The sequence below is a fragment of the Bradyrhizobium sp. LMG 9283 genome (assembly GCF_045571415.1).
Lineage (GTDB): Bacteria > Pseudomonadota > Alphaproteobacteria > Rhizobiales > Xanthobacteraceae > Bradyrhizobium.
Genome location: NZ_CP120691.1, coordinates 626,595 through 741,937, shown reverse-complemented (window position 1 = coordinate 741,937; position 115,343 = coordinate 626,595). Strand labels below are relative to the sequence as shown.

97 protein-coding genes, 1 tRNA gene and 6 pseudogenes (2 of these 104 cut by a window edge) are annotated in these 115,343 nt (G+C 62.6%); 42 read left to right on the top strand and 62 right to left on the bottom strand.

Annotated elements, in window-relative coordinates; genetic code table 11:
- Positions 1–751 carry the 5' portion of a methyltransferase domain-containing protein gene (locus P6U29_RS03410; protein ID WP_407119592.1) on the bottom strand. It extends 98 nt beyond the left edge of the window, so 751 of the gene's 849 nt are visible here — the first part of the coding sequence; its start codon is at positions 749–751; its stop codon lies off the left edge, out of view.
- A gap of 220 nt (positions 752–971) precedes the next feature.
- Here P6U29_RS03410 and P6U29_RS03405 point away from each other — a divergent pair, with 220 nt between their 5' ends.
- Genes P6U29_RS03405 through P6U29_RS03390 form a run of 4 tightly spaced genes read left to right on the top strand, consistent with a single transcriptional unit; the run spans position 972 to position 3,446 of the window.
- A complete protein-coding gene (locus P6U29_RS03405) occupies positions 972–1,781 on the top strand; it encodes a ComF family protein (RefSeq protein WP_407119591.1) in 810 nt (269 codons plus the stop codon).
- A 35-nt stretch (positions 1,782–1,816) separates the two neighbouring features.
- Positions 1,817–2,092: a glutaredoxin 3 gene (gene grxC, locus P6U29_RS03400; RefSeq protein ID WP_407119590.1), complete on the top strand. Its 276-nt coding sequence runs from the start codon at positions 1,817–1,819 to the stop codon at positions 2,090–2,092.
- The gene (locus P6U29_RS03395) at positions 2,089–2,967 is read left to right on the top strand and encodes a carbon-nitrogen hydrolase family protein (RefSeq protein WP_407116313.1); all 879 of its coding nucleotides are present in this window, start codon (positions 2,089–2,091) and stop codon (positions 2,965–2,967) included. The genes grxC and P6U29_RS03395 overlap by 4 nt, the downstream gene beginning before the upstream one ends.
- A complete protein-coding gene (locus P6U29_RS03390) occupies positions 2,964–3,446 on the top strand; it encodes a DUF1178 family protein (protein ID WP_407116312.1) in 483 nt (160 codons plus the stop codon). Before P6U29_RS03395 ends, P6U29_RS03390 begins: the two co-directional genes overlap by 4 nt.
- Here P6U29_RS03390 and P6U29_RS03385 read toward each other — a convergent pair.
- The 3 genes from P6U29_RS03385 to P6U29_RS03375 all read right to left on the bottom strand — a co-directional run bounded on the left by P6U29_RS03385 (position 3,443) and on the right by P6U29_RS03375 (position 5,695).
- Entirely contained in the window at positions 3,443–4,342 is a 900-nt protein-coding gene (locus P6U29_RS03385) for an EamA family transporter (protein ID WP_407119589.1), read from the bottom strand. The genes P6U29_RS03390 and P6U29_RS03385 overlap by 4 nt on opposite strands.
- A 103-nt stretch (positions 4,343–4,445) precedes the next feature.
- Positions 4,446–5,213: a bifunctional 2-polyprenyl-6-hydroxyphenol methylase/3-demethylubiquinol 3-O-methyltransferase UbiG gene (gene ubiG / locus P6U29_RS03380; protein WP_407116311.1), complete on the bottom strand. Its 768-nt coding sequence runs from the start codon at positions 5,211–5,213 to the stop codon at positions 4,446–4,448.
- 14 nt (positions 5,214–5,227) lie between these two features.
- Positions 5,228–5,695, bottom strand: coding sequence for a PH domain-containing protein (locus tag P6U29_RS03375; RefSeq protein WP_407119588.1), 468 nt, complete (start codon positions 5,693–5,695; stop codon positions 5,228–5,230).
- 151 nt (positions 5,696–5,846) lie between these two features.
- Between P6U29_RS03375 and P6U29_RS03370 the strand changes: the two genes are divergently transcribed.
- From P6U29_RS03370 to P6U29_RS03350, 5 genes are all read left to right on the top strand, one after another.
- Positions 5,847–7,103: an aspartate kinase gene (locus tag P6U29_RS03370; protein ID WP_407116310.1), complete on the top strand. Its 1,257-nt coding sequence runs from the start codon at positions 5,847–5,849 to the stop codon at positions 7,101–7,103.
- Between the two features lie 290 nt (positions 7,104–7,393).
- Positions 7,394–9,661, top strand: coding sequence for a phosphoenolpyruvate--protein phosphotransferase (gene ptsP / locus P6U29_RS03365; protein ID WP_407116309.1), 2,268 nt, complete (start codon positions 7,394–7,396; stop codon positions 9,659–9,661).
- Positions 9,662–9,720: 59 nt separating this feature from the next.
- Positions 9,721–10,806 carry a peptide chain release factor 1 gene (gene prfA, locus P6U29_RS03360; RefSeq protein ID WP_407116308.1) on the top strand — a complete coding sequence of 362 codons (1,086 nt, stop codon included), beginning with the start codon at positions 9,721–9,723 and terminating at the stop codon, positions 10,804–10,806.
- 48 nt (positions 10,807–10,854) lie between these two features.
- Complete coding sequence (gene prmC, locus P6U29_RS03355) at positions 10,855–11,691, top strand: peptide chain release factor N(5)-glutamine methyltransferase (protein WP_407116307.1); 837 nt, start codon at positions 10,855–10,857, stop codon at positions 11,689–11,691.
- Positions 11,692–12,169: 478 nt separating this feature from the next.
- On the top strand, positions 12,170–12,934 hold the full coding sequence (locus tag P6U29_RS03350; protein ID WP_407116306.1) for a DUF4167 domain-containing protein: 765 nt from the start codon (positions 12,170–12,172) through the stop codon (positions 12,932–12,934).
- 129 nt (positions 12,935–13,063) lie between these two features.
- Here the strand turns inward: P6U29_RS03350 and P6U29_RS03345 are convergent, their stop codons facing one another.
- Positions 13,064–13,810: a class I SAM-dependent methyltransferase gene (locus tag P6U29_RS03345; RefSeq protein ID WP_209296068.1), complete on the bottom strand. Its 747-nt coding sequence runs from the start codon at positions 13,808–13,810 to the stop codon at positions 13,064–13,066.
- Positions 13,811–13,918: 108 nt separating this feature from the next.
- Between P6U29_RS03345 and gloB the strand changes: the two genes are divergently transcribed.
- Positions 13,919–14,686, top strand: a complete 768-nt coding sequence (gene gloB, locus P6U29_RS03340; protein ID WP_407116305.1) for a hydroxyacylglutathione hydrolase — start codon at positions 13,919–13,921, stop codon at positions 14,684–14,686.
- Positions 14,687–14,709: 23 nt separating this feature from the next.
- Positions 14,710–15,132, top strand: coding sequence for a cupin domain-containing protein (locus P6U29_RS03335; protein WP_407116304.1), 423 nt, complete (start codon positions 14,710–14,712; stop codon positions 15,130–15,132).
- 6 nt (positions 15,133–15,138) lie between these two features.
- Here the strand turns inward: P6U29_RS03335 and P6U29_RS03330 are convergent, their stop codons facing one another.
- The 3 genes from P6U29_RS03330 to P6U29_RS03320 all read right to left on the bottom strand — a co-directional run bounded on the left by P6U29_RS03330 (position 15,139) and on the right by P6U29_RS03320 (position 18,316).
- Positions 15,139–16,008 (bottom strand): DMT family transporter, encoded by an 870-nt coding sequence (locus P6U29_RS03330; RefSeq protein WP_407116303.1) that lies wholly within the window; start codon positions 16,006–16,008, stop codon positions 15,139–15,141.
- A gap of 166 nt (positions 16,009–16,174) precedes the next feature.
- Positions 16,175–16,900 carry an acetoacetyl-CoA reductase gene (gene phbB, locus P6U29_RS03325; RefSeq protein ID WP_407116302.1) on the bottom strand — a complete coding sequence of 242 codons (726 nt, stop codon included), beginning with the start codon at positions 16,898–16,900 and terminating at the stop codon, positions 16,175–16,177.
- Between the two features lie 237 nt (positions 16,901–17,137).
- Positions 17,138–18,316: an acetyl-CoA C-acetyltransferase gene (locus P6U29_RS03320; protein WP_407116301.1), complete on the bottom strand. Its 1,179-nt coding sequence runs from the start codon at positions 18,314–18,316 to the stop codon at positions 17,138–17,140.
- A 315-nt stretch (positions 18,317–18,631) separates the two neighbouring features.
- Between P6U29_RS03320 and phaR the strand changes: the two genes are divergently transcribed.
- Positions 18,632–19,222 carry a polyhydroxyalkanoate synthesis repressor PhaR gene (phaR, locus tag P6U29_RS03315; protein WP_407116300.1) on the top strand — a complete coding sequence of 197 codons (591 nt, stop codon included), beginning with the start codon at positions 18,632–18,634 and terminating at the stop codon, positions 19,220–19,222.
- A gap of 42 nt (positions 19,223–19,264) precedes the next feature.
- Positions 19,265–19,885, top strand: a complete 621-nt coding sequence (locus P6U29_RS03310) for a class I SAM-dependent methyltransferase (RefSeq protein ID WP_407116299.1) — start codon at positions 19,265–19,267, stop codon at positions 19,883–19,885.
- Between the two features lie 151 nt (positions 19,886–20,036).
- Here P6U29_RS03310 and P6U29_RS03305 read toward each other — a convergent pair whose 3' ends face one another.
- Complete coding sequence (locus P6U29_RS03305) at positions 20,037–20,924, bottom strand: branched-chain amino acid aminotransferase (protein WP_407116298.1); 888 nt, start codon at positions 20,922–20,924, stop codon at positions 20,037–20,039.
- A 135-nt stretch (positions 20,925–21,059) separates the two neighbouring features.
- Between P6U29_RS03305 and P6U29_RS03300 the strand changes: the two genes are divergently transcribed.
- Entirely contained in the window at positions 21,060–22,025 is a 966-nt protein-coding gene (locus P6U29_RS03300; RefSeq protein WP_407116297.1) for an alpha/beta hydrolase, read from the top strand.
- On the opposite strand, the gene P6U29_RS03295 is transcribed toward P6U29_RS03300, so the two are convergent.
- The 3 genes from P6U29_RS03295 to P6U29_RS03285 form a co-directional block, all read right to left on the bottom strand.
- Complete coding sequence (locus P6U29_RS03295) at positions 22,006–22,254, bottom strand: hypothetical protein (RefSeq protein ID WP_407116296.1); 249 nt, start codon at positions 22,252–22,254, stop codon at positions 22,006–22,008. The genes P6U29_RS03300 and P6U29_RS03295 overlap by 20 nt on opposite strands.
- Before the next feature lie 130 nt (positions 22,255–22,384).
- Entirely contained in the window at positions 22,385–22,945 is a 561-nt protein-coding gene (locus P6U29_RS03290; RefSeq protein ID WP_407116295.1) for a carboxymuconolactone decarboxylase family protein, read from the bottom strand.
- 82 nt (positions 22,946–23,027) lie between these two features.
- Positions 23,028–23,492: an Lrp/AsnC family transcriptional regulator gene (locus tag P6U29_RS03285; RefSeq protein WP_407116294.1), complete on the bottom strand. Its 465-nt coding sequence runs from the start codon at positions 23,490–23,492 to the stop codon at positions 23,028–23,030.
- Between the two features lie 158 nt (positions 23,493–23,650).
- Between P6U29_RS03285 and P6U29_RS03280 the strand changes: the two genes are divergently transcribed.
- Complete coding sequence (locus P6U29_RS03280) at positions 23,651–24,667, top strand: 1-aminocyclopropane-1-carboxylate deaminase (protein ID WP_407116293.1); 1,017 nt, start codon at positions 23,651–23,653, stop codon at positions 24,665–24,667.
- Between the two features lie 202 nt (positions 24,668–24,869).
- Here the strand turns inward: P6U29_RS03280 and recQ are convergent, their stop codons facing one another.
- The 6 genes from recQ to P6U29_RS03250 all read right to left on the bottom strand — a co-directional run bounded on the left by recQ (position 24,870) and on the right by P6U29_RS03250 (position 33,267).
- Positions 24,870–26,735 carry a DNA helicase RecQ gene (gene recQ, locus P6U29_RS03275; protein WP_407116292.1) on the bottom strand — a complete coding sequence of 622 codons (1,866 nt, stop codon included), beginning with the start codon at positions 26,733–26,735 and terminating at the stop codon, positions 24,870–24,872.
- Between the two features lie 246 nt (positions 26,736–26,981).
- Positions 26,982–27,725: a polysaccharide deacetylase family protein gene (locus P6U29_RS03270; RefSeq protein WP_407116291.1), complete on the bottom strand. Its 744-nt coding sequence runs from the start codon at positions 27,723–27,725 to the stop codon at positions 26,982–26,984.
- A 104-nt stretch (positions 27,726–27,829) separates the two neighbouring features.
- Positions 27,830–28,828, bottom strand: coding sequence for a homoserine O-succinyltransferase (locus P6U29_RS03265; RefSeq protein ID WP_407116290.1), 999 nt, complete (start codon positions 28,826–28,828; stop codon positions 27,830–27,832).
- A 12-nt stretch (positions 28,829–28,840) separates the two neighbouring features.
- Complete coding sequence (locus tag P6U29_RS03260) at positions 28,841–30,142, bottom strand: O-acetylhomoserine aminocarboxypropyltransferase/cysteine synthase family protein (protein WP_407116289.1); 1,302 nt, start codon at positions 30,140–30,142, stop codon at positions 28,841–28,843.
- A 250-nt stretch (positions 30,143–30,392) separates the two neighbouring features.
- Positions 30,393–31,955 (bottom strand): amidase family protein, encoded by a 1,563-nt coding sequence (locus P6U29_RS03255; protein WP_407116288.1) that lies wholly within the window; start codon positions 31,953–31,955, stop codon positions 30,393–30,395.
- A 130-nt stretch (positions 31,956–32,085) separates the two neighbouring features.
- Positions 32,086–33,267, bottom strand: coding sequence for an MFS transporter (locus P6U29_RS03250; RefSeq protein WP_407116287.1), 1,182 nt, complete (start codon positions 33,265–33,267; stop codon positions 32,086–32,088).
- Between the two features lie 99 nt (positions 33,268–33,366).
- Here P6U29_RS03250 and P6U29_RS03245 point away from each other — a divergent pair, with 99 nt between their 5' ends.
- Both P6U29_RS03245 and P6U29_RS03240 read left to right on the top strand, forming a co-directional pair.
- Entirely contained in the window at positions 33,367–34,320 is a 954-nt protein-coding gene (locus P6U29_RS03245; RefSeq protein ID WP_407116286.1) for a LysR family transcriptional regulator, read from the top strand.
- Between the two features lie 1,419 nt (positions 34,321–35,739).
- Positions 35,740–36,747, top strand: a pseudogene (locus P6U29_RS03240) (IS1182 family transposase); the annotation flags it as partial.
- Positions 36,748–36,992: 245 nt separating this feature from the next.
- On the opposite strand, the gene P6U29_RS03235 reads toward P6U29_RS03240, so the two are convergent.
- The 3 genes from P6U29_RS03235 to P6U29_RS03225 form a co-directional block, all read right to left on the bottom strand.
- Entirely contained in the window at positions 36,993–37,271 is a 279-nt protein-coding gene (locus tag P6U29_RS03235; RefSeq protein ID WP_407116285.1) for a DUF1488 domain-containing protein, read from the bottom strand.
- A gap of 90 nt (positions 37,272–37,361) precedes the next feature.
- Entirely contained in the window at positions 37,362–37,658 is a 297-nt protein-coding gene (locus P6U29_RS03230) for a hypothetical protein (RefSeq protein WP_407116284.1), read from the bottom strand.
- Positions 37,651–37,917 carry a hypothetical protein gene (locus P6U29_RS03225; protein WP_407116283.1) on the bottom strand — a complete coding sequence of 89 codons (267 nt, stop codon included), beginning with the start codon at positions 37,915–37,917 and terminating at the stop codon, positions 37,651–37,653. Before P6U29_RS03225 ends, P6U29_RS03230 begins: the two co-directional genes overlap by 8 nt.
- A gap of 364 nt (positions 37,918–38,281) precedes the next feature.
- On the opposite strand from P6U29_RS03225, the gene P6U29_RS03220 reads away from it, so the two are divergent.
- From P6U29_RS03220 to P6U29_RS03210, 3 genes are all read left to right on the top strand, one after another.
- Entirely contained in the window at positions 38,282–38,536 is a 255-nt protein-coding gene (locus P6U29_RS03220; RefSeq protein WP_407116282.1) for a hypothetical protein, read from the top strand.
- Positions 38,537–39,841: 1,305 nt separating this feature from the next.
- Positions 39,842–40,027 carry a hypothetical protein gene (locus tag P6U29_RS03215; protein ID WP_407116281.1) on the top strand — a complete coding sequence of 62 codons (186 nt, stop codon included), beginning with the start codon at positions 39,842–39,844 and terminating at the stop codon, positions 40,025–40,027.
- Positions 40,028–40,029: 2 nt separating this feature from the next.
- Positions 40,030–40,266: a DUF6894 family protein gene (locus tag P6U29_RS03210; RefSeq protein WP_407116280.1), complete on the top strand. Its 237-nt coding sequence runs from the start codon at positions 40,030–40,032 to the stop codon at positions 40,264–40,266.
- Here P6U29_RS03210 and P6U29_RS03205 read toward each other — a convergent pair.
- From P6U29_RS03205 to P6U29_RS03195, 3 genes are all read right to left on the bottom strand, one after another.
- Positions 40,263–40,484, bottom strand: coding sequence for a hypothetical protein (locus P6U29_RS03205; protein ID WP_407119587.1), 222 nt, complete (start codon positions 40,482–40,484; stop codon positions 40,263–40,265). The genes P6U29_RS03210 and P6U29_RS03205 overlap by 4 nt on opposite strands.
- Positions 40,485–40,535: 51 nt before the next feature.
- Positions 40,536–40,769, bottom strand: a complete 234-nt coding sequence (locus P6U29_RS03200; protein ID WP_407116279.1) for a transcriptional regulator — start codon at positions 40,767–40,769, stop codon at positions 40,536–40,538.
- Positions 40,770–40,867: 98 nt separating this feature from the next.
- The gene (locus P6U29_RS03195; protein WP_025035182.1) at positions 40,868–41,077 is read right to left on the bottom strand and encodes a cold-shock protein; all 210 of its coding nucleotides are present in this window, start codon (positions 41,075–41,077) and stop codon (positions 40,868–40,870) included.
- Between the two features lie 430 nt (positions 41,078–41,507).
- Between P6U29_RS03195 and rpsU the strand changes: the two genes are divergently transcribed.
- A complete protein-coding gene (gene rpsU / locus P6U29_RS03190) occupies positions 41,508–41,783 on the top strand; it encodes a 30S ribosomal protein S21 (RefSeq protein WP_092257117.1) in 276 nt (91 codons plus the stop codon).
- 957 nt (positions 41,784–42,740) lie between these two features.
- On the opposite strand, the gene P6U29_RS03185 is transcribed toward rpsU, so the two are convergent.
- From P6U29_RS03185 to P6U29_RS03080, 22 genes and pseudogenes are all read right to left on the bottom strand, one after another.
- A complete protein-coding gene (locus P6U29_RS03185) occupies positions 42,741–42,911 on the bottom strand; it encodes a hypothetical protein (protein WP_407116278.1) in 171 nt (56 codons plus the stop codon).
- 1,444 nt (positions 42,912–44,355) lie between these two features.
- Positions 44,356–44,526 (bottom strand): hypothetical protein, encoded by a 171-nt coding sequence (locus tag P6U29_RS03180; RefSeq protein WP_407116277.1) that lies wholly within the window; start codon positions 44,524–44,526, stop codon positions 44,356–44,358.
- A 1,451-nt stretch (positions 44,527–45,977) separates the two neighbouring features.
- Positions 45,978–46,721, bottom strand: coding sequence for an IS21-like element helper ATPase IstB (gene istB / locus P6U29_RS03175; RefSeq protein WP_407112755.1), 744 nt, complete (start codon positions 46,719–46,721; stop codon positions 45,978–45,980).
- Between the two features lie 11 nt (positions 46,722–46,732).
- The gene (gene istA, locus P6U29_RS03170) at positions 46,733–48,271 is read right to left on the bottom strand and encodes an IS21 family transposase (RefSeq protein ID WP_407119246.1); all 1,539 of its coding nucleotides are present in this window, start codon (positions 48,269–48,271) and stop codon (positions 46,733–46,735) included.
- A gap of 581 nt (positions 48,272–48,852) precedes the next feature.
- Positions 48,853–49,659, bottom strand: a pseudogene (locus P6U29_RS03165) (transglutaminase family protein).
- Positions 49,660–50,161: 502 nt separating this feature from the next.
- Positions 50,162–50,421 (bottom strand): annotated as a pseudogene (locus P6U29_RS03160) (transposase); the annotation flags it as partial.
- 138 nt (positions 50,422–50,559) lie between these two features.
- The gene (locus P6U29_RS03155; protein WP_407116276.1) at positions 50,560–51,072 is read right to left on the bottom strand and encodes a phasin family protein; all 513 of its coding nucleotides are present in this window, start codon (positions 51,070–51,072) and stop codon (positions 50,560–50,562) included.
- Positions 51,073–51,458: 386 nt separating this feature from the next.
- The gene (locus P6U29_RS03150) at positions 51,459–52,646 is read right to left on the bottom strand and encodes an alpha/beta hydrolase family esterase (protein WP_407116275.1); all 1,188 of its coding nucleotides are present in this window, start codon (positions 52,644–52,646) and stop codon (positions 51,459–51,461) included.
- A gap of 3 nt (positions 52,647–52,649) precedes the next feature.
- The gene (locus tag P6U29_RS03145) at positions 52,650–53,069 is read right to left on the bottom strand and encodes a CopG family transcriptional regulator (protein WP_407116274.1); all 420 of its coding nucleotides are present in this window, start codon (positions 53,067–53,069) and stop codon (positions 52,650–52,652) included.
- Between the two features lie 1,315 nt (positions 53,070–54,384).
- The gene (locus P6U29_RS03140) at positions 54,385–54,756 is read right to left on the bottom strand and encodes a hypothetical protein (RefSeq protein WP_407116273.1); all 372 of its coding nucleotides are present in this window, start codon (positions 54,754–54,756) and stop codon (positions 54,385–54,387) included.
- Positions 54,757–55,562: 806 nt separating this feature from the next.
- Complete coding sequence (locus P6U29_RS03135; protein WP_407116272.1) at positions 55,563–55,865, bottom strand: hypothetical protein; 303 nt, start codon at positions 55,863–55,865, stop codon at positions 55,563–55,565.
- A 438-nt stretch (positions 55,866–56,303) separates the two neighbouring features.
- Positions 56,304–57,314, bottom strand: a pseudogene (locus P6U29_RS03130) (ISNCY family transposase); the annotation flags it as partial.
- A 61-nt stretch (positions 57,315–57,375) separates the two neighbouring features.
- Positions 57,376–59,036, bottom strand: a protein-coding gene (gene tnpC, locus P6U29_RS03125) for an IS66 family transposase (protein WP_122401599.1) whose coding sequence is annotated in 2 segments (ribosomal slippage) — positions 57,376–58,019 and positions 58,019–59,036 — 1,662 coding nt in all. Because the reading frame shifts where the segments join, the coding sequence is not laid out codon by codon here.
- A 45-nt stretch (positions 59,037–59,081) separates the two neighbouring features.
- A complete protein-coding gene (gene tnpB / locus P6U29_RS03120) occupies positions 59,082–59,378 on the bottom strand; it encodes an IS66 family insertion sequence element accessory protein TnpB (protein ID WP_407116271.1) in 297 nt (98 codons plus the stop codon).
- A gap of 23 nt (positions 59,379–59,401) precedes the next feature.
- Positions 59,402–59,803: an IS66-like element accessory protein TnpA gene (tnpA, locus tag P6U29_RS03115; RefSeq protein ID WP_074448291.1), complete on the bottom strand. Its 402-nt coding sequence runs from the start codon at positions 59,801–59,803 to the stop codon at positions 59,402–59,404.
- A 58-nt stretch (positions 59,804–59,861) separates the two neighbouring features.
- Positions 59,862–60,203, bottom strand: a pseudogene (locus P6U29_RS03110) (helix-turn-helix domain-containing protein); the annotation flags it as partial.
- A 247-nt stretch (positions 60,204–60,450) separates the two neighbouring features.
- Positions 60,451–61,140: a response regulator transcription factor gene (locus P6U29_RS03105; protein ID WP_407116270.1), complete on the bottom strand. Its 690-nt coding sequence runs from the start codon at positions 61,138–61,140 to the stop codon at positions 60,451–60,453.
- Positions 61,137–63,860 (bottom strand): DUF4118 domain-containing protein, encoded by a 2,724-nt coding sequence (locus P6U29_RS03100; RefSeq protein WP_407116269.1) that lies wholly within the window; start codon positions 63,858–63,860, stop codon positions 61,137–61,139. The genes P6U29_RS03105 and P6U29_RS03100 overlap by 4 nt, the downstream gene beginning before the upstream one ends.
- A gap of 38 nt (positions 63,861–63,898) precedes the next feature.
- On the bottom strand, positions 63,899–64,504 hold the full coding sequence (locus P6U29_RS03095) for a K(+)-transporting ATPase subunit C (RefSeq protein WP_407116268.1): 606 nt from the start codon (positions 64,502–64,504) through the stop codon (positions 63,899–63,901).
- A 59-nt stretch (positions 64,505–64,563) separates the two neighbouring features.
- On the bottom strand, positions 64,564–66,678 hold the full coding sequence (gene kdpB, locus P6U29_RS03090) for a potassium-transporting ATPase subunit KdpB (protein ID WP_407116267.1): 2,115 nt from the start codon (positions 66,676–66,678) through the stop codon (positions 64,564–64,566).
- Positions 66,679–66,712: 34 nt separating this feature from the next.
- Positions 66,713–68,416: a potassium-transporting ATPase subunit KdpA gene (gene kdpA, locus P6U29_RS03085; protein WP_407116266.1), complete on the bottom strand. Its 1,704-nt coding sequence runs from the start codon at positions 68,414–68,416 to the stop codon at positions 66,713–66,715.
- 100 nt (positions 68,417–68,516) lie between these two features.
- A complete protein-coding gene (locus P6U29_RS03080) occupies positions 68,517–68,606 on the bottom strand; it encodes a K(+)-transporting ATPase subunit F (RefSeq protein ID WP_035698142.1) in 90 nt (29 codons plus the stop codon).
- Positions 68,607–69,147: 541 nt separating this feature from the next.
- Here P6U29_RS03080 and P6U29_RS03075 point away from each other — a divergent pair.
- The 8 genes from P6U29_RS03075 to P6U29_RS03040 all read left to right on the top strand — a co-directional run bounded on the left by P6U29_RS03075 (position 69,148) and on the right by P6U29_RS03040 (position 80,251).
- Positions 69,148–70,038: a tyrosine-type recombinase/integrase gene (locus tag P6U29_RS03075; RefSeq protein WP_407112448.1), complete on the top strand. Its 891-nt coding sequence runs from the start codon at positions 69,148–69,150 to the stop codon at positions 70,036–70,038.
- 11 nt (positions 70,039–70,049) lie between these two features.
- On the top strand, positions 70,050–71,246 hold the full coding sequence (locus P6U29_RS03070; protein ID WP_407112447.1) for an IS91 family transposase: 1,197 nt from the start codon (positions 70,050–70,052) through the stop codon (positions 71,244–71,246).
- 678 nt (positions 71,247–71,924) lie between these two features.
- A complete protein-coding gene (locus P6U29_RS03065; RefSeq protein WP_407112183.1) occupies positions 71,925–73,037 on the top strand; it encodes a site-specific recombinase in 1,113 nt (370 codons plus the stop codon).
- On the top strand, positions 73,034–74,560 hold the full coding sequence (locus tag P6U29_RS03060) for a tyrosine-type recombinase/integrase (RefSeq protein WP_407112182.1): 1,527 nt from the start codon (positions 73,034–73,036) through the stop codon (positions 74,558–74,560). Before P6U29_RS03065 ends, P6U29_RS03060 begins: the two co-directional genes overlap by 4 nt.
- Positions 74,557–76,917 (top strand): hypothetical protein, encoded by a 2,361-nt coding sequence (locus P6U29_RS03055; RefSeq protein ID WP_407112181.1) that lies wholly within the window; start codon positions 74,557–74,559, stop codon positions 76,915–76,917. The genes P6U29_RS03060 and P6U29_RS03055 overlap by 4 nt, the downstream gene beginning before the upstream one ends.
- Positions 76,914–77,369: a hypothetical protein gene (locus P6U29_RS03050; RefSeq protein ID WP_407112180.1), complete on the top strand. Its 456-nt coding sequence runs from the start codon at positions 76,914–76,916 to the stop codon at positions 77,367–77,369. The genes P6U29_RS03055 and P6U29_RS03050 overlap by 4 nt, the downstream gene beginning before the upstream one ends.
- Positions 77,369–77,776, top strand: a complete 408-nt coding sequence (locus tag P6U29_RS03045) for a hypothetical protein (RefSeq protein ID WP_407116265.1) — start codon at positions 77,369–77,371, stop codon at positions 77,774–77,776. Before P6U29_RS03050 ends, P6U29_RS03045 begins: the two co-directional genes overlap by 1 nt.
- A 237-nt stretch (positions 77,777–78,013) precedes the next feature.
- Positions 78,014–80,251, top strand: coding sequence for an AAA family ATPase (locus P6U29_RS03040; RefSeq protein WP_407112178.1), 2,238 nt, complete (start codon positions 78,014–78,016; stop codon positions 80,249–80,251).
- 214 nt (positions 80,252–80,465) lie between these two features.
- On the opposite strand, the gene P6U29_RS03035 is transcribed toward P6U29_RS03040, so the two are convergent.
- The gene (locus tag P6U29_RS03035) at positions 80,466–81,140 is read right to left on the bottom strand and encodes a helicase-related protein (RefSeq protein ID WP_407116264.1); all 675 of its coding nucleotides are present in this window, start codon (positions 81,138–81,140) and stop codon (positions 80,466–80,468) included.
- A gap of 141 nt (positions 81,141–81,281) precedes the next feature.
- Between P6U29_RS03035 and tnpA (P6U29_RS03030) the strand changes: the two genes are divergently transcribed.
- From tnpA (P6U29_RS03030) to tnpC (P6U29_RS03020), 3 genes are read left to right on the top strand one after another with little or no spacing between them, the layout of a single operon-like run.
- Positions 81,282–81,731 (top strand): IS66-like element accessory protein TnpA, encoded by a 450-nt coding sequence (gene tnpA / locus P6U29_RS03030; protein ID WP_407114555.1) that lies wholly within the window; start codon positions 81,282–81,284, stop codon positions 81,729–81,731.
- Positions 81,728–82,087, top strand: a complete 360-nt coding sequence (gene tnpB / locus P6U29_RS03025; RefSeq protein ID WP_407116263.1) for an IS66 family insertion sequence element accessory protein TnpB — start codon at positions 81,728–81,730, stop codon at positions 82,085–82,087. Before tnpA (P6U29_RS03030) ends, tnpB (P6U29_RS03025) begins: the two co-directional genes overlap by 4 nt.
- Positions 82,088–82,131: 44 nt before the next feature.
- Positions 82,132–83,760 (top strand): IS66 family transposase, encoded by a 1,629-nt coding sequence (gene tnpC / locus P6U29_RS03020; protein WP_407112425.1) that lies wholly within the window; start codon positions 82,132–82,134, stop codon positions 83,758–83,760.
- Here tnpC (P6U29_RS03020) and P6U29_RS03015 read toward each other — a convergent pair whose 3' ends face one another.
- From P6U29_RS03015 to P6U29_RS02990, 6 genes are all read right to left on the bottom strand, one after another.
- Entirely contained in the window at positions 83,761–84,198 is a 438-nt protein-coding gene (locus P6U29_RS03015; protein ID WP_407112424.1) for a hypothetical protein, read from the bottom strand.
- Between the two features lie 132 nt (positions 84,199–84,330).
- The gene (locus P6U29_RS03010) at positions 84,331–84,657 is read right to left on the bottom strand and encodes a DEAD/DEAH box helicase (protein WP_407116262.1); all 327 of its coding nucleotides are present in this window, start codon (positions 84,655–84,657) and stop codon (positions 84,331–84,333) included.
- Positions 84,582–85,283, bottom strand: coding sequence for a DEAD/DEAH box helicase (locus tag P6U29_RS03005; protein ID WP_407116261.1), 702 nt, complete (start codon positions 85,281–85,283; stop codon positions 84,582–84,584). Before P6U29_RS03005 ends, P6U29_RS03010 begins: the two co-directional genes overlap by 76 nt.
- 934 nt (positions 85,284–86,217) lie before the next feature.
- The gene (locus P6U29_RS03000) at positions 86,218–86,883 is read right to left on the bottom strand and encodes a hypothetical protein (RefSeq protein WP_407116260.1); all 666 of its coding nucleotides are present in this window, start codon (positions 86,881–86,883) and stop codon (positions 86,218–86,220) included.
- A 415-nt stretch (positions 86,884–87,298) separates the two neighbouring features.
- Positions 87,299–87,496 (bottom strand): helix-turn-helix transcriptional regulator, encoded by a 198-nt coding sequence (locus P6U29_RS02995; protein ID WP_407116259.1) that lies wholly within the window; start codon positions 87,494–87,496, stop codon positions 87,299–87,301.
- Positions 87,497–87,634: 138 nt separating this feature from the next.
- Positions 87,635–88,408, bottom strand: coding sequence for a hypothetical protein (locus P6U29_RS02990; protein WP_407116258.1), 774 nt, complete (start codon positions 88,406–88,408; stop codon positions 87,635–87,637).
- A 370-nt stretch (positions 88,409–88,778) separates the two neighbouring features.
- Between P6U29_RS02990 and P6U29_RS02985 the strand changes: the two genes are divergently transcribed.
- The 3 genes from P6U29_RS02985 (at position 88,779) to P6U29_RS02975 (ending at position 91,038) form a co-directional block, all read left to right on the top strand.
- Positions 88,779–89,222: a DUF2924 domain-containing protein gene (locus P6U29_RS02985; RefSeq protein WP_407116257.1), complete on the top strand. Its 444-nt coding sequence runs from the start codon at positions 88,779–88,781 to the stop codon at positions 89,220–89,222.
- A gap of 134 nt (positions 89,223–89,356) precedes the next feature.
- Positions 89,357–90,595, top strand: coding sequence for a recombinase family protein (locus P6U29_RS02980; RefSeq protein WP_407116256.1), 1,239 nt, complete (start codon positions 89,357–89,359; stop codon positions 90,593–90,595).
- Positions 90,592–91,038, top strand: a complete 447-nt coding sequence (locus P6U29_RS02975; protein WP_407116255.1) for a hypothetical protein — start codon at positions 90,592–90,594, stop codon at positions 91,036–91,038. The genes P6U29_RS02980 and P6U29_RS02975 overlap by 4 nt, the downstream gene beginning before the upstream one ends.
- 219 nt (positions 91,039–91,257) lie before the next feature.
- Here P6U29_RS02975 and P6U29_RS02970 read toward each other — a convergent pair whose 3' ends face one another.
- Positions 91,258–95,835, bottom strand: coding sequence for a hypothetical protein (locus P6U29_RS02970; RefSeq protein ID WP_407116254.1), 4,578 nt, complete (start codon positions 95,833–95,835; stop codon positions 91,258–91,260).
- Positions 95,772–96,581 (bottom strand): hypothetical protein, encoded by an 810-nt coding sequence (locus P6U29_RS02965; protein WP_407116253.1) that lies wholly within the window; start codon positions 96,579–96,581, stop codon positions 95,772–95,774. The genes P6U29_RS02970 and P6U29_RS02965 overlap by 64 nt, the downstream gene beginning before the upstream one ends.
- Positions 96,582–97,570: 989 nt before the next feature.
- Here P6U29_RS02965 and P6U29_RS02960 point away from each other — a divergent pair.
- Complete coding sequence (locus tag P6U29_RS02960; protein WP_407115981.1) at positions 97,571–98,776, top strand: IS481 family transposase; 1,206 nt, start codon at positions 97,571–97,573, stop codon at positions 98,774–98,776.
- A 263-nt stretch (positions 98,777–99,039) separates the two neighbouring features.
- On the opposite strand, the gene P6U29_RS02955 is transcribed toward P6U29_RS02960, so the two are convergent.
- A tRNA-Ser gene (locus P6U29_RS02955) sits at positions 99,040–99,129 on the bottom strand.
- Positions 99,130–99,323: 194 nt separating this feature from the next.
- Here P6U29_RS02955 and P6U29_RS02950 point away from each other — a divergent pair.
- Positions 99,324–99,665 (top strand): hypothetical protein, encoded by a 342-nt coding sequence (locus P6U29_RS02950; protein WP_407116252.1) that lies wholly within the window; start codon positions 99,324–99,326, stop codon positions 99,663–99,665.
- A 123-nt stretch (positions 99,666–99,788) separates the two neighbouring features.
- Here the strand turns inward: P6U29_RS02950 and P6U29_RS02945 are convergent, their stop codons facing one another.
- From P6U29_RS02945 to P6U29_RS02935, 3 genes are all read right to left on the bottom strand, one after another.
- A complete protein-coding gene (locus P6U29_RS02945) occupies positions 99,789–101,252 on the bottom strand; it encodes a trehalose-6-phosphate synthase (RefSeq protein WP_407116251.1) in 1,464 nt (487 codons plus the stop codon).
- A 242-nt stretch (positions 101,253–101,494) separates the two neighbouring features.
- A complete protein-coding gene (otsB, locus tag P6U29_RS02940) occupies positions 101,495–102,313 on the bottom strand; it encodes a trehalose-phosphatase (protein WP_407116250.1) in 819 nt (272 codons plus the stop codon).
- 4 nt (positions 102,314–102,317) lie between these two features.
- Positions 102,318–103,805, bottom strand: a complete 1,488-nt coding sequence (locus P6U29_RS02935; protein WP_407119586.1) for an MFS transporter — start codon at positions 103,803–103,805, stop codon at positions 102,318–102,320.
- A 182-nt stretch (positions 103,806–103,987) separates the two neighbouring features.
- Between P6U29_RS02935 and P6U29_RS02930 the strand changes: the two genes are divergently transcribed.
- Positions 103,988–104,377, top strand: coding sequence for a DUF3175 domain-containing protein (locus P6U29_RS02930; protein WP_407116249.1), 390 nt, complete (start codon positions 103,988–103,990; stop codon positions 104,375–104,377).
- Positions 104,378–104,410: 33 nt separating this feature from the next.
- Here the strand turns inward: P6U29_RS02930 and P6U29_RS02925 are convergent.
- Both P6U29_RS02925 and P6U29_RS02920 read right to left on the bottom strand, forming a co-directional pair.
- Positions 104,411–106,443, bottom strand: a pseudogene (locus tag P6U29_RS02925) (methyl-accepting chemotaxis protein).
- A gap of 218 nt (positions 106,444–106,661) precedes the next feature.
- The gene (locus P6U29_RS02920) at positions 106,662–108,701 is read right to left on the bottom strand and encodes a methyl-accepting chemotaxis protein (protein WP_407116248.1); all 2,040 of its coding nucleotides are present in this window, start codon (positions 108,699–108,701) and stop codon (positions 106,662–106,664) included.
- A gap of 333 nt (positions 108,702–109,034) precedes the next feature.
- Between P6U29_RS02920 and P6U29_RS02915 the strand changes: the two genes are divergently transcribed.
- From P6U29_RS02915 to P6U29_RS02900, 4 genes are all read left to right on the top strand, one after another.
- Positions 109,035–109,520 carry a (2Fe-2S)-binding protein gene (locus P6U29_RS02915; RefSeq protein ID WP_407116247.1) on the top strand — a complete coding sequence of 162 codons (486 nt, stop codon included), beginning with the start codon at positions 109,035–109,037 and terminating at the stop codon, positions 109,518–109,520.
- Between the two features lie 81 nt (positions 109,521–109,601).
- Positions 109,602–111,944 (top strand): xanthine dehydrogenase family protein molybdopterin-binding subunit, encoded by a 2,343-nt coding sequence (locus tag P6U29_RS02910; protein WP_407116246.1) that lies wholly within the window; start codon positions 109,602–109,604, stop codon positions 111,942–111,944.
- A 15-nt stretch (positions 111,945–111,959) separates the two neighbouring features.
- Positions 111,960–112,760, top strand: coding sequence for an FAD binding domain-containing protein (locus P6U29_RS02905; RefSeq protein ID WP_407116245.1), 801 nt, complete (start codon positions 111,960–111,962; stop codon positions 112,758–112,760).
- Between the two features lie 209 nt (positions 112,761–112,969).
- Positions 112,970–114,082, top strand: a complete 1,113-nt coding sequence (locus P6U29_RS02900) for a CaiB/BaiF CoA transferase family protein (RefSeq protein WP_407116244.1) — start codon at positions 112,970–112,972, stop codon at positions 114,080–114,082.
- Positions 114,083–114,235: 153 nt separating this feature from the next.
- Here the strand turns inward: P6U29_RS02900 and hppD are convergent, their stop codons facing one another.
- Positions 114,236–115,343 carry the 3' portion of a 4-hydroxyphenylpyruvate dioxygenase gene (hppD, locus tag P6U29_RS02895; RefSeq protein WP_407116243.1) on the bottom strand. Its footprint extends 11 nt past the window's final position, so the window shows 1,108 of its 1,119 coding nt (coding positions 12–1,119); its start codon lies beyond the right edge, outside the window; the stop codon is at positions 114,236–114,238.

Here is a 115,343-nt window from a genome sequence, read left to right as displayed (position 1 = left end):
ACAGCCAGATGATGTCGAACGTCGCACGGATGCGCCCGTCGGCATCGGCGAAGCGCTCGGCGTAGATTTCGGCCATCCGCAGCAGCGTCGCGCGCCGGCTCGGCGTGCGCCGCCGCTCGGTCAGCACGTTGGCCGCGCCCATGCGGCGGAGGTCCTGCATCAGCGCGAACGCATTGCCATAGCGCACCACGACGCGGTCGACGTCGGTCACCGGCAGCGCAAAACCCGCCCGCTGCAGCAGTGCGCCGATGTCGCGGAGGTCCGCGAACGGCGCGACGCGTGGCGACACACCGCCCTCGCATTCGGCTTCCGCCGCGGCAAACGCCTGCCGCAGCTCGGTCAGGCTGTCGCCGCCGATCATCGCGGCCAGCAACAGGCCGTCCGGCTTCAGCGCATGCCGGATTTGCGCGAACACGCCCGGCAAGTCGTTGACGAATTGCAGCGCCAGCGCCGAGACGACGAGATCGAGGCTCTCCGGCGCGAAGGGCAGTTTTTCCGCGCCGGCCGCATCGATCGCAATCCGCGCCATCGCTGGAAGCCGCGCACGCAGGGCCGCGAGACCTTCGCCGGGCGTCCAAAGATCGACTGGGGCGTGAAACTCGCGCATCACTGCGGCCAACCGGTCTGACATGTCCTCGGCGACCCGATCGAGCAGGAAGCTCACGGCACCTTGCGCCTGCGCACGCCGCTGCCGTGCGTGCAGCAAGGCACGATCGAACAAGGCAGGCGGGATTTGCGGGGTCTGAGCCATGCCGCTGGTTACGCCGATCTCCACGGTTCTGGCAACGCTCTCGTGTCCCGGACGCGCTGCAGTGCTCTTGCGCTGCCGCGCAGAGCCGGGACCTACGCATCTGCGCATGCGGCTGTCTGGGCCCCGGCTCAGCAGCGCAGCGCTGAAGAAGCGCTGCGCTGCGTCCGGGGCACGAGAGCGTTGCTTGAGCGGATTGTCGCGGACCGCTAGCCTCCCCCTCATGGAAGCTGACGCCGCCCCAGCCCGTTCTATCGCCGCACCGCTGCGCGCCGCGTGGACGGCCGGCCGCATCGCCCTGTCTCGCGCAGCACGGCTCGTGCTCGACATCGCGCTGCCGACGCTGTGCGTGTCCTGCCGGGAGCCGGTGGACGGCGAGGGCGTTTGCGCTTCGTGCTGGGCGCGGCTGTCGTTCATCGAGCGGCCCTATTGTCCGCGGCTCGGCATCCCCTTCGTCTATGACCCCGGCCCAGACATGCTGTCGATGGAGGCGATCGCGAGCCCTCCAGCCTACCAGCGCGCCCGCGCGGCGGTGCGCTATGACGACGTCGCGCGCACGCTGGTGCATGCGCTGAAATATCAGGACCGCACCGATCTGGCGCCGGCCATGGGCCGCTGGATGGCGCGCGCCGGCGGCGAGCTGCTGACGGGCGCCGATATGCTGGTGCCGGTGCCCCTGCATTGGCGGCGCGCCTGGCGCCGCCGCTATAACCAGTCCGGAGCGCTGGCGCGCATCATCGAACGGCAGAGCGGGGTCAAGGTGCGGGGCGATGTGCTGCGGCGGGTGCGTGCGACCGAGCAGCAGATCGGCCTGTCGCGGGCTCAGCGCGCCACCAATGTGCAAGGCGCATTCCAGGTATCTGCCGACCGTCAAGCCGAGATCCAGGGCCGCCGCATTGTCCTGGTCGACGATGTCCTGACGTCGGGGGCGACACTGGATGCCTGCGCGCGCGCCCTGCTCCGCGCCAAGGCAGCCCAGGTCGACGTGCTGGTGTTTGCCCGGGTTGTGGAGGTTAGGCGAAGTCCCATATAATTCAATGAATTCATGACATGAAAGCGCCTGACGAGATGACTGCTGCTGTCGAGATCTATACGAGGCCGGGCTGCGGCTATTGTTCCGCCGCCAAGTCGCTGCTGACCCGCAAGAAGGCGAGCTTCACCGAGTTCGACGTCGCCAGGAACCCGTCCTGGCGCCAGGAAATGTACGGCCGCGCCGGCCAAGGTTCGACTTTCCCGCAGATCTGGATCGGCGGCACTCATGTCGGCGGCTGTGACGACCTCTATGCGCTCGATCGCGAAGGCAAGCTCGACGGCCTGCTCGAGAGCGTCAAGGCCACCACATGAGCGAGAATCGCACCTTCACCGCCGCCATGGTGCAAATGCGCACCGGCCTGATGCCCGGGCCGAGCCTCGAACAGGCAACGAGGCTGATCCGGCAGGCTGCGGCCAATGGCGCCGATTACGTGCAGACGCCCGAAGTCAGCAACATGATGCAGCTGAACCGCAAGGCATTGTTCGAGCACCTGCAGAGCGAAGAGGACGACACTTCGCTGAAGGCCTACCGGGCGCTCGCGGCGGAGTTGAAGATCCACCTCCATGTCGGCTCGCTGGCGCTGCGCTTCACGCCGGAGAAGGCGGTCAACCGCTCGTTCCTGATCGGGCCCGAGGGCAACGTGCTCGCGAGCTACGACAAGATCCACATGTTCGATATCGAGCTGCCAGACGGCGAGAGCTATCGCGAATCCGCCAATTACCAGCCGGGCGAGACCGCCGTGATCTCGGATCTGCCCTGGGGCCGTATCGGGCTGACGATCTGTTACGATCTGCGCTTCCCGGCACTCTACCGTGCGCTCGCCGAGAGCGGCGCGTATTTCATCACGGTGCCGTCGGCCTTCACCCGCAAGACCGGCGAGGCGCATTGGCACGTGCTGCTGCGCGCGCGTGCGATCGAGACCGGCTGCTTCATCTTCGCCGCGGCGCAGGCCGGGCTGCACGAGAGCAAGCGCGAGACCTATGGCCACTCGCTGGTCATCGATCCCTGGGGCGAGATCCTCGCCGAGGGCGACGTCGAGCCCGGCATCATCATGGCCAAGATCGACCCGGCCAAGGTCGAGACGGCGCGCCGCGCCATTCCATCACTCCAGCACGGCCGCCGCTTCGGCGTCTCCGATCCCAAGGCGGGGCCTGACCATTTGCACCTCGTGCGGGGCTCGGCATGATCCGTTACGCGCTTCGCTGCGACCGCGGCCACGACTTCGAGAGCTGGTTCCAGAGCTCGTCGGCCTATGATTCGCAGGTGAAGCGGAAGCTCGTGACCTGCCCGATCTGCGGCTCAGCCAAGGTCGACAAGGCGATCATGGCGCCGCGCATCGTCGGCAAGACGGGCCGCGGGCGCGCGACGCCGCCGTCGGAAGCCGCGGCCGCGACCACGCCCGAGGCTACGCCGTCGGGACCGACCTCGCTGCTGATGGCGCAGGAGCGCGAGCTGCGCGCCAAGCTCAAGGAACTGCGCGATCACATCGTCAAGAACGCCGACAATGTCGGCGACCGATTTGCAAACGAAGCTCGCGCCATGCACTACGGCGACAAGGAGCACCGGCCGATCTACGGCGAGGCCTCGCCGGAAGAGGCGAAGTCGCTGATCGATGAAGGCATCGAGGTCTCGCCGCTGCCGACGCTGCCGGAAGACCGGAATTAAGCTCCCACCAGCACTGCCACGCCGACCACGATCAGCGCGATGCCTGCAAGCTCGCGCGGCGCGATCGGCTGCTTGAACGAATAGTAGGCCACGCCTTGCGCGAACAGCACCTCGATCAGGGCGAGCGTGCGGACGTTGGCGGCCGCCGTCAGTGCGAACGCCAGGAACCAGAATTGCGAGGCGAAGGCGCCCATGAAACCGGCGAGCATCGACGGCCGCCACAGTCCGAGGATTCCCCGCAACACGTCTGGCGCGCGCCAGAGCAGATAGATCGTCAGCACGAGCGTCTGCACGAACAGGCCGAGCACCAGCGTGAACGACGAGGCCGTCACGAACGACACGTTCGGCACGGTGATGATGGCGCCGCGAAAACCGACCGCGGAGAGCGCGAAGGCTGCGGCCGCGACGAGGCCGGTGATGGTCGGCTTCAACTCCGCAAAGCTCTTCTCGCCTCCGGGCCGCAGCGCGGTGATGACGACACCAACGGTCGCGATCACGATCGCCAGCACCTTCAACCAGGTCAGATGATCGCCGAGGAAGACGAAGCCGAAGATCGCGGTCTGGATTGCCTCGGTCTTGAGGTAGGCCGTCGTCACCACAAAAGAGCGGTCGTTCATCGCGAGCAGCATCAGCCCGGTGGCGACGATCTGGCTGAGTGCCCCAAGCAAGAGCCATGGCCAGAACACCGGCGGCGGCATGCCGAGATGATCGCCGGTTGCGACCAGCACCACCGCGAGAAACAGCAGCGAGAACGGGAAACCGAACAGGAAGCGGATATTGGTCGCGCCCCAGGTCCCCAGCGGCTTCGTCAACGACCGCTGCATCGCATTGCGCGCGACCTGCCCGAGCGCAGCGATGATGGTGAAGGGAATCCAGAGGCTGGCGATGGTGAGCATGGCTTGGCGGAAGCGAGGAAGATGGCGGTCAACCTGCCGCCTGCGCTCAAGCAGGTCAATCACGCCCACGTCATAGGAGCGATGCTCGTGCCAGCCTACAGCCTCACACCATCCCTTCCGCCACCACCATGTAGTTCACGTCCATGTCCGACGAGAGAGACCATTTATCGGCGAACGGTGAGTAGACGACGCCGGTCTGCTCGGTGATGACGAGGCGGTTGTCGAGCAGATATTTGGTCAGCTCGTCCGGGGTGACGAACTTGTTCCATTCGTGGGTGCCGCGCGGCAGCCAGCGCAGCACGTATTCTGCGCCGACGATGGCGAGGGCGAAGCTCTTCCAGTTGCGGTTCAGCGTCGAGACCACCATGAGGCCGTTCGGCTTCAGCATCGAGGCGCAGCGCTTCAGGAAGATGCCGACGTCGGTGACGTGCTCGATCACCTCCATCGCCAGCACGATGTCGAAGCGCTCGCGCGGATCGATCTCCTCCACCGTGGTGCAGCGATAGTCGATCGCCAGATGGCTCTTGTCGGCGTGCAGCTTCGCCGCCGCAATGTTGCTCGCCGAGGGGTCAATGCCGATGACCTGAGCCCCCAGGCGCGACAGCGGTTCGCAGAGCAGGCCGGCGCCGCAGCCGATGTCGAGCACGCGCAAGGACCCGAGGCAATTGAGGCTGCGGACGTTGCGCTCGAACTTGCGGCAGGCGGCGTCGCGAATATAGCCGAGCCGCAGCGGGTTGATCCGGTGCAGCGGCGCCATCTTGCCCTTGGGGTCCCACCACTCCGCCGAGAGTTTTGAGAATTTCGCGATCTCGGCGGCGTCGACGGTCGAGCCCGGCTGGGCAGAGAGGGAAGTATTTTGCTGCATGCTCATGGTTGCGCGCGGTCCTACCGCGTGGTGATCGAACTACGGAAGGCGAGCGGCGAGGCGATGGTCTTGATCGTCTCGATTCCCTCGCCGACGCCGCGAATCGTCACGTCGCCGTAGTTGAGAATACGTCCAAGAATGGTCTGGTCGACGTCGACGCTTTCGACCTTGTCGAGCGCCATCTCGAAGGTTCGGCGCTTGATGAAACCGGTCTTGTGCACGACCCTGAGGTTGGTGACGTCGGTCTCGGTAGTGAAGCGATGGAACCAGCCCTTGATGGTCCAGTACAGGGCCGCCAGAGCCACGAGACCTGAGGCAACGAGGCAAAGCAAAACCAGCCCGTCGGCGGTGGCCTGCCGCGACAGGATGAGCAAAACCAGCGCCACGATCCAGGCCACGATGGCCGGAAAGTAGAAGATCCAGTGCGCATTGGTCGAATACAGCACCCGCTCGCCCGGTTGCAGGATCTCGTCGATATAGCGCGCCATGACCTCGGTTAACCCACTACCCCGCACCCTGCCCCCGCAGGAACCCGCTTGCCCCCGGCCCCGCCGCTCTGTATACGCGCGGTCGGTGTCCGCGAGGCACGTCCAGTGCGGGTCACCATACTGATCCTTATGAAGGAATGCACGCGTCGTCATGAGCCGCCTCGTGATGAAATTCGGCGGCACGTCCGTCGCCAACGTCGAACGTATCCGCAACGTCGCACGCCATGTGAAGCGTGAGGTCGATGCCGGCCATGAAGTGGCCGTGGTCGTCTCGGCGATGGCCGGCAAGACCAACGAGCTGGTGGCCTGGTGCACCGAGGCCTCGCCGATGCACGATGCGCGCGAATACGACGCCGTGGTCGCCTCGGGCGAACAGGTGACGTCCGGCCTCCTTGCCATCGTGCTCCAGGGCATGGGCATCCAGGCCCGCTCCTGGCAGGGCTGGCAAATCCCGATCAAGACCAGCGACGCCCATGCCTCGGCCCGGATCGAGGATATCGACGGCAGCGAGATCATCAAGCGCTTCAGGGAGCGCAAGGAGGTCGCGGTCATTGCCGGCTTCCAGGGCATCAACCCCGAGACGGGTCGCATCAGCACGCTCGGCCGTGGCGGCTCCGATACCTCGGCCGTTGCGATCGCGGCCGCCGTCAAGGCGGATCGTTGCGACATCTACACCGACGTCGACGGTGTCTACACCACCGACCCGCGAATCGTGCCGAAGGCCAAGAGGCTCGACAAGATCGCGTTCGAAGACATGCTGGAACTGGCCTCGCAGGGCGCCAAAGTGCTCCAGGTCCGCTCCGTGGAACTCGGCATGGTCCACAACATGCCGATCTTCGTCCGCTCGAGCTTCGACAAGCCCGAGGATATCGACCCGCATGCCAACCAGCCGCCCGGCACGCTGATCTGCAGCGAGGAGGAGATCATGGAAAGCCACGTCGTCACCGGCATCGCCTTTTCGAAGGACGAGGCCCAGATCTCGGTGCGCCACATCGAGGACAAGCCTGGCGTTGCGGCCTCGATCTTCGGCCCGCTGGCGGATGCCAACATCAACGTCGACATGATCGTGCAGAATGTGTCCGAGGACGGCAAGACCACCGACCTCACCTTCACGGTGCCGGCGGCCGATTACACCCGCGCCAAGGAGACGATTACCGCGGCCAAGGCCAAGATCGGCTATGCACGGCTCGATACCGCCACCGATGTCGCCAAGATCTCGGTGATCGGCAGCGGCATGCGCAGCCATGCCGGCGTCGCCGCCCAGGCATTCTCGGCCCTCGCGGGGCGGAACATCAACATCCGGGCCATTACAACCTCCGAGATCAAATTCTCGGTCTTGATCGATACCGCCTATACCGAGCTTGCGGTGCGCACCCTACACACGCTCTACGGCCTCGATCAGGCTTAGGCTAATTTTCTCTTAGCGGTCGCAGCAAACGCGAAGGTGTATACACCTTCGCGTTTGGCAGGCGTTTTGCTTGGCAAAACAAGCCTCAATTCGCTATACGGCGGACAGGGTGGGCTGCCGCAGACTGTGTCCCAGTTCAGGCGGCGCTGATTCGGTACAAGCGCCAAATCTCGAGTAGATTTTTGGGCTTGTGCCTGCGCCGGACAAACAATTTGGTTGTTTTTCTGGAAACTTGGGCCAGCCGCCGGCCGATACCGCCGGGCCCGGCAGACGGAGGAGATTGACGGTTCATGCGGAGCGCGTCGGGAGGTCCCCGCGTCTTGTTGAGACGGCTCCGCGAAACCATGGCGGAGCAGGTCTCGGCCCAGGAGCGGCTGGACAAGATCGTGGTGCTGATCGCCGCCAACATGGTGGCCGAGGTGTGCTCGGTCTACGTGCTGCGCGTCGACAACACACTCGAGCTCTACGCCACTGAAGGTCTCAACCGCGAGGCGGTGCACCACACCGTGCTCAGCGCTCACGAGGGCCTCGTCGGCCTCGTCGCCAGCGAGGCGACGCCGCTCAACCTCAGCGATGCGCAGAGCCACCCGGCCTTCTCGTTCCGCCCCGAGACCGGCGAAGAAATCTATCACTCCTTCCTCGGCGTGCCGATCCTGCGCGCCGGCAACACGCTCGGCGTGCTGGTGGTGCAGAACCGCGCCAAGCGCAACTATGTCGAGGAGGAGCTCGAGGCGCTGCAAACCACCGCCATGGTGCTGGCGGAGCTGATCGCCTCCGGCGAATTGTCTGCGCTCGCCCAGCCCGGCCTGGAACCGGCCGCGCGCCATTCCGCGCAGAAGGTCGGCGCCATCCTCTCGGAAGGCATCGCGCTCGGCCATGTCGTGCTGCACGAGCCGCGCGTCGTCATCAAGGACTACATCGCCGAGGACCTGCAGAAGGAGATCAAGCGGCTCGACAGCGCGCTCGCCAAGCTGCGCGCCGATCTCGACCGCATGCTGGAGCGCGGCGACGTCGCCGACGGCGGCGAGCATCGCGACGTGCTGGAAGCCTACCGCATGTTCGCCAACGACCAGGGCTGGTCGCACAAGCTGCACGAGGCGGTCGCCACCGGCCTCACGGCGGAAGCCGCCGTCGAGCGCGTGCAGTCCGACACCCGCGCGCGCATGCTGCGCTCGACCGATCCCTATTTGCGCGACCGCCTGCACGATCTCGAGGATCTCGGCTACCGCCTGATGCGGCAGCTGGTCGGCCAGGATCACGCGCCCTCACGCGAGCAATTGCCCGATAACGCCATCGTCATCGCCCGTGCGATGGGCCCGGCGGCGCTGCTCGATTACGACCGCAAGCGCCTGCGCGGCATCGTGCTGGAGGAAGGCACCGCCAATTCCCACGTCTCGATCGTGGCGCGCGCGCTCGGAATCCCTGCGGTCGGCGAAGTCCCGAACGCACCCGGCATCGCCGATCCCGGCGATGCCATCATCGTCGACGGCACGTCGGGCTCGATCTATGTCCGTCCGTCGCAGGAGATCGAGGCCGCCTATGCCGAGCGCGTGCGCTTCCGCGCCCGCCGGCAGGCGCAATATCTTGCGCTGCGCGACCGGCCCTGCGTCACCAGGGACGGCGAGAAGGTCGAGTTGATGATCAATGCAGGGTTGGCCATCGACCTGCCGCATATCGACGACACCGGCAGCGCCGGCATCGGCCTGTTCCGCACCGAGCTGCAATTCATGGTCGGCCAGAGCCTGCCGCGCACCAGCGACCAGCTCGCGCTCTATCGCACCGTGCTGGATGCCGCCGGCAGCAAGCCGGTCACCTTCCGCACCCTCGATATCGGCGGCGACAAGGCGCTGCCCTATATGGAAGCGGTGATCGAGGAGAATCCCGCGCTCGGCTGGCGCGCGATCCGGCTCGGGCTGGACCGTCCCGGCCTGTTGCGCGGCCAGATCCGGGCGCTGCTGCGCGCCGGCGGCGGCCGCGCGCTGCGCATCATGTTCCCGATGATCTCGGAGGTCGCCGAATTCGACTCGGCGAAGGCGCTGGTCGAGCGCGAGCTGACATATCTGCGCCAGCACGGTCACACGCTGCCTGAAAGGATCGACATCGGCACCATGGTCGAGGTGCCGGCCCTGCTCTACCAGCTCGACGAGCTTCTGAAGAAGGTCGATTTCATCTCGGTCGGCTCCAACGATCTGTTCCAGTTCCTGTTCGCGGTCGACCGCGGCAATGCCAAGGTCTCCGAGCGCTTCGACACCATGTCGGCGCCGATCCTGCGCGCGCTGCGCGACATCGCACGCAAGGCACACGCAGCGCAGAAGTCGCTGTCGCTCTGCGGCGAGATGGCGTCGAAGCCGATCGGCGCGCTGGCGCTGATCGCGCTTGGCTACCGCTCGCTGTCGCTTTCGGCGACCGCACTCGGCCCGGTCAAGGCGATGGTGCTCGACCTCGACGCCAAGAAGGCCGAAGCCATGCTCAACCCTCTGCTGGATGCGCCGGCGGGCAGCGTCTCGATCCGGCAGAAGCTGACGGAATTTGCGGAGACCGAGGGCCTGGCGTTGTAGCGGACCTGTCGCTGCTCCCTGCCGCCTCGCCTCCCCTTCCGCCTTTTGAGATTGAACCGATGTCGTCACTTCCCGAAGCCAAACTGGACGTCCTGCTCGCGCATCACGCTTCGCTCGAAGCCGAATCGCTCGGACAGCTCGCCTCCGAGCGCTATGTGCAGATCACGCGCGAGCTCGCCGAGATCACGCCGCTGATCGAGGCGGTGAAAGCCTATCGTTCCGCCGTCAAGGAGCTCGCCGATACCGAGGCGCTGATCGCCGATCCCGCCACCGATGCCGAGATGCGGAGCATGGCCGAAGCCGAGCGCGACGAGCTGACGCCCAGAATCGAGGAACTGGTCCAGAAGATCCGCGTCGCGCTGCTCCCCAAGGACGCCATGGACGACCGCAACGTGGTGCTGGAAATCCGCGCCGGCACCGGCGGCGACGAGGCCTCGCTGTTCGCAGGCGACCTGTTCCGGATGTACGAGCGCTTCGCTGCCTTGCAGGGCTGGAAGGTCGAGGTGATCTCGGCCAGCGAAGGCACCGTCGGCGGCTACAAGGAAATCATCGCGGAGGTGCAGGGCCGCGGCGCATTCTCGAAGCTGAAATTCGAGTCCGGCGCGCACCGGGTGCAGCGCGTGCCCGATACCGAGACGCAGGGGCGCATCCACACCTCGGCAGCGACGGTGGCCGTGCTGCCGGAGGTCGAGGACGTCGACGTCGACATCAAGAACGAGGATCTGCGCATCGAGACCATGCGCGCGCAAGGCGCCGGCGGCCAGCACGTCAACAAGACCGAATCGGCGATCCGCATCACCCACATCCCGACCGGCATCGTGGTGATGATGCAGGACAGCCGCTCGCAACACAAGAACCGCGCCTCGGCCATGAACATCCTGCGCTCGCGCATCTACGACGCCGAGCGCCAGCGCGTCGACGCCGCACGCTCGGCCGAGCGCAAGGAGAAGGTCGGCTCCGGCGACCGCTCCGAGCGCATCCGCACCTATAATTTCCCGCAAGGGCGCGTGACCGATCACCGCATCAACCTGACGCTCTACAAGCTGCCGCAGGTGATCGCGGGTGAAGCGCTGGGCGAATTGATCGACGCACTGACGACAGAGCACCAGGCCGCACAGCTCGCTGCGCAAGGTGCGGCGGCCTGAGGCGTGAGCAACCCTTTCGCCGGACAATCCATCGAGCGCGCACGGCGTATGCTCGCTGCGCAACTGAAATCGGCACGGCTCGACGAAGCCGAGCTCGACGCCCGCATCCTGATCAGTGCGGCGCTCGGCCTCGACCTCACAGGCCTGGTCACGCAGGCGGCCCGTCATCTGACCGCGACCGAAGCGTCGCGGCTGGCCCAGCATGCACAGCGCCGCATCGCCGGCGAGCCCGTGGCGCGCATTCTCGGGACACGCGAATTCTGGGGCCTGCCTTTCCGCCTGTCCGAAGCAACCCTGGTTCCGCGGCACGATACCGAGACCGTGGTCGAGCGTGCGCTTGAGCTTTTTCGCGAGCGGCAGGCGTCTCACCCGCCGCGTATCGCCGACATTGGCACCGGATCCGGCGCGATCCTGCTCGCGCTGTTGCACGAAATTCCGAATGCTTTCGGCGTCGGCACCGATCTCAGCCTGAACGCGCTCAGAACGGCCAGGAACAATGCCGCGGCGCTCGGCCTTGCCGACCGCGCCGCCTTCGTCGCCTGCTCCTATGCGGCGGCACTCCGCGGCCCGTTCGACCTCATCGTCTCGAACCCGCCCTATATTCCTTCGGGCGAGATTCCGAAATTGAGCATCGAGGTGCGCGAGCACGATCCGCATCTGGCGCTCGACGGCGGCAATGACGGATATGACGCCTATCGCGCCCTGATCCCGCAGGCGGCCGAGCGCCTCGCCCCCGGCGGCGCGCTAATCGTCGAGGCCGGACAGGGCCAGGCCCCAAATATTGAAACCTTGATGAGGGGCGCCGCGTTATCGTTCGACAGGCCACCCAAGGCCGACCTGGCAGGCATTCCAAGGGCGGTTTCGGCCCGAAAAATGCCCCCATAAAAGCCGGATTGGGCTGCAAAAACCTCTTGGAATATCGCCTGGGAACGACTACGTTCCGTTCAACACATCGGTGCCGGCCCCGTAGACCTACGGGCGAAAGCCGGGCTCTCGGGCGAGAGCTTTACTGATTTAAAGGTTCCAAGCCGCAGGTCCTGTTGAGCGCGATGGCCAGTGAGCTGCGCTGCTCTCCGACCGCAACGTGAACGAAAGCCAGATATTGCGCTTGAAGACTTACGCAAGAAAGCTGGGCTTGTTTCGGCAGGCGAAATGAATGGGTTCGCTGGCAATGAATGCTGGCGGGTGGGGAACGCGTCTTTGTTGAACGCGACGGTCGACGAACATCGGCAGGGTTCGATCCGCTCTTGCGCGCGGTGCGCGCGAGAGGTGTGAGCCGCTGTCACCAGGTCACTCCTGGCAATCAGTAATGCTGGCAATCAGCAATGCGTGCAACCTTTAGGGCTGGAATTAAAGGCAGGACATGAGAAACGGTCAAAACAAGCAGCGGATGCGCAACCGCAACAACAATAACAACAACCGGCGCGGCCAGAACCCGATGACCCGGGTGTACGAGTCCAACGGACCCGACGTCAAGATTCGCGGCACCGCTTCGCACATCGCCGAAAAGTATCTCCAGCTTGCGCGTGATGCGCGCTCCTCCGGCGACCCCGTTGCAGCCGAGAACTACTACCAGCACGCCGAGCATTATTTCCGCCTGATCGCGGCGGCCCAGGAGCAGTTCCGCCAGAACCAGCAACCGCGCGGCGATGAGCCCATCAGCAGCAGCGACGACGGCGAGGACGACGGCGAGAATTTCTCGGCCTTCGGCCAGGAGCCGGGTTTCGTCCCGCAGCCCCAGCAGCAGCCCTTCATGCGCGACCGCGATGGCCAGCGCGATCACCACCAGCGTGATCACCAGCCGCGAGACAACCAGCAGCCCTACCAGCGTGACAACCAGCAGCCGCGTGAGCACCGCGAACGCGAGCATCGTTCGCAGCCGCAATATCAACCGCAGCCGCAACCCGCGAACCAGCCGCAGCCGGTCATCGCCGATGCCGGCGGTGTCGACCGCCTGCCGTCTTTCATCACCGGCGCGCAGCCGCAAGTGAACGGCGGTCAGGGCGGCTTCGAGGGCGGCGGTGGCGGCGAGCGCTATCCGCGCCGGCGGCGCCGGCCGCATGGCCCCCGCCCCGAGCGCGAAGCTGCTCCGGCGGCGTCCGGCGACGACCTCGCGCCGAGCGAGTAAGGCTTCTTCCGACTTCCTGATCTCGATCGTCCCGGCCTCGCCGGGACGATTTGTTTGTGACGATGGGCGTTGGTTGAATCTATGGGAACGCACGGGCACGGATCACCCGCCCCGCAGCGAGAGGTGAAGCTAACTACGCGTCACTGTCGTCGAGGACGGCACCAGCACCGGCTTCGCGAGCGAAGGAATAAGCCGTACGCGTTCGCGCTTGGCGGGAATCGCGCGGTAGACCTGCTTGGTCGCCTCCACGATATGGACGCCGGCAAAGGGCAGCGACAATGCCGCACCGGCACGCTCCCACATCTGCGCCGATTTCAACACCCAGCCGCCGGCATAGGGCGGCATGAACAGCGCCTCGCCCCAGGCGGTCGGCGTGAACCAGGTCTGGCGCAACAGCTCGGTGATCTGCGAGCGCGAATAGGGCCGGCCGTGGCCGAACGGCGTGCTGTCGGTGCGGGTCCAAACCCCGCGCCGGTTCGGGATCACGGCGATGACGCGCCCCGAGGGCGCCAGCACCCGCCACACCTCGCGCAGCAGCGCAGCCGGATCGTCCGACATCTCCAGCGCGTGGACCAGCAGGATTCGATCGACCGCTGCGTCAGGAAGTGGCAGCGAGAACTCATCCACCAGCGAGGCCAGCGCCGGCCGCCCGGTCGGCCACTTCAGGACGCCCTGGGCCGCCGGCATGAAGGCGATGCAGCGCTCGGCGTCCTCGCGGAACAACCCCAGATAGGGCGTGGGATAGCCGATGCCGAGCACGCGCTGACCCTCGGCGTTGGGCCAGCGCTCCCTGATGCCGCGATTGATCATTTGCCGCGCCACGATCCCGAGGCGGCGGGAATAGAACTCGCGGAGGTCGACGACGTCGATGGTCATGACGGCAATGTAACATGCGCGAGGGCGCCGCCGCGCGCGGAATATTGCATTGCCTGCGCAACGTTAACGCCATATTTGTCTCCCGGGGCTGAGCGCGATGGAGATGACATGGCCGCCGAAATTCGTACTTTCACCTGTTTAAACGACAATTTCGGTTATCTGATCCACGATGTGGAAACCAAAGCGACGGCGTCGATCGACGCGCCGGAGGCCGGCCCCATCCTCAAGGCCCTGGAGCGCGAGGGCTGGCAGCTGACCGATATCCTGATCACCCATCATCATGGCGATCATGTCGGCGGGGTTGCCGAACTCAAGCAGAAATACAATTGCCGCGTCGTCGCGCCGCACGACAAGACGACGAAGATTGCGAATGTCGATTTGCGCGTCGCCAATGCCGACGTGGTCAAGATCGGCAATTTGCTGGCGCGTGTCGTGGAGACGCCCGGCCACACGCTCGACCACATCTCCTATGTGTTCGACAATGAGAAGACGGTGTTCGCCGCCGATACGCTGTTCTCGATCGGTTGCGGCCGCGTCTTCGAAGGCACCTACCCGATGATGTGGGATTCGCTTTTGAAGCTGCGCGCCCTGCCCGACGACTTCAAGCTCTATTGCGGCCACGAATACACGGCGTCCAACGTCAAGTTCGCGCTCACCATCGAGCCGGACAATGCGGCACTGCAGGCGCGCGCCGCGGAGGTGACGAAGCTCCGGGCCGAGAACAAGCCGACCATTCCCGCGCTGCTGGGTGACGAGAAGCGCGCAAACGTGTTCCTGCGCGCCGATGAGCCGGCGGTCGCGGCCAAGCTGCACATGAAGGGCGCAGATCCCGCCGCGGTGTTCGGCGAGCTGCGCGAGCGCAAGAACAAGTCCTGAAGAAGAAATCCTGACGGGGATCGATGCCGACCGCAGCCGAGATCATCGCGCGCCTCGAACTCCGACCACATCCCGAAGGCGGGCATTACCGCGAAACGTTTCGCGACCAAGCCACGGACGCCAACGGGCGTTCGCGCTCGACCTTGATCTATTTCCTGCTCGCGCGCGGCGAGCGTTCGCACTGGCATCGTGTCGATGCGGTCGAGACTTGGCACTATTACGCCGGCAGCCCCTTGATGCTGCGCATCGCCCATGACGGCTGCTCGCAGCATCAGGTGCGGCTCGGCACCGACCTGATCGGCGGCGAGCGGCCGCAGGCGATCGTGCCGGCGCATGCCTGGCAGATGGCGGAAACCACGGGCGAGTGGACGCTGGTCGGCTGCACCGTGGCGCCCGCGTTCGAGTTCGCTGGCTTCGAGCTCGCGCCGGCGGGCTGGGAGCCGTAGCGCACTTCACCTCTTCCGCAGCACCATGTCCTTCGCCGCGATCAGGCCACCGCCCGCGATCAGGATTGCGGCGATGGCGATGTTGGCGCTGGCGTTCGCAAAACCGGCAGCGATGAGGAAGCCGGTCGAGAGCAGCGGCGTCGCGTAGGAAGCGGCGCCGAGCACGCGGATGTCGCCACGCTTCATGCCGATGTCCCAGGCGTAGAAGGCAGCACCGACGGGGCCGATGCCGAGCGCAATGACGGAGAGCCATTGCACCGTGGTCTCCGGCCAGACCGTGGTTTCAAGCAGGCCATGCATCAGCGCGGCCAGTACGGCCGTGGCAAGGCAGAAGCCCGCGACGGCATCGGTCGGCACCGCCTTCAATCGACGGGACAGCACCGAATAGCTTGCCCAGACGAAAGCGGCGATGAAGGCCGCGATCAATCCCGGCACTGCGCCCGGCGCGAAGCCGGAGGTGTTGCCGGCGAACAGCAGCACGGTGCCGACGAGGCCGAGCACGGCTCCGATGATGTGGTGCGCGGCCAGCCGCTCGCCGGGCAGGAATGACGAGAACAGCACGATCAATAGCGGCCACAGATAATTCAAAAGACCGGCTTCGGCGGGCGGGGCGAAGCGTAGCGCGAGAAAATACAGCGCGTGATAGCCGAACAGGCCACCGACGCCGACGACCCAGACGACGAGCGGCTGCCGCAGGCTTTTCGCCGCCTCGCTTCGCCCGATCCAGGTGAGCAGGCCGACGACACCGCCAATCGCGAAGGTCATCGCAGCGAGCTGAAACGCCGGGATCTTTCCGGTCGCCACCGTCATCACTGAAAGCAGCGACCACATCAGGATCGCGGTCAATCCGATCAGCGTGGCGGTGCGGGGAGTCATTGAAGTGGAGGCCTCGTCATTCCGGGTTGGCGCATGGCGCCAGACCCGGAATCTCGAGATTCCGGGTTCGCCGCGGTCGCGGCGCCCGGAATGACAGGTCATGATGCCCGGGACAAGTCCGGCATCACGAGATGTTGGCCTTAAGATCGAACGTGATGCGATGGCATCACACCATGTACTGGCCGCCGTTGACCGTCAGCGTGGAGCCGGTGATGGCGCCGGCCTCATCCGCGGCGAGGAACACAACCGCGCGCGCGATCTCCTCGGGTTCACCGAGGCGGCCGATCGGGATCAGCGGCAGGATGGCCTTTTCCAGCACGTCCTTCGGCACTGCCTGCACCATTTCGGTGTTGATGTAACCCGGGCAGATCGCGTTCACGGTGACGCCGCCCTTGGCGTTCTCCAGCGCCAGGGCCTTGGTGAAGCCGATCTCGCCGGCCTTGGCCGCGGAATAGTTCACTTGGCCGAACTGGCCCTTCTGGCCGTTGATCGAAGAGATGTTGATGATGCGGCCGAACTTGCGCCCGCGCATGCCTTCGATCACTTGGCGCGACATGTTGAACAGCGAGCCGAGATTGGTGCCGATCACGGCGTTCCATTGCTCGAGACTCATCTTGTGGAAGGCGCCGTCCTTGGTGATGCCGGCATTGTTGACGAGCACGTCGACCGGGCCGACCTCGGCCTCGACCTTCTTCACGCCTTCGGCGCAGGCGTCGAAACTGCTGACGTCCCATTTGTAGACGGCGATGCCGGTCTCGGCCTTGAACTTCTCCGCCGCCGCATCGTTGCCGGCATAGCTTGCCGCGACCTTGTAGCCGGCCGCCTTCAGCGCCTTGCTGATCGCCGCTCCGATGCCCCGCGTACCACCCGTCACCAGTGCAACACGTGCCATGTCGTATTCCTTCCCTTCTTCGGACGTTTCTGAAGTGATCGTTTTTTAACTGCGGATTATGCGGTTGGTTTGACGGACATCAAGAACAAAACGCCCGGCGTGAGCCGGGCGTTTCTCTTTAGTCGAGGCTTGCGTGGTTGCGAAGAATATTTGATTTGCAACCGCTGCCTTTTTAGTCGCGTGCAACGCACGCGCTGACGTGTGCGGCGCACACGTCAGCTGCGTGTCAGGTCGTCGTCAGTCGCGCGCCACACACATGGCGATGCCCATGCCGCCGCCGATGCACAGCGTGGCCAGGCCCTTCTTCGAATCGCGCTTCTGCATTTCGTGCAGCAGCGTCACCAGCACGCGCGCGCCGGACGCGCCGACCGGATGGCCGATCGCGATCGCGCCGCCGTTGACGTTGACTTTGGAGGTGTCCCAGCCGAGGTCCTTGTTGACGGCGCAGGCCTGCGCCGCGAAGGCCTCGTTGGCCTCGATCAGGTCGAGATCGCCGACATTCCAGCCGGCCTTCTTCAGCGCGGCACGCGAGGCCGGGATCGGGCCCGAGCCCATGATCTTCGGATCGACGCCGGCCTGAGCCCACGACACGATGCGCGCGAGCGGCTTCTTGCCTTCCTTGGCCGCCTGCTTGGCCGTCATCAGCACCACCGCGGCAGCGCCGTCATTGATGCCGGAGGCCGAGCCCGCGGTGACCGTGCCGTCCTTCTCGAAAGCCGGCTTGAGCTTGGCCATCGCGTCGAGCGTGGCGCCGTGGCGCGGATATTCGTCGGCGCTGACGACGACGTCGCCCTTGCGGGTCTTGATGGTGACGGGGACGATCTCGTCATTGAACTTGCCGGCCTTCTGCGCGGCCTCGGCCTTCTGCTGCGAGGCGACCGCGAACTCGTCCTGCTGGGCGCGGGTGATCTGCCACTGCCGCGCGACGTTCTCGGCGGTGTTGCCCATGTGGTAGCCGTTGAAGGCATCCCACAGGCCGTCCTTGATCATGGTGTCGACCAATTCGAGACCGCCCATCTTGACGCCGCCGCGCAGGTGCTGGGCGTGCGGGGCCATGCTCATGGACTCCTGTCCGCCGGCGACCACGATCTCGGAATCGCCGTTGAGCAGCGCCTGGTAGCCGAGCGCGACCGTGCGCAGGCCCGAACCGCAGAGCTGGTTGACGCCCCAGGCCGGGCTCTCCACCGGAATGCCGGCGCCGATCGAAGCCTGGCGGGCCGGGTTCTGGCCCTGGGCGGCGGTCAGGATCTGACCCATGATGACTTCGGAGACCCGGCCGGGCTCGATGCCAGCGCGCTCCAGCGCGGCCTTGATGGCGACGGCACCGAGATCATGGGCGGGAAGGGTCGCGAAGGCTCCGTTGAAGCTTCCGACCGGGGTGCGGGCGGCGCTGACGATGACGACATCGTCTGACATGGGCATCTCCTGAGGCTTGAGGTTCTTGTGAAGGGGGCAGGCGGGGCTGGAAAAGCAATCGCCAGTCTCGTCAGCCATCCTGTTAACGTCGTCGAGGCATGTCAATCGGCCGGGCACCGAATTCATGCCGCAGCGCATTCAAAATAGCGTTCTTGGCGCTTTCGCAAGCAAGATATTGCTCTGCAATTAACCGTGGCGCACAAAACGGTAGCGTGACCCCTTTGAAAATGCTTATTTTGTTGCGTTGCGTACTCTTCCCGCCCTGCGGCATGGCCCGCCGGGTTCCCGTTCTCAGCGTTTTGCAAGTGAGAGCCCATGGCGAAATCAGACCAACCCACCACCATCAAGAAATACGCGAACCGCCGGCTCTATAACACCGGAACGAGTACCTATGTGACGCTGGAAGATCTCGCCGCCATGGTCAAGGACGGCGAGGATTTCCTGGTCTACGACGCCAAGACCGGCGACGACATCACCCGCTCCGTACTCGCCCAGATCATTTTTGAGCAGGAGAACAAGGCCGGCCAGAACCTGCTGCCGACCACCTTCCTCCGCCAGCTGATCCGCTTCTATGGCGACAGCATGCAGATGGTGGTGCCGAAATATCTGGAGCAGTCGATCGCGACCCTGACCCAGGAGCAAGAGAAGTTCCGCAAGCAGATCGCCAATACGCTGTCCGGCACTCCGTTTGCTCCATTGGAGGAGCAAGTCCGCCGCAACATGGAGCTGTTCCAGCAGACCTTCTCGATGTTCAAGCCGTTCGCAGCGCCTCGTCCGGCCGCCACTCCCGAGCCGGAGCCCGATGCGAATGCCGAGCCTCCGAAGGACAGCAATATCGACGAGCTGCGCCAGCAGATGAAGGAAATGCAGGAACGCCTCGAGCGAATGTCGAAGAAGGACGAGTAGTCCTTTATGTGCGCCGGCTCACCAGCGAGCCGAGGACGAACTGTGTCTGACCGAAGCACCCATTGGGACCATGTCTACGCCACCAAGGGCGAAGCCGAGGTCAGCTGGTTCCAGAAAAACCCGGTGATCTCGCTCGAGATGATCCGTGCTGTCAGCCCCAATCATGACGCAGCCATCATCGATATCGGCGGCGGAGCATCGCGGCTGGTCGATGCGCTGTTGCAGAACGGATATCGCGACGTCACCGTGCTGGATCTTTCTGCCAATGCGCTTGACGTGGCGAAGAAGCGATTAGGCGGAGCCGCTTCGATGGTCGACTGGATCGTCGCCGATGCCACGACGTGGCAGCCGGCGAAGACCTACGACGTCTGGCACGATCGCGCCGCGTTTCACTTCCTGACCGATCCCCGCGACAGGGCCGCTTACGTCGAGCGCCTGCGGTCGGCAGTTGCGCCTGGCGGCCACGTCATCATTGCGACGTTTGCACCTGATGGTCCTGAGAAATGCAGTGGCCTGCCGGTGCAGCGCCACGACAGTGCCAGCCTTGCAGCGGAGCTTGGTCGAGAGTTCGAGCTGGTCGAGACGCGGCGCGAGATGCATCACACGCCATGGGATTCAACGCAGGCGTTTCAGTTCAGCCGGTTTCGGAGGCGGAGCTCATAAGCATGCGACGGGCGCTCGAATTTGTGGATTCTCGATGCTCCCACAAGCTCATCATTGCGAGCGCAGCGAAGCAATCCAGACTGTCACTGTGGAAAGATTCTCGATTGCTTCGCTGCGCTCGCAATGACGGAACTCGGGGAGGCAGCGCGCGTCAAGCCGCCAGCTTCACCGCATGCGCAAAGTCCCAATAGAGCTTTCGCGCCTTGGTGTAGAACAGGCCCGGCTTCAGCTCGCGCTCGTCGATGCGGATCACCGGCGCGACCTTGGCGAAATTCCCGGTTGAAAAGATCTCGTCGGCGGCCAGGAAATCGGCATAGCGCAGCGTCTTCTCGACCACGGTAACGCCGTCGCCGCGAAGCAGGCTGATGACGCGCTGGCGCGTGATGCCATTGAGGAAGGTGCCGTTCGGCACCGGCGTGAACACCACGCCGTCCTTGGCCATGAAGACGTTGGAATTGCCGAACTCGGCGACGTTGCCGAGCATGTCGAGCATCAGCGCGTTCTGGAAGCCGCGCGAAGCAGCTTCCGCGAGCGCCCGCGAATTGTTCGGATAGAGGCAAGCCGCCTTGGCCTCGACCGGCGCACATTCGGCGGTGGGCCTGCGGAACGGCGACAATGTGATGGCGTTGCCGACGGGCCTTGGCATCGGCGCCTCGTAGATGCACAGGCACCAATTGGTGGTCTCGGGGTCGAACAGCACGCCGCCGCCGCTCCCGTTCTGCGCCCAGTACATCGGACGGATGTAGAGCTCGGCATTCGCGGCAAAGCGCGCGATGCCTTCGTTTGCGAGCGCGAGCCAGGTATCGGCATCGACCACGGGCTTCAGGCCGAAATTGATCGCGGATTGATTGGCGCGGGCGACGTGACGGTCGAGATCGGGTGCGGCGCCCTCGAACGCGCGCGCGCCGTCGAACACGATCGAGCCAAGCCAGGCCGCATGCGTGCGCGGGCCCATGATCGGCACATTGCCGTCGTGCCATTTGCCCTCGAAGAAGGTCCAGCTCGGCGAATAGTCGATGGGCTTCTTGATCTCGGCCATGACCGGATTCCCTTGAAAATATCCGGGCACTATTGCCCCAATTTCTAAACGATTTGCTGCGGGATTTGGACACCCTGCCCTGGAGGGCAGGACCGCGCAAACCGGCTATAATGTCCGGCAGCCACGGAGTGCCCCATGCCGCTCGATCCGCTCGCAAAGCGTTTGTTGACCATGATGGCTGCGGCTGCGCCGCAGGCGCGGAGCCGGCCGAGCGTGGAGGCGCGGCGACAATCGCTGGCAAAGCTGATGCAGTTCGCCCGTGCCGAGGCGCCGGATGTGACGACCTCGGACGGCATGCTGCCCGGTCCCGGCGGCGAAATTCCCTATCGCCTCTACTCACCCGCTTCTGCCGGCGAATCCGCGCCGGGCTTCGTGTTCTTCCATGGCGGCGGCCTCGTCGCCGGCAGTATTGCCACGCATGACCGCATCGCCGCGGCGCTGGCGCATGCCACCGGCTGCCGCCTGGTCTCGGTCAACTACCGGCTCGCGCCCGAGCACAAATTTCCCGCGGCCGTGGACGATGCGATCGCCGCCACCGAATGGATCGCGCGCGAGGCGCCCTCCCTCGGCATTGACGCCGAACGGCTGGTTGTCGGCGGTGATTCCGCCGGCGCCACATTGGCGGCGATCGTGTGCCAGGAGGCTTTGCAAAACGCCGGTCTCTCCATCGTGGCGCAATGCCTGATCTGCCCGGTGCTGGATTTCGAGGAGACCTCGCCCTCGCGCGAGGCCTTTGCCGAGGGCCACCTGATCGATCGCGCCACGATCGAAGCCGATCTTTCCGACTATCTGCCAGGCGGCATCGACACCGCCGATCCGCGCGTCTCTCCGTTGCGCGCGACGCGGCTCACGGGCCTGCCGCCCGCGATCATCCACACCGCCGAGTACGACCCGATGCGCGACGAAGGCGATGCCTATGCCCACAGGCTGCTCGCCGCGGGTGTCGCCGTCGAGCATGTCTGCCACGACGGCATGGTCCACAATTTCCACGCCATGGGCGCAATCCTGCCGCAGGCGCAGCTCGTGCTGTCGCAGATCGGCGAGCAGGTGCGGAGGGCGGTGAAGAGGGAAAAAAGCAGCCTCACGCCCTCGAGCCAATGACCGCGCGCGCTGCCACGACATACTCCGGCCAGTGCGCGTCCGCATAGCGTTCGGCCTGCCGCGCGCAGGTGATATCGGGCGCATGCGCGGCTGCAATCGTGCGCGCGAAGCGTTCTTCGGCTACCGTCACTTCGCCGGGTTCGGCCGATGGTGCAGCGGCGGCAGCAGCGGTGGGAGCAACAGCGAGCCCCGCCATTCCGGCGAGCAGGATGCGGCGTGACGTGTTCATAGCTGTCCTCCATTGTTCGGCCTGCACTGTGGCGGGCGAGTGTATCAGTGCGATCACGGTAGGGTAACCGCACATGTCCATGGCGTCCATCGCTTGCGGAGAGCGCCCACACCGCGAAGCGAAGCCGCGGCTAGTCCGGCACCGGCACGTCATAGGTGTTGAGCGTGACCGAGACCATGCAGTAGACGCCGACGAGATAGGACAGCTCGGCGGCGCCGTGTTCGCCGAATTCCTTCACGGCCGCGCGCCAGGTCAGTTCCGGCAGTACGCCACCGCCGACCAGTGCCGAAGCCATGTCATAGGCGACCGCCTCCTGCTTGGTGAGGTCCACCGGCCGCTGCCCGGCGACGATGGTCGCGAGCTTCTCGTCCGAGAGACCGCGCTGTTCGGCCACCAGCACATGGGCATAGAGCTCGTAGCCGGAACGGAAATGCGAGCCGGTGACGAGAATCGCGACCTCGCGCACCGGCGCAGGCAGCAGCGGGTTCGACGCGATCGCCTTGACGAGCTCCCACACCGGCTTGCCGAAGCGCGGCTCGCGGATCCAGGGATTCCAGGGTCCGAGCAGCGCGCCGTCGTCGCGCATGTTCACAAAACCCTTGAAATGATCCTTGATGCCGGCTCGCATGTCGTCATAGAGCGGCTTTTGCTCGTCGGTCAGATCCTTGGGATCGAGAATGGGAAGGCGCACGGCGTGGATCTCCTCGTTGAGAGGACGCCAACGTCGCCTGCATGCGTGCGCAAAACAAGTGAAGTTGCCGTGACAGGCCTGCTCAAAACTCCAGCGGCGCGTTGTCGACGACTTCCTTCATCACGAAGAAGGTGCGGGTCTGGCGCACGCCGGGCAGCGCGATGAGCTGCTCGCCGTGAATACGGTTGAAATCCTCCATGTCGCCGACGCGGATCTTCAGGAAGTAGTCGAAATCGCCGGCGACGAGGTGGCAGTCGAGCACGAATCTCAACTTCGCAATCGCCTGTTCGAAGGTGGCAAAGCTCTCCGGCGTCGAGCGGTCGAGCACGACGCCGACCATCACCAGCGTGCCCTTTGCCACCTTCTTCGGCGCGACCATGGCGCGGACAGTGGCAATGAAGCCGTCCTCGAACAGTCGCTGGGTGCGGCGATGGCAGGTGGCGGGGCTGATTGCGACGGTTTCGGCCAGCTCGGCATTGCTGAGCCGGCCGTTATTTTGCAGCAATCTCAGGATCTTAAGGTCGGTGCGATCGAGCCGAGCGGCCATGAAAGAAGCTTCCATAAAGTGACGTTTTCCTGAAAGAATTATTAGCAATATTCGCCATTTTCGCAATAACTGGCGCAATATCACCGTAATATTCGAGAGCACATTTTCCTCGGGCGATGCTAGGCAGCCGCGAACACCAACGCCAATCGGGATGCCCCATGAAGCTCGACAAATTTCCGCGCTATCCACTCACCTTCGGCCCGACGCCGATCGAGAAGCTGGAGCGGTTGTCAAAACATCTCGGCGGCAATGTCGAGATCTATGCCAAGCGCGAGGACTGCAATTCCGGTCTTGCTTATGGCGGCAACAAGCTGCGCAAGCTCGAATACATCATTCCCGATGCGATCGCCTCCAATGCCGATACGCTGGTCTCGATCGGCGGCGTGCAATCCAACCACACCCGCATGATCGCGGCAGTCGCGGCCAAGCTCGGCATGAAATGCCGCCTGGTGCAGGAAGCCTGGGTGCCGCACGAGGACGCCGTCTATGACCGCGTCGGCAACATCATGCTCTCGCGCATCATGGGCGCCGACGTGCGCCTGGTCGACGACGGCTTCGACATCGGCATCCGCAAGAGCTGGGAGCAGGCGATCGAGGAAGTGAAGGCTGCAGGCGGCAAGCCCTACGCCATTCCCGCCGGCGCCTCCGTGCATAAGTTTGGCGGCCTCGGCTATGTCGGCTTCGCCGAGGAAGTGCGCAAGCAGGAAGCCGAGCTCGGCTTCAAGTTCGACTACATCATCGTCTGCACCGTCACCGGCTCCACCCATGCCGGCATGCTGGTGGGTTTTGCAGCGGACGGACGCGCTCGGAAAGTGATCGGCATCGACGCGTCCTTCACGCCCGCCCAGACCAAGGCGCAGGTGCTCGAGATCGCGCAGAACACGGCAAAACTCGTCGAGCTCGGCAAGGACCTCGTCGCCGACGACGTCGTGCTGATCGAAGACTACGCCTACCCCGCCTATGGCGTGCCGTCGGAAGAGACCAAGGAGGCGATCCGCCTCACCGCACGTCTGGAAGGTATGATCACTGATCCCGTCTACGAGGGCAAGTCGATGCAGGGTCTGATCGACCTTGCAAAGAAGGGCTATTTCGAGAAGGGCGCGAAGATCCTCTACGCCCATCTCGGCGGCGCGCCGGCGCTGAACGGATATGCGTATGCGTTCCGGAACGGGTGAGTGAAGGCTGGCTCTCGCCTCACTGTCGTCCCGGGCAAGCGCAAGCGCAGACCCGGGACCCATACATCGCAGCAATAGTTTTGCGAAGACTCGTGGTTGCCAGCTTGCCCCATCCACACCGGCCTGTGGTTATGGATCCCGGATCGGCGCGCGCTTTGGGCGCGCTTGTCCGGGATGACGAGGTGGAGGGATAGGCGCGCTGCTACCTCGTCCTAACGATCTGCAGCAGCTCGTCGCCGTAATGCTCGAGCTTCTTGTCGCCGATGCCCGGCACGTTGCGCAGCTCGTCCAGCGTGGTCGGCCAGGCCCGGACGATGCCGTCGATGGTGGCGTCGTGCAGCACCACGTAGGCCGGCACGCCGCGTTCGCGCGCGACCTCAGAACGCCAGGCGCGCAGGCGTGCGCGCAGCTCGGGATCGACATCGCCTTGCGGCGCGCTCGCCGCGGGCGCGAGATCGCCGCGCCGGGATTTGGCCCGGCTCGACCGGATGAGGGTGCCCGGAACCTCCTCGCGCAGCCACACGTCCGTTTCGCCGCGCAGCACGCCGCGCGAGGACTCCGTCAGCTTGAGCGCGCCAAACGCCTCGCTGTCGCTTCGCAAATGTCCCATCGCCACCAATTGCCGCAGCACCGTGCGCCACTGCTTTTCGTTGAGCTCGCGGCCGATGCCGAACACCGATAGCTTGTCGTGACCGAACTGCGTCACCTTCTCGGTCAGGCGTCCCACCAGCACGTCGATCAAATGCATCGCACCAAAGCGCTGTCCGGTGCGGTAGACGCAGGACAGCAGCTTCTGCGCCAGCACCTTGCCGTCGCGCATCTTGGGCGGTGTCAGGCAATTGTCGCAATTGCCGCAGCCCTCACCCATCACGATCTCGCCGAAATAGGCGAGCAGCCGCCGGCGCCGGCAGTGCGGCGTTTCGGCAAGGCCGACCAGCGCATCGAGCTTGCCGATCGAGACCCGCTTGAATTCGTCGGAGGCGTTGGACTCGTCGATCATGCGACGCTGCTGCACGATGTCCGAGAGGCCGTAGGCCATCCAGGCCGCCGACGGCTTGCCGTCACGACCGGCGCGCCCTGTCTCCTGGTAGTAGGCCTCGATGCTCTTGGGCAGATCCAAATGGGCGACGAAGCGCACGTCGGGCTTGTCGATGCCCATGCCGAACGCGACGGTCGCGACGATGACGATGCCGTCCTCGTTGAGAAAGCGGTCCTGGTTGCGAGAGCGAACGCTGCCATCGAGCCCGGCGTGATAGGGCAGCGCCGAAATGCCAGCGTCCTGTAGCGCGGCAGCGACCTCTTCGACGCGGTTGCGCGAGAGGCAATAGACCACGCCGGCATCGCCGATGTGGCGCTCGCGGATGAATTCCTTCAGCTGCGATACCGCATTGCGCTTGTCGACGATCTCGTAGCGGATATTGGGCCGGTCGAAGCTCGAGACGAATTGCGGCGCGTTCGAGAGCTGAAGCCGCGCGACAATCTCCTTGCGCGTCAGCTCGTCGGCGGTCGCGGTCAGCGCGATGCGCGGCACGTCGGGAAAGCGCTCGGCGATGATGGAGAGGCCGACATATTCGGGCCGGAAGTCATGGCCCCATTGCGAGACGCAATGCGCCTCGTCGATCGCAAACAGTGCCACCTTCGCCTGCGCCAACAGCGACAGGCAGCGCGGCGTCACCAGGCGTTCCGGCGCGACATAGAGAAGGTCGAGATCGCCCGCGAGCAGGCGCCGCTCGATGTCGGAAGCCTCCTGCGGCGTCAGCGACGAATTCAGCGCGGCGGCATTGACGCCGGCCTCGATTAGGCCGGCGACCTGGTCGCGCATCAGGGCGATCAAGGGCGACACCACGATGCCGCAGCCTTCGCGCAGCAAGGACGGAAGCTGGTAGCACAGCGACTTGCCACCGCCGGTCGGCATCAGCACCAGGCAATTGCCGCCATCGGTGACATGCCGGATGATCTCGCCCTGCGCGCCGCGGAAACCCGGCAGGCCGAACACCGAATGCAGCACCGACAGCGCATCGCGGCCGTTGGCCAGCGCAGGCAGCGGAGCGGTGGAGGCAGCGGACATGGGCGGAGCAGATCAGGCCATGAGATTCGTCACAAGGCCAGTCGCATGCTGGCGCGGCCGTGGCAAGACTGTTTGCGCGGCAAGCAATGCTGCGTCTTCTCCCTCTCCCCGTTCTTACGGGGAGAGGGTGGGGTGAGGGGCCTCTCTCCGCGTATGAGAATGCCGATGGGCCTGTACCCCCTCACCCGGATCGCATCTGATGATGCGATCCGGCCTCTCCCCGCAAGCGGGGAGAGGTGAAACCTCTTACGCCCCGATCCGTCGCAGCGCCTCTGCGACCGTGACGATCGGCACGTTGCGCTTGGCCGCGGCCTGCAGCGCATGGCGCATCAAATGCGGCGTGCAGCCATAGGGGCTCGGCCTGTCGGTGACATCGTGGCCGTAGAAGATCAGCCAACCGCCGCTTGCGACCGCCTCGTCGAAATAGCGATCGATGCCCGCCGCATCGATCTCGCAATCGATCAGCGGCGAGGCGCGCAGGAACTGGAGGTCGACGACGTCGCTATTGACGCCGGGCAGGATGCCACGCGCGGAGCGGAAGGCTTTTGCGAGTTGCGGCTTGCGCCAGACCGAGGCGATCCCATAGGGATAGGCGAAATTCTCCAGCGTGATCGAGGCATCGATGCCGCGGAGATGACTGCGATTCCGCTCGATCTCGCGAGCCATCGCGGCTTCGTCGAGAGTGGCCGAGCTCTGATGCGAGAAGGTGTGGCAGGCAATCTCGTGCCCGGCGCGGTGAAGTCGCACGATCGCGTCATTCGACAGACCATGCCAATGATCCGAGGGACGATCGATCAGGCTACCGGCGAGGTAATAGGTGCCGCGGCCGCCATGCTGCTCCAAAAGCTCGGCACCCTCGCCTGCGGCGCTGTCGGGGGCATCGTCGAAGGTGAAGCTCACCATCGGCGCATGCGCGGGCAGCCGGTGCGGCGCGGCACGGAAATGCCGGGCCAGCCGATTGCTCACGCGTCCCTGGAGTGCCGACCACACGCTGCGTTTCCCGTGATATCCTATTTCTCTACTGAAACATTCGTGCGCAGGTTGAGGCAAGCCTAACGCCCGGGTAATCCTAACGCGGAATCAGGCCGCATCGGCTAGCGCGCCGCCACCGCCGCGTCGGCGTCCGCGCCGAGATAGCGCAACCAGTTGCGGAAGAGCACCGCCGCGGCTTTGCCAGCGTCGATATCGGCACGCAAGCTCAGCCCAGGCAGCTCATTGGTGAGTGCCGGATGGCGCTGGTGTGTCGCCTTCTTCTCGAAGCGAGTCAGCTTCTCTTCCGTCGCTGCGTCAAAATAACCCACCGGCAGGCGCGGATAGTTGTCGCGCTCCCTCGCGAGATAGCGGCCGATGTCGCGCAGATATTCGCGCTGGAGCGACAGCGCGTCATATTCCGGGTGGCCCTGGAAGAACACGAAGCGGCTGGCATATTGGCGGATGAAGACATCGACGCCGGCCTGATTCGAGCGTGTCAGCACCTGATAGCCGGCCTGAACGAGATCGCTCTCGGCGATCTCGTTCAGGCGCGAATGCGAGACCTTGAGCGGCGCAGGCGCTCCGCGCGTCAGGGGATCATGCGTCACGGCTTCGCAATCGAAGATGCCATGGCATTTGGCCGGCAGCCGCCGCCGTTCGATACGGTCGAGATGCAGCACCGCCGCATGCGCGGCGAGGCACGACCAGATCGTCGAACGGGTGTTGGTCTTGGCCCAGTCGATCAGCTCGGTCAGGTCGCGCCAGTAGGGCTCCTGGTCGAGCTCGGGAGCGACCGGCTCGGCGCCGGTGACGATCAGCCCATCGAATTTGTGGCGTCGGAGCTCGGACAGTTCCGAATATTCGCTCTCGACATGCCATCTGGCTTCCGGCGAGCGCTTCACAGACGGCAGCGAGAAGCAGTGGAAGCGGATACGGCGCGCGCCCGCGGCGGCCTGAAGCAGCTTCATGAACTGCCGCTCGGTCGCCTTTAGTGCCGGATCCGGCATGTTGTTGACGAGACCGATGGTGAGTTCGGTGCCGGCTTCGCGCGCGAGATCGTGCGCGGCCGGCACCAGCGCCGGGCCCGCGATGACTTGATCCCTGTCGATCAAGATCGTCATGGGCGGCGCCGCTTACTCCGCGGCCTCGAGGCGCGCCGACGGGCAGGCCTTTTCCAGCGCCTGGTCGATGTCCGCGATGATATCAGAGACATGCTCGATGCCGATCGACAGACGGATGGTCTCCGGCAGCACCCCGGCGACGCGCTGCTGCTCCGCCGACATCTGACGGTGCGTGGTCGAGGCCGGATGGCAAGCCAGCGATTTGGCATCGCCGATATTGACGAGCCGCGTGATCAGCTTCAGCGCATCGTAGAAGGTCTTGCCGGCCTCCATGCCGCCCTTGATGCCGAAGGTGAACAGCGAGGAGGCGTTGCCGTTCAGATATTTCTGCACGAGCGGATAATAGGAGCTGTCCGGGAAGCCGGTATAATTGACCCAGGCCACGCGCGGGTCACCGCGCAAAAATTCGGCGACCTTGCGGGCGTTCTCGACATGGCGCTCCATGCGCAGCGCCACGGTCTCGATGCCCTGGAGCAGCAGGAAGGCATTGAACGGCGACAGCACCGAGCCCATGGTGCGCTGATAGACGCTGCGCGCGCGCTCGATATAGGCGGTGCGGCCGAACCGCTCGGCATAGACGAGGCCGTGGTAGGAGGCGTCGGGCTTGTTGTAGGCCGGGAAACGATCGGCGTATTCCGCCCAAGGGAAGTTTCCGGAATCGACGATGGCGCCGCCGAGCGTGGTGCCGTGACCGCCCAGGAATTTGGTCAGCGAATGCACGGCGATGTCGGCGCCGTAGTCGAACGGCTTGAGCAGGATGGGGGTTGCGACGGTGTTGTCGACGATCAGCGGCACGCCATGCGCATGCGCGACCTTCGCCAGGGCCTCGATGTCGCAGACATTGCCGGCGGGATTGCCGATGGTCTCGGCGAACACGGCCCGGGTGTTCTCGTCGATCAGCTTTGCGATCGCATCAGGCGCGTCACTCTCGGCGAAGCGGCCGGTAATGCCCTGGCGCGGCAGGATGTGCGAGAGCAGCGTGTGCGTGGTACCGTAGAGCTGCGGCACCGACACGATGTTGCCGCCGTGATCGGCGACGTTGACGAAGGCGAAATGCAGCGCGGCCTGCCCGGTCGCGACCGCGAGCGCGCCGACGCCGCCTTCGAGCTGGGCGATGCGTTTCTCCAGCACCGCGCTGGTCGGATTGGCGATGCGGCTGTAGCGAAAGCCCTCGGTCTCGAGATTGAACAGAGCCGCGCCGTGATCGGCGCTGTCGAAGGCGTAGGCCGCGGTCTGGTAGATCGGCACGGCGACGGCGTGCGTCGTGGCTTCGGGCTCGTAGCCGGCGTGAATAGCGATCGTCTCGTTGCGCATCGTGCCACCTCCGCGTGGGGCGGGCCGCACTTATTGGCCTACAATGAGGCGTGTGCGTTGTCCGCCGTCCCCCTGTTAGAGGCGGGTGGTAAAGCGGACAATAATTCGCCTAGAGATCGAGGAAGTAACCCTAACACTTGCCCGCGAATTGGCCGAAATCCGGGTTAAAGCGAGTTAAGAAATGCACAGATGCACCCCTCGCCCGCGAAGAGCGAGGGTGCGTCCGTCAACGCTGCGAAAGCTGACAGACTCAGCTCATCCGTTCCCACAGCTGGTGGGCGAGCACGCCGACGCGCTTCTCGATCGCGGCCGCGGCATCGAGTGCGAGATCCTCGCGATAGCGCCCGGCAATCAGCTGCACACCGATCGGCTTGCCGTCATGCAGCGCCACCGGCACCACCGCGCCGGGCAGGCCCAGCACGTTGATGGCGGAGATGAAGCGGATCTCGCCCCAGAAGATCTCGCGTACGCGCTCGGCACTGACGGTATCCTCGCGCGGGCCCGGCGTCGGCTTCACCGTGGTCGGCGCCAGCACGACTGGATAGTCCTCGAAGAACAATTGCCAGGCGCGGATGTGGCCGTTGCGCGCGGCAGCGGCGCGCATCCAGGCCGGCAGATCGAGCACGTTGGCCTTGGCTTTCATGCCGCCCCAGGCCTTGTGAAAATCTTCGGACGTGACCTTCAGCATGGAGGCTTCCTGCATCACCACGGTCTCGTTGATGATGATGTCGCACCAGGTCTGCCAGACACCGTTGATGTCGGGCACCTCGACCTCGCTGACGCGGTAGCCGGAACGCTCGAGATGATCGGCGGCCTGGCGCAGCGCTGCGGCGACCGACGGATCGACGTCCATGTCCTCGGGGATCTTTGCCAGCGCGATCTTGATCGGCCTCTTCGGCCGCTCGCCGACCAGTGGTGCCGGCACCCACCAGGGATCGCGCGGATCGCGCTGGCTCATCACCTCGAGCGCAAGGCGAACGTCGGCGACATGGCGCGCGAGCGGTCCCTGCGCCGACATCAGATGCGCCAGCATCGGCCGCTCCGCCGTTGCGCTGGCGTTGAAAGCGGGGATGCGGCCCTGCGTCGGCTTGATGGTGGCGACGCCGTTGCAATGCGCCGGCCAGCGCAGCGAGCCGCCGATGTCGTTACCGTGGGCGATGGTGCCGATGCCCGCCGCGACTGCCGAACCCGCGCCGCCCGAGGAGCCGCCGCAGGTGATATCAGGATCCCAGGGATTGAGCGTCAGCCCGTGCAGGGGATTGTCGGTGAAGCCGCGGAAGGAGAATTCGGGCGTATTGGTGAGCCCGATGACGATCGCGCCGGCCTTCTTCAGGTTGCGGACAACAGGCGCATCGGAGGGCGCAACCAGGTCCTTGTTGGCGGGCACGCCGTTGAAGTTCGGCCGGCCCTCGTAGTCGACATTTTCCTTGATGGTGATGGGCACGCCGTGCAGGAGGCCGAGCTCGCCGCCCCTGGCGCGCTGCTTGTCGGCCGCATGGGCCGCGGCAAGCGCTTCCTCCGAGAGATCGACGACGACGGCGTTCAGCCGCGGATTGACGGCGCGCATCCGGTCGAGATGGGATTCGACTGCCTCGACTGCGGAGATGGCGCCGGAGCGGATCGCGGCTGCGGTCTCGACCGCCGACCATTGCCAAGCCGGCCCCTTGGGACGCCGTGGTGCGGCGGACTTCGCTCGTGGCGCCTTCCTGGCCGGCTTCGCGACCACGCTCTTGCGGCCGGCGCTCGCCTTGCTCGGAGTCTTCGCCGCTTTCTTCAAGACACTTTTCTTCTTGGTCGCCGTCTTCTTCGCCACGCCAGCATCTCCTTCGATTGCGCGGCGGAGGTTACGGACGACGTGCGACCCTGTATAGGTGCGTTTCTGCATGGCGCGTTGGCGTGAGGACCGCTGCGACCAATCGTCAGCGGGGCCCCACGCCTTCGCTCTACTCCGCCGGCGATGCTGCGACGGCGGCCGGCGCACGGTCGAGCCGGAGGCTCCACAGCGCCAGCACGAGACCAATCGCCGTGATCCCGGCTGCGACCAAAGGCAGCGCGGAGAAACCAAGCCCGCGATCAATGGTGACGCCACCGGCCCAGGCGCCGAGCGCGTTGCCGAGATTGAACGCGGCGATGTTGAGGCTGGAGGCCAGCGTGCGGCCGCTGGGGCCGGCGGTCTCCAGCACGCGAAGCTGGAGCGGGGCGACAGTCGCGAAAGCAGCGATACCGAGCAGCAAGATCAGCGCGATGGAAAGAATCTTGATCGATAGCACGGCGGCCAGGCCAAGCAGCACGATCGCAAGCGCGGCAAGCGTGCCGGTCAGCGCGCGTGCGAGGCCTCGGTCCGCAAGCCGGCCACCGGCGACGTTGCCGATCGCAAGGCCAACGCCGAACACCAGCAGGATCGGCGAGACCGCAGCCTCCGAGAAGCCGGTGAAGCGCGTCAGGATCGGCTGGATATAGGTGAAGACGACGAACAGGCCGGCGAAGCCGAACACGGTCATCGCAAGGCCGAGCAGCACCTGCGGACGGCTGAGCACCGCCACTTCTTCGGCAAGCGAGATCGGCTTGTCGCCATTGCCGACATGGCCGGGGACAAGCGCGGCTACCACCGCAAACGCAATCACGCCGATCACCGTCACCGCCCAGAATGCCGCGCGCCAGCCGAGCATCAGGCCGAACCAAGCGCCGAAGGGCACACCCAGAAGGGTCGCGACCGTGAGGCCGATGAACATGGTGGCGATCGCAGACGCGCACTTGTCCTCGGCGACGAGGCTGGTGGCCACGACCGAGCCGACGCCGAAGAAGGTGCCGTGGGCGAGCGAGGTCAGGACGCGTGCGGCCATCAGCAACTCATAGTTCGGCGCCAATGCGCAAGCCGCGTTGCCCAGCGTGAAGATCGCCATCAGCGCCAGCAGCACCGTCTTCCGCGGCATTTTGCGCGTCGCCAGGGTGAGGACTGGCGCCCCCACGAATACGCCGAGCGCATAGCCGGAAATAAGAAGGCCCGCGACAGGCACGGAGACATGCATGTCGGCGGCGACCTGGAGCAAGAGGCCCATGATGATGAATTCGGTGGTGCCGATGCCGAAGGCACCGGCAGTGAGAGCGAGAACGGCGGGAGGCATGCATGGCTCCAATGGGTGAGACGAGCCCACGCAAATAGCGGCGTTGCCGCAGAACCATTAGAATGTCCGTAATCCAATCATTTGTGACGTGAATTCAACATGGCCCGTTTCGATACCAACCGCGCCGCCGAGATAGAGGTGTTCGTCCGCGTCGTCGACCTCGGCGGCTTCACCCAGGCCGCGCGAAAGCTGCGCCTGACGCCGTCGGGCGTCAGCAAGCTGATCTCGCGTCTGGAGGCGCGCCTCGGCGCGCGGCTGGTCAACCGAACCACGCGCAAGCTGACGCTGACGGAGGAAGGCCAGGCCTTCTACGATCGCTCGTTGCGCATCCTCGCCGAGATGGAGGAGGCCGAGCGCGAAGCGGCCTCAGGCGCGGCGCCGCGCGGCCGCCTCACGGTCAATTGCAACATTCCCTTCGGCATGCTGCATGTGATGCCGTTGATCCCGCGCTTCCTGAAGCAGCATCCCGACGTCACGCTCGATCTCGTGCTAACCGATACGCTGATCGACCTGATGCAGGAGCGCGCCGATGTCGCCATTCGCGCTGGCCCTCTGCGCGCCTCACGTCTGGTCGCGCGAAAGCTCGGCACCAGCCGCATGGTCGTGGTCGGCGCGCCGGATTATCTCGCCCGCTGTGGCACGCCGAAGACACCAGCCGATCTCGCCGATCACCGTGGCATCGGCTGGACCTTTCCGCGCAGCATCCGCGGCTGGCCGTTTAGGCGCGGCGACCACACCGAGGAGGCCGTGCCCCCGCCCGTCGCGCGCGCCAGCGACGGCGAAGCCGCCCGCCGGCTCTGCCTCGGCGGCGTCGGCCTTGCCCGCCTCGCCCTCTTCCACATCGGCCCCGACATCGAATCCGGCCGCCTCGTTCCGGTGCTGCAAAGCTACAATCCCGGCGACCGCGAAGACATCCACGCCGTCTATGTCGGCCACACCGCCCCGCTACCCGCGCGCGTCCGCGCCTTCATCGATTTCCTCGCGGAGCACGTGCGGGTGAGCGATCCCGCGCTGAAGCGGGCGGGGGATGGGATGTGGAAATTGATGGGGTGAGCTGGCGGGCCGAGGGCTCAGAAGAAAGTTTGCCCCCGGCTTGCCGAGCCGAAGCAAACGGCAACGAGTCCGCCTTCGCCCTGCGGGCTTCGGCGCGACAGCCTTGCGCAAACTTCGTTTGCGAAGACTGGCGGAGGGAGAGAATTTAGAAAAAAACTTGCTCGACCGCTGCGCGTCAGGTGCTCTCGCTAGGATGAGACGCCCCGAGCTAAACGGCTCTCCGTTAACGAGAATTCGACGCGCAAAGCCCAAAGAAAATCACAAATCTGCGCCCAAGAGCCCTTGCAGTCTGACAAGGGCGTCGGTTCCGCGAGCCATCACAGCGACAGCGAGCAAGACCGCGCAGGCCAGTCGCCCTCTCGGCGAGCACCGCTTTGTAGGGCCATCTCCCCCCTCTCGGCCGATCCTCATATCGACCGGAGTTCAGCTAGCGTGATCCACCCGACTCCTACAAGCCGTTGCCGCGATTGGCCCATCTGCAAAGTTGCGCGGCTCATGGCGGCAGAGCGAACAAGATTTGCTCAACCTGAGTTCTTCGCATTTTGACCCGCAGCGCACCTGCGCTCATTCTCATTTTGTACCGGCGCCCTTGGTTTGTTCCTGTACGGCTGCTCGTACGGTCCGTCTTGGCCCAAAGGTCCTCGTTTGTGCGAGTGTCCTAGTTTAATTCTTCTCCTGAGGCGCCCCGCTAGCATCTCGTCGGATTCGAGGTGCCTATGTCGCAAACCAACTCCCAGCCAATCTGCCCGAAATGCAGAGAACCGGTTCGGCTTCTCTTCAATCTGTTCGACGCGAAGAGCGGGAGCCATGTCCCCCTCTACAAGTGTCGGTGCGGCGAACTGGTATGGGGCGATCATCAGGAACCTTCCCGCTTAACATGAGTTTAACATGAGTTAAGCTCCCGGGTTCGCCCCCATAGGCGTTAAGTTTATTCTTGAGTGTTGGAATCACACGTGATTCCAAGGCGGGTGGCAGACGAATCGCTTCTGAACGAGGACTGGACGAGAGTGGTTGCGCAGCTCGGCGGGGCTGCGCAGCTTGAAATAAGTGCGCGCCAGACGAAGGCTTTCGTGCGGCGGCGCCAAATTCCAGATGCGGTGTCGTTACTTCGGCTGATGCTGGCCTATTGTCTGGGTGAAAGAGGGTTGAGATCGACAGCCGCGTGGGCCGCTGCTGTTGGCCTTGCCGACCTCAGCAGCGTGGCGTTGTTCTATCGCCTGCGTCAATGTGGCGATTGGTTTGCAGTGCTGGTGGAGGCCTTGCTGGCTGCGGCAGCCCCGAAGGCGAGCCGAGGCCGCCTGATCCGCATTATCGATGCGACGACAGTGCCTCAGGCAGGACCGGCTGCGCGCAGGAACAGTGAGCTTTGGCGCGTTCATAGTGCATTCGATCTGCCATATGAGCGCTTTGGTCGCGACGTCGAGCGTCGCCATCGATGGCAGCAAGTTCAAAGCGGTGAACAACCGGGACAAAAACTTCACACGGGCGAAGGTGGAGCGGCGGCGCGCCCAGCTGGAGGAGAGCGTCGCGCGCTATCTGAGCCAACTTGACACGGCCGACCGACAGGAGCCGAGCGAGATGCTGGCCGCCAAGGTGACGAGGCTGACCGAGAAGCTGACGAAGCTGAAGGAGGAAATGGGTAAGCTTGCCGTCTACGAGAAGCAGATGCTTGCGTCGCCCGACCAGCAAATCTCGCTGACCGATCCCGACAGCCGCTCGATGGCGACAAGCGGCCGCGGCTCCGGCACCGTCGGTTACAACGTGCAGGTCGCCGTCGATACCGAGCACCATGATTGTGACGCATGAGGTGACGAACAGCGGTTCGGATCGCGCGCAACTTGCTAACATGGCCAAGCAGGCGAAGGCTGTTCTAAAGACCGAGACGCTCGAGGCCGTGGCCGATCGCGGCTACTTTAACAGCCCAGAGATCCTCGCCTGCCACGAAGCCGGCATCACCGTAACTCTGCCCAAGCCGCAGACGTCGGGCGCCAAGTCGGAGGGGCGCTTCGGTAACCAGGACTTTGCCTATTTGCCAGAGGATGACGCCTATCGCTGTCCAGCTGGAGAGCGATTGCCGTATCGCTACACAAACGAAGAAGACGGCAAGATGCTGCGGCGCTACTGGACCACCGCCTGTCAAAATTGTGCGCTCAAATCGCAGTGCACGACAGGGCCAGAGCGGCGGATTACGCGGTGGGAGCATGAGCATCTGCTCGAGCTGTGCAGCAGCGCCTTGACGCGAACCCAGAAGCCATGCGTCAGCGTCGAGAGACGGTCGAGCATCCGTTCGGCACCATGAAGGCCCGCATGGGGGCGACACACTTCCTTACCAAAACGCTCCCAAAAGTCCCGGCCGAGATGGCGCTCTCGGTCTTGGCCTTTAATCTGACACGGGCCATGAACATAGTCGGGACCAAGCCGCTGATGGGCTGCGATGGCGGCCTGAGACAGGCGCGGTTCCTAGCTTCCGAACCGACGCCCTTTGAAGCCTTTTTGCACGGCCAAGACCCATTGCAGACATCGATTGCTGTTTCTGGGTAACCCGAACGATCTGAACAGCGCTCTGCCATAGTCGTGATTATAACCATTACTGGTATTCTCGACGGGTGGTAGATCCGTCACCACGGTGCGGCTCGGCATCGAAACGTACCCGTCGACCGAGGCTCGTGTGCCTACCCCCGAAAATCAATGCTCCGCAGCACGATCCCTGGCGGCGTCCCTTCGAATTCGCAGGCGCGGTATTTGCTGGCAGCGCAGGCTTCGATGCGGTCGCGCAGGCGGGCGAACTGGGCTTCGCGGTGCTCGGGCGCGACCTTGGGCCCGCATTCGAGATCGTCCATCGCGGAGGTCGAGATCGCGCAACCGATCTCGCGCGGGCCGTCCTGCATGGAGAACAGCACGATCATACGGTTGTATTCGAGGCCGATGTAGCGGCCGCTGGTGAGGGTCATGACGGGCTCCTATGCGGTCGGTTCGCTGCCTTCTTTGTCCCCCGCCCGCGTCTTCCCGCGCGTGACGGGAAGCGAGCGGCCGAAATGGCCTCAGCTCTCCTCCGACAGCCGGGCGAAATCGTCGAACAGCGCGGAGACCAGCGCGCGGTGGCGCGTGTCCTCGACCGGCAGGCTGGCGGCATAGAGGTTGAGCAGATAACGCGCCTTCACCGCGGCTTCGGACCAGGACGCGGCGGGCACTGTCATCAGGCGATTTTCGAGATCGGCCTCACGCTCGCGCAGCTGCCGGACATTGTTCTCGACGTCGGCGAGCGCGCGGCGCAAATCGGTCGCCTTCTGCGCGGCCATGCCGCGATGCTTGTCGAGATCGACGGGATGATCAGTCATTGGCGAGGCCCGCGTCGCCGGCGACCGCCGCCGCAAGGTCGGCCGCGCGGATCGAGAGCATCTCGAGCGAGCCGAGCACGCCTTCCACGGGCACGATGATCGAGGTGCCGACGCGGCGCCAGGCCGAGACGGTATCGCTGTCAATCTTCTCCTCGTCAGCAATCACCGGATAGACGCCGGCGGGCAGCATGCGCTCGATGGCGTGAATGCGGAACGGATGCCTAAACGTGACGGTTTCCCGCCGCGGACGGATGGTCATGCACGCCTGCCTTGCTGCGACAGCGGCCCCAAACCGACGCCGGTGATTGCAAGCATGCGCCTCCTCAGCAGCAATAGCCAGCATTATCGTCGCGCGGCGTTTTAGTCCTCGCTATCGGTGCGCGGTAGGCGTAGGCTCTGATCCATCACCGCATCTTCCGCTACGGCATCGACCGGTGACTGAGGGTCATGTGCGCTCCCGCCGTCAAATCAGTCGCTAGGGCGTCGCCTCGTCGTGGCCGCGCAGGAGCATGCGATGTCCCGTTTTCGCGTCTCGGAGTGGATCGTCCCGCCGGTGATCGTTCCGCTGTTCCTTTTGTTGCTGGTCTGCGCGGCGGCCCTGCTCAATGGCTAGACGCACGCACGTGCCCTGGCTCGTCAGCGGGACGAACGAATATGGCAGCGCCAATCTCGGACGCAGCAGCGCCACCGCCGCATTGCGGCTGGCTCGCAAGCTGCTGCGCGACGGCACCATGGACGTGCGCGTCTGCACGCCGCGCGGGCGCGTGCTGCAGGCGAATGAACTCGGTGACCTCGACCCCCAGCAAAGCGACATGGCCAAGGGACAGCAACGCGGCAACCGCGAAGCCGAGAAGCTGAAAAGAAAGCCAAGGCTATAGTGCCGAGCCCCAAAGATGCTGCCTCGCAGCCGAATCTCAGACCGGCGAAGTAAAAGGAGATGGCGTTTTCGTGCTCCAGCAGTCTACGGGGTCGCCCGCAGCTGGCGTCCGACAACGGTACTTCGGGACTCCAGGCGCCGCGAAGATGAATGTCGCCAGCTTGCACAAGCTATCTGCGCTGACGATTGCAATCACTAAGCTGCAAACCAAACCTGAAAAGGATGAGTTGATCTGCAAATGCCGGGAACGACAAAATTGCTCACCATAGTCCTACTCACGGCCCTCCCTTTTTTGGCACAAGCCGGGCAAACCGCCGAAAAGCTGCCGCTGTCAGACCGTGAGCAGGTTAAATCTGACCGTGCGAAAGCGGCTGAAGAGGAGAAAAACTCGACAGCGGCCCGGCCTTGGGATCGCGACGCTGACGGCAAGCGGCCATGGGAGCGGAAGACCCCCTTGCCTTCCGCAAAGCCAAAGCCATGACCGCCGCGGCGGGGCCTCACCATTATTCTTGGCTAAGCAAAGGCCGGTCGCGCGTGGCCAATGTGCTGCTAAGCACTCTAGGCGACATAGTCTGATGGTTGAGCGCAGCTTGAGGAACATGATCAAAGCCGCCGGCAGCATTTGGACTTGACCCGGTGCCGGGCTGATCATTTGGCTCACATACCAAGTGGTCGTTGTCGGAACGCCGGCAGCAAAGCATTTCCTCGATGTGTGCCACCTCAGAGAACAGCTATTCCACAACCCCCGACCCCCACCCTGCCTCAAAACCCCTGACGTGCGCGGCATAGGCCGAAACGCTGGGTGAGACCGATGCGCCTCGACTAGGGCTAATTTTCCTTAGGAACGCATCGGGAGCCTAAGGCTTGTTCTTAGCCGCGCTGACCCGGCGCGTTGCGGCAACTAATGGATTGTATGAGGAAGAACGCGAACAACCGCCATGACGCTCGGACCGTTTGCTTTCGGCCTTCTCAATCGTTGCTAGGAGCCGTCACGGCATGGATGGCGCGTCAGAACGATCTTCCGCGCTTGTCCGAAGCAATTAGCCGCCTGGTTGAGTTGGACTTGCATCCGATAGCCACCAGGATGGGCAGAAGCGGCGCGCCCGGAAAATGGCTGGCGATACGATAGATGGTATCGGCGACATGGCGACGACGGCAGACAACCGCGCAAGCCGCAAGCGCGATCTGATCGATGGCCCCGGAGTTCGACCGGGTGCGGCTCGATCGCCGGAGAAACAACAGCGGTATGTGAGCGGGGGTAGCCGCCAAGATCGGGCCACCCCGCTACACAAGATTGAGGATAAAGATGAGGCAGCAATATCGAACGGCCGCGATCGACGCGGCGAATAAGTTTTTCAAGGAACCGTCACAGAATAACGCGACCGATTACGAGAAGGCTCAACTGGCTCTTCACGCGAATAGGAAGCGGCTGAAGGCTGAACGTCTGGCAAGAGAGGCCGAGCGGCAGGCCCAGCGCGACTGGGCACAATAGTCGTGGCGCGATTTTACTTCGACATACGGCATGGGGAGGCGCTCGCCGTTGACGAAGAAGGCTTGGATCTGCACAGTCAGCGGGCTGCCGAGATCGAGGCAGCTCTTTCTCTCGCTGATATTGCCAGAGAGCTCGATCCGCGCGCGAGCAGCGAAGACCTGGTCATCGAAGTTCGGGATACCAACAGCGTCGTTGTCCGCGCGACATTTATTCTCGAGAAAGCGCGCCTAATCAATTAAATCATCGAGAGCACGACAATTCCATCTTCGAGCTCGCCCGAAGCAAGACGTGCCCTCGCCTGACGCTCAAACTCCGTTCGGTGCTTCTGGAGATAGCTGAATGCCTGCTTCTGGGTACTGAATGTCGTGGCAAGCCGGCACAAATGCCGATCTGCGCCGGAGGCGAGAAAGAAGGTGACGGTTCCGTGATCCGGCTTGATCCTAGGCACGATCTGCAGTCTCCGGCATGTGACCGGCTCGTCGAGTTTCGCCGGCAGCGTCGAGCACGACTATCGCGCCTGTTTCTTCGAACGCTTCTTGAGAGTCGGCGCGGGCGTCAGACGAGCTTCCTCCGCTTCCTTTGCCTCACGGGCCTCTCGGAGGCGTGCCATGTTCTTGCGAACTTCGATGCCTTGCCTCTGCACGTCGGCCAACGCCCGCGCCCCTTCTTCTGCGGCCAGGCGCTTGCGTTCGAAACGTGCGACGCTTTCGGGTGACAGTTCCGCCGTTTTCTTCGTCATCATCGTTCACCCGGCTCCGTAAACGACCAAAACCCGCTCAATCCTGGGATCGAGCGGGCAGAGTCACCGTTTCAGTACATCCGTGAAACGGCAGCATAATATCAAGCCAGCGAGAGGTTCTCGGCGCTGACTTTGCCTCGCATCTTATCAGTCTTGGTCTCGAAGTTGACCTTTTGGCCCTCTGCGAGGCCGGCGAGGCCAGCTCGTTCAACGGCGCTGATGTGAACGAACACATCGTTGCCGCCGTCGTTGGGTTGAATGAATCCAAAGCCCTTCTGGCCGTTGAACCACTTGACCGTACCTGTCGTCATTCTCTTCTCCAAAGCGCGCAAGCGCATCCCGCCTGACAATCAGGCGATTATCTTCAACTTCGTCGATGTCTTTGGAAAAGGAGCCCGCGGGCGCATTCAACAAGGCACAGCGGCTAATCGAACAAATTCAATATATACCACCTTTACGGGTTTGCAAGGAGCGAAGCCAGTTTGTTTTGTTGCAACCGTCTTCTTCTGTTCCAATGAACTTGCGCCGCGCCTGTCCACTCATGCTGGCACAACGTTACCGATTGACAGCGCTGCACAGCGGTGCTCACGTTCGGTCTTCAAGACTGCTCGCCCTCACGGACGAATGACTCGGCCGAGCTGCGACGAACATCGCCGTACGATCTCTTCCAGATCAGAACGAAGCTCCTGCGCAATTGGCTGCCTGCAGGACGTGTCGCATTAGCAGCCCGGGAGCATCAATTTGCAGGTACTCGTTAGAGACAACAATGTTGAGCAGGCACTTCGTGTTCTCAAGAAGAAGATGCAACGCGAAGGCGTCTTCCGGGAGATGAAGCAGCGCCGTTCGTACGAAAAGCCTTCTGAGAGAAAGACTCGCGAAAAATCAGAAGCTGTTCGTCGCGCTCGCAAGCTCGCGCGAAAGCAGGCGATCAGGGAGGGATTACTCCCGGCTCCCCCGAAAAAGAAACCATTCGAACGGAAGCCGCCGTTGCCCGAGATCAAAGCCCGGGCGGAGTAGACGCAAGCTTGGTTGCGTAGGTCCCGCACTTGATGAACGTGTCCTCGGAGCTCTGGAGGCTTCAAAGGCCTTGCCACGACCTATTGCATGACGGTACTCGCTAGTTAATTGTCGGCTCCTGGCCCTTTTGCGGACCTTCACGTGGGCGCGCGGTCTTGTCCGTCCCACGGCTATGAACTGACTTGGGACAAGCTAGCCTCTAAGAGTAGGTTTGACGCGTTCCGACTGCCTCTGCAGCTTCTTACGAATGGCTTGGGAGCCATCGACGTCGTCAATCCGCGCGCACGCAACCGCCGGATTTTTTAAGGAAATTGTGACCAGCGTTGCGGAACTCGGACTGAAGCGGCTGATCACCGTCAAACGGAAGGGACAACGGCCGCTCTCGGCAGCTTGCATGACCTGGTTCGGCTCACCTCCCCGTCGCAGTGCTCTGAGCTAAGGCCAGTCGCGGCCAATCGTTCTGCTCCTTCAGGGTAGCTAGTTCGACGGCGCTTTGGACTCGATATCATCGGGGAACGAACGCGATTGCCGCGCCCGTCCCAGTACTTCGCCGCTAGCCGACTTAACCGTCACCTCATATTGGTAGACACCTGGGTTGCAAGGCCCGAACGTCCGAAGAGCGCCAGCCGGAAGGATGCCGTTCTTTGGCAGGAGAACTTCCTGGCCGCCGTATTCGTAATCAGCTTGGGTAAGCTGCACGAGGATTGAAGCCGCTCCCTGCGGAACGTCCTTAAGTCGGATTTCTGGATTCTCGAACAGGCTAACGCAGGGCCTTGAGTTGAGAAAGGAGAAGCTCATTGTCATCCCTGCACTGGCCTGCCGTGAGACCAAGCCGTGCTGAGGCTGCTGCCGCGCGGCCGTTTGGGCCGCTGCCGAGGTGGCCCACATCAGGACCAAACATGTGACTGAAATTGCTCTCATTGGCTTCGATAGCACAGGCCGAGAGACGAGTCTGATCTATTCTCGATCGGCCGCTATGGCGATCCGTCTTCTGATCTCGTCCTCAATTTTTTTAAGCAAGTTCAGGATCTCGGGGCTATCCAAGTCCTCGACCGCGGCGCGCTTATAGCGCTCCACAATCGTCAGCTCAGTCTTTGAAAAAGGTCCGGCGCCGTTTTGCATCACCATGCGGGTGGAGGAAACATCCGGGCATGCGCTGCATACGTTCGCGGGTCCGAGCCAGCCGAGAACCGGCCCGTCGCCAAACGCGCGTCTGATGACGGGTCGTCCGGGTGGGTGCCGCGTCTAGATCACGGCACAGACCAAGTTCTCAATCCGTCTCCTCGCCGAGTCGTTCCTACCTTGGCTGAAAACGTAGTGCGGGTTTCACAGCTTGGGGGTCTGCTTCGGGTCCAAAAGCGGTCTGCCGGCTGAAAGTCGGAGACTGTCGGCTGAGAGACCAGAAGCTGACGTTCACTCCCGCTCACTTCTCTCAGAATTGCAGAACTGTCAAAGGTCCCGCGAAGTCCGTCTTCCTATCTCGGCCTCAAGCTCTTTAAGTAACTTGAGGATTTCGGGACCGTCCATGTCCTCCCGTGCCGCGCGCTTATAGCGCTCCACAATCGTCAGCTCATTCTCTGAAATAGGCCGAGTTTCTTTTACCATCGCCGTCTCCCAATTCAGTATAAGGCGGGAGCATTCGGCTCTCAGTCACCGATAGATGCCGCGGACTGTGCGGTGATATCAAACGTTAGCACGCCGTAAGCGACCTCGTCCAAAGCAAAGCAAGCGATTTAAATGACTCGCATTCCGGCTGCTTTCGGATAGGGATTGGGATGTCACGGTGCGGATCATGGCTTTTGCCTGTGATGAGAACGCCCGGTGCGCTCCCGCCTTCCTCTAGGAAAAGGAGCTTGCCATGCTGTCCCAGGGTCATGTTCAACAGGGGGCGACACTTGAGGAGCGTCTCATAAGAGAGGCGCAAACTCTACGAGAGGAGGCAAAGCTCGAGATTTGCGGATGTCGAGAATGGGTCCTTCTCGACGGTTGGGCCTGGTCTCGGTTGCGTCCCCGTCTACCCCTCACAGCCGACGTCCAGGCGGCGGGCGGCATTGGCCGCCAGGGGCCATGAGCAGACATCGACTAAGATTGCGAACTGAGGGCGCACTTAGTTGCGCGCGCTCCTGCGGCACTTAAAGACCGCCTTATCGTCTTCTAGCAATTCGATGGCGCATCGGATCATCGCTAGGCTAAGCGCGTCCATTCCCGGTGCTATCAACCTGCGGAACTGTTCGACCTCGTTGTCTATCTTGTCGCACTTGTTGCACATGTGCATCCCGCGGCTTGGAGGCGGGAGCAACCAGCTCTCAGTCACCGATATTAGCCCAAGGATCCGAAACGGTGATGAAGCTTAAAGCCGTTCTCCCAGCAGCGTTCCCAATGGAAATCACGATCAGCCGCTAGACGTCGGGCCCAATGGCATACCATCTCAAGCAAAAACGCCGCCCGCTTAAATGAAGCGCAGGCGGCGGCTTACCAGCCCCCGGAGGGTGAGAGTAAAATCCCGATGAAGGTTGGCCTTCTCGTGCCATGCTGAAGTTCATCAGGTCGGATAAAAAAGCGAGAACTAAATTCAAGATGGCGGCTGTAGGCCCGGCGAGGTCAGCCAGTTGTTGATCTCACCGGCAACATCGATCTGCCGGGCTTTTCGCAGAAGCTCCGTGCGGCGGACGCCGGCGGGCATCCCCTTCGCCTGTAGGCGGAGGTTGATCGCCTCTTGCGCGAGGCGGTATTCGAATGTCAAGGATTGTCCTGGGGATCGTTGAGCCGGCATGTTTGACGCTCCGCTGCGGGGTTGAGCGGGAGCGCAACTTGCGTTCACACCACCGATAGATGCTAAGGGCCGCTTGATGGTAGTGAGACAGTGCGCCCTTATCTGCCGAATAGCGAGCGCTTTGTTCGGTTCCTGGCAGGAACTATTGCGAATTGCTGGAAGCTGACGCCGGCGTCGAAGGCAACGTGCCGAGGACAGAGACCAAATTCAAATTGAAGCAGGAGCTGCAAACGAGCGCTTCTATTGGCGTTGCTGATCTCTGAGCGATCGGCTGATCGCTCGTTCAACTGCGCTGACAGCCTCCGCTCGATTGAAGGCATTCCGGTTCGGGGTGACCGACCGTCTCGCTCAAACGACCATTTCCAGCCGCGCGGGTTGATCATTTGGACCACCGTGTATTTAATACCCTGATGTTCCATGCGTCATCATGACTCTGGGCCGAAGCGACCATACGCGGTGACAAACCTCGATCACTCAGCATCGTTTGAAGTCTTCTTCGACCGATCGACGCGGACCGCTTTGAATTCCGCAGGCCCGTCAAGCAGGCGCTGCTTTCTGGTCGATTGGTCCTTAGAGCTCGCAGAGTGGTCTGCCCTCCCATCCAAAACCGTGCCCGCCAGATGAAGAGCGCGCTTTCGTTGGCGGCCCACTCGGCGATCTTTAGCATCGTTCGTCATCTTACAGGGTCTCTTAATTGGCGCGTATGTTCGGAAGCGAAACTCAGCAACCGCGGCAAATATTCTTGAGCTTCGGGGCGGTTCGGGTTCTTCCGCAAGAAATGGATCCTTGTAGCCTGACGATGAGTCGATGCCGGCTTCCGTGGGCTTCCTGGCTTTTGGGGGAAATGCCGCATCGTAACAGGAGAGGCGCGCGCTGGTGCTTTCGATCGCACGGCAGTTCGGCTCCGCGGCAAAAGTTGCTGGCGTGTATATGCCCAGTACCGATGCCAGCAAAAGCGCCGCGGTCCATGTGCCTGTTCGAACCATCCTCATGCTGAACACTCCGTAGCTATTTTACTCGCCCAGGTGGGGCTCTCGCCGGTCCAGGCCGGAAGAGCATCCCATTCGGACCAACGCATCCGGCGCTCCTCACCTCCGACCCTCACGAAAACAAAGGGCGCATCGTCCCGGCCAGTCTTCGAACCAACGAAGATTGCCGGAACTGCTGATTCCGATGATCTCGCCCGGGTGTACCGATTTGATCTCGCCCAGGATTCCGAGATGATCTCGCCCACCATTCCGATTTGATGTCGCCCGGGGCGCGAGGCGTTCTGGCTGTCTGGTTTCTGGCATCGGCGAAGCCGCGTGGTCAATCTTGAATCGCGGCTCGACGGGTTGGTTTTTCTGTTGCTCCTGCTGTGGGCATGTGGGCGACGCTCTTGCGTTGTCCAAGCGTAGCGGCATGTCCACAGCGCCACAGGCTCAAGCCTTTCGGTCGGGTTTGCGGGTTCGCCGCATGCTTTCGCCGTTGAGATCGATCCGGTGGGCGTTATGGACCAGGCGGTCGAGGACGGCGTCGGCGTAGGTGGGATCGCCGATCAGCGCGTGCCATTGATCGACCGGGAGCTGGCTGGTGACGATGGTGGAGCGGCGGCCGTAGCGGTCCTCGAGGATCTCCAGGAGGTCGTGGCGGGCGGCGGCGTCGAGCGGCTCGAGGCCCCAGTCGTCGAAGATGAGGAGATCGACGCGGCCAAGCGCGCGCAGCAGGCGGGAGTGGCGGCCGTCGCCGCGCGCCAAAGCGAGATCGGTGAACAGCCGCGGGACGCGCTGGTAGAGCACGGAGCGATTGTCACGGCAGGCCTTGTTGCCGAGCGCTGAGGCGAGCCAGCTCTTACCGACGCCGGAGGGCCCGCAGATCAGCAGGTTAGCGTGGTCATCGATCCAGCGGCCTTCGACCAGCTTCGTCAGCAGGCTGCGGTCGAGGCCGCGTGGAGTGCGGTAGTCGATGTCTTCGACGCAGGCCTCCTGGCGCAGCTTGGCGTATTGCAGCCGCTTCGACAGCCGCTTGTCGCGTCGTAATGACGCTTCGCGTTCGAGCAGCAGCGCAAGCCATTCGGCGTGGCCGAGGCTTGCGGCCTCGCCGCCGGCTTCGATGTCGGCGAAGGCCTTGGCCATGCCATGCAGGCCGAGCGCGTAGAGTTGATCGAGGGTCGGATGCGTGAGCAAGATGTGATCTCCTAATTGTAGTAGCGCGGCCCGCGGATGTTGGGATGAAGGATCGGCGCGTCGTCCGCGGAGCGCTTGGGTGAAGGACGCCGATCGAGATTGTTGGCAAGGATCGATTTGACCGAGCCGTACGTGCGCGCGCCAATATCGATCGCCCGCATGGCGGCGGCATCGAGCCGCTCGTGCCCGTAGGATCGGGCGAGCCGGATGATGCCGAGACAGGCGCGGAAGCCCTGTTCCGGATGCGCCCGCTCGTCGAGGATCAGGTCGCACAGCGCCGCGGTGGCCGGCCCGATCGAGGCGGCGTCCTTACGGATGCGCTCGATGGTCCAGCCAGCGTAGCGCCGATGACTGGAGGCCATATGCTCCGGCACGGTCGTGTGCTTGTGGTTGCCGCTCATGCGCTGATGCGCGGCGATCCGCTCACCCTTGTGGAAGATCTCGACGGTGCGAGCCGTGAAGCGCACCTCCACCTCGGCGCGGACGAAGCGATGCGGAACGCTGTAATAATGCGCCTCGACCTCGACGTGATAATCGATGCTGACCCGGCAGATCCGCCACTCGGCGAACTCGTAAGGGTTCTCCGGCAGGGCCTTCAGCGCTGGCCGGTCGATCTCCTCCAGCAGCTTGCGGCGGGTGACACCGAGCCGCCTAATCGGTCGCTCCTCGTTGAGCCGGATCATCAACTCGGCGATCGCCGCGTTGACGTCGGCGAGGCTGTGGAAGGTGCGGTGGCGCAGCCGCCCGAGCAGCCAGCGTTCGACCATCAGGACCGCCTGCTCGACCTTGGCCTTGTCCCGCGGCCGTCGCGGCCTGGCCGGCAGAATGGCGGTGCCGTAATGCGCCGCCATGTCGGCATAGCTGCGATTGATCCTGGGATCGTAGAGACAGGCTTTGATCACAGCGACTTTGGTGTTGTCCGGCACCAGCAGCGCCGGTACGCCGCCGATCGCCTCGAAGGCGCCGACGTGGCCGCTGATCCAATCGGCGAGCCCCTGCGTCCAGGTCGCCTGCGCGTAGGTGAAGCTCGATGCGCCGAGCACCGCGACGAAAATCTGCGCACTGCGCCGCTCGCCGGTGCGCCGGTCGATCACCACCGGGACGCCGTCGCCGGCATAGTCAACGAACAGCTTGTCGCCGGCCGCATGCGACTGGCGCATCGTCACCGACAGCCGGCCTTCCCAGGCGCGGTAGAGCTCGCAGAAACGCGAATAGCGATACCCGCCGGGCTCGCCCGCGATGTACTCCTCCCACAGGATCGACAGCGTCACGTGCTTGCGCCGGAGCTCGCGGTGCACCGCCGCCCAGTCCGGCTCGGCCTGCCGGCGATGGCCCCGCCGGGTGCCGGGACCGGCTCCCGCGCTGGCGAACAGCCGGGCTTCCAGCACAGCGTCGGTGATGGCGTCGGGCAATGGCCAGGTCAGCCCCGCCGCCTCGAACCGGTGGATCGTCAACCGCACCGTCGAAGGGGCTGTCCCCACCCGCCGCGCAATCTCGCGGGTCGGCATCCCGGCCGACTTCAATCTGATCACATCGCGCACATGGCGCATCGCAAACCTCTCCGTCGGCATCCAGGTCCCCCTTCGCAAAGCCGAAAGGCGGACCGTATCGGAGCCAGAAGAGGCCTCGTCACCCCGGGCGACATCATCCCGGAATGGTGGGCGAGATCATCTCGGAATGGCGGGCGAGATCAAATCGGAACGGTGGGCGAGATCATTCCGGAATGGTGGGCGACATCGAGCGGAATCAGCACCGGAACCCCGTAGGCATCCCTGATGATTGCCGTGTTTGCCATTTTTGGGCTCCCGTTTGGCTTGAACTGGCTCAACGCCCCGGTTTGCAGTTCTGACGCATGGTGATTGAACGGACTTGCCGCTATAAAAGGACCGTCACCGCAATCAGCAGTAGGAGGAAGACCGGTACCAACAAAGGTGGTACGAGCCACTCACGAATGTCGAATTTGTCGGAATTTGACATCTGACCGCCTTCTCTTGGGTTGAGGCGGCGCATAGCTCTCAGTCACCGATAACAGCCACGTAGCGCGCGGTGATGCGAACTGTGTAGCAGTCTTCTAAGCAATTAGCGAGATCAATCTCAGCCGCCTGGTACCCAAGCGCCCAAGGCGAGCGCTTTACACAAGTTCATCAGTCCACACCTTGAAGCTGACGAGCGTGTTGGGTCCGAAAGTTTGGGCGATCGGAACATCCGCCGCATCGCGGCCTTGCGCGATCAGGACGCGGCCGATTCGCGTAGTATTGTTGCGTGCATCGAATGTGTACCAGCGGCCGCCAAGATAGGCTTCGAACCAGCCTGCAAAGTCCCCGGGGGCGTGGGGCGGCGGGACACCGATGTCGCCGAGATAGCCGGTGCAATAGCGCGCTGGAATGTTCATGCAACGGCAGAATGCAACGGCAAGATGCGCATAGTCGCGGCAGACGCCCTTGCCCTCGTTGAATGCTTCCCAAGCCGTCATGGTGGCCCGCGCGTGCTAGTAGCCGAACGCGATGTGATTGTGCACGAAATCGCAGATCGCCTGGACCCGTGGCCAACCCGGCGCCACTTTCTCGAACAGCTTCCATGCGATGTCGGAAAGGCGATCGGTTTCGCAGTAGCGGCTGCCAAGCAGATAAACGATGTTATCAGGTGGAAGGTCCTCGACCGCGTATTGGGTGGCGGAAGGCGCGATCACATCAGGCAAACCGCTATCGCGCAATGTACCGTTGGCGGAAAGGCGCATGCGGCCGGCGGGCGCAACGAACCGACTGCACCAGTTTCCGAAGCCGTCGCGGTAGGGCGTGATCGGCACGGGAGGCTCGGTGATGAGGTAGTCCGGCACAATGATGTCGGATGCCCGGGTGAAGTGCGTGCCGACCACGGCAATCAATGGCGTGACTTGCTGGAAGTCATAAATCATTTCGAAGCCAACCCGTATTTTCATGCTTAGGACCTGTCTCGACTGCATTAACTCGAATTGGCTGCGGGTATGATCGTGTTGGCAACGGCGGGCCGTTACTTCAAACTAGAGGCTTCCTTGGTGATCGCCGAGATTGAACTGCCAGACTTGCGAACGACACTGGTAAACTGCTCATCCGATAGCTTGAGCCGCCTGCGCAGGATCCTGACCTGCACTTATCTCTTAAATCTAACGAATTGCGGAAATAGGTCGGCTTTTGTCTGTTCATATGTTTCTTTCGCGATGATGGGATGGACTAGATCGCGCGACCGGGCGGGCGTTACACCGCTCCTGCTGCGACGACGACTGTTCGCTGCTCGCGAAGATTCTGTCTCCGGCAAGCCAACATTCGCTAGGGAGCGACGTTCCGCCGTTTTTAGGATATCTGGTCGTGAGCGGAGAGGCAGACAGGCCCCGAGCCCGCTTAGGGCCTTGGCCGTGTAAAAACGGCCTTAGGGGGTCCTGGCAGCCAGGAGCCCGCAGAGTCTCAGGCCGCGATCGCGGCGATCAGCGGCTTGATCCCGACGATGTTCATGACCCGTGTCAGATTATAGGCCAAAACCGAGAGAGCCATCTCGGCGGCTACTTTTGGAAGCGTTTTGGTCAGGAAGTGCGTCGCCCCCATGCGGGCCTTCATCGTGCCGAACGGATGCTCGACTGTCTCTCGACGCTGGCGCATGGCTTCTGAGTTTGCTGCACGGCCTCGAGCAGATGCTCATGCTCCCATCGTGGAATCCAGCGCTCTGTAAGGGCCGATGACCGATACTGATCCCTCCCCCGCGGGGTGGGCCGCACCCGCCAGCGGAAAGCAAGCAACCGTGATCGGTGGGTGCGCGCATGATCCGCGTTTGCGTCCATCGTTTGCACAGCGGCTACGGCTTGCAGTTATTGTCCCGGCAGAGCCGTCAGCTCTCGGGGCGGCTTGATGCGCCAGAATGGATATGCCGCCAATTCTTTCGAATGCTGCCCGAACATATCGACCTGTCTGCTTGTAAACTCCGTAAGGACGCCGAAAAATTCAGTTGGCGACCTGATCGTCGCAAGTCTCAGGCCGAGATCAAAAGCAAATTGCACGTTGGCCTGGGCTATCTCAAGAAGCTTTGCTTGGTACGCCTGCATGTTTGCCGCGGCTAAAGCAAAGCCTTTCATTGGATCGCTATCAATCATTCTCTGACTGAGGTCATCTGGCAAGGTATCCACCCGAGGCTCAATGGTAGGAACCTCGTGTTTAGGATCATCATCAAGCTTAAGAGGCGGTTCAATCGAAACTGCCGCAACCGACCGAAGAAAATTCTCGTTCGGGCTTCTAACAACCGCTTGTTTGTTCCGTTGGGTCCGCGCGGCCATTTTCGGATTGCCGGCGCGCTTTGACGCTGGTGCCGGTTTACGTTTGCTCATCTGACGCTCCAAGAAAATGGGGTGCGACCACGGCGGTCATTTCTGAACGGACAACAGGCTTTGTGAGGTGGCGTTCCAACCCGCGCATTGTTGGAGTCCCGCACGAACTGAGATCAATCGCACGCTCTGCGATGTCGACGATGATTTCAGGTAGCAACTGCAACCAACAAGCGTATAGCTGGCGATCTTCCAGACCTATACTCAACGCGTGTCGGTCTGAGAACAATCAGCTCTCCGCTCGTTGTGCTCTCCAAAGACCGCTTTAAGTTGCGGCGACTACGCTAGCATTCGTGCCTTGATCGTGAGACTGGCGGATAGAGGCCGGCGAGCTGATCCGGAAGCTCGGCGACGTGCTCGAGGACAACTGAGCGCCCTGTGAAGCCAGATTACCCACCGAGCGAATGCTCGAGGAAGAAGCGCAGCATTTCCCTTGTCGCATCCGGCCCTTGCGGATCAGTGTAAGACCCGGCGGGGCTGCCGCCTGACCACGCGTGTCCGGCGCCATCGATGTTCCAGTGTTCCGAGATCGCCCGACCGGCCCCGTCGATCAGGACGGTGCGAGTATAGGCATGGCCGTGGGGGACGCGTCCGCGAAGTACCTTCGTCCTCAGCCTCGTCGCCCTGGCGGACTGCTCGATAATCTGATCGCCATTCTTTGGATGCACCGTAGTGTCGCGATTGCCATGGAAAACGATGGTCGGCACAGAAGTTTTGCCATCCGCATTTGCCTTGGAGCCGCCTCCCTGCCGCATGGCGACGAACGCGGAGGGAAGATCGCTCGCGGCCCCGCACGCGAGGCCTGAATGAATACCGACGGCCGCGTACAGGTCGTTATACGTTGCGCCCATGATCGCGGCGGCGGCCCCGCCGGCCGACAGACCCGCGACGTATACGCGCTTCGGATCGATCGCATGCTCGCGCATGATCTGGCGGGTAATACCGGCAATCATCGACGGCTCGCCCCCGCCGCGACGCTGGTCGCCGGTGCGAAACCAGTTCCAGCACTTCGACTGGTTGGCTCCGCTCGGCTGCTCGGGATAGACCACATAGCAATTCTGCTCTTCCGCCAGGAAGTTCATCCGGGTGCCGGCCGCGAAATCGTCCGGCGACTGGGTGCAGCCATGAAGCATGACTATCAGGGGAAGCCGTTGTCCCTGAAAGCGGCTTGGGATGAACAGCTTGTAGGTCCGGCTTCCTGCGGCGTTACTGAAGGTACCGGCGATAAATTGTGTGCCCTCGGGCACGATGTCCGATGGGGACAGAGGAGCGCGCGTGATCGGACTTCGCAGGCCGAGCCCGGGAAAATCCCGCATGCCGTCGAGCGGTACGGAGCGTCTGCGTCTCTGAGCAGAGCGGGCCGGCGAGATCTGCGGAGCTTCCCGCTCCTCGACGACGTCGGCCGTGGCGTCGATAGTAAGCGGATCGAGCGGAAGCCGAGCCTGAGCGGCGCTACGAGGCTCCGGTCTTGGAGCGTAACCGCCCTGGAGCATGCGCTGCAGGAGCGCGGTGGCCTCGACCAGTTGGCCGGCACGCGTAAGGCGGGTTGCTTCGCGGACTATGTCTTGATTCAGCATCGTTCACCTCATTCTGTCGGCGAGAGCGGCCTTGACCGCGGGACTAGCGTGAAGGGCCCCCAGCACCGAGACCGAGGCGATTGTGGCGCGCGCCAACTCGGGAGTGACGTCTTGGGCGATGGTGGCTAAGCCCAAAACATTGATCTGCAGCATCTCGCCGGCGCGGCGCGCCGCTTCGAGATCCTTGCGCGCGTAGTTGCGCAGCCCGAGGTCCAGGTTCTTCCGGACCGTGGATTGTCTGACGACCTCCGCGTGGCGCTCGAGCTGGTTCCGGATTGCTGTCCGAATGAAATCGGTCCGGTTCGAATAGAACCCTTCCTGCACCATGAGATCGACATGACCCAGGTCGACATAGCCAAGGTTGATCGTGATTTTCTCGGTGTCGGGGGGCTTGGGTCGCAGCTCGCGCACATTATCGGCCATAGCTAGCATCCATTTCTACCATCCTGCTGGATGGCGACGGGATGCTATCTAGATGCTCCCAGCCGTCTTTCAAGGGTCGAGCGGATAGACCCGCGCCCAAGAGCCTGGATGCTGCAGCGGGTCGGCGTCTCGATGACCTCGGCTGAGCTCCGGATGGCGCGCATGCGGGCGAAGGTCAACGACCTCTGCCGCGACCGAGACACGCTCTCCGAGTGACGGCGCGGCTGCGCGAGCTGCTCGTCCAGGGTCATTGGATTGCAGTCCCAGTGACCGGGGGAGCGCAATGCTCGCCGGATGCTGGACATGGAGGGGTCCGCCCAATTTGGGAGTTCTGCAACTCTTTGGCCGTGAGCAAAGGCGGGTGGTTTTCCATGATCGGAAAGCCATTCTCAGAAGACGACTTGGCTCGCGTCATGCACAGACGATAGGGCTCTGCTGACCTACGTTCGAAGCGATGACAAACAGGAAGCCTGGTCTCGTGACGTAATCTCTGGCGTCGACGCGGTGGCCCGGCGTCGCATGGAAGCCGGAACTATCTCAGCCGAAAGGGTAAAGAGATCAGGAACGGAATGCCTAGGCACGACTTGGATTCGTGAGACCGTCGCTCGCCGTCAAACTACACGGCGCATGTCGCGGATAGCCAAAGGTCGTACAACTGGCCCCCCTGTTCTCAAATACAAGCGCTCGCGCAGATAGCCTAAAGTTCCGGTCTCCAGTTCCATTGAACGAGCAGCCATGCTCGCAGGCAGAAAGCCAGCGGGAGGGGCAAGCGCTTTGCCGAAGGAGACTTCGCCATGCCCGACCGCATTGACATAGACCCCAAGAACAGCAGAGCTATTCTTAGAGTGATTGGGCAGCAGCTGCGCGCGTCGTTGAAGCTTGAGCCGGAACAACCGGAGAGTCTCAGAGAGCAAATCGAACGGCTTCGGGAGTTGGAGGAACGCCCACCGAATCGTTCCCGTTGACGAGCGTGATGCAACGGCCGCTGAAGTCGGCCCATTTGATGGTGCCAGTGCTTCGGCCCCGACGGAAACCAGACGACAGTCCAACATCTCCCAGGCAGTGCCGGGCTCGCAGCTCGCCACAAGAGCCGCGTCATCGTGATCCAGCCGTCGCACGCTCCGTGATACGGAGAACGAGTAGCGTCGTTCCGAGATATTTCAGCAACCGCGGGCAGGTAGTCTTCAGCTTGGCAGCTGTCCGAGCTTCTTCTGCTGCAAACGGGTCTTGGCATGGAGGCCGACGCGCGTCGCTTTTAACGATCGTAGGCTTTCCAATTTTGGAGGATAGGCCGCCCGGCTTGCTGGTACGCTTGTCAACTCTTTGTCGCTGCGTTTGCGAGCTCCGTTTCGATCCCGGTGGCACAAGCCTTGGCGAATGAGTAATCCATGCTCGTGGATGCCACATTCTTCACGAATTCGCTGACGACGTTCTCTCTGGAGTAAGCGCTTGCCGCCCGGAATTTGGCGAGGGCGCCGTCTGCGGCTGTGAACTGAGCGACGCAAAGCGGTACCAGAACGGACATCCGGCCGCTGGTCTCCGCCGTGGTGCGCATGATCCTGGCGTTCTCCCCCGTGACCCAACCGCCCCACATAAATCCAATCGCCATGGTCGCCACCGCGCCGAACGCGATTCCTTGAAGGAAGCGGGTCCGTGCCTCGCCTTGCAAAATTGCAGGAAGTTTCATGAAGGTCGCCTTTCTTGAGCGCGCGCAGAGACGCACCTGCGACGCTGACGCGCTGTGATAAACACAATGTTATGATTGCGCCTTCCGATGGCACGTGAGCTGCTGCTACGACGACTGGCGGCGACTTCGGAAGTCGCTACTTCATTGGCAGCTTCGAGGTGAGCATTTTGCTGACCTGTACACGGACGCTATATGGCTAGCTCGATGGTGTAAAGGGCGTTCTGTTCTGCGGTGGGCTGCGCACGCAGATTGTTACTCGTGTCATGAACGCTACCGGTAGCGCTCTGCGTACGAACGGCGCACCATGGTTTCCTTGGGGTGATCCTTTACGCTGCGCCTCTGTTGACGGTGTGACTTGAAACGGCGCACGCGTTAGTCGAACGTCGCAAAATCCTGGGACGAACTGCCGGAGAGGAATTGCGGCGCTTATCGGATAAGGTCCTCGACGTTTGGCCCCGCTTTGCGAAGCAGGATGTGGCATGCCCGTCACCGCCGGTCAGCGCGACGGCCATCCCGACGAAACGCTCCTCCGCAGTGTGCAATTCGCGAAGAATAGTCATGGCCCGCTTGTCGCTCGTTCGCGGGAGCAACGTCACGGTATTGGCACCTGACATTTCGAGCATTAAAGCTACTGGTCTGCGGATCAATGCAAGCAAACCCGACCGGCACATGATCGGCGCGTGTAGCGGTGTTCCCCCTCACATAGGCGTAGCCATCCGCCTGTGAGAGCCGCGCCACGTCCAGCCTCCCACAACGTGGACACTCAAGATCTACAGTCCATTTGTCGCGCAGGGTCTCGCGCGTGGTCATTCGCGGCTTTTTGGGACGGAACCACGCGCCCCCAGCTGATCGGCCTGGCCAGAATCAATGAATTCCTGGGCCTGCGCCTTGGTGGCGAAGGTGATGAGTCCATTGCCGACGACACCACCCTCGAGGAGTTCGGCCACTGCGTATTTCCCTCCAATGGAGGGGCAAGTCGTCCAGCCGATGCGGTTTTTCATTCGTCGAGTATGCGCCGTGCCGGTCAACATACCAGCCCGAATCTCACCACAATCCGAACTGACCCATCGTCCAAGATTGAGGAATGAAGTCGGGTAGCTTGGCATCATCACCGATCCGATCTGGGCATTTCCGGTGACATAGAGACGCTACAGCGCTCCCGCCTTATCCGGGAGCAATTGCATTCGTAGGTACTTTTTCGATCAGCGCGAAGGTGACGAGATGATCCCCTGCCTCGTGCATTCCCGGCACATGTTGGGGCAAGGTAGAAATGGCACCCATGCCGCAAAGTAGAAATGACACCGCCGCCGCTCAAGCGAGGGGTATAGGGCGGGCTTGAATAGCGACGAGGGGGCCCTCAGCAGCCCTTTGTTCGATCCGCCGGAGGCGGTCGATTGGTCGGGACGCCCTTCGTCCCGAGGCCTCCCAGCGCGCCGCCGCGCGCAGGAGCGGTCAATGATCGAAGACCGCCGGAGGCGGCGGCCCAAAGGGCCGTCATTGACGGCTCCGAGCACGGTGGCATTTGCGGGTTGGGGCCGGGGCAGGAACTATGTTGCCTTAACCATGTGCCGAGCAGCCTGGCCACGGCGCCGGGGCGCTTTCTGACTGCGACCTTCATCGCGGAGTTGCTGCTGTTCGGCGATATACGCCAGCACTTCACCCAGCCGCTTGTTCTCAACGATTGCCGCCTGATCGACCTTCCGCAACTTGTCGAACGTGCGGTACGGCAGGTCGCGCCCCCGATGCCGCATCGCAAGCCGGCCGTCCGGGTAATCGACAATGGTAACGCGCTGACGGGCGAGCGGCCGCGTGATCTCGTTCTCTTCCAGCATGAATAGGATCTTGTCGTACTGCACTGTCAAATTGCCGGTTACCGTGCGTTCCTCCTTCCAGGCAAACACGTCGCTCAGCGGCATCAGATCTGCGGCTGGGCGATGCGCGTCCTGGTCCGACTTCGCAACCTTGCCGAAGCGGGCATTGTAGCTCGCCAGAAACCCCGGTAGAAACTCGTTACCGACCTCAATCGTCGCGATTCCCGCCAAGCGCAGTTCTTTGACCAGTCGGTCTTGCAGCGTCCCAAACGATCGCTCAACGCGGCCCTTGGCCTGGGGGCTGTTAGCGCAGATGATGTCGATGTTGAGCTCGTGCAGCGCGCGGCCGAACTGCGTCATGCCGTCACCACCTTCGGCCTCGCGGTTGTTAACGCGGAAGATGGCATGCTTGTCCGAATAAAAGGAGATCGGACGGCCATGGCGCTCCACATACGTCCGGGTCTCGCGCAGATAGTCCAGCGTTGATTCCGACGGCACGAACGCAGCGTGCATGATCCGACTGGTCGCGTCATCAATGTAGGCAATCAGCGAACATTCCGGGCCACGGTTCTCAAACCAGTAATGTCGCGAGCCATCAATCTGAATCAGTTCGCCAGTCCGCTCGCGCCGATGTCGTGGCTGATGTACGGAGGGCAGGCGGCGCTTGCGATCAATCCAAAGGTCTTCTTCGATCATCCACTGACGCAGCGTCTCGCGCGACACCCGGCAGGTACGCATACGACGAAGGCCGCCTGATTGACGCATGCGCGCGAGCACGGCGAGTTCTACGATGGCGTTGCGTGAAGGGTCAGGCGGCTTGCTGATTGGCGGACTTGCCGGCTTGGTGCAGGAGCTTCCATTCCCAGGGCAGCAGTTCGCGCAGACGCGAGGTGGGAAGATCAGCGATCCGGGCGAGGACGTCGGCGAGCCAAGCCTTGGGATCGACGTCGTTGAGGCGACAGGTCGTGATCATCGTCAGCATGATAGCTGCACGATCGGCGCCACGCTGGCTGCCAGCGAAGGTCCAGTTGCGCCTTCCCAAGGCAATGCCTCTCAATGCACGCTCAGCGCAATTGTTGGTCAAGCAGATCCTGCCATCGTCGAGGAAGCGGACGAAGTCGTCCCAGCGCTTAAGCATGTAGTTCATGGGCTTCAGGACCTCGGCGGAGCGCGAGAGGCTTTCTCGCTCGCGGAGCAGCCAGTCGTGCATGTCGTCGAGCAGCGGCTTGCTCCGCTCCTGGCGCACGGCACGCCGCTCGTCGGCGCTACGGCCGTTGATGGCGCGCTCGATCTCGAACAACGCATCCAGACGCCTGACCGCCTCCAGCGCGATCGGAGAGACCGGTTTGCCCTTGCCTTCCCGGGCGGCTTTCTCGATGTCAGCCAGCTCGAAGAATCCCCGCCGCGCATGGGCCAGGCAAAATGCCGGCGTGATCGGCATTGCTTTCCTTTTGGGTCGAACAACGGCTCGAAGCCGCCATAGCAATCCGCCTGCAGAATGCCGACGAAGGCGGCCAGATGCCTCTGAGGATTTTCGCCCCGTCGATTGCCCGAGGCATAATAGACCGCCGCCGGCGGCGCAGGCCCGGCGAACGGCCGGTCATCCCGCACATACGTCCAGATCCGGCCGGTCGTGCATTTGCCCTTCGCCAGGACGCGGATGGTGGTGTCGTCGCCATGAAGGCGCTCGGCCGCGAGCACATGACGCTCGATCAGCTGGAACAGCGGCATGACGGCGAAGGTTCCGTGGCCGACCTGGTCGGCCAGCGTCGACAGCGGCAGATCGATCCTCTCGGCCTTGAAGCGCACGCTCTGGCGGTTGAGCGGGATATGCATGCCGAATTTGTCGAACAAAATCGTCGCCAGCAATTGTGGGCCGATGAAGCCGCGGGGCGTCGCATGGAACGGTGCCGGCGGCTGGCTGATCTTCTCGCAATCGCGGCAGGTGAACTTCTCGCGTACCGTCTCGATGACCTTAAAGCGACGCGGAATCTCCTCCAGCGTCTTGGTCACATCCTCGCCGACCTTCGCCAGCCGCGATCCGCCGCAGCAGGCGCAGGTCGTTGGAGCCTTGATGACGACGCGCTCACGTTCGATGTCGTCCGGCCACGGTTTGCGCACCGGCCGCTTGCGCGTGAAGGCGCTCACGCTCTGGGTTTTTGCCGCGGCAGCCTGCGCAGCCAGCTCATTCTCGGTCGCCGTGGTGGCGAGTTCTTCGAGCTCCAATTCCAACTGCTCGAGTAGCCGCGCCGTGCGCTCGGAGCGCTGCCCGTGCAGTTCGCGTTTGAGCTTCTCGATCCGTAGCTCAAGATGAGCGATCAGCACCTCGCTGTCCGACAGCTCCGCCCGCGCGTTGGCGGCATCCGCGACTGCCACATCGCGTTCAGCCTGCAACGCCTCGCGCTCGGCCAGCAGCGCAAGGTAGGCGCTTGCGAGATCCGACGGAAGATCGTCCGGCTTCGATGTCATGAAGCCATTGAATCAGATCGAGCATCAGATTCAAACCCAAAACGATTATCCGACCCGCGTCGGGCGCTGGGTTTCTTGCGGATTGCGCCAATCGATCCCGGACAGCAGGTAGCTCAACTGCGCCAGCGAGATCGTTACCGCTTCACCGGCAACCGATGGCCAGATAAACTTTCCTCTCTCGAGTTTTTTTGTGAACAAGCAGGCTCCCTGACCATCGTGCCAGATCACCTTCACAAGATCGCTGCGGCGACTAAGCGGTTCTTTGTGCAGCACCTCCTGCACTTGGAGGGCCAGCGATGGAAAGCCTCTGCGCATATCCGTGTAGCCTGTAGCCAGCCACACTCGCACATTCCCTGGTACAGAAATCATCGGCGTCCAAGCACATCGAGGACCCGCGCCAACGCCTCCGGATCGACGTGCGCATCCACCCGGATGCACCGTCGGTTGCCGAGATCGATCTCTATCAATCCAGTACGCGCAGCTGCCGCCGAACGAACTCGGCCATCAACCGTAGGCAAAAGCTTCGGAGTTTCTTCAGCCGAGGCTGCTACGGCGGCGATCTGCACCGGCGTAAAAGATGGTGCAACTTGTTCCGATGTCCGTGCTTGGCGACGCCAGGTAAACACCAGGCTGGCCGCTACTCCGTTGCGCCGCGCAACCTCAGTTACCTTCGCGCCCGGTGCCAGCGTCTCCTCGACAATCCGTGCCTTGTCGTCCTGCGACCAACGCCGCCGCCGCTCGAGCCCGCCCAAAACCTCGACCCGCATCGCCTGATCACCTTAAAGCTAGACTTAAGGTCACACGCTTCGCGAATTACCACCCGTCACGCAAGACGGTCCTCGTCGGAGGCGTACCCCGGCAGTCATGGACCTCCCGCAGCTTCTCCACGGCCAATGTCGGACCGAAATCCGCATAACGCGCCTTCACCAGCGACATCGTCAGCTCGCGCACCGGCGCCGGCAGCCGGTTGTTGCTGGGCTTCCCACGACGCTTGGAGGCCAAGCTTGCCGCTCCATGCTCGCGTAGCGAACGGAGCAGTCGGAACACCTGTCGCCGTTGCAACTGAAGCACCGTGGCGGCTTCTGACACCTGCAATCGCCCGGCTTGTACCTCCATCAAAATATTGAGCCGCGAAAACTCCTTGTCGCTCATTGACACCACCACGATTGCCGTCCCCCGCAACTGCATTCCAACCGCGGAGTGCCATCTCAACTTTGCGGAGGGGTGTCATCTCTATATTGCGCTTACAGGCACAGCTTCGCGTATCACTGGTTATAAAAAAAGTCGGCCAAAGGCCGATGTCCGTCTTGATCCGTTTAGCGGGCGTAGCGAAAATTCAGAGCGGACGCCAGTAATGCCATAAACGGAAATAAAGTTGCCGATTGTGGTGGCGAAAACAGAGCGTGCTGACGCATCATTCGGCCGCCCGCAGCCGGTATCCAATGCCAGTTTCGGTGAGCACAATTTGTGGCCGTTCCGGATCAGCCTCGATCTTCTGCCGGAGTTGGCGGACATAGACGCGCAAATATTGCGCGTCGGTCAGCTCGTCCCAGAGCTCCCTAAGCAGGAAGCGATGGGTCAGCACCTTGCCCGCGTGCTGCACCAGCACCCGCAACAGATCATACTCCTTTGGCGACAGCTTAACGTCGCGATCCTCCACCTTGACGATCCGGCGGACGAGATCGACGGAAAGATTTCCGGTGCGAAACACGGGGCGTTCGCCCTGGATCTGAAGCTGGTGGCGCAGCGCGGCGCGCAAGCGGGCCAGAAGCTCATCCATGCCGAACGGTTTGGTCAGGTAATCGTCTGCGCCGAGATCGAGCGCCTGCACCTTGCCGAGCTCGTCCCCGCGGCTCGACAGCACCACAATCGGCACGCTTTCATTGCGGGCGCGAATGGTGCGCAGCAGCTCGTGGCCCTGGATGTCAGGCAGGCCCAGATCGAGAATGATCAGCGCGGGCCTCTCGCCAAGCTTCTCCAGCGCGGTCTTGCCATTCGATGCCTCCAGAACCTCGTAGCCCTGTGTCGTCAGCCCCATCCGCAGCAGCTTGCGGATCGGCGGCTCATCGTCGATGACCAGAACCTTGATCGGCGCGGCGCTCATGCTGCGGTATCCAATTGCCGGGTCTGCGCCGGAACAGGCAGACGGATGGTGAGAACCGCGCCGCTGCGGTCGCTGCGGTTGGCGGCCGAGATCGTGCCCCGCATCGCCTCGACGAAGCCGCGGGAGATGGCAAGGCCGAGCCCGGTGCCGGGACGGACATGGTCGCCCTTCTGCGCGCGATAGAACTTGTCGAACACGCTCTCGAGCTCACCGGGCGGAATGCCGCCGCCCTCGTCGGCAATCTGAAGCACAACCTGATCCCGCTCACGCTGGCTGCGGATCGAGATCGTCGTGTCGGGCGGCGAATATTTTGCGGCGTTGTCGAGCAGATTGAACAGCACCTGCTCGAACAGCACGGCATCGAGCTGAAGCATCGGCAGATCGGCAGCCAGCACCAGCTCCACCTTGTGCGCCGTCAATATCTTGCTCGCGCGCCGCAGCGCGCTGCCCACGATCTCGCTAAGATCGTGCAGCGCGGTGTTTGGCACGATGGCGCCGGATTCGAGCTTGGTCATGTCGAGCAGATTGGCGATGAAGCGGTTGAGCCGCTCGGATTCATCAATCACGGTCGCAAGCAGGTCGCGCTTTTCGGTCTCGGAGAGCGCTCCGGCAAGATCGCGCATGGCCGAGGCGGCGCCGAGCACGGAGGCGAGCGGCGTTTTGAGATCGTGCGAAATCGAGGTCAGCAGCGCCGAGCGCAACCGCTCGGATTCGACGGTGCGCTTGACCCGATCCATGTCCTCGACCAGCAGCACGCGCTCGATCGCGAGCGCGCCCTGGTTAAGCAGTGCATCGAGCAGCCGGCGCTGGTCCGGGTCCAGCAGCGGACCGGTGCGATCATTGTCAATACCGATGACGCCAATCGGACCGCGCCCGGTGCGCATCGGCAGGAACAACCGTTTGGCACCCGGCAGCGTGTCCGAGCCGCGCCCCGCCGGACGATCGTTGCTCCAGGCCCAGTTGGCGGCGGCAAGATCGGCCTGATCGAGATCGTCCTCTGGCGGATAGCCTGATTTCACCGTGAGCAGGCCCTCTTCCGGCAGCAGCAACACCACACGAACTTTCAGCATCAGCGCAGTCTGATATGCGCTCGCCCACAGCACGTCGTCTAGCGTTCCAGTGCCGGCGAGCTTGCGGCTGAAAGCATAGAGTTGCTCGGTCGTCCGGATTCGGCCGATCGCAGTATCAGCCTGGGTCCGGACCCGCCCCGCGACATTCGACACCACGAACGCAATCAGCATGAAGAAGACGAACGCCGCGATATTGGTCGGATCAGTGATGGTGAAGGTATAGACCGGCGGCAGGAAGAAGAAATTGTAGGCCAGGGATGCCGCGACGCTCGCAAGCAGCGACGGCCACAAACCGTAACGCACGGCGACTGTCACCACGGCGGTCAGGAACATCAGGTCGACGTTCTCAATGCCGAAATACGGCTTGATGGCCACGGCGGCAGCAAGGCCGAGCGCGGTGATCCCGAGTGCCTTGAGATAGGGCCGGACATCGAACGGGTCCGACCGCGCGACGGTCTGCACCGCCGTCTTCGGCGCCGGCTGCTCGACGACCTCGTCGCCGGGGATGACATGCACGCTGATATTGCCAGCGCGGCGCACCAGATCGTGCACGACCGACCCGCGTGTCATCTCGAACCAGCGCGAGCGCGTCGACTTGCCGATCACGATCTGGGTGACGTTGTTGCCTTGCGCGAAATTGAGGACGTCGTCGGCGATGCGCCGGCCGACGGCCGGAATGGTCAGCGCCTCGGCGCCGAGCGCCTCTGCGAGCCGCAGCGTATCGGCAAGGCGATCGCGTTCCCGATCCGACAGTTGCAGGGATCGCCGCGTCTCGATCGACAACGCGGTGAACGGCGCATGCAGCCGGTCGGCCAGCCGCTTGGTGTAGCGCACGAGCCCAGCCGCACGTGGATCCTCGCTGACGCAGACGAGGATGCGCTCGCCGGCGGCCCAAGGACCGGCGATCGCGTTCGCCTGCATGTGCGTGAGCAACTGCTCGTCGACCCGCTCCGCCGTGCGCCGCAACGCGAGCTCGCGCAACGCGGTCAGATTGCCCGGCGAGAAATAGTGCTCCAGCGCCCGCTCCGCCTGCTTGGGCACGTAGACCTTGCCCTCTTTCAGCCGCTGGATCAGATCGTCGGGCGTGAGATCGATCAGCTCGATCGCATCAGCGCGGTCGAAGATCCAGTCCGGAACCGTCTCGCGCACCCGCACATGGGTGATCTGGGCTACGACGTCGTTCAGGCTCTCGATGTGCTGAATGTTGACGGCGGTATAGACGTCGATGCCGTGGGACAGCAGTTCCTCGACGTCGAGATAACGCTTGGGATGGCGGCTGCCGGCCGCATTGGTGTGGGCGAGCTCGTCGACCAGAGCGATTTTCGGCCGCCGTGCGATCACGGCATCGAGGTCCAATTCCTCGACGATCTGGCCGCGGTAATCGAGCCGCTTGCGTGGGATCGCCTCCAGCCCGCGCACCAGCGCCTCGGTCTCGGCGCGGCCGTGGGTCTCGATGAATCCGACCACGACATCGACGCCGGCCTTGCGCTTGGCATGAGCGCTTTGCAGCATCTCATAGGTCTTGCCGACGCCGGGGGCAGCGCCGACGAAGATCTTCAGCTTGCCGGTCGCGCTTTCCTCCCGGTGCGCGGCCTCCAGCAGCGCTTCGGGAGACGGACGTTTTTCGGAATCGCGGCTCTCTCGGACCATCTCACCAATATAATCATCCCAAAGCCACGAGCCTACCGCTACTTCGCGGCCGTGCGGTCGAGCGCGAGGTTCAGCGCCAATACATTAACGCGGGGTTCGCCAAGCAGGCCGAGCAGACGGTCTTGCGTGGCGGAAGCCACGAGCCGTTTCACCGCCTCTTCCGGGATATTCCGCGCCTTGGCGACGCGCGGTACCTGGAATTGCGCGGCTTCCAGCGAGATGTCGGGGTCGAGGCCGCTGGCCGACGTCGTGACCAGGTCGACCGGCACGGCGGCTTTCGGGTTCTCACCCTTGAACTTGTCCACGTCTTCCTTCAGCCGGTCGGCCAGCGCCTTGCTGGTCGGGCCGAGGTTGGAGCCGCCCGAATTGACGGCGTTGTAGGGCGCGGCGACCGTCTTGGTCGAATCATTCGGGTCCGGCGCCAGCGTCGCCGAGAGGCGACCGTGGAAATATTTGTCGTCCCTGAACTCCTGCCCGATCAGAGCGGAGCCGACCACCTTGCCGTCCTTCTCGATCAGGCTGCCTTGCGCCTGGGCGGGGAAGATTGCGCCGGCAATCGCAGTCATCGCGAGCGGATAGGCCAGGCCCGTGATGGCGGTGAGTATCAACAACAGGATGATGGCGGGGCGGATTTCTCTGAGCATGATAGGTCTCCAATGTCTTCGTCATTGCGCGAGGCGCGCTGCGCGCCCCGCGACGACGATCAAGCCAGGTGCAAGGCGACAACGACGAGATCGATCGCCTTGATGCCGACGAAGGGAATAACGATGCCGCCGAGGCCGTAGACGAGCAGGTTACGCCGCAGCAGAGCACCGGCACCGACCGCGCGGTAGGCAACGCCCTTCAGCGCCAGCGGGATCAGGCCGATGATAACAAGTGCGTTGAAGATGATCGCCGACAGGATGGCGCTCTGCGGGCTCGACAGGTTCATGACGTTGAGCACGTTGAGCTGGGGGTAGAACGCCAGGAACATCGCCGGGATGATGGCAAAATACTTGGCGACATCGTTGGCGATCGAGAAGGTCGTCAGCGCACCGCGGGTCATCAGCAGCTGCTTGCCGATCTCGACCACCTCGATCAGCTTGGTCGGGTTGGAATCGAGGTCGACCATGTTGCCGGCCTCGCGGGCGGCCTGGGTGCCGGTGTTCATGGCGACACCGACGTCGGCCTGCGCGAGTGCCGGCGCGTCGTTGGTGCCGTCGCCGCACATGGCCACCAGCTTGCCCTTGGCCTGCTCGTCGCGGATCAGCTTGAGCTTGTCCTCGGGCGTCGCCTGCGCCAGGAAGTCGTCGACGCCGGCTTCCGCCGCGATCGCGGCAGCCGTCATCGGATTATCACCGGTAATCATGACGGTGCGGATACCCATACGGCGCAGCTCGGCAAAACGTTCGCGGATACCGCCCTTGACGATGTCCTTGAGCTGGATGACGCCGAGCAGCTTGCCGTCTCTCGCGACGGCCAACGGGGTGCCGCCCGCCTTCGATATCTCGTCAGCGATCGTCTGGACCTCGCGGCCAATGTCCGAGAGACCGGCGGGCTGGATGGCCCGAGCCGTGTTGCCGGAAGCTACCGTCAGCGGCGCGCCGCCGCCAACATAATTGAGCATCGCGTCGACCGCGCCCTTGCGCACCGACGAGCCGCCGGCGTCGACGCCGCTCATGCGGGTCTGCGCCGTGAACGGGATGAAGGTCGCGCCTAGTTCAGTCATGTCGCGGCCGCGGATGCCGTATTTTTCCTTCGCCAGAATGACGATCGAGCGGCCTTCCGGGGTCTCGTCGGCGAGCGAGGCGAGTTGGGCTGCGTCAGCCAGCTCCTGCTCGGTCACGCCGCGCACGGGGCAGAATGCTGTCGCCTGCCGGTTGCCGAGCGTGATCGTGCCGGTCTTGTCGAGCAGCAGCGTGTCGACGTCACCGGCGGCCTCGACCGCGCGGCCCGACATCGCCAGCACGTTGAAGCGCACCAGGCGATCCATGCCGGCGATGCCGATCGCCGACAACAGCGCGCCGATCGTGGTCGGAATGAGCGTCACGAACAGCGCGACCAGCACGACCACCGAGATCGAGCCGCCGGCATAGGCCGCATAGCTCGGAATGGTGACGGTAGCGAACACGAAGATGATGGTGAGACCGGCCAGCAGGATGTTGAGCGCGATCTCGTTCGGCGTCTTGGCGCGCTCGGCACCCTCGACCAGCCTGATCATGCGCTCGATGAAGGTCGAGCCCTGGGCTGCCGTAATGCGGACGCGGATCCAGTCGGACAGCACCTGCGTGCCGCCGGTCACCGCCGAACGGTCGCCACCGGATTCGCGGATCACGGGCGCGGATTCACCGGTGATGGCGGCTTCGTTGACGGAAGCCACGCCCTCGATCACCTCGCCGTCGGAGGGGATGGTGTCGCCGGCCTCGACCAGCACGATGTCGCCGACCTTCAGGCTGGTGCCCGGCACCAGTTCGAAGGCCTGGCCGGCGCCCGTCAGCAGCTTGGCCTGGCTGTCGGTGCGGGTCTTGCGCAGCGAGTCGGCCTGCGCCTTGCCGCGGCCTTCGGCGACCGCTTCGGCGAAGTTGGCGAACAGCACCGTGAACCAGAGCCAGAGGATGATCTGGAAGGTGAAGCCCAGGCCGGCACCTCCGGTGAGGAAATCGCGCAGAAAGATCACGGTGGTGAGCGCGGCCACGATCTCGACCACGAACATCACGGGATTCTTGATCATCAGCCGCGGGTCGAGCTTGGCGAAGGACGCGTGGATCGCGGGCAAGACGATCTTGGGATCGAGCATCGCCGAGACTGATGCGCGTTTTTGCAATTTCATCGTATCCATGGAGGTCACTCCAAATCCATCAGAAGATTGGCGCTTAGAACACTTGACCCGCGTTCATCGCGAGATGCTCGACGATCGGGCCGAGTGCGAGTGCCGGGAAGAAGGTCAGGCCGCCGATGATCAGGATCAGGCCGACGACGAGACCGACGAACAGCCCGCCGGTGGTCGGCAGTGTGCCCGCGGACGGCGGGACGGATTTCTTGGCGGCGAACGAGCCCGCAATCGCCATCGCCGGAGCGATCATGAAAAACCGGCCGACGAACATCGCGCTGGCAAGCGTGAGGTTGTAGAACAAGGTGTTGCCGGTCAGGCCCGCGAACGCCGAGCCGTTGTTGCCGGTCGCCGAGGTGAAGGCGTAGAGCACTTCGGTGAAGCCGTGCGGTCCGGCATTCGCCATCGAGGCGACCGCCGCCGGATAGACCACGCCGACCGCGGTCCAGCCGAGATACATCAGCGGCAGCACCAGGATCGCGAGCATCGCCATCTTGACCTCGCGCGCCTCGATCTTCTTGCCGACATATTCCGGCGTGCGGCCGACCATCAGGCCCGCCACGAAGATCGCGAGCACGACGAACAGGAGCATGCCGTAGAGACCGGCACCGACGCCGCCGATGATGATCTCGCCGAGTTGCATGTTGATCAGCGGGATCATGCCGCCGAGAGCGGTGAAGCTGTCATGCATGGCGTTGACGGCACCGCAGGACGCGGCCGTCGTAATCACGGCGAACAGCGACGACGCGACAATGCCGAAGCGGACCTCCTTGCCCTCCATGTTGCCGCCCGTGAGGCCGAGCGCATGCATGGTGGAGGTGCCGTTCGCCTCCGCCCAATAGGTCACGGCGACGCCGGCCAGGAACAGCACGCCCATCACGCCGAGGATCGCCCAACCCTGGCGCTGATCGCCGACCATGCGGCCGAACACATTGGTGAGTGCCGCGCCAAGCGCGAAGATCGACAGCATCTGCACGAAGTTCGACAGCGCGGTCGGATTCTCGAACGGATGCGCGGCGTTGGCGTTGAAGAAGCCCCCGCCATTGGTGCCGAGCATCTTGATCGCGACCTGCGAGGCGACCGGGCCGACCGCGATGGTCTGCTTGGCGCCTTCGAGCGTCGTCGCCTCGACATAATCGCCCAGCGTCTGCGGAATGCCCTGCGAGACGAGGAACAGCGTGTAGACGACGCAGATCGGTAGCAGCACGTAGAGCGTCGTGCGGGTGACGTCGACCCAGAAATTTCCGACCGTGCGGGCCGAGGCGCGCGAGAAGCCGCGGATCAGGGCGAGCGCGAGCGCGATGCCGGTTGCCGCGGACAGGAAGTTCTGGTGCGTCAGGCCGAGCATCTGCACGAGGTAGGAAATCGTGCTCTCGCCACCGTAGTTCTGCCAGTTGGTGTTGGTGATGAAGGAGATCGCGGTGTTGAAGGAGAGGTCCTCCGCGACCGCACCCTGGCCCGCCGGATTGAAGGGCAGCACGGCCTGCAGACGCATCACGCCGTAGATGATGAGGAAGCCACCGAGGTGAAACAGAAGCATGGCGACCGTGTAGGTCACCCAATGTTGCTCGCGCTTCTCGTCGACGCCGGAGAACCAGTAGATGCCGGTCTCGATCGGGCGCAACACCGGCGAGAGAAATGTTCGCTCGCCGTTGAAGACACGTGTCATATACCAGCCGAGCGGCTTGGTCAGCGCGACGACGATCGCGCAATAGAGAATGATCTGCAGCCAACCGATCACAGTCATGGTTTCAACCCTTCGGAACTTGTGCCCTGCGCAGAAGCAGCAGGAGCAGCGCAAACCGCGCAGCGTACGCCAGTAGCAATTCGAGAAGCAGCAGCACGGGTCAGAACCGCTCGGGCCGCAGCAGCGCGTAGGTGAGGTAGATCAGGAGGCCGAACGAGACGGCGCCAGCGAGCGCATAATCGAAGATCATGATCCGCTCCCTCACAGCCGTTCGCAGGCATAGGTGTAGCCGATCGCAAGGGCGAAGAAGGCGAAGCCCAGCGCCAGCATTAGAATGTCGGTCATGGAGATACTCCTCGTTGCGTCCCTATTTCAGGAGCAGCACTTTCTCGGGCCCGGCGAAGCTCGTGGAGAGAAGCGAAACGCATATCCACAGCACTAGTCGGGACTTTTGACACTCTGCTGAATTGCCACCAGAGGCATAAGCTTTCGAGGTGAGCGCAACCGCGAAGTTATAGGAATCTCATATAGACGGAAGGAGTGGTGCGGCGCCTCGGAGCACCAGCACGCGGCGAAAGTATTCTCCGATAATAGGAAAATTTTCGATTGCTCGCGTCGAAGATCTGTGACGGCCGTGAAAGCCCGGTGAGGTCGGCAATGGGTCAAAGGACTAAACCGCTCGCGCGGTAGGGCGCTACGGCAGGCGGGGCAGCCAACAGGATAGCGCAACGGGGCGTCCTGTCTTGAGATCGAGGGGTTCGACAACCTCACTCAAGACAGGAGCATCCCCAATGACCAAGCAGGCCATCAGCCCGTTGCGCCAGCGCATGATCGAAGACATGGCGATCCGCAAGTTCGCTCCGAAGACCCAACATGACTACGTGCAAAGGGTCAAGGATTTCGCGGCGTTCCTCGGCCGCTCGCCCGACCAGGCCCAGCCGGAGGACGTGCGCCGCTTTCGGCTTCATCTGGCGTCGATCGGCGCCCACGCGCCAAAGATCAACGCCACGGTCTCGGCGCTGCGCTTCTTCTTCAATGTGACGCTCGATCGGCCCGAGCTTGCCAAGCACCTGTCGTTCATGCACGAGCCGCGCAAGGTTCCGGTTGTGTTAAGCCCGGAAGAGGTTACGCGCTTTCTGGAGGCAGCGCCAAGCATCAAATACAAAGCTGCGCTCAGCGTCGCTTACGGTGCGGGACTGCGCGTCTCTGAGGTCGTTGCGTTGAAGGTGTCCGACATCGATTCCGAACGCATGATGTTGCGCGTCGAGCAGGGCAAAGGCCGCAAGGATCGCCACGCCATGCTGTCTCCGGTGCTGCTCGCGCTCTTGCGCGACTGGTATCGCATCGGCCGCCCGCAAGGCTGGCTGTTTCCGGGACTGAAGCCGGCCAGCCCGATGACGACACGCCAGCTCACGCGTGCCTGCCATGCTGCGGCGGACATGGCCGAGATTGCCAAGCGGGTGACGCCGCACACCTTGCGCCACAGCTTCGCGACCCACCTGCTCGAGCAGAACATCGATATCAGAGTGATTCAGGTCCTGCTGGGCCACGCTAAACTCGAGACGACGGCGCTCTACACCCGCGTCGCCACCAACACCATCCGCGAGGTCATGAGCCCGCTGGATCGCCTCACGCCGCTGACGTCCAAGAAGAATGAGTCCAGGGACACGCCACCGGCCTAAGCGGAAGGCACGTGGCGCGTCCAAGATTGGAGGTCGCGGACATCTTCCGCGGCCATGGTCCGGCGTGGCGTCAGGCCAACGCCGGCCATGTGAGCCTCCAGCAGTTGAAGGTGATGTCGGCGATCGAGCACTGCCGCACGGCGGAACTCGGCGGCCATGTCGCGCGCTGCGCGGATTGCGCCTATACGACCATCGCTTACAACTCTTGTCGCAACCGCCACTGCCCGAAGTGCCAAGGCGCCGCCGCGAAGCAATGGCTCGCCGAACGCGAAGCCGAGCTGTTGCCGGTGCCGTACTATCACATCGTGTTCACACTGCCGGCGGCCATCGCCGACATCGCCTACCAGAACAAGGCCGTCGTCTACGACCTGCTGTTCAAGGTCTCGGCCGAGACCATGCTGACGATTGCCGCCGACCCGAAGCATCTCGGTGCCAGGATCGGCATCACCTCCGTGCTGCACACCTGGGGCTCGGCACTGACCCATCACCCGCACGTGCACATGATCGTGCCGGGTGGCGGCATCTCACCAGATGGCCAGCGCTGGGTATCATGCCGACCGGGCTTCTTCCTTCCGGTGCGCGTGCTCTCCCACCTGTTCCGACGGCTGTTCCTGGAGAAGCTCATCGCGACCCACCGAGCCCGTCGCCTGAGTTTCTTCGGCGATTACGCGCATCTGGCTGACGCACAGTCCTTCGCAGCCCATCTCGCGCCGCTGCGTAAAGCCGAGTGGGTCGTCTACGCCAAGCGTCCATTCGGTGGCCCCGAGGCGGTGCTGGCCTATCTGTCACGCTATACTCATCGCGTTGCCATCGCCAACAGCCGCTTGATCGCCTTTGACGAACAGCTCGTCACCTTCAAATGGAAGGACTACCGCATCGAGGGCCGCGACCGATACAAGCAGATGACGCTCGCCATCGCCGAGTTCATCCGCCGCTTTCTCATCCACGTGCTGCCGAAGGGCTTGCACCGCATCCGCCACTACGGCCTCTTCGCCAAGAGTGCTTGCGCTGACAACGTCGCCCACGCGCGTGAACTGCTCGCCGTCGCAAGACCTGAAGGCCAGCCCACTGCCGCCGCCGATCCCGGCAAACCGAGTTGTCCATGCTGCGGCGGTCGCATGATCATAATCGAAGTCTTCGAGCGCGGTGCAATGCCACGGCATCGGCCGACAGCTCCAACGAACCACATCAGGATCGACACCTCATGACCGTGCCGCAATCCCGCAAATCCGCTCGCCGCGCTCGCTGGCCCTCGACCAGCCACGGCAGAGCGCGCCCAGATATCCACCAGCCGTCGCAAATCGTCGGACAACTTCTGGAGTTCAAGGCCATCCGCCGCGCATTCGTCAGCGACTTCACCGTCGTGCAACTCGTTGGGCCGACTCGATCCCAATCAACGAGTTCGCCCGCGGCGCTCAAAACCCCATAGCGCCTGCGGCCCGACCTTACATCCCTTACCCGCGGTTTCCTCCCTTGGAGGCTTTCGGACGCCGGCCGCCGAACACGCCGCGCCGTCCCTCATGCGGCCGGCATCCGAAACCCTTCACAGAAGCGACGGCAAGCTTGCAGCGGCCGGGCGTCCGCTTTCTCGCCAGGACCTGACCTCATTCGGATATGAGATGTTATGGAAGGCGACAGCGGTTTTGAAAGTGTTGCGTTTTTCATCAAAATCGCCCGATTTCCGGGCCAAAACGTTCCTGTTGAAAGGCGGTTTAAGCCGTTGCGATTGGCGAATCGCCCGCGGATGATTTCGGCAGTTCCATGCCACGTTCGGATCTCCGCAGTTGCCAACCACGAGTCTTCGATCAGCTCTGATACCGCCGGCGCTCACCGGCCGGCTTTGCCTCGACAAAGCAAACGTGCCTCGGTTCTGGTCCTCGATTTGGATGGACGTACTCAAGGGCTCGCTCGAGGACTCGACAAAGCGAGGTCATCTGGCTGCCGTAGCCCGGCTGTACGACGCAACTGAGCGCCAGTTGGGCTCGGACTGCCTGGACCGGCTGCTGGCCGACCTGGACTTCGATGCGATCGAGAACGTCTTGGTTGGCTTCTTGGCCCAGCTCCGCAACGAAGCAGCCATGGGCGGCGCCGACCGGTCGTCGACTTGGTACTCGGCGCTGACCTTCGTAACGGACGTCCTGCGGCACGGGGGTCCAGCGGCCGGGTCTCGGGCAGGCGACCTTGAGACACGATTGTTGCGGCTGGAGCGGCTGTACAGCCAGTTGAGCCCTGCCCCCACCACGGCCCCGCCTCCGATCCGAGCCCTTCCACCGGCCGTCATCGAGGACCTGTACGCGATCTTCGACCCTCATTCGGATCGCAACCCGTTCAAGTCCGAGGCGCTGCGGTGGCGCAATCTGCTGATCTTCATGCTGCTGCTGCGCCTTGGCCTTCGCCGCGGCGAGGCGGCGATCTTGGCTGCAAATGCGATCAAGGACGATACCGATCCGGCGACCGGAAACACGGTCATTTGGATCGACGTCGAGGGTGTGCCCGACGAGGATCCCAGGTACGAGCAGCCTGGTCTGAAGACAGTCCTTGCAAGGCGCCAGTTGCCGGTGCCCCAGGAGATCGCATTCCTGTCCGACGCGTACGTCCAAAACTATCGCGGCCGCACGCACCATCCATTCTTGCTCATGTCCCAGAAGCGGCTGCCGATCTCCTTGAGAGCCATGAACGAGGTCTTTGAAACGGCGACGGCCGCTCTGTCCGACCCGGCTCGCCGATCCCTCGAAAAACAGGGCTTGTCGGGTGTCTCGTGCCACGATCTTCGGCACACCTGCGCGGTGGTCCGTATGCGGCGCTATCAGGACGCCGGCGATGACGTCACGCGAGCTATGGAACGGCTTCGCCTGTTCTTCGGCTGGTCGCCGAAGTCCGACATGCCGCGGCTTTATGCGCGTGCCTACTTCGAGACCTCACTCGCGCAGGTCTGGGACGAGAAGTTTGACCGATTTGTCAATGCGTTGCGCCGATCTGTTGATGGGGGCGATGAATGACTGGTCGAGCGCTGGCCAAACCTGACTACGAGCCCGCGCTTGCGGAGATCATCCGCTTGCTGCCTTCGCTTCCGCCCATCGTTCGCTACCACGATGATTTTGCCGACGCGGTCCGCACGATCAGAGATTTTGCGACATCAACGGCCCTTCAGGTCGAGCTCGACGGCAAGCGCTTGAACATCAGCTTGGGCAGCTTCGGTTCGGTCACGACGGTGATTAAGCACGTTATTGTGGATTGGCTCTCGCGCCACGATCCGGAGACCGCTTTTAATTTTACAGGTCGCCTCGTCTCGTACATCCGAGACTGTGGCCTGGAATCCCTCAAGACGCTGATTTTGGCGCCGATCTTCGATGCTCGGTCGCATTGGAATGTTTTTGCCAAAGCGAAGTCGACCGGATCACAGGCCAGCGCGCTTCGGGCAATGCTTCACTCGCTTTGCAACCTCTCGATCGGCCACTGGAATCCCGCCAGTGCACCGCTCGTGCGCGCATTGAAGGGCCCTAAAACCGACTCGTTCCGCGTTGTCCGAACGGGAGAATGCTTCCTGCCGCTGGACCACCAGGCGGCGATCGTCGATCACCTGGACGAACTCGTGGGACGGCTGACAAGCTCCAGGGAGGCCGTCGAACATCGAGAGCTCCGCGATGCCTGCGTGCTGATCATAGCCTATCAGTATGCGTTCCGGCCCGGCCAGATCGCCCGGATCGAGCTCGCTGACGTTCGGGTCTTCTCTACCGGTGCCGTGCACGTGGCCGTCATCGCGGCCAAACAGCGCGACAAGAAGAAGCGTGTGCGGGTAACCCGTCGGATCAAGCGCGAATGGGCACCACTCTTCATTGAACTGCGCCGGCGGCGCGAACTCGGCATCCTCCCGTTCAATCCGGAAGCCCCCGACCGGCTACTGTTCAGGCTGCCGCCCTATCAGATTAGCGACATCCTGACGGGCCTTAATGAGGCACTCACGGGGGAGCCATGGACGCCGACTGATCTGCGCCACACGGCCGCGCAGCGCCTGGCAGATGCCGGCGTTGCCCACGTAGCGCTGTCCGAGTTCCTCGTGCACTCCGATTGGCGGACCGCGAACGTCTACTTCGACACCTCGCCGACGCAGGCTCAGCGCGTGAACCAGGCCCTGGCGATCTCGCCGATCTATGCCAATGTGGCGCGGATCGCCCGCACCCGGACGGTCGACAAGGAAATGCTTCTGCGGCTTCCGGCCGACCAACAGATTGGAGGCGTCCCTCACGGCATTCCCATCGCCGGGATCGGCGCCTGTGAGGCTGGGCAAAGCGCCTGCAACAAGAACCCGGTGCTGTCTTGCTATACGTGTCGCCGCTTCATGCCGTTGCGGGATACGGCCGTCCACGAGCAGGTGCTCCATGATCTGCGCCCCGTCGTCGTGGAGTTCGCCGCGGCTTCACGCAACAACGAGCAGTCGCCGGCCTTCGTCCAACTCCGGGGCACCCTCGATGGTGTCCGCCGGGTGGTCGAGAGCCTCAAGGTGGAAGATATCGAGCCATGAATGCCTCGTTCTCCGCCTTTGTCGCTTCGGCCAAGGTGCTCGCTGCCGGGCGTGGTCTGGTTTGGGATCTGCCGTGCGACGAAGCAGGCAAAATTGCCAAAGAAAGCCGCTGGGACCTGGCCGCGCTGGTCGGAATGGCCACGCCACCATCGATCCACGTAACGAACCTCGGCGTCATCGAGGGCGCCTTCAAGCGCCTCAATGAGGTCCGGCAGCAAATGGGCCAACCCGAGCTCAAGGCGGCGCCGATGAGTTCGGATTGGCGAGACTTCTACCTTGCCGTGATCGTCCATCAGCTCCTGGTGTTGAAGAATAAGCCCAACAGCACGATGGTGCACGCACGCTGGATCAGGCACTTGGCATCAGCTGCCGGCGAAACCCCGCCTTGGGCCGTCACGCCTGATCAAGTGCGCCAAGCCTATAACGCTGCCCTCCTCCTCGGTGAATCCGGCAAGAACGCGCTCAATTTTGAAATGACGATCCGGATGGTGCTGGACAATCACCATCTGGCTGACGTCCCTGCTCTGGCGCGGTTCTGCGTGCCGTTTGGCGCAGAGCAATCGCGTCAAGGCCACGAGCGCGCGCGGCGTGAGCGCAAGCGCACGGGCCACGCTTACCGCACCGACCGACTTCGGCGGACCTTGTCGGAACGCAAGTCCGCCGCAAAACTTCCCGAAGAACAGGCGTTCTGGGAGATGGTCCGAATCATCTTCACCGAGAAGCCCCGAACCTTCTCTGATGCCATCCGCTTCGCGATCCTCAAGATCGGCGTGATAACCGGACTCCGTGTCGGCGAGATTGCGATGCTCCCGTCCGACTGCATCAGGTGGCGTGAATACGTCGACGCCGACGGCCAATCCGCGGGCAACAAGGGCGGCACGTCAAGATCGCTGATGTTGCGGTATTTTGCGGAAAAGCAGGTTGAGGACGAGACCGCCGACGGTGTGTGTCTGTACGAAACCGCGCAGCACGTCCCACCGATGTTCGAAGAGCTGGTTCTGGAGACGCTCGCGACGGTCGACAGGTTGACCAAGCCCATGCGGGAGCGGCTGCGTCTCCAGGCCGAAACTGGGCGTTTGATCCCGGAATATCAGCGTGAGGCGCTGGTGCCGGCCCATGAGATGTTCACGCGGATCAGCGGCAACTTGGTGTTCTCGAAGGCTAAGGTGCCGGAGGAATTAGAGGCGCGATACCGGGACACCTTGGACCCGAACGTGTTCGACGATATCCGCGCTCTCCAACTCTCTAGCGGCGCCGAGCTCCACCAAACATCGGTCTTCTGGTTGGCGCCACGAAAAGCCGGCTTGATCGCTGTCCGGAATGGCGCAGGCGAGGAGATTGTCGATCGCATCGACTGGCGAAGTGCATACCTGCGCGTTGGCGAGGTCGAGGACTATCTGCGCAAAGTTAGCCCTACCCGGCGGCCAGAATTGACGCCGGCAACTCTCGCCGACGGGACGCGAATTTATCCGCACGAAATGATGTTCCTGATGCCGGTGAGAAACCTCATCGAGAGCCGGAACGAAGGCTTATTGGATGTAACGCGCTACTTCGCAGCCGGCCGGATCTCTGCACGTGACCTCCATGGGACATTGAGCAACACCCGGCCGGAATCGATCTTCCTAAGGTACAGCACCGGAAAAGATCGAGAGCTCAGCCTCATCCCGCACGCCCTGCGTCACCTTCAGAACACGGAGCTGTTCCGGCTTGGCGTTGCCGATACCATCATCACCAAGCGCTTCAATCGGCGCAGCGTCGCCCAGAGCTACGAGTATGACCATCGGAGCCTGCTCGAGGACCTCACGAACATTGATGTCCCGGAGGCCGCTAGTGAAGCTCTGAGTGGCAACGCACGGCAGGTCTACCATTTGATCCTTGGCAACAAGGTCAGCGGCCCGATTATCGACGAGTTCCGCCGCATCCAGCGCGAGCAGGGAGACCAGGTTGCCTTCGAATATCTGAACGCCGAGGCAGACGGCATGCACGTCACGCCGTACGGGTTCTGCGTGAACAGCTTCGCCGTCGACCCCTGCCCCAAGCACCTCGAATGCTTCAATGGCTGCAAGCATCTGGCCCGATCCGACGTGGCGGAGGAGCGGGAAAGGCTAGAAAGCCTGCGCGATCGCATGGCGTCGGTGATCAGGACCCTAGAGAGCCTTCCCGAGCAGCAACGCTCGATTGGCTGGCGCAATCAGCTGGTGCATGCGCGAACCCGCCTGACCAACATCTTTGCGGCCATCGAAGCCCGGCCGGGTGAAAAGCCGTTCCCCGATGGGCCGGATCTGTACGAACCGGCCGACAGACGGCGTGGCACGACAGTTCTCGACACCGTGACCCTGTTGCAGGATGAAACATGACCCGGAAACTTGCCTTCCTTGAAGAAGCCCTCGAGGCGATGCTCGTGGACGACGAGACGATCACCGCGCGGGCTGTGATCCGCCGGATGGGTGGCGTGCTCAAGCATGCGACCGACATCACGCGCGCCGAGGACCGCAAGGCGCTGGTTGCCAATTACGCGCAGCGGCAGGAGGCAATCCGTGCAGCCGTCGAGCGGTCGACCAAGCTGTCCAGGAGCGAACTCGAACGGCAGCTCACTCTGAAAAACGCCGAGATCGAGCGCCTGCGCGGCGAAAAGGAGCTCCTGATCGCCTCGCACCGGGCGATGATCCTCTCGACGGCCGAGATGGGCGGCTTCAGCACCTGGAAAAAGTTCTTCGAAAAATATCAGGCCGCGATCGACGCGCTGGATGGAATGGGTGCCCTACCCAAGGCCGAGGTCGTGCCCCATCCGAGTCCGAGGCTGTCCTGATGGCACGGGGCACCGGAAAAAGCGGCGTCGAAGTCGCCCAGGAAAACGTCGACGCGCTTATCGAATACCTTGATCAGCACAAGGGTAAGCCCCTGCCTCGCTATGGTGTCGAGCTGAATCGCAGCGCGATCGCCAAAGCGTGTGGCTTCGATGGCAAAGTCTTCCAGACCAATCCGCGGTGCTCGCTCCTTTTGGAGGAAGCAGACGCCGCCGACCGGAAGGCGCACCTCACCCGTTTGGAGCAAGCCGAGGTGGTGCGCGAGATGAAAGCCAAAGTGGACGGCGATCGCGCTGAGCTCGAGGCGCAGAACCTGCGCCTGATGGCCGAAAACGCGTCTCTTCAGCGGGAAAACGAACGATGGCGTCGTCTGAACACCCTAATGACCCTGACAGGAAAGCTCCCCTGAAGATGTCTGGTAGTCTGGTCCTCGGAGCCGCTCCGTCGCAGCCCCGAAAAGCCATAGCGAGCGGCTCGCAGTGAACGAGGCGCAGGGACCCGCGCCGGTACGGCGTGGGTGGCCGCAGTGAACGGAGAGACGAGCGCTATGGCAGGGGCTGAGAAGCGACGGAGTGGCTCTGGGGACCAGACGGAGGGCCTGGTCCTTGGTGAGCTACCCGAGCAAAAATGCCCGCCATCGTTCGAGATGAGCGTGACCTCCATGCACCGGAGCGGTTATGGCGACATGATCCTGATTGGTCGAGATCCGACAGGAGCGCTGCGGAGAGCCGTCGTCCCGGGGCGGGTCGTCCCACGGGATCCCTCGGTCGGGGAATGGTGGCGGCTCACCGGCATCGTGCGCGTCCACCCCGCCTACGAAGAGCAGCTTCACGTTCACCTCGCGCTGCCGCTCATGCCGCGAGGCCGGGCGCTGGTCCGATACCTCGCCACCGACAAGCGCTTTATCGGAGTTGGCTGGGCGACCGCGGAAAAGCTCTGGGCTGCCCTGGGCGAGGAGATCTACGGGATCATACAGTCCCGCGACCTCGGTCGGCTTGCAGCTGTCGTGGGCGCCGATAAGGCTGTGTCCATCACGGACGGTTTTGGCCTTCTTGCCGTTGAGATCGAGGTCTTCCGATGGCTCGATCGATACGGCGTGTCCCCTCGGGTCGCTGGCACGGCAGCAAGCCTTTGGGGCCTGCAGGCCATCGAACGTATCAAGGCCGATCCCTACGCGCTGTCGCTGCTTGAGCCGTGGCCGGAAGTAGATGCTCGCGCACTGCGCCTTGGGTTGGCGCTTGACGATCCGCGGCGCCTGTGTGCGGCGGTCGAGGAAGCTCTCGCCATCCGCTTCCGCCAGGGTCACATGGCCGCGCCAGCGGCTGTGGTGAACCTGATGGTGGAGCGCCTCACCGCGCCCTTGCGGAGCAAGGCCGGCACCGCTCTCGAAATTGCGCTCGGGAACGGTCGGGTGGTCTCGCTCCACGACGGCCTGGTGCAATCCCGAGCCTGTCAGTTCATGGAAAGCGAGGTCACACGCCTCTTCGGCGAACGACTTCGTCGGAGTCGGGAAATTGTCGACGCTACATCGGTCGTCCAAGCGATCGAACAGGTCGAAGCTGATACCGGATACCAGTTGACGGCATTGCAGCGCGAAGCCGTCTTTATGGCGACGTCGAGTGGACTCGGCGTCATCACAGGCAGTGCTGGTACGGGCAAGACTACGGTCGTCAGGGCCATTCTCCGCGCCTCAGAAGCGCGCCGTGGCGCTCTCCCCACGGCGGATCAGGACGGGTACGAATACCCCCAGGTGGCTTTGGCGGGACGCGCCGTGCGCCGTATTGCGGAGGCCACTGGCAAGGAGGCAACCACGATCGCCCGCTTCCTCCATCAGCTCGAGGGAGGCCGACGTCTTCGGCGAGGACTGATGATCTTCGACGAAGCCTCGATGCTGGACACGCCCTCGGTCTATCGCATCCTCTCGCAGATCCCATCCGAGGTCGACCTCGTCTTCATTGGCGATCCAGCACAGCTGCCGCCGATCGGTCCGGGTCTGTTGTTCCAGTCGATGGTCGCGGCCGAAGCTATCCCGCAGGTCGCACTCGACGTCATCCACCGTCAGGCGGACCAGACCGGCATCCCGGGCGTCGCGGCCATGATCCGCGCAGGCTCGGTCCCCGCGTTCCGCACGTTCAACCCGAGCGCACCGTTGGCGCCGGGCGTGTTCATCGTCCAGGCCGGACCCGACGACATCGCTACGAAGACCATCGGCGTCTTCCGGTCGATGTGCGGTCCTGCTCCTGCGCCAGGCCGAGCCGAGCGCCTGCACGAACTCGACGTGCAGATCCTAGCTCAGACGAAGAACGGCCCGGCGGGAGCCAAGGTGCTCAACCAGCGCATCGAGGCGGAATACATGGCGCGGCAAATGCCGATCTCGGATTGGGGACTAAGGGTCGGATCAAAGGTCATTTGGCTCAAGAACGACTACCGCAAGTCCCCTCTTCGGGATGCTTCTGGCAGCCCGAAACTCGACCCGCTCACCAATGAACCGACCTTCGCCGGCTTCATGAACGGAGCGATCGGCTTCATACGGCGTCCAGACCGGGATGGTGCTTGGGTCAGCTTCGATGACGGCACCGAGGATACGATTGGGGCGGTCGACCTTGAGAAACTCACCCATGGCTGGGCGATTAGCGTCCACAAGGCGCAGGGCTCAGCGTTCCGACGCGTAATCCTGCCGATCACTCGGTCGAGGCTGCTGGATCGGACGATGATCTATACAGCCGTGACCAGAGCGATCGAGACGGTCGTCCTCGTAGGAGAGCCGGATGTAATCGGCGAGGCCATCCGGACAGCACCGAAGGCTGTCCACCGCGCAACAGGACTTCGACTGGAGGGTCTGCTGGACGAGCAACAGGTGGGGTCCGAGAGCTGTCTCGATTGAACTTATCTGCGCTCGCGTGTTGCGTTCCTGGCTTCTGAACGCCGCAACAAAGGCAGGTTTTGGATGCTGCAACGCCCATCGTTGGCGGGTGATGGGCTCAGATCCTCAAAAAAGGGGTCGGATCTACTCACTCACCCAGCTACGGAACCGAAACCGCATACTCTGGAATAAGTGGGCCTGCGGCCTACCCAATGCCCCCCGAGATAGGCAGTGCTTAATTGGCCAACACTTTGCCGATAAAGGCGAGCTGTCCCTGCTTGCTGATGAGGCGCTGTTGGCAAAAATCACAGCAGTCTGCCGTTTGCATCCGCACTCCACGTTCGGCAAATACAAATTCTAACAGCCATGTTGAGAGACTTCTGCGCGTGGTTCGCGACGAGTCGGTGAAGTATCCTACGAGAGCCTCGCGGAAACATCCATTCTTCGTGACCAAGCGTGCCATTTGATCAATCTGAGCGGCCTTATGGTTCGAGGCGATCAACGCATCAGCCGGGGACAATTGCGCGTTTCCTACCGCCCGATCGGCCATAAAACGCAATAGACCAATATCGCGTCGCGCATCAGCGCGATCATGCAGAAGCACTGCGGCCGAGGCTTTGCCGTCGCGACCAGCGCGCCCGAACTCTTGCAAATAGTCCTCTATCGAAGATGGGTGCTGCCAGTGCACCACTAGACGAACATTCTTGATATCAAGGCCCATTCCGAACGCGCTCGTGCAGATGATCCGGTTGAGCTCTGGTCGGCTCTCGCCCGAAAACCTCTTCAAGAGCTGCTCCCGCTTCCAGGCGTCGCCCAGCTGTGAATGATAGAAAGCCGTTTCAAGTCTCTGTTCTCGCAGATATTTTTGGAGCGCCTCCCCAATTTTACGTGTTGGAACGAATATCATCATTTTGCCACCGCTTGGCACTCGGGCGCGACACAGCTGCGCGATAGCTTCAGAACGTTCGTGAGCGTCATCCAGGGACCACGCACTGAGGGCTGATCTGGTCGGCTAAGAATATCTCGCGGAATGGTTTGTCGCGAGGTCACAATGTCCAAGGATAGTCGTAAGGATAGCGATAAGGATAGGCATACGTCTATCCTTGAAGACGGCGCCGACACGCTGCAGCGCATCGAGATCATCACGGGGACGGGCCGGCGTCGGCGCTGGTCGACCGACGCGAAGGCGGCGATTGTTGCGGAGAGTTTTGCGCCGGGGGCGAGCGTGTCCGCGGTGGCGCGGCGGCACGATATCAGTCCAAGCCTGTTGTTTCTCTGGCGTCGCCAGGCAACGCAGGCGCAAGTCGCGGGGCGCGGGGACAGAGGCATGCTACCTGGCTTTGTGCCGGCCGCGATCATCGGCTGCGGGAGCAAATTGCCGAGTGGGGAGCAGGCGGCGATCGAGATCGAGGTCGGCGCGGTTCGGATCCGTGTCAGGGGGACAATCGACCGGCGGGCACTGTGCGAGGTGCTGGCGGCAGTCGGGGCGATTGGTCGATGATCGGGCTTCGATCTGGGTTGTCGATCTGGATTGCGACGCAGCCGGTCGATTTCCGCCGCGGCATGGACTCGTTGGCGATGCTGGTGAGCGAGGCCTTTGGAGCCGATCCGTTCGACGGCGGACTTTATGTCTTCCGCTCCAAGCGCCGAGATCGCGTGAAGATCCTGACCTGGGATGGGAGCGGCCTTGTCCTTTACTACAAAAGAATCGAGGGACAGTTCACCTGGCCGCCGATCAAGGAGGCGTCATGCCGCTATCTCATGCTCAGCTCTCGGTGCTGCTCGATGGCTCGGACTGGAAGCGTCTGCCGATGCGAGTTGTGGATCAGCCAGCACGAGCTGGTTGATCCTTATTAGAAGTCGTTCGTCACTCATGCGGAGTTGTTGTAGAAACACTCTGCATGAGTGATTTGCCTTTCGATCCAGCATTGCTCCGTCAAACCGTGATAGTGCTATCGTCACGGCTTGCGGCGTTGTCGGCGGAATGCAGCTCGCTTTCGGCCGAGCGTGATGCGGCAATCGCCCAACGCGACGCTGCGATCCAGGAGAACGACAAGCTCCTGATGATCCTGTCCCAGTACAAGCGCACGATCTTCGGTCCCCGCTCCGAGACACTGGATCTCGGACAGCTGTCTCTCTTCACCATCACGGCACAGGCGGTTCGTGCCGCCGCCAACGACGACGTGACCGGAGGCAGGCTGCCCGACGGAGCGGAGGACCGTGGAAAGCGACCGGCGCGACGCAACCGTGGGAAGCTTCCGGAGCATTTGCCGCGCATCGATGTCGTGATCGATATGGAGAGCCAGATCTGCCCCTGCTGCGGCGAGCAGCTGCACAAGATCGGGGAGACCGTCAAGGAAGCCTTCGACGTCATTCCGATGCAGTACCGGGTCAAGCGCATTGTGCGCCCGCGGTACGGCTGCCGGGGATGCCGCCAGGGTGTCCTGCAGGCACCCGCGCCGGCCCAGGCGATCGACGGTGGGATGGTGACGGAAGCGTTGCTGGCCCACATCGCGGTGATGAAATACGGGTACCAGCTGCCGCTGTATCGCCAGGAACAGATGTTTGCCGCCCAAGGCATCACGCTCGACCGGCAAACGCTGGCCTCGTGGATGGGCCGCGCCGCCTGGTGGCTGAAGCCGCTTCACACGTTGTTGCGCGACACAGTGATGTCCTACCCGCGGCTGTTTGCCGACGAGACGCCGCTGCCGGTTCTCGATCCCGGCCGTGGCCGGACTAAAGTCTGCCAGTTCTGGGCGATCGCCACCGATGACCGTCCGTGGGGTGGCCCGGCGCCGCCGGCGGTGGTCTACATGTTTGCCGAGGATCGCAAGGCGATCCGCGCCAAGCAGCTGTTCGGGGACTACCACGGCATCCTGCAGGTCGACGGCTATGCCGCCTACAAGGGCCTGATCAAGAACGGCGGCCATCTGGTGCAGCTCGCGTTCTGCTTTGCGCATGCGCGGCGGAAGTTCTGGGACGTTCACGTCGCGACGAAGTCGCCGATTGCCGCGGAAGCGCTGCAACGGATCGCGATGTTCTACGCCATTGAGGATCGCATCCGCGGTCTGCCAGCGGCGCATCGGGCTGCGGTGCGGCAAACCGACACCAAGCCGCTGATCGAGGACTTCAAACCCTGGCTCGAAGCGCGACTGCTGGAAGTCTCGAAGAAGTCCGGTCTGGGCAAAGCCATCCGCTACACCCTCAACCATTGGGACGGCCTGACGCGCTTCATCGATGACGGACGCATCGAAATAGACAGCAATACGGTCGAGCGCAGCATCAAGCCGATAGGCCTGGGAAAGAAGAACTACTTGTTCGCCGGCAATGAAGGCGGCGGCGAGACATGGGCCATTCTCGCCTCGCTCATCAACTCGGCAAAGCTGCAAGACATCGACCCGCGGCACTATCTGACCGATGTTCTCGAGCGCATCGTCTCTGGACGCACCAAGATCAATCAGCTGAACACGCTGCTGCCGTGGAATTGGAAGGCCGAACGCGACGGTTCGGAGGCAAAGCTCGCCGCTTGATCAGTTCGACGGCAAGGCGTCAGGAACTTCCTGCGCATCGCTGGCGTCGTCGTAGATCTCTTCGCGGATCACGCGCAGCGTCACCTCGTGCAGATACACTTGCAGCGCACCATCCAGCTCGGTGAACTCCGGCAGCAGGACTCGATCGACGAAGCCTCGTGATGCACGGACCATCACCGTGTTGCGTCGCTGCCGGTGATAACGAAACGGCCGCAGCCCATATCGGCGGCAAAGCGCCAGAAAAAGATGCCGAGACCATTGGTCGGGAAGTGAGAATTGCTGTTCGATCGCTGGATCGTGGCGAGCGAGTTCCTCGACCCTAGCTCGCACCCGCTGCAGCGCGGCTTCCGCCGCAAGGCGCTCACCAGCAGTTCCGGCACCTGCGAACAAGGCCTCGATCTTCCGAAGCTTCTCGCGCAGCTGCGACTCGCTGGTCATTCTGATCTCGTTACCCGCTCCGAACCAGGGTCACCCCATCACCGCGCGCCGGCGGCGTCAATCATCCCGACCGCGCTATCCAAAGCATTCCGCGCAAGTCAAGCCCGGGCACCGGTGATACTATCGTGACGCTCACGAACGTTCGTCGACTGGCACGCTCCACCGACAAAGCGCGATATTGGGCCGATCGACGCCACGCACGAACACTTGTGCGTTGGGGATTCCGAGGGAGGCCAGGATTCGCTCTTGCATTTCTCGACCAGCGGTCGCGGTGAAAGCCAAAACAGGAGGCGAACCTAAGGCCTCGCGGACCTCCCTGAGGCGCCCATATTCAGGCCTAAAATCTCGACCCCACTGGTCAACACAATGAGCTTCATCGACGACTAGGAAAGCTGGGCGTATCGACCTAAGAAGCCGTTGCTCGTTGGGATTCCGAACAAAGAACCGCTCCGGGGCCAAGTAGAGCAATTTGAGATAGTGGCTCGATAGCAACTGATAACGAAGACGTTTTCGTCTCGGTCGAGGTCACCGTTGATGAAGCTAGATGGGATTTTCCGCCTCAGTAGCGACGAGACCTGCTCACCCATCAACGCCTTGAGTGGGGAGACGACGACACTAACTCCTCGCTGGAGCACGGCGGGCATTTGGAAGCATAACGTTTTGCCAAAGCCCGTCGGACTGACCACCAAGAGCGATCGACCCGACAAAGCGGCTTGCACGACAGGCAACTGCCCATCCCGAAAACGATCCAAACCAAACAGCCTGAGCGCCGGGCCGAAGTTCTGACTTTGCTCAGACACCTTACCTTCGAAGTCAAGCCATCGGGCAAGGCGGACTGCCCAACGTTCAATGGTGCGGCGAGCAAGTCCGGCGGCGAGCTTTGGGTGATAAGCCGCATGACAACCGTCGCACAGCGTGATCAAATTAGATGGATCATCCCTTCCTCCTGCCGACCGTGGAAGAAGATGATGGACGTCAGCCTCGGCTCGACTGCACTTCGTTTTGCATTCGACACACTTGAACTGGTCGCGTCGTAGGACGCCCTCTCTCAAGATGCGCCAATCCGCTCCGACCGCGTCTGTCACGCTGATATGCTCTCGAATAACCCATTGTAATCCCGTTGACTCAGATTTAGCCCTAGCTGGCTACTAGGGTCAAACCTTAGCCGGCGTGCCTCGCCGCCCATCTAAAATCCACCCTCGCCTCCCTAAAAGACGCCTGCCTCAACGATTCTGCGTCGCTATCCTAGGCGCCTAGAACGTCGTTCCTCGAGCACGCTGGTCGTTACTGAGTGGCTACAAGGCTTAGGAGATCAGGCGCTTCGAACGGTCTTGAGGAATCGACCACCCCCCACCCCGCCAATTGGCCTCGCCGTCCCTCCCGGAAGTCGAGCTCATCCAAGTGGGCTTTTTGTTTTTATTTCCGAACTTTTTGCGTGCGAACCAGGGAGACCGGTCCTGAGATCCCCCTTCTAGGCTTTTGACTACCCCTCCCCTGTCAACCTGAATGTCAACCACGTCAACCTTGTCAACCTAACTTTTCCGTACCTTCGGCTAGCTCGGCGGCGCGGTGCGAATTACCCGCGGTCGTCCCAAACGCCGGAAGGACCCGCCACTTGTGTGGAGTGCGCAAGAGGCGGAGATGATGCTCCGCGTTCAATTGCCGACCCTGCGCTGCGGTAACAAATCCGAACAGCGGGACGAGCGAACAATAAGCTTGTCGAATGTTCGGTGGTGAAGGTTTGTTGCGGAGGACATAGGCGAGCTATCCCGGTGCATTCGCATCGAGATGCTTCCCACGTCCTCAGCGATCAATGCTCGGCGGAGCCAGGCCCGTCGCTCTCGGACCCTGCACTGCCGATGGCAGACGTGCAGGTCGCGTCTACTTACGGCGCCGCTCATCGCGCCGGCAGCCACCCTCACGCTCGAGGCCGGGTATACCTTGGCTGCATCCCACGGTAGGTATCATCGTCGACGCCGCCGCCGTTAACCGACCAGCACCAACGAACTCACACGAGATTCACTGAATCTTGGCGCTCTTGAGCGTTGCCAAAAGATCCGCGAACCTTTCTCTCATCCGCGCACGATGCGCCTCATCGAATTCCGCTAGAGGCTCAGCCCTCAGCAGCGTACGTAGCTGAACGACCCGGCTCTGAACTTTGTGCACTTCCTCGAGGGCGATCCGACGCCATATCGTCGGGTCTGGGCGCCATTGGGTGACATACGCCCGCCCATCCGGTCCGAGTCCAACTTCACCCCTGAGCCACCTGCGATATGATGAGGACAGGGACCAAATCGGCACGTCTTCTAAGGTATCGAAATAATCCTCTCCGCTCGCCTCAACTCCAAGCTCATTTTGGGGTGAAGACGGTCGTCCAAGCATCATCCTTGCGATGATTGCGAGCAGGTCTGAGCGAAATCGGTCATTCTTCTTCGCGGTATGGTCACAAAGCTGCTGGAGGTCGACCACGTAATTCTCAATCGCTTCCCTTTCCAGGCGGCTCAAGAGCGAGCTGCGGGGCAAGGTTGGAAGGTTCTGATGGAACTTCCCGTCCTTTTCCGATCGCTGCTCGACCATTTTGACTAAGCCGAGCCGCAAGGCGACCCATCCCGGCAAGGACGGCATCCGAGGTAGTTCCCGTACGTCTGGCAGCACTAGCTGCTCCGGAATGACAATTGAATCCATGCTGTCTTTCCAATGCGTTCAGAATCCAATTCCGCCAGGTTGCCGACCAATCGCGCTTCATTGCGCCGGCACCGGACTTGGCGGTCCAATAGTTTGTGAACTTCTCGGCTTCCATGAGCGTGCGTTCGTTGGTGAGACCGCGCTCTATGGCGAATCGAAAGTCATCTGAAGCCGGAAACCAGTTCGGAGGCAGGCGGCAACCGCGAGCTTGCTTTTGTTTTCGACTAGGCTGCACTCGCCTGCTGGCCCGCTCGAGTGCAGCAACGAATTGTACTGCACCCTCGATCGAGCCCCCGCGCTCGAAGTACGCCTCGAGCTCTTGTGCAATCGGCGTCAATGCCGGAGCGGAGCTTCCGGCTGTGAAGCGGTCGGCATCTTCAGGATCGGTTATCATGGTCTGCGGTGTATGGATCGCCTACCCTGCCCGACGGTGCCCCTCAGTCCATTCCACAAGATCTTGGCGCCGATACCGAACGGCGCGTCCCAGCTTAATGAACGAAGGACCAGTGCCGATCCGCCGCCAGGCCTGCAAAGTTCGAAAGGAGATCGAGAGCAAGCGCGCGGCCTGCTTCTCATTCATCAGGGCGATGTCGCCGGCTTCAGCTGCAGTCATCAGAACCTCCAGAGCGCGATCGAATACGTCGTCTCAGCGCGAGGAGTAATCGGGCAGGAGTACCGGAGCCAATCCACTTCACGTCCAAATTGGCCAGTTCGGTACGCGGGGGCGTCCGGATTGGCGAATCCAGTATCGTCAACGCACGTTGCCAGCCTCTATCAGCGCTTCACGAAGCCGGTCGGAAATAGTCTTCGCAGCGAGCGGCTTGCACTTGGGAAACTGATTCGTCCTAGCCTGATTGACGGCGACCTCAATTTTTCTTGCCGTGTTCAGCACCTGTCGCTCTAAGTTTGGAAACCGTTCCCAGAACTCGAGCGCAATCGCCAGGATCAGCTTCCGCTGGGCGGAGCCCGTTTCTTTCCTGGCCTTCCAACCCTTCGCCCTGTTATTCCTTGATTTCTCGCCGTCAATCGCCAGCTCGTTCAGTTCTCCCGCCGCGGAGTGGAGGTGGTAGACGTACATCGCCCGGAATATATCGCTCAGCTCGTCATCGTTGAATTTCGCGTGCAGCCGGGTGATCGCGTGCAAAAGCTCGGCCGCGAGGCGATCTACCGTCAAAGGCTTGGTCGAGTCTTGTGCGATGCCGAACCAGAGGTCTTCGTCGGCCACTGTCCCGTGCTCGTCAGGATCATATCCCCAGTCGCGCTCGATCGGAATGACATCCGTTTTATCCGTAGGCAATTCCTTTGCATCCAAGTGAGCGCGTAGCCGATCAGCAAGAGCCGCTAACGCTTCCTTACCGTTGGGCCGGAATATTCGCTTATGCAACGTGGGCTTGGTGTCCCGAACATCGATATCTCTCAGGAAACCTCTGCTCCTGTAGCTGACGATCACCTCACCGTCTTCTTCCAAATGGGAAAGCTCTTTCACCTCGTCGAGGGGAATTTCATTCTCCTTTCCCGTTGGCATGTCCGTCCTCTCCGTGATTCGCGTGATAAGTCGCAATTAAGAGCATGTAGTCGTCGCCAATACAGCAAATTCGCCAATCATCCACGGCGACTGAATGCGATGAGACACGTTTGAGGCCCACCAACTGCGGAAACTCAAAAACGGCCTAGCACGCGCTCACGGTCGAATGCACTTTGCCGGACATGCAGTCAGAGGCAGATCATCGCAATCGGGACGATTTGGCAGAAGTGGCAGCCATTTTGGCAGCCGGCCTTCTGCGTGTTCTCGACCGGAAGTCCAGTCCGAATTTTGCTGGTCCCTCAAATTCTCTGCTCGACTGTACCGGTTCGTCTGGGGGTGATGTGGCCCGAAAGCCCGAGGAAGTTGCCCCGTGAAAGAGTCCATTTTGTCGCAGTTGGCGGCCCTGAAAGGCGCCTCTGCCCCCGTCTTGAAGGCCCGCTGGCGCGAGCTTTTCGATACAGAGCCCCCCGCCTATAACCGCCGTTTCCTGGAGAGCCGGCTGGCCTACCGCATTCAGGAATTGGCCTATGGCGGCCTGAGCCGGGAAACGACTGAACGCCTCAAGGCCATGGACAAACAATATGCGGACCAGAAGCCCGCGGACCGCAAGGCAAGACCTCTTCTGCGCCCCGTCGCCGGGACGAAGCTAATCCGCGAATGGGAAGGCGTGGAGCACTGCGTCACCGTTCGCCATGACGATTTCGAATATCTCGGCCGCCCCTATAAGTCTCTGTCCTCAGTTGCCCGCCAGATCACCGGCACCCGGTGGAACGGCTGGGTCTTTTTCGGCCTCAAGAATTCGGCTGGACAATGACCCCCCGCCGACCGCAAAAGCGCCCAGCTAGTCCCTTCGCCAGCGCCTTTGAACAAGCGGGCTCGGCCCGCTTTGCAACTCGTAAGGTTCGCTGCGCTGTCTATACCCGGAAGTCGAGCGAGGAAGGCCTCGACATGGACTTCAACTCGCTGGATGCCCAGCGAGAGTCCTGTGAGGCCTACATCGTCAGCCAGCGAGCGGAGGGGTGGACGGCTGTTTCCGATCGCTACGACGATGGCGGCTTCTCGGGCGGCACCCTTGACCGCCCCGCCCTGCAACGCCTCATCGCCGCAGTTCAGGCTCGCAAGATCGACGTCATCATCGTCTACAAGATAGACCGCCTTTCGCGGTCGATGCTCGACTTCCTCAACCTTGTCGAACTGTTTGAACGCCATGGGGTGACGTTTGTCTCAGTTACCCAATCTTTCAACACCAAGGATGCCATGGGCCGCATGGCGCTCAACATCTTGGTGACATTCGCTCAGTTCGAGCGCGAGCTGATTGGTGAGCGGATCCGCGATAAGGTGGCAGCCTCTCGCAAGCGCGGCAAATGGATGGGTGGCTGGACTCCCCTTGGCTACGAAGTCAGGGACCGCAAATTGCTGGTTCACCAGGGCGATGCCGAGCGGGTTAGGGCCATTTTCCGGCGCTTCGTGCAGCTTAAGTCTGCAACCCTTCTGGCGCGCGAACTTATCGCTGCCAACCAGCGCACAAGGTACGGTCACCTGCTAGACAAGACCCTGCTGTATAGAATCCTCCGTAACCGTGTTTATCTCGGCGAGGCCGTTCACAAAGGCACCTGCTACCCGGGCGAACACGAGGCAATCATCGATCAGAAGCTCTGGGATCAAGCGCACAGCATTTTGAAGGAAAGTCCCCGCAAGCGCGCCAACAACAGTCGGGCGCAAACGCCAGCTTTGTTGAAAGGCCTGCTGTTCGGCCCGGATGGCGCGGCGATGTCGCCGACCCACACGCGAAAATCAGGCCGCCTTTATCGCTACTACATCAGCCAGACCGCCATGAAACAGGGTAGATCAGATTGCCCGGTCAAGCTGGTGCCCGCGGCGGAGCTCGAGCGCATCATCATCGACCAAGTTCGTCGGCTACTGCAAACCCCTGAAGTTATCGTCCAGACCTGGCGCTCGCTGCGAAAGCAGGCCGCTGAGGTCAGTGAAAGCGAAGTGCGAAGCGCGCTGGTCGGCTTTGACGAACTCTGGGGTGAGTTATTCCCGGCCGAACAGGCCCGCATTGTTCAGTTGCTGGTCGAACGCATCGACATCGCCGAACGGGTGGACATCACCTTGAAGGTCCAGGGCCTGACCTCGCTGTCCACGGAATTACAACCACAGCCCTTCCAGCAGGCCGCCGAATGAACCGTCCGACCACCCTCACCCTCGGCCCTATCGGCAGACCAAAGCTCAGCCGCGATGGCCGGACAATAGTGGTGAGCATCCCGATTTCATTCCGACGATCGGGTGGGCGCAAGCGCGTCGTTACGCCCGCAAATGCAGAAACCTGGGTACCGCCGAAGCCTCAGGTCGACAACACATTGGTCAAGGCCGTGGTGAGGGCCCATCGTTGGCGCTCCATGCTCGAGTCGAACCTGTTCAGTTCAGTGCGAGAGCTTGCCAAGGCGGAGAAGATCAACGAGTCCTATCTTTGCCGCGTGCTCCGGCTGACTCTGCTTTCGCCGACAATAACCGAGGCCATCCTGAACGGCCTGCAGCCCACTGCGCTCGAGCTGACGCAGCTTTTGAAATCGATCCCCGCCGAATGGGACGAGCAAGAAGCCATGTTCCGCCAGCCAAAGCATTAGGCCTACCTGTTCCTGAGAGGACAGGTAGAGACCCTGTTAGAAGGATGCGACTACGGGCGCGGATTCGCTGATCGAAAGTTATGGAATTTTCGAACGTCCACCAGGGCTTCGCACCTCTGATGTTATGGCACTTTTGCCAAGTCGATGACCTTAAGGCTATGAGCCGCTTCCTTTTGGAATTCGGCACTGAAATAAGCGATTTGATAAAGTCATGTACGATTATGCGCCTTTGGGGCCAGACAATTGAACCCCCTTGAAAGCTTCCGTTTGCTCCAAGGCCGCGCTGCGACGATCCCCCAGATCAATGAGAGCGTCGAGAATTTTGAGGAGCGATTGAGCATCATCAACCCCCAAAGGGAAGTTCCAATCGGCTTGACGTTGAACGATGGCGGCCAGTTTTGCCGCCAAAACGGTCCCGGACCATCCCTCCTCCGAGTAGTCGATGTCCCCGAGCGCGGCGTTCAGCTGGCTGCCAAAAGCTGAAATAGGGAATGCTTTTCCGGCTCGCTTATGGAGCTCGATATACCGGCCCATGACGAACTGCGACCAGCCGGTACTGCGAACCACCCGATTGATAATGGGCATAACGGTCGCAATTTCCGACCAGTTGCCGTTCGCAAAACGCGCGGCACCAGGGCAGTCATCTTCGACATTTACAAAGAGGAGAGCCTTGATCAATTCCGGCATGGAATAGCCGTGAACCTCTCCCGCGCGCCAGCCGTTCGGCTGGAAGACCCGGTCGTTGATCAGCCGCGTCACACAATCATCCAGTAACGTAATCGTATTAGCTGGGATAACGGCGGCGTCAAAGACATGCCGGCGTACTGTTTTGTCTGCAAAGCTGGCCAAGACCGAAAGCGCCTCTTCTTCTTCGATCAAGAATGGCCCGATAAGGGAATTGCGAGCGGCGTCCAGTGTGACGAGGGGCGCAGTCCTCGCCAACACATCACCGAATTCGGCGCTCCATTCGTGCAAGTCGGAACGCCGGTCATCGTTCCGATCTTTCTTCGATTTGGCGCGCCATGAGGGGACAAGGCTTTCCTTGGTCCACGCAACGAGATCAAAAAGCATCGCCTCCATGTGAGGGCGATAGGACTCAGAAACTAACCAGCTTTCCAGAGGCATTTTTGCGAACAACTTTGCCGCTGTCTGCGAGTCAAAGTACGGATCGGGCATGTGCCAATAATCTTCTGGCATGCCCCGGCCCCGATGCGTTCCTCCCTTGGCCCAAGCGGGCGGGAGTTTTGGCATCGGACCCGGCGCTTTTTCCTTGAGTGCGGCCAGCGCGCTTGCAAGGGCGTCAGCGCGCTCTTTTTCGTTTGCGGAATGATCCCAGCCCTCATTTTTGAACTCACCGCTGTGAACGACACACAGGCGCATGGCGAGCTGAAAGGCTATCCAGCGAACAAGCTCGTCCTCGTCGTTAAACAGCGCTTCGAATGCGAGCTCGCTGACGACGTTCAGCGGGTGAAGTGTGAGCTTTGCGAGCCGCTCGACGCTATCCGCACGGGGCGCGTCGCTGCGCCGGTCGTGAAACAGGGCGATCACAAGCCGCCGCTTGGGATGCCAAGGAACAATCGAACCGCCGTAAGTTTCAGGGTTGTCGGTCATGGCTTCGGTTCGGGCCAGAATTTCCCATGCCCAACCTCGCTCCGAGCTATCGGCGGCACTGAACCGGATGACGCATGCGGCAACACTCGACGCAACCGATGGGAGCGACGATGCCATGTCGTCCTTGCCATCGAAAGAAGAATTTGTATCGATGCTCTTGACGTGAGCAACAGCGGCGTCAAGGGTTATCCCCTCTTGGAGCGTGCTCTTTGAGATAGATTCGTTGGCCCAGCCGACAATTCTCAACCCTTGGAGCGCTTTCGTACTTCTCTCGAGTCTCTTTTCCTGCACGGGCGTGAGCGGTTTTGGACGTTCGTACATGATCGCAACGCGATCCTCGTCGTAGGCGCTCTGTTTGTAGTTGGCGCGGTCACCGAGGCCTGCCCAGCCTTCGGCCTCCTCCTTCAGGTGATCCGTGCAGCTTTGATCAGCCTTATCCTCTTCGTTCTCGTACGGGAGTTCGTTGGGGAATTCGGCGAGTGCATCCTTGAATTTATCGCGGAGAGTCGCATCCTTGTTCAACGCAAAGAACATCGCGAATTCGATGATGTTGCGGTTGCGGTATTCGCGGGCGTCCAAGTAGGTTTTCGCCGCAGCCTTTTCGCCGTGCAAGCGCGACAGAAAACCATAGCCGAGTATATCGATATTCTTCGACGATTCCTGCGCGTGTCGCGCGCGGTCGTAGGCCCAAATGCGCTGACAAGTTGCCAACGCCATGGTCGTTTCCGTAGTTTCCCATGATTCAAGCGCGAGATTGAGAGCGATTCCGAGAACACCGAGACACTTATTGCCCTCAACAATGTCCTTAATGACGTCGCTGACTGGCCTGCCGCCTTCGGCCTGCTTGAATGCCCAATAGGTCAGCGCGAGAAACGCGCATTCCAATGCCATGGGCGCTAGCTGGCCTTGGCCCCAGCTGTACAAGCGCCAATCGCCCCAAAATTCCTGTTCGCCCCAAGGGAACGTGATGGTGACAGGAAGCGGCGTCCCCAACTCGCGCCGCCGGATTTCGCGAACCTGTTTCCAGCCTTCGGTTGCGTGATTGGAAAGATTGCGGATAAGCCGCAGCGCCACGTCGGGCTTGTGTTCAAAGAGGCTTTTGAATGGTTCGTGGAGCGCGGATGGCGGGTGAAAGAAGTTGTTGTGACGTTCGATACCGATGTCGTCTACATCATAGCGGTCTTCCCCCATGGGGAAGTGGATATGGTCTAGCATGCGCTGCTGGCTTTGCGTGCGTTCCGCTTCCGGCACGGCACGAACTTCAGCAAGGCGTTTGTAATAATTTTCGCGCTCTTGCCGCTTTCGCCTGTATTCGTCGAGCGGCAATTCCTCCATGAGCTGGGCTTCAGCGAGATCAGCCAGCAGATCGGGATCGACCTGCGACATAATCGGCGAGAACGCGATCAAATCGTCGAAGTCATCGCGGCGACGGTCCTTGTCGGCGATGGCGCGGTTGAAGATCCCTTTCGCAAACTCAGGATAGCTTGCGGCGGAGCGCAACAGGATTGAACGCAGGGCCGTACCAACTTGTGAACCTTCGTTGCGGCTGGCTCTGTTAACGCTACCGCTGTCTTCTGAGTCGCGCAGCCTTCCTTGTTCCAACCGGGTGAGCCAGTCATTCGCCAATGTGAGAATGGCCTTCGAGCGCGCGTTCCTGATGCTGGAAAAAACGTTTTGCCAGACGCCGAAGACTTCGATGATTTTCGGAATCAGCCGGACCGGAAAGGCCGCCGCCTCCGCGACGATCCAATCAATCAAGCGGCCCCATGCTTTAAAATCTGAAGGCCAGCCCAGTATGTCAGCGACAGCGATATTGTCGACGCCCTCGACCGGGGAGCGAATCTGACCGAGAAAGATCGGGCTCGGAATGGTGTGCTGCGCCTGAAACCAGACCAGAACTTTTTCGAGCAACGCGTAATCGTCGGCTTTCAAAAGCTCCAAAAACTCTTCCTTCGCGCCGTCGAACGCCGGAGTGAACGGTATTGCCGTGAGCCATTCGCGCCGCCACTGACGCCGCAGGTTCTTTTTCTCCAGCAAACGGTAGCCTTGCGTCCACATGCCTTTTTCGGTCAGCGCTTTTTGGGCCATCAAGCTGACGACGCGCCCGAGCAAAGGTGGCTCGCCCGCGTCTTCAATCGCCCTCAACCAATCGTCGCCCATATCGATCAGTAAACGAAGGAACGCCCATTCGAAGAAGATATCATGCGCGAAAGCGAGCAAAGAACCGCCGCGCTCGTCGCGGACAATGTGATCGCCCTTCAGGGCCGCAATGTGCGCGTGCGTGGCGTCCTTGAGGTCTCTTGCCCGAATGCTCTTCCCGAGTCTTCCAACGCCATGCTCTGCAATATCGATTAGGGCGCGCTGCCGTTGAGGGATAGTGTCCGCCAAGGCGTCATGGCCCGCGCGTTTCCACCATGCATCAATGAGATCAACCTCGGTCTGCGGCACTGTTCCTTCTGGAATGGAATGGGCCAACACGGCCGCGAAAAACGGACGCCGCGCGACGCTTTGCACATTATCGTTGCCGAACAAGAGGTCTTTGAGCTGTGGCTTAGATTCTGCGAGCTGTTTAGCTTCCTCGTCCGTGAACGGCCCTACCATTACATCCCCGATGCCGGTCTTTGCGTACAGCGCCGTCGGGAACCACGCGCGAAACGCTTCCAGGCCTTGGTCGCGCGAGCTTACCAACACCTTCCACTGGCTAAGACTTGGCTCGCTTGAGATCTTGTTGACGAGATCGGTGATGACGCCTTGGTGATCTGGTCGGACACGATCGATACCGTCGATGAAGAGGACCGGCGTTCCGGTCGATCCGATCTCCTGCAACAGCGAGACGGCGTCCGTGTTCGACACTCCAAGTCCGGTTGCGAACGCGTGCCAGTTGCTAGCATCAATCCGATCGTTCTTAACAAAGAGCACTGGACCCACGCTCGCGGCATTTTGCGCGAAACGCTTCAGGGCGGCGGACTTGCCGCAGCCCGGTAGGCCACCGATAGAGACGACGCGATGCTTTTCCAGTTTTTCGGCGATGTCGATTTGCGGGCTCTCGCGCTCCACATGAAAGCCATCCACATCGTCCTGGACAACTTTCAGCGAGTCCAGCGAATAGCCGTGAAGGCGCTTCACGTCGTCCGCGAAGAAGGGCACGACCTTGAGTTTAACCACGCTGCGGAGCTGTTCGAGCACACAGCGCGGTTCCACCGTTTTCCCGTCGCAGCGCCGTCGCGCGCGATGCGGCACAAGCGGTCAAAAAGCAAGAGGTCGACGCCGTCTTTGTTCTCCACGACGAGTTCCTCCAGGCGATTGACGATTTCGATGCGCAATGCGCCGCCTTCTTCCAAGCCGCCGAGCTGCATCGCAGTGAAGTTCTGATAGAACGCTAATTCCTCATCGTCGTTCGTTGCGCCTAGTACTGGCCGAAGGTCATTCCGCAATGCCGTTTCGGCAACCGCTGCAGAGCCTGACGCCGTGAACCGGGCGGCGAATTCGGAGCCGGTCGGGCTGTCCTTGGCCCAATCAATGACGCGCTTGAGAGTTCGCATGGCATCCGGCGTAACGAACTCGACAATGAAGCCGCAAAGATCAGTGCCTTTGGTGAACGACGACAGGGTTTGCGTCTTGGTCGCGGCCTCGATGATGGCGCGGAAATCCTTATTGGATGGGGCACCGCTAATCGTGAGGGAGCGTTTGATTTGAAGCCCGAGGGTCCGGGCCTTGCTGGCATCGTCGAACGTAACGACAAGGTCATCCATTGGATTACCTTGGCCGCGCTGTTGGACGGCAACGCTGGTAACAATGCCGGATTGGCCAGCGGCGCGCTCATGCCGCAGGAGATGCGTGAGATAATAGGCGACGACGGTGTCTTCATACGTGAAGCCCGCGCCGCCGGCCAACTCGGTAGCAGCTGGTTTCTGTTCGAGTTTGTCGGTCAAGGCGTTCCGCCCGAGGTCGATTTTCGAGAAGGTTTTTTGGGCGCGCGAGCGATGCGGCGCGGCGCTGGGCTCAATTTAGGCGACATTTCGGTCGCGACAAGGGAATTGGTGGCGGTGGTTGGATTTGAACCAACGCCTTCAGAGTTGAGAGCCTGTCGAGTTGTGAGCGATGGGGTGCCGTTGCTCAGGGGTGTCACCAATCATCAATTCAGAGATTTCCGCATGCAAACGAGAGTTATTGTTTTCTGAGGCTCGGAGAGCCTCGTGGGTTCAGCGGCAAAAAAGCTGAGAGTCAAATTCCGGAGACCTTAGAAAATGAGAGAAGCTCTCTTTCCGGAGCCATACCTCGAATCGTGACCGTAAGCCACGGGTAGCAATACCTTCCACAGGTCCGAAAGGGACAGAAAAGCGCGAGGGCGACGATGAGGGTGGTGGGGATCTCGCTAGTGCGTCATCCGGGCCGCTGCAGTGATCGGACTGGTCTCTGCCAATAGTGAATTTTGTCGGAGTTGGCTAAAGACTTGCCGCCATTTCCCCCGAGAGATTAGGAGTGCGGGAGCTTGGAGACAAGTTGCACGCGCCCTTCCGAATTCAGGGCTTGCGAGGCGGAGGTTGTAAACTATCGCAAACTAGACTGGGTGCCTGCGGCGGAACGTATAGAACTGCGGATTCCGGTTGTTTATGTTGGTTGAGCGAGAGGGATTCAAACCGCCGCGCAGCCAAGCCTTTGATTTACCCAGAAATGCCGTACTAGACCGATTTTGCGGGTTCAAAGATTCGGAGAAAATTCGGTTCTCCGGATGCATTCGGGCCCTTGTCGGAGGACCGCTGGGAGTTCTCCGTGCGCGGGAATGCAAGAAAACAGCCGAGTTTCTGGCCTTTCTGCAGCTCCAAGTACGAGATCGTTTTTGAGCGGCCCGAGACATAGGTGACAGAACGTACCGGACACATGGGTTACACTTTCCGCTTTTGTTCTGCGGGAGGTGTGGATGCCGTGGAAAGTGAGTTCGGTAATGGAAGAGCGCCTGCGCTTTGTCGCCCGGCTTCTGGATGGGGAAGCCATGACCGAGGTCTGTCGCGAGTTCGGCATCTCCCGCAAGACCGGCTATAAGATTTTCGACCGCTACAAGGAGCAAGGGCTTGGCGCGTTGAGCGACCGCTCCAGGCGGCCCATACGCTACGCCAATCAGCTCCCGCAACAGGTCGAGACCCTGATTGTCCAGCTCAAGGCCGAGAAGCCGCACTGGGGCGCCCGCAAGATCCGCGAACTGCTGGTACGCCGGCTCGATGGCGACATCAGGGTTCCCGCCAAAAGCACCATTCATGCGGTGCTCGACCGCCACGGTCTGGTCAAGCGCAGCAGCGGGCCGCGCCACCATGCGCACGGCACGCCGCTGTCGCAGGGCACGCTCCCCAATGATCTGTGGTGCGCCGACTTCAAGGGTGAGTTCAAGCTCGGCAATGGCCGATACTGCTATCCACTGACCGTTACCGACCATGCCTCGCGCTTTCTGCTGCTCTGCGAAGCGCTGGACTCAACGCGCGAAGACGCTGCCCTCACAGCCTTTGAGCAGCTGTTCCGCGAGCGCGGCCTGCCGTTTGCCATCCGCTCCGACAATGGCGTCCCCTTTGCCAGTCCCAATGCTTTGTTCAATCTCTCGAAGCTGTCAGTGTGGTGGCTCCGGCTCGGCATTGCGATCGAGCGCATTAAGCCAGGCCATCCGCAGCAGAACGGCCGTCATGAGCGCATGCATCTCACGCTCAAAAGGGAAGCCACCAGACCGCCGGGGTTCAACAGCCTCCAGCAGCAGGATCGCTTTGATAGCTTCCGGCACGAGTTCAATGAGGAACGCCCTCACGAAGCTCTCGATATGAAGCGTCCCGCAGACCTCTACACAGCTTCAGCACGCCGCTACGATGGCCTGCCCGAACTGACCTATCCCTTCCACGATCGAGACGTCGTCATCACATCCTGTGGGCGCCTTTGCCTGCACCGCAAGAAAATCAATATCTCCGTCGTGCTGGCCGGCCAAAAGCTCGGCATCAAGGAGGTCGACGACGGCATTTGGCTCGTCAGCTTCATGCACTACGATCTGGGCTACTTCGACCTGGAGCAAAAGACCTTGCAGCCCCTCGACAACCCATTCGGCCCAAAGCCCGTCACCGATGTCTCCGGTACGACATCCTCGCTTTGACCGAGAGGCAGTCTTGCTCATTCTTGGCACGGCAGCCCTTGGCTCGGCCGCGCTGAGCGGTCAACCCCCGCAGCCCGCAGGGGCGCGCCTTTGGCGCGCGGGGTTGACGGCGAACGCGCGTGCCGAGCAACAATGCGGCTGTGCCATGAATGCTTGGAGTGAGTGACCCTGCAACCCCTCGACAACCCGTTCGGCACGAGGTTGTCACCCATGTCTTAGGTACGACCTGTTACCTATGTGTCCGGGCTGGACATTTTGCCGGATGGCGGAGAGAGTGGGATTCGAACCCACGGTACGGTTTCCCGCACACACGCTTTCCAAGCGTGCGCCTTAAGCCACTCGGCCATCTCTCCGGAGCGCCCTCTCTTGAAGGGGCGCCGACGATTTTGCAAGTGATCGCGGGGATATAAGGCGATTTTTCCGCAACTTATTGTATTTACAAGACAATATCTGGTCCGATACGTGCCTTGACCCACCTGTCGGCTGAACCACGGGCGGGTTTGGCGCGACGATTCAGCGGAAGCCGCCAAACATCAACGGGGACGCCATGACCATCTGCAAGACCATCGCCGCCCTTGGCCTGATTTCGGCCCTCGGCTCCGCACTCGCCGCCCCGGCCCTGGCGCAGGTCTGCACCCGGCAAGGCGTCGATGTCAGCTGCGACGACGGGCGGCGCGGGGTGCTGTCGGGGAATGCCATCATCTGGCCGGACGGCACGCGCTCGAGCTCGACGCCGCATCAGAGCGTGATCATCGGCAACAAGAGCTCGGTGCATGTCGGGCCCGGCGTGTTCGTCGGCCAGGGCAAAGGCGTGGTGCCGCTGGACGATCCCAACGCGCCGAACAAGCGGCAATGCGCGATCCTGGATGGCGTGTCGTATTGTTATTGAAGCCGCGGGTCCACCTCGCCCCGCTTGCGGGGAGAGGCCGGATTGCATCGAAGATACAATCCGGGTGAGGGGGACTCTCCGCGAACGACCCTCTCCCCGTAAGAACTAGGGGAGGGAGAAGAACTAAATCAACCGCACCCCTGATATCGCCGACCTCAGCCAGCGCAGCGCCTGCGGCGGCTGGGCTGCGAGTGGGGCGACGGCGGCTTTTTCGGTGCGACACTTCTCGAGCCCGGCAACGAAATCGGCGGACCATTGCTGGATGGTGTGGCCGCGCAGCTTCTTCATCATTGCGTCCCAGCGCATCTTCCGCTCGGTGAGCGGCATGGCGGCGGCGATCGCGACTGCGCGGGCCATACCGTCGATGTCGTGCGGATTGACCAGCAGTGCGGCGTCGAGCTCGTTGGCCGCGCCGGCGAATTTCGACAGCACCAGCACGCCGGGATCGGCCGGGTTTTGCGCGGCGACATATTCCTTGGCGACGAGGTTCATGCCGTCATGCAGCGGCGTCACCACGCCGATCTGCGCGGCGCGGTAGAGTCCCGCGAGCACGGCCTGGCTGAAGCCTTTGTTCAAATAGCGGATCGGCGTCCAGTCGACCTCGCCGTGGCGGCCGTTGACGTCGGAGACGAGGCGCGCGACCTCGTTCTGGAGATTGCCATACGCCTCGATGCCGCCGCGCGAGGGGTTGGCGATCTGGAGCAGCGAGACGCTGCGCGCAAACTGCGGGTGCTCGGTCCAGAGCCGGTCGAACGCGCTGATGCGATTGACGAGACCCTTCGAATAGTCGAGCCGGTCGACGCCGATCGCGAGCCGCTCGCCGTTGAGGCTGCGGCGCAGGCGCGACACGTCAGGATGCGAGGCCGATTTCGCGGCGTAGGCAGCGAACTTCTCCGCATCGATGCCGATCGGAAACACTTCGCAGCGCGTGCGCCCATGCTGCGAGATCGCAATGCCGTCCTCGATGGCGAGCCCGAGTTCGCCACCGACATAACCGAGGAAGTTCTGGCGATCCTCCTCGGTCTGGAAGCCGAGCAGATCGTAGGCCAGCATCGCCGTGATCAGCTCACGATGGTTGGGCACGCCCTGGATCACCGCGGCGACGGGCCATGGCGTGTGCAGGAAGAAGCCGATCGGATCATCAACGCCGAGCTCGCGCAGCTCGGCGCCAAGCGCGAGGAAATGATAGTCCTGCACCCAAAACGCGGTCTTGGCTTTTCGGAAGCGCAGCAGGGCCCGCGCCATGAAGGCATTGACCTCGCGATAGCTGACATAGTCCTCTCGCGAGACGCGGATCAGATCGCTGCGCGAATGCAGTGCCGGCCATAGTGCAGAATTGGCGAAGCCTTCGTAATAACCGCCATAATGCGCCGCCGGCAGATCCAGCGTCGCAATCGCGCCCGTCCCGAGCGCCTCGATCTCGGCAAAGGGTTCCTTCTGATGGCCATCACGCACCCGGCCGGAGGAACCGACCCAGATCGCACCAGAATGTTCCACCACGGGAAGCAATGCCGCCGCAAGGCCGCCCGTCATGGGCTCGTTTGGTGTGCCGCGGGCGACGCGATTTGAAACGACGATCAAGTTCACAGGTCGTCCCCTCCTGTTCATTCCACCGCGTTTAACTGCCGTTCATCAATATGGTTCCCGATCATCGTTTCAACCAATTGAAACCAAAATCGGGCGTGTGCGTTGGAACTGGCTTCGCTTGCGGAACCCGCAAATTGCGTTGCCAAGACAGCTTTTCCGTTTCTGTTCCGCAGCATGCATCGCGGCGCGCAAAGGCGCTGGGGTGGGGGCATTTGTGCCTGCGAGGTGGCGCTGCCTTCGTTTCACCTCGGATCAAGCAGGCGCGCAAGGAACGCACGCACATCGCTTGGCGCATCGAAGTGGCCGTTCACGCCCATGGCGCGGCGGCCGACCGAGAAGGCGAGCCCGTCCATGTCGGGCATGATCGCAAACACCGTTTCATCGGTGACGTCGTCGCCGATGAACAACGGGCGCCGTCCACTGAACGGCTCGTGCTTCATCAATTCGCGAACGCCGCTCGCCTTGGTGAAGCCGGAATGCTTGATCTCGCAGACGAACTTGCCCGGCAGCACCTCGATCGGCGCATTGGGCAGATCGGCGCGGATCAGCGAAACGGATTCGTAGATCGCCTTCTCCGCATGCGGCGCAAGGCGGTAGTGCAGCGCGAGCGAATAGCCCTTGTCCTCGAGCAGGATGCCAGGGCTGAGCTTGGCGATGGCGGCCAGGCGCCGCTTCAGCTCCTTGTCGAGCGGCGGCGCGTGCACATCATCCGCTTCACTGTCCACCGACAGCCGCATCTCCGCGCCGTGGCCGGCGACGGCGCTGAACACATCGGGCGCGAAGATCAGGTCGATGTCGTTGAGCGAGCGGCCGCTGACCAGCGCCAGCGCCCCGGAGGTGCGCTCGGTCAGATGCTTCAGCGTTTCCGATAGGCCCGGCGGCACCCACACCTCGCGCGGCGTCGGCATCAGGTCGAGCAGCGTGCCGTCGATGTCGAGCAGGATGGCGATTTCATCGAGATGCGGCACCAGTGCATGCGGCACCGGCACGGTTTCTGGCGTATCGTCATCCCGCATGGTGGGCTTCTGCTCCAACGCCAATTCCGCAAGTTCCGATTTCATCAGTCTACTCCATAAAGGCGAGCGGGCGCGCGACGTGTTCGAGCGATTTGCGCTCCGCGGAGACGGCATAGCGCCACGCCACGATCGCAGCCGCGATCATCAGGACTGCCCCTAGCAGATAGCCGGCGAACACGCTGTTGCGTGATCCCGTGTCGATCAGCGCACCGAACAGCGCCGGCCCGATCACGCCGCCGATACCGGTGCCGACCGCATAGAACACCGCGATCGCCAGCGCGCGAACCTCAAGGGGAAACGTCTCGCTGACGGTGAGATAGGCCGCGCTCGCGGCAGGCGAAGCAAAGAAGAAGATCACCATCCAGGCGATGGTCTGCCCCTGCGCACTGAGCACGCCGATCGTGAACAGATAACCCGAGAGCGCCAGCAGCAGCCCGGAGACACCGTAGGTGAACATGATCATGACGCGTCGTCCGAGCGTGTCGAACAGGCGGCCGAGCAGCAGGGGCCCGAGGAAATTGCCGGCGGCGAAGGGCAGCAGGTACCAGCCGACATGATCGGCGCTGATACCGTAGAAATCGGTCAACACCAGCGCGAAGGTGAAGAAGATGGCGTTGTAGAAGAACGCCTGCGCACTCATCAGCACGAGGCCGACCAGGGCGCGCTGGCGATAGGCGGAAAACAGCGTATGCACGACCTCGCGGATCGGCGTGTGATCGCGCATCTTCAGCCGGACCGTTGTGAAGCGCTCGTCGCTCACATTCTGGTCGCCTCCGATCACCGAACGCTCGATGTCGTTGACGATCGCGTGGGCCTGGTCTGGACGCCCGTGGATCATCAGCCAGCGCGGACTTTCCGGGATCCACATCCGCATCAACAGCACGATGAGACCGATGGAGGCGCCGATGAGATAAGCGAGGCGCCAGCCGAGATCGGGGCCGGTTACGGCGGGATCGAGCAGCACGATGGCCGCCACGGCGCCCATCGCAGCACCGATCCAGAAGCTGCCGTTGATGACGAGATCGGTCCAGCCGCGATAGCGCGCCGGCACCAGCTCCTGAATGGTCGAATTGATCGCGGTGTACTCGCCGCCGATGCCGGCGCCGGTGAGAAAGCGGAATAGCGCGTAGCTGGCGACATCCCACGACGCCGCGGTCGCGGCCGTTGCCGAGAGATAGAGCGCAAGCGTGATGAAGAACAGCTTCTTGCGGCCGATGCGATCGGTGAGCCAGCCGAAGCCGAGTGCACCGAGCACGGCGCCGGCGAGATAGGCGGAGTTGGCGATGCCGAGATCGAGATTGGAGAAATGCAGCGACGGGCTCTGCTTCAGCGCGCCGGAGAGCGCACCCGCCAGAGTCACCTCGAGCCCGTCGAGAATCCAGGTGATGCCGAGCGCCAGCACGACGCGGGTATGAAAGCGGCTCCACGGCAACGCGTCGAGCCGCGAGGGAATGCTGGTCTCGACGATACGCTCGGTGGCGGTCGCCGCCGGGACTACGGGTGCATAGTTCAGCGCTGGGTTTTGCTGCAATTCCATCGGGTCGTTGCGTCTGATCAATGGAAGCGGCCCCGCTTCACAGGACGTGGACGGGGTCGGTCCGATCATGGGGGTGCGGCATTCTGCCTGCCACCTGCGACAACGTTTGCGATGAGGCCCGGTTCCCTCGGGAACAGTCTCCAAGAACACCCGTTTCCGATTGAGCTCCAAGGAGTTGACGCATGGCTCAGGTCAGAAAGACGACACATTCACGAAAGACAGGCGCACGAAAGACCGGCGCGCGCAACACCGCGCGTCGCAAGGCGAGCACGACGCGCAAGAGGTCAAGTCGCCGTGCTGCACCGAAGCGCTGGTCGCAACGGGTGTCGCAGGAGAGCGACGCGCTCGATCTCAAGCGCGGCGTGTTCAAGCTCAAGGACCCCAAGAAGATCGCGGCCTCGCTGAAGCGCTCGGCCGAGCACAGCGCGCGCCGCAAGGCCGGCGCCTATCGCTCCGCGCTGTCGATGCTGACGTTCTACATCAACCGCGCCGGTAAGACGCTGCCGAAAACGCAGCGGACGCGGCTGGAACGGGCTAAGGGAGAGCTGAAGCGGGCATTCGGAAGGGAGTGAGGCGACAGCACTGACTGCAGAGGCGTGCGACCCTTACGCCGCCCGGATATTGGCCATGAAGCGGTCGAGCTCGGCGCGCAGGCGGGTGCTTTCGCTCGACAGGGTCTTGGCCGAGTTCAGCACCTCTTCCGAGGCCGAGCCGGTCTCGGCGGCGCCGCGGTTGACCTCGCCGATATCGGTGGCTGCGGTCTGGTACCCTGTGCGACGGTCTGGACGCTGCGGGCGATCTCCTGGGTGGCGGCGCCCTGCTGCTCGACCGCGCTCGCGATCGAGGTCGAGATCGACGAGATCTGGCCGATGGTCGCGCCGATCTCCTTGATCGCGGCGACCGATTCGGCGGTGGCGCCCTGCATGCCCGTGATGTGCGAGGAGATCTCGTCGGTCGCCTTCGCGGTCTGGCTCGCCAGTGATTTCACCTCGCTCGCCACGACCGCGAAGCCACGGCCGGCTTCACCGGCGCGGGCGGCCTCGATGGTGGCGTTGAGCGCGAGCAGGTTGGTCTGCTCGGCGATCGCGGTGATCAGCTTGACCACCTCGCCGATCTGCTGGGCGGCATGCGACAGCTTGCCGATGCGGCCGTCGGTCTCCCTGGCCTGCATCACGGCAGCCTCGGCGATGCGGCTGGAATCGCGGACCTGGCGGCCGATCTCCTCGACCGAGGCCGAGAGCTCTTCGGTCGCGGTCGCGACCGACTGCATGTTGGAGGAGGCCTGCTCGGAGACGCCGGCGACCTGGCTCGACAGGCTCTGCGTGGTCTCGGCGGTGCGGGTCAGCGTGGACGCAGCCGATTCCAGCTGCACGGCCGAGGCCGAGACGTTGGAGACGATGGCGCCGACCGCGCTCTCGAAATCGTCGGCAAAGCGGATCAGTTCGGCGCGACGGCTGGCGGCCTGCTCCCGGCTCTGGACTTCGCTGGCGGCGGCATCGCGCTCGGCCTTGGCAACCGCCTGAACCTTGAACTCCTCGACCGCGCCGGCCATCTCGCCGATCTCGTCCTTGCGGCCCAAACCCGGCAGCACGACTTCGAAATTGCCGGAAGCCAGCTCGCGCATCGCCTTGCACATCGCGATCATCGGACGCGAAATGCCGTTGCCGAGCCACAAGGCCAGCACCGTGCCCACGGCCAGCCCGCCGAGCGCCAGCATCAGCATCAGCTGCTCGGTCTCTCCAATCGTCGCATTGGCGCTCGCCTCGATGCGTTGCTGGTCGGCGGTCAGATCCGAACGCAGCTCGGCCGAGAGCTTGAGGATGGTCGCCGCCGTCTTGGTCATTTCGCCGTTCAGCTTGACGATGACCTTCACGTTCTCGGTCAGCTTTGCAAACGAGGTGCGGTACTGCTTCAAGAGATCGCCGATCTCCTTGACGCGATCCGTGATCTTCTGGTCGTTCGCGTAGATAGAGACCAACAGCGTCTCGAGGAACTTGATGCGGGCGATGACGCCGTCGGCGGTCTTCGGCTCCGGCTTGGCCACGAAGGCGCTGACCGAGGTGGAGACCGCCAGATATTGCGAGGTGACGTCCTTGGCTGTGGTCTGAACCGAGGCAAGGCCCGCCAGTGCTGCGGTGTCGGCGAGATCATCGAATTTGAAGCGAATCTTGTTGCCGACACTGTTGAGCTCGTCGGCCGCGATCTTGTTGTTCTCGCGCGTCAGCGTGATGATTTCGCCGAAGACTTTCGTGAAACTCTGGAACTCGGCCTCGAGCTTGCCAACCTGCTCACGGCGCGCCGCGCCGGTCGTCGCGGCCATCGACTTGGCGATCGCGTTCTTTAGATTTCCTTCAGCGGCCTTGGCCGCGGTCTCGTCATCGGCCGCGCCGGTCAGGGTATAGGCCCGTGCCAGCCCCTGATAGGCGATCAGCTCGCGATCGACCGTCCGCGCCAGATCGGCTTCCGATACGCTGGTGCGGTAGGATGCCACGGCGCCTGCGATCCGCTCGAAGCCGAAATAGGCGAACGCCATGCTGACGGCGAGGATGGCGAGCACCGCCACGAAGCCGAGGATGATTTTTGCGCGAAAACGCAGCGTTGGCAGCTTCGATTTGCTCGACTTCGACGTCACCGACATTCCCCCACCCCATTCCATTCGCGGAAAACCAGGCGCAGCCCGGAAGCAGCCCGCTTCCTGACTCTCCGGCACGTTACGGGGCAAAGGATAAGCTGTGGTAAATTTGTGGCGCCGCGACTGACCGTGAGGTGACGCGGCGTTTCTGGTCTCGCTGTCGTTCCGGACAGTGTAGCGCCGGTCCGGGACGAAGGCTGCTGTCTGGCGCCGACAGCGGTGCCTTACGCCGCCCGGATATTGGCCATGAAGCGGTCGAGCTCGGCGCGCAGGCGGGTGCTTTCGCTCGACAGGGTCTTGGCCGAGTTCAGCACCTCTTCCGAGGCCGAGCCGGTCTCGGCGGCGCCGCGGTTGACCTCGCCGATATCGGTGGCTGCGGTCTGGGTACCCTGTGCGACGGTCTGGACGCTGCGGGCGATCTCCTGGGTGGCGGCGCCCTGCTGCTCGACCGCGCTCGCGATCGAGGTCGAGATTGACGAGATCTGGCCGATGGTCGCGCCGATCTCCTTGATCGCGGCGACCGATTCGGCGGTGGCGCCCTGCATGCCCGTGATGTGCGAGGAGATCTCGTCGGTCGCCTTCGCGGTCTGGCTCGCCAGTGATTTCACCTCGCTCGCCACGACCGCGAAGCCACGGCCGGCTTCACCGGCGCGGGCGGCCTCGATGGTGGCGTTGAGCGCGAGCAGGTTGGTCTGCTCGGCGATCGCGGTGATCAGCTTGACCACCTCGCCGATCTGCTGGGCGGCATGCGACAGCTTGCCGATGCGGCCGTCGGTCTCCCTGGCCTGCATCACGGCAGCCTCGGCGATGCGGCTGGAATCGCGGACCTGGCGGCCGATCTCCTCGACCGAGGCCGAGAGCTCTTCGGTCGCGGTCGCGACCGACTGCATGTTGGAGGAGGCCTGCTCGGAGACGCCGGCGACCTGGCTCGACAGGCTCTGCGTGGTCTCGGCGGTGCGGGTCAGCGTGGACGCAGCCGATTCCAGCTGCACGGCCGAGGCCGAGACGTTGGAGACGATGGCGCCGACCGCGCTCTCGAAATCGTCGGCAAAGCGGATCAGTTCGGCGCGACGGCTGGCGGCCTGCTCCCGGCTCTGGACTTCGCTGGCGGCGGCATCGCGCTCGGCCTTGGCAACCGCCTGAACCTTGAACTCCTCGACCGCGCCGGCCATCTCGCCGATCTCGTCCTTGCGGCCCAAACCCGGCAGCACGACTTCGAAATTGCCGGAAGCCAGCTCGCGCATCGCCTTGCACATCGCGATCATCGGACGCGAAATGCCGGTACCGAGCAGGAAGGCGAGGACCGCGCCAAGCAGCGTGCCGCCGACGGCCAGCATTAGCACCAGCTGCTCGGTCTTTCCGATGGTCGCCTCCGACTCCGAATCCAGCCGCTGCTGTTCGGCGACGAGGTCCGCCTTCATGGCGGTCGCGCCTTTCAGGATCGCACCGGCCGAACCGTTCATCTCGGTGACGAGATCATCGACCAGCTTGGCATTGGCGATCAGCTTTTCCAGCGCTTCGCGATAGGCCCCGAGCAGCGCCTTGGCATCCTTCAGGCCGGCAACGATCTTGTCGTCCATGGAATAGACCGCGCCGAGCGAGTTCTCGACAAATTTCAGCCGTGCCAGCGCGCTGGTGGCGATTGCCTGGTCGGACGTCAGCACGAAATTGGTCGCGGCCGCACTCGCGGTCTGGAACTGGGCATTGACCTGCTTGGTGCCGAACTCGATCGCCTGTGCTTCGGCGTCGGACGCGTTGTTGCCGATGTCGTCCAGTTTGTACTTCAGGAGGTTGGCGTTGCGGCTGAGCTGGTTCTGCACCAGCAGCGCACTGTCGCGCTTGGCCTGGAGCACCTTTGCGAAAGTCGCGGAGAAGTTGGAGAATTCTTTGGTGAGCTTGTTGAGACTCTCCTGCCGCGCCGGCTTCTTGGCGCCCTTGACGGCCTGATCGATGGCGTTCTTCAGGCTGCCTTCAGCATCCAGCGCCGCCTTGGCGTCGTCTTCCTTGCCGGTGACGACGAAATATTTGACGGCCGAACGATAGGCGAGCAGCTCACGGTCGATATTGCGGGCAAGATCGGCCTCGGACACGCTGCTGCGGTACGATCCGACCCCGGAGGCGACCCGCTCGAAGCCGAAATAGGAGAAGGCCATGCTGCCGGCGGAGATCACCAGCACGGCGGCGAAGCCGAGAATGATTTTTGCGCGGAACCTGAGGGTCGGAAATAGTGTGCGCTTAGACGGCGACGCGATACGCCCGGACATTCCCAGCCCCCCCATTTGTATTCAGCCGCGATCGGGAGGCGTCCGCCTCCAATCTGGATGCGCAAAACTAAGGCAGAATCGATAAGGGGCGGTAAATTTGGCAGCCGATACAGTCTCAGGCTTCGTCGGCCAAAGGCCGATCCGGAGATAGAAGCTGGCATCCCAGTTACGCCCGGTCGTTCATTTCGCGGCCCTCCACCCATCGCGCAAATCATCGCACCCCGGTGAGATCAATGACTTTTCCATGACGAAGGCGACCAAAATCCTAGTTGCAAAGTTCCGGGTCGCTGTCTCTAATTAGAAATAATCAAAATCACTCTGGGAGGACTCCAAGTGTCTACAGTCAAACTGACGGTCAACGGCAAGGCCGTTGCTGTCGACGTCGAGGACCGCACGCTGCTGGTCCAGCTCCTGCGCGATCACCTCAATCTTACGGGAACTCATGTCGGCTGCGACACAAGCCAGTGCGGCGCCTGCGTGGTGCACATGGACGGCCGTGCGGTGAAATCCTGCACCATGCTGGCAGGGCAGGCCGATGGCGCCAGCATCACCACCATCGAGGGCATCGCCAATGGCGACGAGCTGCACCCGATGCAGGCCGCCTTCCGTGACAATCACGGCCTTCAATGCGGCTATTGCACGCCGGGCATGATCATGTCCGCGATCGACATCGTGCATCGCCATGGTGGCCAGCTCGACGAGGCCACCGTCCGCCAGGAGCTCGAGGGCAATATCTGCCGCTGCACCGGCTATCACAACATCGTCAAAGCCGTGCTTGATGCGGCCGGACGCATGAAGGTTGCGCAGGCGGCCGAGTAAAGCGGCCGCCGCGACAAGAAAACCACTGCCGCTTTCGAGGGAAAGCGCGGGTCAACGAATTTCCGGTCGGGAGGACCAGACATGGGTGTTGAAGGCATCGGCGCGCGCGTCGTGCGCAAGGAAGACAAGCGTTTCATTACCGGCAAGGGCCGCTACGTCGACGACATCAAGCTGACGGGCATGACCCATGCCTATTTCATCCGCAGCCCGCACGCGCACGCCAAGGTGAAGGGGATCGACTCTTCCGCCGCGCTGAAGATACCGGGCGTGGTCGCGGTGCTCACCGGCAAGCAGCTCGTCGACGACAAGGTCGGCAACCTGATCTGCGGCTGGGCCATCACCTCGAAGGACGGCAGCCCGATGAAGATGGGCGCATGGCCGGCCATGGCGCCCGAGACGGTGCGCTTCGTCGGCCAGGCCGTCGCCGTCGTGATCGCCGAGAGCAAGAATCTCGCGCGTGACGCGGCGGAAGCCGTCGTCGTCGATTACGAGGAGCTTCCCGCGGTCGCCGACATGCAGGCCGCGATCAAGGCCGGCGCGCCGCAGCTTCATCCCGAGGCCCCCGGCAACCAGGTCTATGACTGGGTGATCGGCGACGAGGGCGCGGTGAATGCCGCCTTCTCGAAGGCCGCCAATGTGGTGAAGCTCGACGTCACCAACAACCGCCTCGCCCCGAACGCGATGGAGCCGCGGGCGGCGATCGCCGATTACGACGCGGCGGAAGAGCACTTCACGCTCTATACGACGTCACAGAACCCGCACGTCGCCCGCCTCGTGCTGTCGGCGTTCTACAACATCGCGCCCGAGCACAAGCTGCGCGTGATCGCGCCCGATGTCGGCGGCGGCTTCGGTTCGAAGATCTTCATCTACCCCGAAGAAATGGTGGCGTTGTGGGCCTCGAAGAAAGTCGGCCGTCCCGTGAAATGGACCGGTGACCGCACCGAGGCCTTCCTCACCGACGCACATGGCCGCGACCATGTCACCCATGCCGAGATGGCGTTCGACGCCAACAACAAGATCATTGGCCTGAAGGTGAAGACCTACGCCAATTTCGGCGCCTACATGTCGCTGTTCTCGTCCTCGGTGCCGACCTATCTCTATGCGACGCTGCTGTCGGGCCAGTACAACATCCCGGCGATCCACGCCGAGGTCATCGGCGTCTACACCAACACCACGCCGGTCGACGCCTATCGCGGCGCCGGTCGCCCCGAAGCGAGCTATCTGATCGAGCGGCTGATGGAAACGGCGGCGCGGCAGTTGAATGTCGATCCGGCCCAATTGCGCCGGACCAACTTCATCACCCAGTTCCCGCACCAGACGCCTGTTATCATGGCCTACGACACCGGCGACTTTAACGCCTCGCTCGATGCCGCGATGAAGGCGATCGACTATGCCGGCTTCCCTGCCCGCAAGGCGCAAGCAAAATCACAAGGCAAGCTGCGCGGCATCGGCGTGTCCTGCTACATCGAAGCCTGCGGCATCGCACCGTCCAAAGCGGTCGGCAGCTTGGGCGCCGGCGTCGGCCTGTGGGAATCGGCCGAAGTGCGCGTCAATCCGGTCGGCACCATCGAGATCCTCACGGGATCGCACAGCCATGGCCAGGGTCACGAGACCACCTTCTGCCAGCTCGTGGCAGACCGTCTTGGCGTTCCCATCAGCCAGGTCTCGATCGTCCATGGCGACACCGACAAGGTGCAGTTCGGCATGGGCACCTACGGGTCGCGCTCGGCGGCCGTAGGCCTCACCGCGATCCTGAAGGCCATGGAGAAGATGGAATCCAAGGCCAAGAAGATCGCGGCACATGCGCTCGAAGCGTCGGAGGCCGACATCGTCATCGAGAATGGCGAGTTCAAGGTGACCGGCACCGACAAGGCGATCGCGTTCCCGATGGTGGCGCTCGCGGCCTACACCGCGCACAACCTGCCTGAGGGGATGGAGCCGGGCCTGAAGGAAAGCGCCTTCTATGACCCCACCAACTTCACCTTCCCGGCCGGCGCCTATATTTGCGAGCTCGAGGTCGATCCCGGCACCGGCAAGACCTCGTTCATCAACTTCGTCGCGGCCGACGATTTCGGCCGGCTGATCAACCCGATGATCGTCGAGGGCCAGGTCCATGGCGGGCTCGCGCAAGGCATTGGTCAGGCACTGCTCGAGCACGCGATCTACGATGCCAACGGCCAGCCGGTCACGGCCTCGTTCATGGACTATGCCATGCCGCGCGCCGACGACCTGCCGTCGTTCAATCTCTCCCACACCACCACGCTGTGCCCAGGCAATCCCCTGGGCATCAAAGGTTGCGGTGAGGCCGGCGCGATCGGGGCGTCCGCGGCCGTGATCAACGCGATCACGGATGCGATCGGCAATAACAACCTGGAAATGCCCGCAACCCCTGACCGGGTGTGGCGCGCGATCCACGCGGCTTGAAGAGGAGCAACCAAGATGTACCAGACCACCTATCATCGCCCCTCCTCGGTCGACGAGGCTGCCAGCCTGTTCGCCAAGAGCAGCGAGGCGAAGTTCCTCGCCGGCGGGCAGACGCTGCTGCCTGTGATGAAGCAGCGCCTTGCAGGTCCCTCCGACGTGATCGATCTCGGCAGGATCAAGGAGCTGCAGGGCGTCGAGCTGTCGGGAGACACGCTGACCATCAAGGCCGCCACGACGTATTACGACATCATGCAGAATGCCGATGTGAAGAAGGCGATTCCTGCTATCTCCTATCTCACCTCGGTGCTCGGCGATCCCGCGGTGCGCTATCGCGGCACGATCGGCGGCTCGATCGCCAACAACGATCCTGCTGCAGATTTCCCGGCTGCTCTGCTCGCGCTCGGCGCCACCGTGAACACCAACAAGCGGTCGATCTCGGCGGATGATTTCTTCAAGGGCCTGTTCACCACGGCGCTCGAAGACGGCGAGATCATCACCGCCGTGTCATTCCCCGTGCCGGCGAAGGCAGGTTACGAAAAGATGCGGCACCCGGCCTCGCGCTTTGCGCTGACCGGCGTGTTCGTGGCGCAGACCAAGTCGGGCGAGATCCGCGTCGCCGCCACCGGCGCATCGCAGAGCGGCGTGATGCGGGTGCCTGCGATCGAAGCCGCGCTGAAGGCGAACTGGTCGCCGGCAGCGATCGACAGCGTCAGCATTCCGGCGAGCGGATTGCTCGCTGACATCCATGGCACGGCGGAGTATCGCGCCAACCTCGTCAAGGTGATGGCGCAGCGCGCGGTGGCTGCTGCGGGCTGACGATCCCGCTCCAGCGCCTCGACACAAATTTTCCGCGGCGCGCACTTCGGTGCGCGCCGTTTTATTTTGACCATGCGGCATGAAAACCGCTTGCCTCGCTGGCGGGAAGGCGGGAAAAGTTAATCAGCCAATTAACTCGCCCCCAAGAGCAACGTCCGAGGCGCCTGCCGGATCACCGGCACTTGCCCGCGACCCGAGGAAACAACAACGTGCTCGATAAACCCGCCCAAAACTCGACCGTCCGCACCTCCGGCCCGCTCGCGGGCTTCCGCATCGTCGAATTCGCCGGCATCGGGCCCGGTCCGTTTGCCTGCATGATGCTGGCCGACATGGGCGCCGATGTCGTCACGCTCGATCGCGTCGGCGCCAAGAAGAGCATGAAATCGGTGGCGGGCCGCGGCCGCAAGGTGATCGAGCTCGACCTCAAGGACAAGGTCGCGATCGCAGAGGTGCTCGACCTCCTGGCCAGCGCCGATGCGCTGATCGAAGGATTCCGTCCCGGCGTCATGGAGCGGCTCGGGCTCGGGCCCGATGTCGTGCTCGCGCGCAACCCGAAGCTGGTCTATGGCCGCATGACCGGTTGGGGGCAGGAAGGCCCGCTCGCCAACGCCGCCGGCCACGACATCAACTACATCTCCATCACCGGCGCGCTCGCTGCGATCGGCACGAAGGAAGCGCCGGTGCCGCCGCTCAATTTGGTCGGCGATTTCGGCGGCGGCGCGCTCTATCTCGTCGTCGGCGTGCTCGCAGCGCTCCTGGAAGCGCAAAAATCCGGCAAGGGTCAGGTGGTCGACGCGGCGATGTGCGACGGCGCGGCTTCGCTGATGTCGTTCTTCTTCGACATGACCACGATCGGCCGCTGGACCGAGGGGCGCAACCAAAACTTCCTCGACGGCGGCGCGCATTTCTACGGCGTCTACGAATGCGCTTGCGGGCACTTCATTTCGATCGGCTCGATCGAACCGCAATTCTACGCACTGCTGCGCGAGCACGCCGGCCTGACGGATGCGGATTTCGACGCGCAGATGGACCGCAAGGCCTGGCCCGCGCTGAAGGAGAAGCTGAAGGCCGTGTTCAAGAGCAAGACGCGCGAGGACTGGTGCAGGATCATGGAAGGCACCGACATTTGCTTCGCGCCGGTGCTGACCATGTCGGAGGCGACCGAGCATCCGCACATGGTCGCCCGCAACGTCTTCATCGAGCGCCACGGCGTGAAGCAGCCGGCACCCGCGCCGCGGTTCTCACGGACGCCATCGGCCGTGCGCGAGCCGGAAGCGGCGGAGATCGCCGCGGTGACGAAGGCGTGGGCGGCGGCAAAGTAGCCCCACCACAAATCTGTCGGGTGGGCAAAGGCGCAAAGCGCCGTGCCCACCATCTTTCCGCGCTTGCAAATGAGCATGGTGGGCACGCTTCGCTTTGCCCACCCTACGACTACGACAGCTGCTTTGATGAGACAGCGTGCCTGAACGCCGCGGTTAAGCCGCGTTCTCCACCTTCAGCACGCCGCGCCGGATCTGGTCCTCCTCGATCGATTCGAACAGGGCCTTGAAATTGCCCTCGCCAAAACCATCGTCGCCCTTGCGCTGAATGAACTCGAAGAAGATCGGGCCGATCGCGTTGGCCGAGAAGATCTGCAGCAGCACCTTGGTCTGGCCGCCCTCGACCACACCTTCGCCGTCGATCAGGATGCCGTTCTTCCGGAGCCGAGCAACGTCTTCGCCATGCTTGGGCAGCCGCGTATCGATCCGCTCGAAATAGGTGTCGGGCGGGGACGGCATGAAGGGCAGGCCGGCCTCGCGCAGGCTCTCGATGGTGCGGTAGATATCGCGGCAGCCGCAGGCGATGTGCTGGATGCCCTCGCCGCGATAGGTCTTCAGATATTCCTCAATCTGGCCGGAATCGCCGGCGTCCTCGTTGATCGGAATCCGGATCTTGCCGTCCGGGCTGGTCAGCGCCCGCGAGAACAGGCCGGAGGCGCGGCCCTCGATATCGAAGAAGCGGATCTGGCGGAAGTTGAACAGCTTCTCGTAGAAGCCGGCCCAGACATCCATGCGGCCGCGATGAACGTTGTGGGTGAGATGGTCGAGATAGAACAGTCCGGCGCCGACCGGCCGCGGGTCGCGCACGCCCAGCCATTCGAACTCGGCATCATAGGCCAAGCCCTTGTCACCGTAGCGATCGACCAGATACAGCAGGCTGCCGCCGATGCCCTTGATCGCGGGCACGTCGAGCGTCTTCTGTGCGGATGATACATCGGCCGGCTCGGCACCGAGCGCAATCGCCCGGTCGTAGGCCGCCTTGGCATCGACGACGCGGAAGGCCATCGATGGCGCGCACGGGCCGTGCGCGGCGACGAACTCATAGCCGTGAGTGCCGGGCTCCTCGTTGACGAGATAGTTGATGTCGCCCTGGCGATAGACCGTGATTGTCTTGGTCTTGTGGCGCGCGACGGGCGCATAGCCCATCAGCTTGAATAACGCGTGCAGCTCTTCCGGGTGGGGATGCGCATATTCGACGAACTCGAAGCCGTCGGTGCCCATCGGATTGTCGGCGCTGATCGTGGCCGGCGGTGCATCGTGCGGA

Excerpts from the sequence above, each read along its gene's own strand:
- P6U29_RS03405 (WP_407119591.1), top strand. The coding sequence starts at position 972 with ATGGAAGCTGACGCCGCCCCAGCCCGTTCTATCGCCGCACCGCTGCGC.
- grxC (WP_407119590.1), top strand. The coding sequence starts at position 1,817 with ATGACTGCTGCTGTCGAGATCTATACGAGGCCGGGCTGCGGCTATTGT.
- P6U29_RS03395 (WP_407116313.1), top strand. The coding sequence starts at position 2,089 with ATGAGCGAGAATCGCACCTTCACCGCCGCCATGGTGCAAATGCGCACC.
- P6U29_RS03390 (WP_407116312.1), top strand. The coding sequence starts at position 2,964 with ATGATCCGTTACGCGCTTCGCTGCGACCGCGGCCACGACTTCGAGAGC.
- P6U29_RS03385 (WP_407119589.1), bottom strand. The coding sequence starts at position 4,342 with ATGCTCACCATCGCCAGCCTCTGGATTCCCTTCACCATCATCGCTGCG.
- ubiG (WP_407116311.1), bottom strand. The coding sequence starts at position 5,213 with ATGAGCATGCAGCAAAATACTTCCCTCTCTGCCCAGCCGGGCTCGACC.
- P6U29_RS03375 (WP_407119588.1), bottom strand. The coding sequence starts at position 5,695 with ATGGCGCGCTATATCGACGAGATCCTGCAACCGGGCGAGCGGGTGCTG.
- P6U29_RS03370 (WP_407116310.1), top strand. The coding sequence starts at position 5,847 with ATGAGCCGCCTCGTGATGAAATTCGGCGGCACGTCCGTCGCCAACGTC.
- ptsP (WP_407116309.1), top strand. The coding sequence starts at position 7,394 with ATGCGGAGCGCGTCGGGAGGTCCCCGCGTCTTGTTGAGACGGCTCCGC.
- prfA (WP_407116308.1), top strand. The coding sequence starts at position 9,721 with ATGTCGTCACTTCCCGAAGCCAAACTGGACGTCCTGCTCGCGCATCAC.
- prmC (WP_407116307.1), top strand. The coding sequence starts at position 10,855 with ATGCTCGCTGCGCAACTGAAATCGGCACGGCTCGACGAAGCCGAGCTC.
- P6U29_RS03350 (WP_407116306.1), top strand. The coding sequence starts at position 12,170 with ATGAGAAACGGTCAAAACAAGCAGCGGATGCGCAACCGCAACAACAAT.
- P6U29_RS03345 (WP_209296068.1), bottom strand. The coding sequence starts at position 13,810 with ATGACCATCGACGTCGTCGACCTCCGCGAGTTCTATTCCCGCCGCCTC.
- gloB (WP_407116305.1), top strand. The coding sequence starts at position 13,919 with ATGGCCGCCGAAATTCGTACTTTCACCTGTTTAAACGACAATTTCGGT.
- P6U29_RS03335 (WP_407116304.1), top strand. The coding sequence starts at position 14,710 with ATGCCGACCGCAGCCGAGATCATCGCGCGCCTCGAACTCCGACCACAT.
- P6U29_RS03330 (WP_407116303.1), bottom strand. The coding sequence starts at position 16,008 with ATGACTCCCCGCACCGCCACGCTGATCGGATTGACCGCGATCCTGATG.
- phbB (WP_407116302.1), bottom strand. The coding sequence starts at position 16,900 with ATGGCACGTGTTGCACTGGTGACGGGTGGTACGCGGGGCATCGGAGCG.
- P6U29_RS03320 (WP_407116301.1), bottom strand. The coding sequence starts at position 18,316 with ATGTCAGACGATGTCGTCATCGTCAGCGCCGCCCGCACCCCGGTCGGA.
- phaR (WP_407116300.1), top strand. The coding sequence starts at position 18,632 with ATGGCGAAATCAGACCAACCCACCACCATCAAGAAATACGCGAACCGC.
- P6U29_RS03305 (WP_407116298.1), bottom strand. The coding sequence starts at position 20,924 with ATGGCCGAGATCAAGAAGCCCATCGACTATTCGCCGAGCTGGACCTTC.
- P6U29_RS03300 (WP_407116297.1), top strand. The coding sequence starts at position 21,060 with ATGCCGCTCGATCCGCTCGCAAAGCGTTTGTTGACCATGATGGCTGCG.
- P6U29_RS03295 (WP_407116296.1), bottom strand. The coding sequence starts at position 22,254 with ATGAACACGTCACGCCGCATCCTGCTCGCCGGAATGGCGGGGCTCGCT.
- P6U29_RS03285 (WP_407116294.1), bottom strand. The coding sequence starts at position 23,492 with ATGGCCGCTCGGCTCGATCGCACCGACCTTAAGATCCTGAGATTGCTG.
- P6U29_RS03280 (WP_407116293.1), top strand. The coding sequence starts at position 23,651 with ATGAAGCTCGACAAATTTCCGCGCTATCCACTCACCTTCGGCCCGACG.
- recQ (WP_407116292.1), bottom strand. The coding sequence starts at position 26,735 with ATGTCCGCTGCCTCCACCGCTCCGCTGCCTGCGCTGGCCAACGGCCGC.
- P6U29_RS03265 (WP_407116290.1), bottom strand. The coding sequence starts at position 28,828 with ATGACGATCTTGATCGACAGGGATCAAGTCATCGCGGGCCCGGCGCTG.
- P6U29_RS03260 (WP_407116289.1), bottom strand. The coding sequence starts at position 30,142 with ATGCGCAACGAGACGATCGCTATTCACGCCGGCTACGAGCCCGAAGCC.
- P6U29_RS03250 (WP_407116287.1), bottom strand. The coding sequence starts at position 33,267 with ATGCCTCCCGCCGTTCTCGCTCTCACTGCCGGTGCCTTCGGCATCGGC.
- P6U29_RS03245 (WP_407116286.1), top strand. The coding sequence starts at position 33,367 with ATGGCCCGTTTCGATACCAACCGCGCCGCCGAGATAGAGGTGTTCGTC.
- P6U29_RS03235 (WP_407116285.1), bottom strand. The coding sequence starts at position 37,271 with ATGACCCTCACCAGCGGCCGCTACATCGGCCTCGAATACAACCGTATG.
- P6U29_RS03230 (WP_407116284.1), bottom strand. The coding sequence starts at position 37,658 with ATGACTGATCATCCCGTCGATCTCGACAAGCATCGCGGCATGGCCGCG.
- P6U29_RS03225 (WP_407116283.1), bottom strand. The coding sequence starts at position 37,917 with ATGACCATCCGTCCGCGGCGGGAAACCGTCACGTTTAGGCATCCGTTC.
- P6U29_RS03215 (WP_407116281.1), top strand. The coding sequence starts at position 39,842 with ATGAGGCAGCAATATCGAACGGCCGCGATCGACGCGGCGAATAAGTTT.
- P6U29_RS03200 (WP_407116279.1), bottom strand. The coding sequence starts at position 40,769 with ATGATGACGAAGAAAACGGCGGAACTGTCACCCGAAAGCGTCGCACGT.
- P6U29_RS03195 (WP_025035182.1), bottom strand. The coding sequence starts at position 41,077 with ATGACGACAGGTACGGTCAAGTGGTTCAACGGCCAGAAGGGCTTTGGA.
- P6U29_RS03185 (WP_407116278.1), bottom strand. The coding sequence starts at position 42,911 with ATGGTGATGCAAAACGGCGCCGGACCTTTTTCAAAGACTGAGCTGACG.
- istA (WP_407119246.1), bottom strand. The coding sequence starts at position 48,271 with ATGCGCCATGTGCGCGATGTGATCAGATTGAAGTCGGCCGGGATGCCG.
- P6U29_RS03155 (WP_407116276.1), bottom strand. The coding sequence starts at position 51,072 with ATGAGCAAACGTAAACCGGCACCAGCGTCAAAGCGCGCCGGCAATCCG.
- P6U29_RS03150 (WP_407116275.1), bottom strand. The coding sequence starts at position 52,646 with ATGCTGAATCAAGACATAGTCCGCGAAGCAACCCGCCTTACGCGTGCC.
- P6U29_RS03145 (WP_407116274.1), bottom strand. The coding sequence starts at position 53,069 with ATGGCCGATAATGTGCGCGAGCTGCGACCCAAGCCCCCCGACACCGAG.
- P6U29_RS03140 (WP_407116273.1), bottom strand. The coding sequence starts at position 54,756 with ATGAAACTTCCTGCAATTTTGCAAGGCGAGGCACGGACCCGCTTCCTT.
- P6U29_RS03135 (WP_407116272.1), bottom strand. The coding sequence starts at position 55,865 with ATGATGCCAAGCTACCCGACTTCATTCCTCAATCTTGGACGATGGGTC.
- tnpA (WP_074448291.1), bottom strand. The coding sequence starts at position 59,803 with ATGCGGGTCGAGGTTTTGGGCGGGCTCGAGCGGCGGCGGCGTTGGTCG.
- P6U29_RS03105 (WP_407116270.1), bottom strand. The coding sequence starts at position 61,140 with ATGAGCGCCGCGCCGATCAAGGTTCTGGTCATCGACGATGAGCCGCCG.
- P6U29_RS03100 (WP_407116269.1), bottom strand. The coding sequence starts at position 63,860 with ATGGTCCGAGAGAGCCGCGATTCCGAAAAACGTCCGTCTCCCGAAGCG.
- P6U29_RS03095 (WP_407116268.1), bottom strand. The coding sequence starts at position 64,504 with ATGCTCAGAGAAATCCGCCCCGCCATCATCCTGTTGTTGATACTCACC.
- kdpB (WP_407116267.1), bottom strand. The coding sequence starts at position 66,678 with ATGGATACGATGAAATTGCAAAAACGCGCATCAGTCTCGGCGATGCTC.
- kdpA (WP_407116266.1), bottom strand. The coding sequence starts at position 68,416 with ATGACTGTGATCGGTTGGCTGCAGATCATTCTCTATTGCGCGATCGTC.
- P6U29_RS03080 (WP_035698142.1), bottom strand. The coding sequence starts at position 68,606 with ATGATCTTCGATTATGCGCTCGCTGGCGCCGTCTCGTTCGGCCTCCTG.
- P6U29_RS03075 (WP_407112448.1), top strand. The coding sequence starts at position 69,148 with ATGACCAAGCAGGCCATCAGCCCGTTGCGCCAGCGCATGATCGAAGAC.
- P6U29_RS03065 (WP_407112183.1), top strand. The coding sequence starts at position 71,925 with ATGGACGTACTCAAGGGCTCGCTCGAGGACTCGACAAAGCGAGGTCAT.
- P6U29_RS03060 (WP_407112182.1), top strand. The coding sequence starts at position 73,034 with ATGACTGGTCGAGCGCTGGCCAAACCTGACTACGAGCCCGCGCTTGCG.
- P6U29_RS03055 (WP_407112181.1), top strand. The coding sequence starts at position 74,557 with ATGAATGCCTCGTTCTCCGCCTTTGTCGCTTCGGCCAAGGTGCTCGCT.
- P6U29_RS03050 (WP_407112180.1), top strand. The coding sequence starts at position 76,914 with ATGACCCGGAAACTTGCCTTCCTTGAAGAAGCCCTCGAGGCGATGCTC.
- P6U29_RS03045 (WP_407116265.1), top strand. The coding sequence starts at position 77,369 with ATGGCACGGGGCACCGGAAAAAGCGGCGTCGAAGTCGCCCAGGAAAAC.
- P6U29_RS03040 (WP_407112178.1), top strand. The coding sequence starts at position 78,014 with ATGAGCGTGACCTCCATGCACCGGAGCGGTTATGGCGACATGATCCTG.
- P6U29_RS03035 (WP_407116264.1), bottom strand. The coding sequence starts at position 81,140 with ATGATGATATTCGTTCCAACACGTAAAATTGGGGAGGCGCTCCAAAAA.
- tnpA (WP_407114555.1), top strand. The coding sequence starts at position 81,282 with ATGTCCAAGGATAGTCGTAAGGATAGCGATAAGGATAGGCATACGTCT.
- tnpB (WP_407116263.1), top strand. The coding sequence starts at position 81,728 with ATGATCGGGCTTCGATCTGGGTTGTCGATCTGGATTGCGACGCAGCCG.
- tnpC (WP_407112425.1), top strand. The coding sequence starts at position 82,132 with ATGAGTGATTTGCCTTTCGATCCAGCATTGCTCCGTCAAACCGTGATA.
- P6U29_RS03015 (WP_407112424.1), bottom strand. The coding sequence starts at position 84,198 with ATGACCAGCGAGTCGCAGCTGCGCGAGAAGCTTCGGAAGATCGAGGCC.
- P6U29_RS03000 (WP_407116260.1), bottom strand. The coding sequence starts at position 86,883 with ATGGATTCAATTGTCATTCCGGAGCAGCTAGTGCTGCCAGACGTACGG.
- P6U29_RS02995 (WP_407116259.1), bottom strand. The coding sequence starts at position 87,496 with ATGACTGCAGCTGAAGCCGGCGACATCGCCCTGATGAATGAGAAGCAG.
- P6U29_RS02990 (WP_407116258.1), bottom strand. The coding sequence starts at position 88,408 with ATGCCAACGGGAAAGGAGAATGAAATTCCCCTCGACGAGGTGAAAGAG.
- P6U29_RS02980 (WP_407116256.1), top strand. The coding sequence starts at position 89,357 with ATGGACTTCAACTCGCTGGATGCCCAGCGAGAGTCCTGTGAGGCCTAC.
- P6U29_RS02975 (WP_407116255.1), top strand. The coding sequence starts at position 90,592 with ATGAACCGTCCGACCACCCTCACCCTCGGCCCTATCGGCAGACCAAAG.
- P6U29_RS02960 (WP_407115981.1), top strand. The coding sequence starts at position 97,571 with ATGCCGTGGAAAGTGAGTTCGGTAATGGAAGAGCGCCTGCGCTTTGTC.
- P6U29_RS02950 (WP_407116252.1), top strand. The coding sequence starts at position 99,324 with ATGACCATCTGCAAGACCATCGCCGCCCTTGGCCTGATTTCGGCCCTC.
- otsB (WP_407116250.1), bottom strand. The coding sequence starts at position 102,313 with ATGAAATCGGAACTTGCGGAATTGGCGTTGGAGCAGAAGCCCACCATG.
- P6U29_RS02935 (WP_407119586.1), bottom strand. The coding sequence starts at position 103,805 with ATGGAATTGCAGCAAAACCCAGCGCTGAACTATGCACCCGTAGTCCCG.
- P6U29_RS02930 (WP_407116249.1), top strand. The coding sequence starts at position 103,988 with ATGGCTCAGGTCAGAAAGACGACACATTCACGAAAGACAGGCGCACGA.
- P6U29_RS02920 (WP_407116248.1), bottom strand. The coding sequence starts at position 108,701 with ATGTCCGGGCGTATCGCGTCGCCGTCTAAGCGCACACTATTTCCGACC.
- P6U29_RS02910 (WP_407116246.1), top strand. The coding sequence starts at position 109,602 with ATGGGTGTTGAAGGCATCGGCGCGCGCGTCGTGCGCAAGGAAGACAAG.
- P6U29_RS02905 (WP_407116245.1), top strand. The coding sequence starts at position 111,960 with ATGTACCAGACCACCTATCATCGCCCCTCCTCGGTCGACGAGGCTGCC.